General features: G+C 63.2%; 107 protein-coding genes, 2 tRNA genes, 1 pseudogene and 1 riboswitch (1 of these 111 cut by a window edge). Of the genes and pseudogenes, 59 read left to right on the forward strand and 51 right to left on the reverse strand.

The genetic code is table 11. The features are described 5' to 3' along the window. From BTN82_RS06210 to BTN82_RS06250, 9 genes are all read left to right on the forward strand, one after another. Window positions 1–198: the 3' portion of an acyl-CoA dehydrogenase family protein gene (locus BTN82_RS06210; protein WP_075118283.1), read on the forward strand. The gene continues 678 nt to the left of window position 1, outside the view; 198 of the gene's 876 nt are visible here — the last part of the coding sequence; the start codon falls outside the window, past its left edge; the stop codon is at window positions 196–198. Between the two features lie 172 nt (window positions 199–370). After that, window positions 371–1,468, forward strand: a complete 1,098-nt coding sequence (locus tag BTN82_RS06215) for a serine hydrolase domain-containing protein (protein ID WP_075118284.1) — start codon at window positions 371–373, stop codon at window positions 1,466–1,468. Continuing rightward, window positions 1,465–1,794 carry an amidase gene (locus tag BTN82_RS06220; RefSeq protein ID WP_075118285.1) on the forward strand — a complete coding sequence of 110 codons (330 nt, stop codon included), beginning with the start codon at window positions 1,465–1,467 and terminating at the stop codon, window positions 1,792–1,794. Before BTN82_RS06215 ends, BTN82_RS06220 begins: the two co-directional genes overlap by 4 nt. Window positions 1,795–2,008: 214 nt before the next feature. Beyond that, the gene (locus tag BTN82_RS06225; RefSeq protein ID WP_075118286.1) at window positions 2,009–3,184 is read left to right on the forward strand and encodes a M20 aminoacylase family protein; all 1,176 of its coding nucleotides are present in this window, start codon (window positions 2,009–2,011) and stop codon (window positions 3,182–3,184) included. Between the two features lie 102 nt (window positions 3,185–3,286). Then, entirely contained in the window at window positions 3,287–4,597 is a 1,311-nt protein-coding gene (locus BTN82_RS06230; RefSeq protein ID WP_075118287.1) for a citrate-proton symporter, read from the forward strand. Then, window positions 4,597–6,054, forward strand: coding sequence for an amidase (locus BTN82_RS06235; protein WP_075118288.1), 1,458 nt, complete (start codon window positions 4,597–4,599; stop codon window positions 6,052–6,054). Before BTN82_RS06230 ends, BTN82_RS06235 begins: the two co-directional genes overlap by 1 nt. Before the next feature lie 86 nt (window positions 6,055–6,140). Beyond that, the gene (locus BTN82_RS06240; RefSeq protein WP_075118289.1) at window positions 6,141–6,911 is read left to right on the forward strand and encodes an IclR family transcriptional regulator; all 771 of its coding nucleotides are present in this window, start codon (window positions 6,141–6,143) and stop codon (window positions 6,909–6,911) included. A 305-nt stretch (window positions 6,912–7,216) separates the two neighbouring features. Then, a complete protein-coding gene (locus BTN82_RS06245) occupies window positions 7,217–7,807 on the forward strand; it encodes a YceI family protein (RefSeq protein ID WP_075118290.1) in 591 nt (196 codons plus the stop codon). Between the two features lies 1 nt (window position 7,808). Beyond that, window positions 7,809–8,966 carry a phospholipase D-like domain-containing protein gene (locus tag BTN82_RS06250; protein ID WP_075118291.1) on the forward strand — a complete coding sequence of 386 codons (1,158 nt, stop codon included), beginning with the start codon at window positions 7,809–7,811 and terminating at the stop codon, window positions 8,964–8,966. Between the two features lie 76 nt (window positions 8,967–9,042). Here the strand turns inward: BTN82_RS06250 and bglX are convergent, their stop codons facing one another. Then, the gene (gene bglX, locus BTN82_RS06255) at window positions 9,043–11,364 is read right to left on the reverse strand and encodes a beta-glucosidase BglX (protein WP_075118292.1); all 2,322 of its coding nucleotides are present in this window, start codon (window positions 11,362–11,364) and stop codon (window positions 9,043–9,045) included. Between the two features lie 253 nt (window positions 11,365–11,617). Here bglX and BTN82_RS06260 point away from each other — a divergent pair, with 253 nt between their 5' ends. The 4 genes from BTN82_RS06260 (at window position 11,618) to BTN82_RS06275 (ending at window position 15,145) form a co-directional block, all read left to right on the forward strand. Beyond that, window positions 11,618–12,226 (forward strand): LemA family protein, encoded by a 609-nt coding sequence (locus tag BTN82_RS06260; RefSeq protein ID WP_075118293.1) that lies wholly within the window; start codon window positions 11,618–11,620, stop codon window positions 12,224–12,226. A gap of 73 nt (window positions 12,227–12,299) precedes the next feature. Next, on the forward strand, window positions 12,300–13,046 hold the full coding sequence (locus tag BTN82_RS06265) for a TPM domain-containing protein (protein ID WP_075118294.1): 747 nt from the start codon (window positions 12,300–12,302) through the stop codon (window positions 13,044–13,046). Between the two features lie 29 nt (window positions 13,047–13,075). Continuing rightward, window positions 13,076–13,693 (forward strand): TPM domain-containing protein, encoded by a 618-nt coding sequence (locus tag BTN82_RS06270; RefSeq protein WP_075118295.1) that lies wholly within the window; start codon window positions 13,076–13,078, stop codon window positions 13,691–13,693. Between the two features lie 234 nt (window positions 13,694–13,927). Then, complete coding sequence (locus BTN82_RS06275; protein ID WP_075118296.1) at window positions 13,928–15,145, forward strand: class I SAM-dependent methyltransferase; 1,218 nt, start codon at window positions 13,928–13,930, stop codon at window positions 15,143–15,145. Between the two features lie 167 nt (window positions 15,146–15,312). On the opposite strand, the gene BTN82_RS06280 is transcribed toward BTN82_RS06275, so the two are convergent. After that, the gene (locus BTN82_RS06280) at window positions 15,313–16,203 is read right to left on the reverse strand and encodes a DMT family transporter (RefSeq protein ID WP_075118297.1); all 891 of its coding nucleotides are present in this window, start codon (window positions 16,201–16,203) and stop codon (window positions 15,313–15,315) included. Window positions 16,204–16,503: 300 nt separating this feature from the next. On the opposite strand from BTN82_RS06280, the gene BTN82_RS06285 reads away from it, so the two are divergent. Both BTN82_RS06285 and BTN82_RS06290 read left to right on the forward strand, forming a co-directional pair. Then, window positions 16,504–17,085: a DJ-1/PfpI family protein gene (locus tag BTN82_RS06285; RefSeq protein ID WP_075118298.1), complete on the forward strand. Its 582-nt coding sequence runs from the start codon at window positions 16,504–16,506 to the stop codon at window positions 17,083–17,085. Window positions 17,086–17,101: 16 nt separating this feature from the next. Next, a complete protein-coding gene (locus tag BTN82_RS06290) occupies window positions 17,102–17,410 on the forward strand; it encodes a ribbon-helix-helix domain-containing protein (RefSeq protein ID WP_075118299.1) in 309 nt (102 codons plus the stop codon). A 288-nt stretch (window positions 17,411–17,698) separates the two neighbouring features. Here BTN82_RS06290 and BTN82_RS06295 read toward each other — a convergent pair whose 3' ends face one another. The 3 genes from BTN82_RS06295 to BTN82_RS06305 form a co-directional block, all read right to left on the reverse strand. Then, on the reverse strand, window positions 17,699–20,260 hold the full coding sequence (locus BTN82_RS06295; protein WP_075118300.1) for a TonB-dependent receptor: 2,562 nt from the start codon (window positions 20,258–20,260) through the stop codon (window positions 17,699–17,701). A 119-nt stretch (window positions 20,261–20,379) separates the two neighbouring features. Next, window positions 20,380–21,339 carry a FecR family protein gene (locus BTN82_RS06300; protein WP_075118301.1) on the reverse strand — a complete coding sequence of 320 codons (960 nt, stop codon included), beginning with the start codon at window positions 21,337–21,339 and terminating at the stop codon, window positions 20,380–20,382. Next, window positions 21,336–21,875 (reverse strand): RNA polymerase sigma factor, encoded by a 540-nt coding sequence (locus BTN82_RS06305; RefSeq protein ID WP_075118302.1) that lies wholly within the window; start codon window positions 21,873–21,875, stop codon window positions 21,336–21,338. Before BTN82_RS06305 ends, BTN82_RS06300 begins: the two co-directional genes overlap by 4 nt. A 218-nt stretch (window positions 21,876–22,093) precedes the next feature. Between BTN82_RS06305 and BTN82_RS06310 the strand changes: the two genes are divergently transcribed. Continuing rightward, entirely contained in the window at window positions 22,094–22,429 is a 336-nt protein-coding gene (locus BTN82_RS06310; RefSeq protein WP_075118303.1) for a YegP family protein, read from the forward strand. A gap of 150 nt (window positions 22,430–22,579) precedes the next feature. On the opposite strand, the gene BTN82_RS06315 is transcribed toward BTN82_RS06310, so the two are convergent. Together BTN82_RS06315 and BTN82_RS06320 are read right to left on the reverse strand one after the other, a co-directional pair. Continuing rightward, window positions 22,580–23,467, reverse strand: coding sequence for a dihydrodipicolinate synthase family protein (locus BTN82_RS06315; RefSeq protein ID WP_075118304.1), 888 nt, complete (start codon window positions 23,465–23,467; stop codon window positions 22,580–22,582). A 26-nt stretch (window positions 23,468–23,493) separates the two neighbouring features. After that, a complete protein-coding gene (locus BTN82_RS06320; protein WP_075118305.1) occupies window positions 23,494–24,276 on the reverse strand; it encodes an aldolase in 783 nt (260 codons plus the stop codon). Window positions 24,277–24,436: 160 nt separating this feature from the next. Here BTN82_RS06320 and BTN82_RS06325 point away from each other — a divergent pair, with 160 nt between their 5' ends. Further along, window positions 24,437–24,979, forward strand: coding sequence for a helix-turn-helix domain-containing protein (locus BTN82_RS06325; protein WP_075118306.1), 543 nt, complete (start codon window positions 24,437–24,439; stop codon window positions 24,977–24,979). 201 nt (window positions 24,980–25,180) lie between these two features. Here BTN82_RS06325 and BTN82_RS06330 read toward each other — a convergent pair whose 3' ends face one another. Then, window positions 25,181–26,200 (reverse strand): DUF4917 family protein, encoded by a 1,020-nt coding sequence (locus BTN82_RS06330; protein ID WP_075118307.1) that lies wholly within the window; start codon window positions 26,198–26,200, stop codon window positions 25,181–25,183. Window positions 26,201–26,356: 156 nt separating this feature from the next. Between BTN82_RS06330 and yiaY the strand changes: the two genes are divergently transcribed. From yiaY to BTN82_RS06370, 8 genes are all read left to right on the forward strand, one after another. Next, the gene (yiaY, locus tag BTN82_RS06335; protein ID WP_075118308.1) at window positions 26,357–27,505 is read left to right on the forward strand and encodes an L-threonine dehydrogenase; all 1,149 of its coding nucleotides are present in this window, start codon (window positions 26,357–26,359) and stop codon (window positions 27,503–27,505) included. 183 nt (window positions 27,506–27,688) lie between these two features. Next, the gene (locus tag BTN82_RS06340) at window positions 27,689–28,261 is read left to right on the forward strand and encodes a TetR/AcrR family transcriptional regulator (RefSeq protein WP_075118309.1); all 573 of its coding nucleotides are present in this window, start codon (window positions 27,689–27,691) and stop codon (window positions 28,259–28,261) included. 84 nt (window positions 28,262–28,345) lie between these two features. Beyond that, entirely contained in the window at window positions 28,346–29,209 is an 864-nt protein-coding gene (locus tag BTN82_RS06345) for an oxidoreductase (RefSeq protein ID WP_075118310.1), read from the forward strand. Window positions 29,210–29,224: 15 nt separating this feature from the next. Next, window positions 29,225–29,896 carry an NAD-dependent epimerase/dehydratase family protein gene (locus BTN82_RS06350; protein WP_075118311.1) on the forward strand — a complete coding sequence of 224 codons (672 nt, stop codon included), beginning with the start codon at window positions 29,225–29,227 and terminating at the stop codon, window positions 29,894–29,896. 47 nt (window positions 29,897–29,943) lie between these two features. Beyond that, the gene (locus BTN82_RS06355) at window positions 29,944–30,855 is read left to right on the forward strand and encodes a LysR family transcriptional regulator (RefSeq protein WP_075118312.1); all 912 of its coding nucleotides are present in this window, start codon (window positions 29,944–29,946) and stop codon (window positions 30,853–30,855) included. Window positions 30,856–30,994: 139 nt separating this feature from the next. Then, window positions 30,995–32,188: a CaiB/BaiF CoA transferase family protein gene (locus BTN82_RS06360; protein WP_075118313.1), complete on the forward strand. Its 1,194-nt coding sequence runs from the start codon at window positions 30,995–30,997 to the stop codon at window positions 32,186–32,188. Beyond that, window positions 32,185–33,126 carry a hydroxymethylglutaryl-CoA lyase gene (locus BTN82_RS06365; protein WP_075118314.1) on the forward strand — a complete coding sequence of 314 codons (942 nt, stop codon included), beginning with the start codon at window positions 32,185–32,187 and terminating at the stop codon, window positions 33,124–33,126. The genes BTN82_RS06360 and BTN82_RS06365 overlap by 4 nt, the downstream gene beginning before the upstream one ends. A 62-nt stretch (window positions 33,127–33,188) precedes the next feature. After that, window positions 33,189–34,526, forward strand: a complete 1,338-nt coding sequence (locus tag BTN82_RS06370; protein ID WP_075118315.1) for an MFS transporter — start codon at window positions 33,189–33,191, stop codon at window positions 34,524–34,526. Window positions 34,527–34,570: 44 nt separating this feature from the next. Here BTN82_RS06370 and BTN82_RS06375 read toward each other — a convergent pair whose 3' ends face one another. Both BTN82_RS06375 and BTN82_RS06380 read right to left on the reverse strand, forming a co-directional pair. Next, window positions 34,571–34,855, reverse strand: a complete 285-nt coding sequence (locus tag BTN82_RS06375) for a type II toxin-antitoxin system RelE/ParE family toxin (RefSeq protein WP_075118316.1) — start codon at window positions 34,853–34,855, stop codon at window positions 34,571–34,573. Beyond that, window positions 34,845–35,084 (reverse strand): CopG family ribbon-helix-helix protein, encoded by a 240-nt coding sequence (locus tag BTN82_RS06380; RefSeq protein WP_075118317.1) that lies wholly within the window; start codon window positions 35,082–35,084, stop codon window positions 34,845–34,847. Before BTN82_RS06380 ends, BTN82_RS06375 begins: the two co-directional genes overlap by 11 nt. 120 nt (window positions 35,085–35,204) lie before the next feature. Between BTN82_RS06380 and fos the strand changes: the two genes are divergently transcribed. The 4 genes from fos to BTN82_RS06400 all read left to right on the forward strand — a co-directional run bounded on the left by fos (window position 35,205) and on the right by BTN82_RS06400 (window position 38,514). Beyond that, window positions 35,205–35,621, forward strand: a complete 417-nt coding sequence (gene fos, locus BTN82_RS06385) for a fosfomycin resistance glutathione transferase (protein WP_075118318.1) — start codon at window positions 35,205–35,207, stop codon at window positions 35,619–35,621. A 129-nt stretch (window positions 35,622–35,750) separates the two neighbouring features. Continuing rightward, window positions 35,751–36,389, forward strand: coding sequence for a LysE family translocator (locus BTN82_RS06390; protein WP_075118319.1), 639 nt, complete (start codon window positions 35,751–35,753; stop codon window positions 36,387–36,389). Between the two features lie 111 nt (window positions 36,390–36,500). Then, on the forward strand, window positions 36,501–37,841 hold the full coding sequence (locus BTN82_RS06395) for a sensor domain-containing diguanylate cyclase (protein ID WP_075118320.1): 1,341 nt from the start codon (window positions 36,501–36,503) through the stop codon (window positions 37,839–37,841). Window positions 37,842–37,989: 148 nt separating this feature from the next. Then, entirely contained in the window at window positions 37,990–38,514 is a 525-nt protein-coding gene (locus BTN82_RS06400; RefSeq protein WP_075118321.1) for a DUF4142 domain-containing protein, read from the forward strand. Window positions 38,515–38,713: 199 nt separating this feature from the next. Here BTN82_RS06400 and BTN82_RS06405 read toward each other — a convergent pair whose 3' ends face one another. From BTN82_RS06405 to BTN82_RS06435, 7 genes are all read right to left on the reverse strand, one after another. Then, entirely contained in the window at window positions 38,714–39,253 is a 540-nt protein-coding gene (locus BTN82_RS06405; protein WP_075118322.1) for an AidA/PixA family protein, read from the reverse strand. Between the two features lie 119 nt (window positions 39,254–39,372). Next, window positions 39,373–39,876, reverse strand: coding sequence for an inclusion body family protein (locus tag BTN82_RS06410; RefSeq protein WP_075118323.1), 504 nt, complete (start codon window positions 39,874–39,876; stop codon window positions 39,373–39,375). Between the two features lie 352 nt (window positions 39,877–40,228). Continuing rightward, on the reverse strand, window positions 40,229–41,002 hold the full coding sequence (locus tag BTN82_RS06415) for an AraC family transcriptional regulator (RefSeq protein WP_075118324.1): 774 nt from the start codon (window positions 41,000–41,002) through the stop codon (window positions 40,229–40,231). A gap of 45 nt (window positions 41,003–41,047) precedes the next feature. Further along, entirely contained in the window at window positions 41,048–42,313 is a 1,266-nt protein-coding gene (locus BTN82_RS06420) for an FAD/NAD(P)-binding oxidoreductase (protein WP_075118325.1), read from the reverse strand. Beyond that, window positions 42,310–42,543: a (2Fe-2S)-binding protein gene (locus tag BTN82_RS06425; protein WP_075118326.1), complete on the reverse strand. Its 234-nt coding sequence runs from the start codon at window positions 42,541–42,543 to the stop codon at window positions 42,310–42,312. Before BTN82_RS06425 ends, BTN82_RS06420 begins: the two co-directional genes overlap by 4 nt. Further along, the gene (locus tag BTN82_RS06430) at window positions 42,540–43,679 is read right to left on the reverse strand and encodes an NAD(P)/FAD-dependent oxidoreductase (RefSeq protein WP_075118327.1); all 1,140 of its coding nucleotides are present in this window, start codon (window positions 43,677–43,679) and stop codon (window positions 42,540–42,542) included. The genes BTN82_RS06425 and BTN82_RS06430 overlap by 4 nt, the downstream gene beginning before the upstream one ends. Further along, window positions 43,676–44,608 carry a 4-hydroxyproline epimerase gene (locus BTN82_RS06435; RefSeq protein ID WP_075118328.1) on the reverse strand — a complete coding sequence of 311 codons (933 nt, stop codon included), beginning with the start codon at window positions 44,606–44,608 and terminating at the stop codon, window positions 43,676–43,678. The genes BTN82_RS06430 and BTN82_RS06435 overlap by 4 nt, the downstream gene beginning before the upstream one ends. Before the next feature lie 411 nt (window positions 44,609–45,019). On the opposite strand from BTN82_RS06435, the gene BTN82_RS06440 reads away from it, so the two are divergent. From BTN82_RS06440 to BTN82_RS06465, 6 genes are all read left to right on the forward strand, one after another. Beyond that, window positions 45,020–45,940: a dihydrodipicolinate synthase family protein gene (locus BTN82_RS06440; protein WP_075118329.1), complete on the forward strand. Its 921-nt coding sequence runs from the start codon at window positions 45,020–45,022 to the stop codon at window positions 45,938–45,940. Window positions 45,941–46,092: 152 nt separating this feature from the next. Beyond that, on the forward strand, window positions 46,093–47,661 hold the full coding sequence (locus BTN82_RS06445) for an APC family permease (RefSeq protein ID WP_075118330.1): 1,569 nt from the start codon (window positions 46,093–46,095) through the stop codon (window positions 47,659–47,661). Window positions 47,662–47,713: 52 nt separating this feature from the next. After that, a complete protein-coding gene (locus tag BTN82_RS06450; protein WP_075118331.1) occupies window positions 47,714–49,288 on the forward strand; it encodes an aldehyde dehydrogenase (NADP(+)) in 1,575 nt (524 codons plus the stop codon). Window positions 49,289–49,383: 95 nt separating this feature from the next. After that, window positions 49,384–50,400, forward strand: coding sequence for an Ldh family oxidoreductase (locus tag BTN82_RS06455; RefSeq protein ID WP_075118332.1), 1,017 nt, complete (start codon window positions 49,384–49,386; stop codon window positions 50,398–50,400). A 185-nt stretch (window positions 50,401–50,585) separates the two neighbouring features. Then, complete coding sequence (locus tag BTN82_RS06460; protein ID WP_075118333.1) at window positions 50,586–51,131, forward strand: GNAT family N-acetyltransferase; 546 nt, start codon at window positions 50,586–50,588, stop codon at window positions 51,129–51,131. 179 nt (window positions 51,132–51,310) lie between these two features. Then, a complete protein-coding gene (locus BTN82_RS06465) occupies window positions 51,311–51,652 on the forward strand; it encodes a YXWGXW repeat-containing protein (protein ID WP_075118334.1) in 342 nt (113 codons plus the stop codon). A gap of 69 nt (window positions 51,653–51,721) precedes the next feature. Here the strand turns inward: BTN82_RS06465 and BTN82_RS06470 are convergent, their stop codons facing one another. Beyond that, window positions 51,722–52,384: an NADPH-dependent F420 reductase gene (locus tag BTN82_RS06470; RefSeq protein ID WP_075118335.1), complete on the reverse strand. Its 663-nt coding sequence runs from the start codon at window positions 52,382–52,384 to the stop codon at window positions 51,722–51,724. A gap of 102 nt (window positions 52,385–52,486) precedes the next feature. Between BTN82_RS06470 and BTN82_RS06475 the strand changes: the two genes are divergently transcribed. After that, window positions 52,487–53,377 carry a LysR family transcriptional regulator gene (locus tag BTN82_RS06475; protein ID WP_075118433.1) on the forward strand — a complete coding sequence of 297 codons (891 nt, stop codon included), beginning with the start codon at window positions 52,487–52,489 and terminating at the stop codon, window positions 53,375–53,377. A gap of 235 nt (window positions 53,378–53,612) precedes the next feature. Continuing rightward, the gene (locus BTN82_RS06480) at window positions 53,613–55,391 is read left to right on the forward strand and encodes a GGDEF domain-containing phosphodiesterase (protein WP_075118336.1); all 1,779 of its coding nucleotides are present in this window, start codon (window positions 53,613–53,615) and stop codon (window positions 55,389–55,391) included. 24 nt (window positions 55,392–55,415) lie between these two features. On the opposite strand, the gene BTN82_RS06485 is transcribed toward BTN82_RS06480, so the two are convergent. From BTN82_RS06485 to BTN82_RS06565, 17 genes are all read right to left on the reverse strand, one after another. Beyond that, a complete protein-coding gene (locus BTN82_RS06485) occupies window positions 55,416–56,330 on the reverse strand; it encodes an SGNH/GDSL hydrolase family protein (RefSeq protein ID WP_075118337.1) in 915 nt (304 codons plus the stop codon). 129 nt (window positions 56,331–56,459) lie between these two features. Then, window positions 56,460–56,927 carry a GAF domain-containing protein gene (locus BTN82_RS06490; RefSeq protein ID WP_075118338.1) on the reverse strand — a complete coding sequence of 156 codons (468 nt, stop codon included), beginning with the start codon at window positions 56,925–56,927 and terminating at the stop codon, window positions 56,460–56,462. A 103-nt stretch (window positions 56,928–57,030) separates the two neighbouring features. Next, window positions 57,031–57,951, reverse strand: coding sequence for a LysR family transcriptional regulator (locus BTN82_RS06495; protein ID WP_081375422.1), 921 nt, complete (start codon window positions 57,949–57,951; stop codon window positions 57,031–57,033). A gap of 21 nt (window positions 57,952–57,972) precedes the next feature. Continuing rightward, on the reverse strand, window positions 57,973–58,725 hold the full coding sequence (locus tag BTN82_RS06500) for an Asp/Glu racemase (RefSeq protein ID WP_075118339.1): 753 nt from the start codon (window positions 58,723–58,725) through the stop codon (window positions 57,973–57,975). 24 nt (window positions 58,726–58,749) lie between these two features. Beyond that, window positions 58,750–60,069 carry an MFS transporter gene (locus BTN82_RS06505; protein WP_075118340.1) on the reverse strand — a complete coding sequence of 440 codons (1,320 nt, stop codon included), beginning with the start codon at window positions 60,067–60,069 and terminating at the stop codon, window positions 58,750–58,752. A 353-nt stretch (window positions 60,070–60,422) separates the two neighbouring features. Then, window positions 60,423–60,496, reverse strand: a tRNA-Gly gene (locus BTN82_RS06510). 293 nt (window positions 60,497–60,789) lie between these two features. Beyond that, window positions 60,790–61,674, reverse strand: a complete 885-nt coding sequence (locus BTN82_RS06515) for an alpha/beta fold hydrolase (protein ID WP_075118341.1) — start codon at window positions 61,672–61,674, stop codon at window positions 60,790–60,792. 348 nt (window positions 61,675–62,022) lie between these two features. Next, window positions 62,023–62,715: a pseudouridine synthase gene (locus tag BTN82_RS06520; protein WP_075118342.1), complete on the reverse strand. Its 693-nt coding sequence runs from the start codon at window positions 62,713–62,715 to the stop codon at window positions 62,023–62,025. Between the two features lie 32 nt (window positions 62,716–62,747). Beyond that, complete coding sequence (locus BTN82_RS06525; protein ID WP_075118343.1) at window positions 62,748–62,981, reverse strand: cysteine-rich CWC family protein; 234 nt, start codon at window positions 62,979–62,981, stop codon at window positions 62,748–62,750. Then, entirely contained in the window at window positions 62,974–64,461 is a 1,488-nt protein-coding gene (locus BTN82_RS06530; RefSeq protein ID WP_075118344.1) for a sensor domain-containing diguanylate cyclase, read from the reverse strand. Before BTN82_RS06530 ends, BTN82_RS06525 begins: the two co-directional genes overlap by 8 nt. Window positions 64,462–64,660: 199 nt before the next feature. Beyond that, window positions 64,661–66,439, reverse strand: a complete 1,779-nt coding sequence (atzF, locus tag BTN82_RS06535) for an allophanate hydrolase (protein WP_075118345.1) — start codon at window positions 66,437–66,439, stop codon at window positions 64,661–64,663. A 28-nt stretch (window positions 66,440–66,467) separates the two neighbouring features. Further along, complete coding sequence (gene uca, locus BTN82_RS06540) at window positions 66,468–70,055, reverse strand: urea carboxylase (protein WP_075118346.1); 3,588 nt, start codon at window positions 70,053–70,055, stop codon at window positions 66,468–66,470. Window positions 70,056–70,249: 194 nt separating this feature from the next. Next, window positions 70,250–70,891, reverse strand: coding sequence for an urea amidolyase associated protein UAAP2 (locus tag BTN82_RS06545; protein WP_075118347.1), 642 nt, complete (start codon window positions 70,889–70,891; stop codon window positions 70,250–70,252). Window positions 70,892–70,902: 11 nt separating this feature from the next. Next, window positions 70,903–71,628, reverse strand: coding sequence for an urea amidolyase associated protein UAAP1 (locus BTN82_RS06550; protein WP_075118348.1), 726 nt, complete (start codon window positions 71,626–71,628; stop codon window positions 70,903–70,905). A 13-nt stretch (window positions 71,629–71,641) separates the two neighbouring features. Further along, window positions 71,642–72,403 carry an ABC transporter ATP-binding protein gene (locus tag BTN82_RS06555; RefSeq protein WP_075118349.1) on the reverse strand — a complete coding sequence of 254 codons (762 nt, stop codon included), beginning with the start codon at window positions 72,401–72,403 and terminating at the stop codon, window positions 71,642–71,644. Further along, window positions 72,400–73,215 carry an ABC transporter permease gene (locus tag BTN82_RS06560; RefSeq protein WP_075118350.1) on the reverse strand — a complete coding sequence of 272 codons (816 nt, stop codon included), beginning with the start codon at window positions 73,213–73,215 and terminating at the stop codon, window positions 72,400–72,402. Before BTN82_RS06560 ends, BTN82_RS06555 begins: the two co-directional genes overlap by 4 nt. Before the next feature lie 14 nt (window positions 73,216–73,229). Further along, window positions 73,230–74,306 carry a putative urea ABC transporter substrate-binding protein gene (locus tag BTN82_RS06565; RefSeq protein WP_075118351.1) on the reverse strand — a complete coding sequence of 359 codons (1,077 nt, stop codon included), beginning with the start codon at window positions 74,304–74,306 and terminating at the stop codon, window positions 73,230–73,232. Between the two features lie 60 nt (window positions 74,307–74,366). After that, a riboswitch (guanidine-I (ykkC/yxkD leader) is annotated at window positions 74,367–74,467 on the reverse strand. Window positions 74,468–74,809: 342 nt separating this feature from the next. Here BTN82_RS06565 and BTN82_RS06570 point away from each other — a divergent pair. Continuing rightward, window positions 74,810–75,226, forward strand: a complete 417-nt coding sequence (locus BTN82_RS06570; RefSeq protein WP_075118352.1) for a hypothetical protein — start codon at window positions 74,810–74,812, stop codon at window positions 75,224–75,226. 54 nt (window positions 75,227–75,280) lie between these two features. Here the strand turns inward: BTN82_RS06570 and BTN82_RS06575 are convergent, their stop codons facing one another. After that, complete coding sequence (locus BTN82_RS06575) at window positions 75,281–76,393, reverse strand: enoyl-CoA hydratase/isomerase family protein (RefSeq protein ID WP_075118353.1); 1,113 nt, start codon at window positions 76,391–76,393, stop codon at window positions 75,281–75,283. Window positions 76,394–76,525: 132 nt separating this feature from the next. Between BTN82_RS06575 and ung the strand changes: the two genes are divergently transcribed. Further along, window positions 76,526–77,218 (forward strand): uracil-DNA glycosylase, encoded by a 693-nt coding sequence (gene ung / locus BTN82_RS06580; protein ID WP_075118354.1) that lies wholly within the window; start codon window positions 76,526–76,528, stop codon window positions 77,216–77,218. A gap of 75 nt (window positions 77,219–77,293) precedes the next feature. Here ung and BTN82_RS06585 read toward each other — a convergent pair whose 3' ends face one another. The 5 genes from BTN82_RS06585 to BTN82_RS06605 form a co-directional block, all read right to left on the reverse strand. Continuing rightward, window positions 77,294–78,331 carry an AbrB family transcriptional regulator gene (locus BTN82_RS06585; RefSeq protein ID WP_075118355.1) on the reverse strand — a complete coding sequence of 346 codons (1,038 nt, stop codon included), beginning with the start codon at window positions 78,329–78,331 and terminating at the stop codon, window positions 77,294–77,296. Beyond that, window positions 78,324–79,838 (reverse strand): tripartite tricarboxylate transporter permease, encoded by a 1,515-nt coding sequence (locus tag BTN82_RS06590; RefSeq protein WP_075118356.1) that lies wholly within the window; start codon window positions 79,836–79,838, stop codon window positions 78,324–78,326. Before BTN82_RS06590 ends, BTN82_RS06585 begins: the two co-directional genes overlap by 8 nt. Before the next feature lies 1 nt (window position 79,839). Next, on the reverse strand, window positions 79,840–80,298 hold the full coding sequence (locus BTN82_RS06595) for a tripartite tricarboxylate transporter TctB family protein (RefSeq protein ID WP_075118357.1): 459 nt from the start codon (window positions 80,296–80,298) through the stop codon (window positions 79,840–79,842). 58 nt (window positions 80,299–80,356) lie between these two features. Further along, complete coding sequence (locus BTN82_RS06600; protein WP_075118358.1) at window positions 80,357–81,346, reverse strand: Bug family tripartite tricarboxylate transporter substrate binding protein; 990 nt, start codon at window positions 81,344–81,346, stop codon at window positions 80,357–80,359. Between the two features lie 84 nt (window positions 81,347–81,430). After that, on the reverse strand, window positions 81,431–82,723 hold the full coding sequence (locus tag BTN82_RS06605; protein ID WP_075118359.1) for an OprD family porin: 1,293 nt from the start codon (window positions 82,721–82,723) through the stop codon (window positions 81,431–81,433). 235 nt (window positions 82,724–82,958) lie between these two features. On the opposite strand from BTN82_RS06605, the gene BTN82_RS06610 reads away from it, so the two are divergent. Together BTN82_RS06610 and BTN82_RS06615 are read left to right on the forward strand one after the other, a co-directional pair. Beyond that, window positions 82,959–83,630, forward strand: coding sequence for a response regulator (locus BTN82_RS06610; protein ID WP_075118360.1), 672 nt, complete (start codon window positions 82,959–82,961; stop codon window positions 83,628–83,630). Further along, on the forward strand, window positions 83,623–85,008 hold the full coding sequence (locus BTN82_RS06615) for a sensor histidine kinase (RefSeq protein WP_075118361.1): 1,386 nt from the start codon (window positions 83,623–83,625) through the stop codon (window positions 85,006–85,008). Before BTN82_RS06610 ends, BTN82_RS06615 begins: the two co-directional genes overlap by 8 nt. Before the next feature lie 13 nt (window positions 85,009–85,021). On the opposite strand, the gene BTN82_RS06620 is transcribed toward BTN82_RS06615, so the two are convergent. Both BTN82_RS06620 and BTN82_RS06625 read right to left on the reverse strand, forming a co-directional pair. Further along, window positions 85,022–85,843: an HDOD domain-containing protein gene (locus tag BTN82_RS06620; protein ID WP_075118362.1), complete on the reverse strand. Its 822-nt coding sequence runs from the start codon at window positions 85,841–85,843 to the stop codon at window positions 85,022–85,024. Window positions 85,844–85,879: 36 nt separating this feature from the next. After that, window positions 85,880–86,824, reverse strand: coding sequence for a YgfZ/GcvT domain-containing protein (locus BTN82_RS06625; RefSeq protein ID WP_075118363.1), 945 nt, complete (start codon window positions 86,822–86,824; stop codon window positions 85,880–85,882). A gap of 149 nt (window positions 86,825–86,973) precedes the next feature. On the opposite strand from BTN82_RS06625, the gene BTN82_RS06630 reads away from it, so the two are divergent. Beyond that, on the forward strand, window positions 86,974–87,228 hold the full coding sequence (locus tag BTN82_RS06630) for a succinate dehydrogenase assembly factor 2 (protein WP_075118364.1): 255 nt from the start codon (window positions 86,974–86,976) through the stop codon (window positions 87,226–87,228). Next, window positions 87,212–87,664: a protein YgfX gene (locus BTN82_RS06635; RefSeq protein ID WP_075118365.1), complete on the forward strand. Its 453-nt coding sequence runs from the start codon at window positions 87,212–87,214 to the stop codon at window positions 87,662–87,664. Before BTN82_RS06630 ends, BTN82_RS06635 begins: the two co-directional genes overlap by 17 nt. Here the strand turns inward: BTN82_RS06635 and nadB are convergent. Then, window positions 87,633–89,249, reverse strand: a complete 1,617-nt coding sequence (gene nadB / locus BTN82_RS06640) for an L-aspartate oxidase (RefSeq protein WP_075118366.1) — start codon at window positions 89,247–89,249, stop codon at window positions 87,633–87,635. The two genes, BTN82_RS06635 and nadB, sit on opposite strands and share 32 nt — an antisense overlap. Window positions 89,250–89,820: 571 nt before the next feature. On the opposite strand from nadB, the gene rpoE reads away from it, so the two are divergent. The 4 genes from rpoE to BTN82_RS06660 all read left to right on the forward strand — a co-directional run bounded on the left by rpoE (window position 89,821) and on the right by BTN82_RS06660 (window position 93,650). After that, on the forward strand, window positions 89,821–90,402 hold the full coding sequence (rpoE, locus tag BTN82_RS06645) for an RNA polymerase sigma factor RpoE (protein ID WP_019692537.1): 582 nt from the start codon (window positions 89,821–89,823) through the stop codon (window positions 90,400–90,402). Window positions 90,403–90,433: 31 nt separating this feature from the next. Further along, complete coding sequence (locus BTN82_RS06650) at window positions 90,434–91,021, forward strand: sigma-E factor negative regulatory protein (RefSeq protein WP_075118367.1); 588 nt, start codon at window positions 90,434–90,436, stop codon at window positions 91,019–91,021. 8 nt (window positions 91,022–91,029) lie between these two features. Continuing rightward, the gene (locus BTN82_RS06655) at window positions 91,030–91,992 is read left to right on the forward strand and encodes a MucB/RseB C-terminal domain-containing protein (RefSeq protein WP_075118368.1); all 963 of its coding nucleotides are present in this window, start codon (window positions 91,030–91,032) and stop codon (window positions 91,990–91,992) included. 230 nt (window positions 91,993–92,222) lie between these two features. Next, the gene (locus tag BTN82_RS06660) at window positions 92,223–93,650 is read left to right on the forward strand and encodes a DegQ family serine endoprotease (protein ID WP_075118369.1); all 1,428 of its coding nucleotides are present in this window, start codon (window positions 92,223–92,225) and stop codon (window positions 93,648–93,650) included. Window positions 93,651–93,726: 76 nt separating this feature from the next. On the opposite strand, the gene BTN82_RS06665 is transcribed toward BTN82_RS06660, so the two are convergent. Continuing rightward, window positions 93,727–95,160 (reverse strand): M48 family metalloprotease, encoded by a 1,434-nt coding sequence (locus BTN82_RS06665; protein ID WP_075118370.1) that lies wholly within the window; start codon window positions 95,158–95,160, stop codon window positions 93,727–93,729. Between the two features lie 97 nt (window positions 95,161–95,257). Between BTN82_RS06665 and BTN82_RS06670 the strand changes: the two genes are divergently transcribed. Together BTN82_RS06670 and BTN82_RS06675 are read left to right on the forward strand one after the other, a co-directional pair. Next, on the forward strand, window positions 95,258–95,497 hold the full coding sequence (locus tag BTN82_RS06670; protein WP_007930235.1) for a sulfurtransferase TusA family protein: 240 nt from the start codon (window positions 95,258–95,260) through the stop codon (window positions 95,495–95,497). Window positions 95,498–95,535: 38 nt separating this feature from the next. Next, complete coding sequence (locus BTN82_RS06675) at window positions 95,536–96,606, forward strand: AI-2E family transporter (RefSeq protein ID WP_075118371.1); 1,071 nt, start codon at window positions 95,536–95,538, stop codon at window positions 96,604–96,606. Between the two features lie 63 nt (window positions 96,607–96,669). Here BTN82_RS06675 and BTN82_RS06680 read toward each other — a convergent pair whose 3' ends face one another. Together BTN82_RS06680 and BTN82_RS06685 are read right to left on the reverse strand one after the other, a co-directional pair. Next, a complete protein-coding gene (locus BTN82_RS06680; protein ID WP_075118372.1) occupies window positions 96,670–97,143 on the reverse strand; it encodes a peroxiredoxin in 474 nt (157 codons plus the stop codon). Between the two features lie 10 nt (window positions 97,144–97,153). After that, window positions 97,154–97,714, reverse strand: coding sequence for a glycine cleavage system protein R (locus BTN82_RS06685; RefSeq protein ID WP_075118373.1), 561 nt, complete (start codon window positions 97,712–97,714; stop codon window positions 97,154–97,156). 326 nt (window positions 97,715–98,040) lie between these two features. Between BTN82_RS06685 and dapA the strand changes: the two genes are divergently transcribed. The 5 genes from dapA to BTN82_RS06715 all read left to right on the forward strand — a co-directional run bounded on the left by dapA (window position 98,041) and on the right by BTN82_RS06715 (window position 101,728). Beyond that, the gene (dapA, locus tag BTN82_RS06695; RefSeq protein ID WP_075118374.1) at window positions 98,041–98,919 is read left to right on the forward strand and encodes a 4-hydroxy-tetrahydrodipicolinate synthase; all 879 of its coding nucleotides are present in this window, start codon (window positions 98,041–98,043) and stop codon (window positions 98,917–98,919) included. A 17-nt stretch (window positions 98,920–98,936) separates the two neighbouring features. Next, window positions 98,937–100,049 (forward strand): outer membrane protein assembly factor BamC, encoded by a 1,113-nt coding sequence (gene bamC / locus BTN82_RS06700; RefSeq protein WP_075118375.1) that lies wholly within the window; start codon window positions 98,937–98,939, stop codon window positions 100,047–100,049. 4 nt (window positions 100,050–100,053) lie between these two features. Continuing rightward, window positions 100,054–100,812 (forward strand): MBL fold metallo-hydrolase, encoded by a 759-nt coding sequence (locus BTN82_RS06705; RefSeq protein ID WP_075118376.1) that lies wholly within the window; start codon window positions 100,054–100,056, stop codon window positions 100,810–100,812. Window positions 100,813–100,840: 28 nt separating this feature from the next. Beyond that, entirely contained in the window at window positions 100,841–101,554 is a 714-nt protein-coding gene (purC, locus tag BTN82_RS06710; protein ID WP_075118377.1) for a phosphoribosylaminoimidazolesuccinocarboxamide synthase, read from the forward strand. A gap of 84 nt (window positions 101,555–101,638) precedes the next feature. Beyond that, window positions 101,639–101,728: transfer RNA gene (locus BTN82_RS06715), tRNA-Ser, on the forward strand. Between the two features lie 379 nt (window positions 101,729–102,107). Here BTN82_RS06715 and BTN82_RS31455 read toward each other — a convergent pair. Together BTN82_RS31455 and BTN82_RS06725 are read right to left on the reverse strand one after the other, a co-directional pair. Further along, the gene (locus BTN82_RS31455) at window positions 102,108–102,245 is read right to left on the reverse strand and encodes a sigma factor-like helix-turn-helix DNA-binding protein (RefSeq protein WP_261792937.1); all 138 of its coding nucleotides are present in this window, start codon (window positions 102,243–102,245) and stop codon (window positions 102,108–102,110) included. A gap of 532 nt (window positions 102,246–102,777) precedes the next feature. Beyond that, window positions 102,778–103,182: an EAL domain-containing protein gene (locus BTN82_RS06725; RefSeq protein ID WP_075118378.1), complete on the reverse strand. Its 405-nt coding sequence runs from the start codon at window positions 103,180–103,182 to the stop codon at window positions 102,778–102,780. A 725-nt stretch (window positions 103,183–103,907) separates the two neighbouring features. On the opposite strand from BTN82_RS06725, the gene ureA reads away from it, so the two are divergent. From ureA to BTN82_RS30890, 5 genes are all read left to right on the forward strand, one after another. Continuing rightward, window positions 103,908–104,222: an urease subunit gamma gene (gene ureA / locus BTN82_RS06730; RefSeq protein ID WP_075118379.1), complete on the forward strand. Its 315-nt coding sequence runs from the start codon at window positions 103,908–103,910 to the stop codon at window positions 104,220–104,222. A gap of 4 nt (window positions 104,223–104,226) precedes the next feature. Beyond that, window positions 104,227–104,505, forward strand: a complete 279-nt coding sequence (locus BTN82_RS06735) for an urease subunit beta (protein WP_075118380.1) — start codon at window positions 104,227–104,229, stop codon at window positions 104,503–104,505. A 24-nt stretch (window positions 104,506–104,529) separates the two neighbouring features. Continuing rightward, window positions 104,530–106,224, forward strand: coding sequence for an urease subunit alpha (locus BTN82_RS06740; RefSeq protein WP_075118381.1), 1,695 nt, complete (start codon window positions 104,530–104,532; stop codon window positions 106,222–106,224). A gap of 105 nt (window positions 106,225–106,329) precedes the next feature. Continuing rightward, the gene (locus BTN82_RS06745; protein WP_186828358.1) at window positions 106,330–107,475 is read left to right on the forward strand and encodes a glycerophosphodiester phosphodiesterase family protein; all 1,146 of its coding nucleotides are present in this window, start codon (window positions 106,330–106,332) and stop codon (window positions 107,473–107,475) included. Between the two features lie 36 nt (window positions 107,476–107,511). Further along, window positions 107,512–109,518, forward strand: a complete 2,007-nt coding sequence (locus BTN82_RS30890; RefSeq protein ID WP_148169467.1) for a hypothetical protein — start codon at window positions 107,512–107,514, stop codon at window positions 109,516–109,518. A 146-nt stretch (window positions 109,519–109,664) separates the two neighbouring features. Here the strand turns inward: BTN82_RS30890 and BTN82_RS06755 are convergent, their stop codons facing one another. Together BTN82_RS06755 and BTN82_RS06760 are read right to left on the reverse strand one after the other, a co-directional pair. Next, the gene (locus tag BTN82_RS06755) at window positions 109,665–110,372 is read right to left on the reverse strand and encodes a DUF1868 domain-containing protein (RefSeq protein ID WP_075118384.1); all 708 of its coding nucleotides are present in this window, start codon (window positions 110,370–110,372) and stop codon (window positions 109,665–109,667) included. A 71-nt stretch (window positions 110,373–110,443) separates the two neighbouring features. Beyond that, window positions 110,444–110,754, reverse strand: a pseudogene (locus BTN82_RS06760) (IS3 family transposase); the annotation flags it as partial. Window positions 110,755–110,993 lie beyond the last annotated feature (239 nt).

The following is a 110,993-nucleotide window of genomic DNA, read 5'->3' on the forward strand; positions in this document are numbered from 1 at the left end:
CAGAACCCTTCGCTGGGCAGCGGGCATGTGTTGCTGGGCGGGTTGTTCGCTCAGTTCGACGGGCTCAAGCCCGCCATCGAACAAGCTTTCGCCGAGGGTCCGCCGCAGTGGGCCGCCTTGTGGACGCGCGATCGGGCGGTGCTGGACCTGGCGGCGGGCGCGCGGGCCAAGCGCCTGGCCAAGGCGCTGGCTATATAAAAGGAGGGGCGGGGCCGCTTGGCGGCCATCGCGAGCCAGCTCGCTCCTACAGGGAATTGTACGGACCTTGTAGGAGCGAGCTTGCTCGCGATAGGCCCGCAGGGCCGCTGGCTGCTAAAAACTGTCATTTCCCTGGTCTACCCTCAGCAGGTTCCCCTGCCGAGTTCCCGCCATGCCCAAAGGCTCGACCCTGCTGCTCGCGCTGCTGTTCATGCTGCCCCCGGCCTGGGCCGAAAACTGGCCGGGCGCCCAATGGAGCCAGGGCCCGGCAGCCAGCGGCCCGGCCCTCGACGCATTGCAGGCCTACGCCTTCGCGCCGCGCAACGACGAGACTCGCCTGGGTATCCGCAGCGACGCCTTGCTGGTGATCCGCGACGGCCAATTGATCTACGAGCGCTACGCCGGCCCGACCACTGCCGACACCCCACACCTGATCTGGTCCGCCAGCAAAAGCCTGCTGGCCACGGTACTGGGCGTGGCCTACGGCGAAGGGCGCTTTCAATTGCCGGACAAGGTCGCCAGCTTCCTTCCTGCGATGCGCCAGCACCCGGACATCCGCCTGGTCGACCTGCTGCACTGGGCCTCCGGCCTGGACTGGCAGGAAGACTATGAGTACGCGCCGTTGAAGTCCTCGGTGGTGGCCATGCTCTACACCCGTGGCCATGGCGATATGGCGGCATTTGCCGCCGGGCACCCGGCCTTCAGCGCGCCAGGCCAGGCGTTCCGTTATTCCAGCGGTGACACCAACCTGCTCTCGGCGGCCCTCAAAGGCATGCTCGGGCCCGAGCGTTACGCCGACTATCCCTGGCAGGCGCTGTTCGAGCCCCTGGGTATTGGCAACGCCGTGTGGGAAAGCGATGCCACGGGCACCTTTGTCGGCTCGTCCTACGCCTACCTCACCGCCCGGGATCTGGCGCGGATCGGCCTGTTGATGCTGCGCGACGGGCGCTGGGGCGAGCGCCAGCTGGTGCCCCGGGACTGGGTCGAATTCAATCGCACGCCGTTCGCCGGTTATCGGGCCAACCAGGACGAAGCGCTGCCCGGCGGGCATTGGTGGCTCAATCGCGCCGTCGCCGGGGGCACTTCGCCCTGGCCCGACGCGCCGGCCGATACCTTTGCCGCGCTGGGCCACTGGGGGCAGGCGTTGTACGTCATTCCCAGCGCCGGGCTGGTGATCGTGCGTTACGCCGACGACCGCGACGGCAGCTATCGCCACAACGAACTGCTCAAGCTCGCCCTGGCGGCCTTCGCCCGGCCGGTGCAACCATGAGCCGGCGTCCGTGGCTACTGCGCCATCCCTTCGCCAGCCTGCTGTTGCTGGCGCTGCTGGGCCTGCTCGGCTGGGCCTGGCACGAGCGCGTGGCCCTGCGCGCCTTCCCTGACATCCTCAGTGCCTACAGCGCCAAGGAGTACTGCTCCTGCCGGTACGTGATGCACAACGCTGCCGACTACTGCGAAGGTTATGTTCGGCAGTACCTGCCGCTGGATCGTTTGCACGACGACGTCGAACGCCAGCGGGTCAGCGCCAGCGGCCTGGGCCGCAGCCACAGCGCTGCCTGGATCGGCGAGCGCCAGGGCTGCCGGCTGGAGCCCTGAACGGTCGCACGTAAACATCGGTAACCCTTTGCCGGGGGCGGCAATGACCGTGGCCATGGGGTTTGGGCACAAGGTTCCACCCTGCGGAACCACATTCGATTGTCGCAGGCGACGGCTCGCGGTTATCTGAGGGCACGCCGCGATCACGCCTTGCTGCACCGTGAGACGCTCCGAAAAAAAGAACGGGATTACACCCGGCCCGAGGAGATCCGTCATGACCCGCTTCGCCCATATCCTTGCCTGGCTCGACGACGTCGCCAGCGATCTGCGCGCCGTCCGCCAGGACATCCACGCCCACCCCGAACTCGGCTTCGAGGAGGACCGCACCTCGGCCCTGGTCGCCCGCCTCCTGACGGAGTGGGGCTACGACGTGCATACCGGCGTCGGCAAGACCGGCGTGGTCGGCGTGCTGCGTAACGGCAGCGGTCCGCGCCGGCTCGGCCTGCGCGCCGACATGGACGCCTTGCCCATCGTCGAGGACACCGGGGTGCCTTACAGCAGCCGCCACCGCGGTTGCATGCACGCCTGCGGGCACGACGGCCACACCGCCATGCTGCTCGGCGCGGCGCGCTACCTGGCGGCCACCCGCCAGTTCGACGGCACCCTGACCCTGATTTTCCAGCCGGCCGAGGAAGGCCAAGGCGGTGCCGAGGCGATGCTCGCCGACGGCCTGCTGGAGCGTTTCCCCTGCGACGCGATGTTCGGCATGCACAACATGCCCGGGCTGCCGGCCGGGCACCTGGGCTTTCGCGAGGGGCCGATGATGGCCTCGCAGGACTTGCTCACGGTGATCATCGAAGGCGTCGGTGGCCACGGTTCGATGCCGCACCTGACGGTCGACCCGCTGGTGGCCGCGGCCAGCGTGGTGATGGCCTTGCAGACGGTGGTGGCGCGCAACCTCGACGCCCAGGAGGCGGCGGTGGTGACAGTGGGGGCGTTGCAGGCCGGCGAGGCGGCCAACGTCATCCCGCAGCAGGCATTGCTGCGTCTGAGCCTGCGGGCGCTGAACGCGCCGGTGCGCGAACAGATGCTCGAACGGGTCAAGGCGATCATCCAGACGCAGGCCCAGAGCTTCGGTTGCTCCGCCAGCATCGAGCACCGCCCGGCCTATCCGGTGCTGGTCAACAGCCCGCAAGAGACCGAATTCGCGCGCCAGGTCGGCGTGGCGCTGCTGGGCGAGCAGGCGGTCGACGGCAATACGCGCAAGCTGATGGGCAGCGAAGATTTCGCCTGGATGCTGCAACGCTGTCCCGGCAGCTACTTGTTCATCGGCAACGGCCTGTCCCGGCCGATGGTCCACAACCCCGGCTACGACTTCAACGATGACATCCTGCCGACCGGCGCCGCCTATTGGGCCGCGCTGGCCGAGAGCTGGCTCGAGCCGGCCTGAGTTTTCCCTTTCTTCTGCCGCTGAATCGGGCGCTTCCCTGGCGCCCGGCACTTCCCATAAGGGCTCGTTCGAGAGCCCGACAAGAATAGAAGGACAGCGCTCATGCACGCCCCGAGATCCAGTGTTTCGCGTACCCGGCAAGTAGTCGCCGCCGTGATCGGCAACGCCCTGGAGTGGTACGACTTCATCGTCTACGGCTTCCTGGCCAGTATCATCGCCCGGCAGTTTTTCCCGTCCGAAGACGAATACGCCTCGCTGTTGATGGCGCTTGCCACCTTCGGCGTGGGTTTCTTCATGCGTCCCGTGGGCGGTGTCCTGCTGGGCATCTATTCGGACCGCAAGGGGCGCAAGGCGGCGATGCAACTGATCATCCGGCTGATGACGGTGTCCATCGCCCTGATCGCCTTCGCCCCCAACTACGCGGCTATCGGCATGGGCGCGCCGCTGCTGATTGTCGTCGCGCGCATGCTGCAAGGCTTCGCCACCGGTGGCGAATACGCCAGCGCCACGGCGTTCCTGGTGGAAAGCGCGCCGGCGCACCGCAAGGGCCTGTACGGTTCCTGGCAACTGGTCGGGCAATGCCTGGCGGTGTTCTCCGGGGCGGCCATGGTCGCGCTGGTCACCCACCTGTTCTCACCCGAGGATCTCGACCTGTGGGGGTGGCGCCTGCCGTTCGTCCTCGGCTTGCTGATCGGCCCGGTGGGCCTGTGGATCCGCAAGTACATGGAGGAGCCGGAAGCCTTCGTCGAGGCCCGCAAGCAGGTCCGCGGCAATGGCCCGGGGCTGGTGCACGTATTGCGCGAGTACCGGCGTAGCATCCTGGTGTCCATGGGCCTGGCCTGCGGGGCGACCGTGTCGTTCTACGTGGTGCTGGTGAACATGCCGACCTTCGCCCACAAGAACCTGGGCTTGCCGCTGGACCAGGTGCTGCTGGTGCAAATGTTCGCGGTGGCGCTGATGACCCTGGTGATCCCGCTGTCCGGCGCTTTGTCGGACCGCCTGGGGCGCCGCCCGGTATTGCTGGCCTTTACCCTGGCGTTCTTCGTGATGGTCTACCCGCTGTACGTCTGGGTTGCGGCGGCGCCGTCTATCGAACGCCTGCTGGTGATGCAGGTGCTGCTGTGCAGCGCCATCGGTGGCTTTTTCGGCCCGGCGCCGACGGCCCTGGCCGAACAGTTCCCGGTGCAGGTGCGCTCCACCGGGGTGTCGGTGGCCTACAACGTGGCGGTGATGGTCTTCGGCGGTTTCGCTCCGCTGATCGTGACCTGGCTCAGCAAGGTGCTGGGTACCCCGGTGGCGCCGGCCTTCTATGTACTCTTTGCTTGCCTGTTGACGCTATTGGGCACTTATTGCCTGCATGAGGCACCCAAGGAGCAGAAACCGGACACATTGAATTTCGGGGTGAAGCCTTGATGGATAACGCAGTGCCAGACCTTGGGCCCATCGTTGAACTGGGCGCCGTCGAATTGTCCCGGGCGATCCATGCCCGCCAGTTTTCCTGCCGCGAAGTGATGTCGGCCTACCTCGACCGCATCGAGCAGTGCAACCCGCGGGTCAATGCCCTGGTGTCCCTGCGCGAGCGCAAGGTGCTGCTGGCCGAGGCCGACGAGCGCGACCGCCAGTTGGGGCGGGGCCAGTCCCTGGGCTGGATGCACGGCATGCCCCAGGCGATCAAGGACCTGGCGGCCACCGCCGGGCTGCGCACGACCCTGGGCTCGCCGCTGTTCGCCGAGCAGGTCCCGGCCCACGACGCCATCAGCGTGGCGCGGGTCCGGGCCAGCGGGGCGCTGATGATCGGCAAGAGCAACGTGCCGGAATTCGGCCTTGGCTCGCAGACCTACAACGAGGTGTTCGGCACCACCGGCAACGCCTACGACCCGCGCCTCAATGCCGGCGGCAGCAGCGGCGGGGCGGCGGTGGCCCTGGCGTTGCGCATGCTGCCGGTGGCCGATGGCAGCGACATGATGGGCTCGTTGCGCAACCCGGCGGCGTTCAACAATGTCTTCGGCCTGCGTCCGTCCCAGGGGCGGGTCCCCCATGGGCCGGCGCCGGAACTGTTCGTCCAGCAACTGGCTACCGAAGGCCCGATGGGCCGCAGCGTGGCGGATGTCGCGCGCCTGCTGGCGACCCAGGCCGGGTACGACCCACGGGTACCGCTGTCGTCCAGGGACGATCCGGCGATTTTCAATGAGCCCCTGCAACGGGACTTTCGCGGCGCGCGCCTGGGCTGGCTGGGCGACTACGGCGGTTATCTGGCCATGGACGACGGCGTGCTGGCGTTGTGCGAAAGCGCGCTGGCAGACTTTCGCCGGCTGGGCTGCGAGGTTGAGGCCTGTCAGCCGGCGTTTTCCATGGAGCAGCTGTGGCAATGCTGGCTGGCGCATCGGCATTGGCTGGTGCAGGGCAGCCTCGGGCCGTTGTATGCCGACCCGCAAAAGCGTGGCCTGCTCAAGCCCGAAGCGCAGTGGGAGGTCGAAGGCGGGTTGCGCCTGAGCGCGGCGGACATCTACCGCGCGTCGCAGGTCCGCAGCGATTGGTACCGGGCCCTGGAGCAGCTGTTCGAGCGTTACGATTTTCTGCTGTTGCCCAGTGCCCAGGTGTTCCCTTTCGATGCAGGCTTGCACTGGCCGCGGGTGGTCGGCGGGCGGGAAATGGACACCTACCATCGTTGGATGGAGGTGGTGATAGGCCCGACCCTGGCCGGCCTGCCGAGCCTCAGCGTACCGGTCGGTTTCAACCCGGCGGGGTTGCCCATGGGCCTGCAGATCATCGGCCCGGCCCAGGCCGACCGGGCGGTATTGCAGCTCGGCCATGCCCACGAACAGTTGACGCAGTGGGTCAGGCGCCGGCCGCCCGGTCATCCGCTGTAACCTTCGGCTTGGGAGGCGCGGGTCCATTGGGCCCGCATCTTGCTGCGTGAAACGCTCATCCATCCGCTTATCAGGGAGGTCGGCATATGGCCAGCAAGGTAGAAACCGGCAGTGTGCGTTCGGTCGAACGGGCGTTGGCGATCGTCGAACTGCTGGGCCAGCACCAGGCCCTGGGCCTGGAGGAGTTGCATTACCTGACGGCGCTGCCCAAGGCCACGGTGTCGCGCATGCTCCTGACGTTACAGGAGCAGGGCTGGATCTACCGCGGCTTGAGCGACCGGCGTTATCGGCTGTGCGCCCGTCGGTTGTTCGGCGATCAGCAGCAGCGCTTCAAGCGGCAGTTGGTGGAGCGTGCCGCGCCCTGGCTGCAAGCGTTGAGCGAGCGCACCGGGCTGGTGGTCGACCTGTCGTGTTTTGACGGTGAACGCCTGGAGGTGATGGAAAGTTCGATTCCCGCGGTGTTGCGCAAGCGCTATCCGCACAACTGCCAGATCGTCGGTCACTATTCAAGCCTGTTCCACTCGGCGATGGGCAAGGCCTGCCTGGCCGAGCTGGATCATGAGCAGGTGCAACGCCTCGCCGCCCGCGAACGAGTGCCCCAGGAAGACCAGTACCGTGCCTGCGAACAGTCTCAGCACCAGGGGTTCGGCCAGCGCACCGAGGGCTATTGGGAATATCCGGTACGCTTGCCGTTCCTGATCCGCGCCGTGGCGTTGCCGCTTCGCGACCAGGGCCGGCTGGTGGGCAGCATGGCTTTGCACTGGCCGATGGACCAGGCGCCGGTGGAGCGGGTGCTGAGCCTGCACTTGGCGAGTCTCGCCGCCACCGTCCACGACGTCGAGCGCAGTCTGGCGTGACCTGTAAAACATACAGACCATCGGTCTGTAGCCGCTGCCGAGCGACAGCGAGGCTGCGTACGGACGCGCAGCGGCCGCAACCCGAACGACACCGTGTTCCAGGCAAACCCCGCACGTAAACCGCAGGCTGCGTCGCAATGCCGCTCCATCTCGTACGCTGCCTCACGGCCTCGGCAGCGGCTACCAGGGGATCTTTTTCGTCTTCGTACACTCCGAGTATTCGCCGTTCAGGCCCGGTCGCTGTTTGCAAGCGCCCGCGGGCCGGTTAAGGTTCGGCTCAGATTTCTCGACCCCAAGAGTCTTCCATGTTCAAGCTGTCTTTCCCCAACGCCATGGCTGCGTTGCTGCTGGCCTGCGCGGCCCTGCCGGCCCAGGCCGACTGGTACCTGGACAACGAGTCCTCGCGCCTGTCGTTCGTCACCACCAAGAACGCCAATGTCGCCGAGGTCCAGCGCTTCCTGATCTTGCACGGCAAGGTCGATGCCAAGGGCATGGCCCGGCTGGAGGTCGAGCTGGATTCGATCAGCAGCGGCATTCCTTTGCGCGACGAGCGCATGCGCAAGGAGCTGTTCGAGATTGCCCAGCACCCGGATGCCCTGATCGAGGCACAGATCAATCTGCGGCCGATCAACGACCTGGCGCCTGGCGCGCAGATCGAGCTGCGCCTGCCGGTCAACGTCACCTTGCACGGCAAGCAGCACGAGTATAGCGCTGAACTCCTGGCCACGCGCCTGGACGATCGGCGCTTCCAGGTGGTGACCCTGGAACCGCTGGTACTCAACGCCGCCGATTTTGACCTGTTGCCGGGCCTGGAAACCCTGCGCAAGGCCGCCGGCCTGTCGGCGATCAGTCTCTCGGTGCCGGTGGGTGCGGTGCTGATCTTCACGGCGCGCTGACATGGCGGGCGCGGTCTTTCCCTGGCGTGAAGGCAATCGCTTCGAGTTGCTGATCGACGGCCCGAGCTTCTTTCCGCGGATGCTGGTGGCGATTGCCCGGGCCCGCGAGCAGGTCGAGCTGGAGCTGTACCTGGTGGAAGCCGGCGCATGCGCCGAAGCCATGGTCCAGGCGCTGGTTCAGGCCGCCGAGCGCGGGGTGCGGGTGCGTTGCCTGTTCGACGACTACGGCAGCCTGGCGTTTACCCTGGGCCTGCGCCAGCGGTTGACCGGCGCCGGGGTCGAGCTGCGTTTCTACAATCGCCTGAGCTGGCGCCGCGGGCTACGCAACCTGTATCGCGACCATCGCAAGCTGTTGCTGGTGGACCAGGAACTGGCGGTGGTCGGCGGCACCGGGGTCACTGACGAATTCTGGAACCCGCTGCAAGACAGCTGCGACTGGCATGAAGTCATGGTGGAGATCAGCGGCCCGCTGGTGCTCGACTGGCAGATGCTGTTCGACCGGCAGTGGATCGCCAACCGCCATCGCACCGCCTGGAAGCCCGCCTCGAACTTTGGCCTGCCGCGCTTGCCGCGGGTCCCGGCCCAGGGCGAGGGCATGGGCCGGGTGGCCTACGCCGATGCCCGGCAACACCGCGACATCCTGCAATCGCTGGTGCGGGCGCTGAACAGCGGGCAACGGCGAGTCTGGCTGGCGACCCCGTATTTCCTGCCGACCTGGAAGGTCCGTCGTTCCCTGCGTCGCGCGGCGGGGCGTGGGGTGGATGTGCGCCTGTTGCTGACTGGGCCGCGCACCGATCACCCCTCGGTGCGTTATGCCGGGCACCGTTATTACCCGCGCCTGTTGCGGGCTGGGGTGAAGATCTTCGAGTACCAGCCGCGCTTCCTGCATTTGAAGATGGTGCTGATCGACGACTGGGTGAGCATCGGCTCGTGCAATTTCGACCACTGGAACCTGCGCTTCAACCTGGAAGCCAACCTCGAGGCCCTCGACCTGCCGCTGACCGAGGCGGTGGCCGCGAGCTTCCTCGCCGACTTCGCCCAGAGCCAGCAGGTCAGCCTCGAGGCCTGGAAGAACCGCCCGCTGTGGCGCCGGGTCAAGCAACGGATCTGGGGTTGGGTCGACCGGCTGGTGGTGAACCTGCTGGATCGCCGGGGCTGAACCGGCGCTATCGCGAGCAAGCTCGCTCCTACAGGGAATTGCGCCGATGCTGTAGGAGCGAGCCTGGGGGGAGGGGTTACAGCAGCTCGAAGCTCTGTTGCTTGACGTCCCGGGAGTCCAGGCCGATCTCGACCTTGAACTCGCCCGGTTCGGCGGCGTACTTGAGCTGGGCGTTGTAGAACTTCAGGTCGTCTTCGCTGATGCTGAAGTGGATCACCTTCTGTTCGCCGGCCTTGAGCTGCACTTTCTGGAAGTCCTTGAGTTCCTTGATCGGGCGGATCATGGAGCCGGCGACGTCCTGGATATACAACTGCACCACGGTTTCGCCGTCGCGCTTGCCGGTGTTTTTCAGCGTCACGCTGGCGTCGAGCTTGCCGCTCTTGTTCAGGGTGGTCGACGACAGGGCCATGTCCGACAGGCTGAACGTGGTGTAGCTCAGGCCATAACCGAACGGAAACAGCGGGCCCGTGGTGTCGTCGAAATACTGCGAGGTGTAGTTGCCCGGCTTGCCCGGAGTGAACGGTCGGCCAATGGTCAGGTGGTTGTAATAGGTCGGGATCTGCCCCACCGAACGCGGGAAGGTGATCGGCAGCTTGCCCGACGGGTTGTAGTCGCCGAACAGCACGTCGGCGATGGCGTTGCCGCCTTCGGTGCCGCTGAACCAGGTTTCCAGGATCGCGTCGGCCTGTTCGTTCTCCTCGAGCAGCGACAGCGGCCGGCCGTTCATCAGCACCAGCACCAGCGGCTTGCCGGTGGCCTTGAGGGCCTTGATCAGCTCGCGCTGGCTGGCCGGGATGTGCAGGTCGGTACGGCTCGAGGATTCGTGGGACATGCCCCGCGACTCGCCCACCGCCGCGACCACCACGTCGGCCTGCTGCGCGGCCTTGACCGCTTCATCGATCAACTGCTGGGCCGAACGCGGGTCGTCCACCACTTCCGGGGCATCGAAGTTGAGGAAGTTCAGGTAGTCGACCACCTTCTTGTCGGCGGTGATGTTCGAGCCGCGGGCGTAGATCAGTTGCGCCTTGTCGCCCAGGGCGCGGCTCATGCCGTCGTACAGGGTGACCGATTGGGCCGGCACGCCGGCGGCGGCCCAGCTGCCCATCATGTCGATCGGCGCCTTGGCCAGCGGGCCGACCAGGGCGATCTTGCCGGCCTTTTGCAGCGGCAGGGTGTCGTTGGCGTTCTTCAGCAGCACCAGGCTGCGGCGCGCCACATCGCGGGCGTCGTCGCGGTGCAGGCGGCTTTCGGCGTTGGTGTCGGCCGGGTCCTGCTCGGCCTTGCCGATACGCAGGTACGGGTCGGCGAACAGGCCCATGTCGTACTTGGCGGCCAGCACTTCGCGCACGGCGTTGTCGAGGTCGCGCTGGCTGACGTCGCCGGACTTGATCAGCCCTGGCAGCTCCTTGGCGTACAGCGAGTCGTTCATGCTCATGTCGATGCCGGCCTTGATCGCCAGCTTGGCGGCTTCGCGGCCGTCCTTGGCGACGCCGTGGCGCATCAGCTCGACGATGGCGCCGTGGTCGCTCACCGCCAGGCCCTTGAAGCCCCACTCCTTGCGCAGCAGGTCGTTCATCAGCCAGGTGTTGGAGGTGGCCGGCACGCCGTTGATCGAGTTCAGCGCCACCATCACCCCGCCGGCACCGGCGTCGATCGCCGCGCGGTAGGGCGGCAGGTAGTCCTGGTACATCTTCACCGGGCTCATGTCGACGATGTTGTAGTCGCGACCGCCTTCCACCGCGCCGTACAGGGCGAAGTGCTTGACGCTGGCCATGATGCTGTCGGCGTTCTTCGCACTGTCGCCCTGGTAGGCCTTGACCATCACCTTGGCGATGCGCGAGACCAGGTAGGTGTCTTCGCCGAAACCTTCGGAAGTACGGCCCCAGCGCGGGTCGCGGGAGATGTCGACCATCGGCGCGAAGGTGATGTCCAGGCTGTCGGCGCTGGCTTCCCGGGCGGCGATGCGCCCGGAGCGGCCGATGGCGTCCATGTCCCAGCTCGACGCCAGGGCTAGGGGGATCGGGAAAATCGTGCGGTGGCCGTGGATCACGTCATAGGCGAAGAACATCGGGATCTTCAGCCGGCTGCGCATGGCCGCGTCCTGCATCGGCCGGTTTTCCGGGCGAGTGATGGAGTTGAAGGTGCCGCCGATGCGGCCGGCGGCGATTTCCTTGCGGATCAGCTCGCGGGGCATTTCCGGGCCGATGCTGATCAGGCGCAACTGGCCGATCTTCTCATCGAGGGTCATCTGCTTGAGCAGGTTGTCGATAAAGGCGTCCTTGTTCAGCAGGACCGCCGCGGAAAAGGGTTTTTCTTGGGCCGACGCCGGTGCGGTGGCGGCCAGGGCAGGGTGACTGGCCAGGCTGACCAGCAGGCCCAGCAAACACAGCTTCTTCATGAATATTGTTCTCTAGGGCCTGAAACGGACGCGATACAGGCGCGTCGGGGGGCCGAAAATTAGGGAGCGGCTAATAACGGAACGACTATTGTTGTTCGGATAAATGCAGCACACTTCTGAACTCTTTTTCGTGCTGGGCATCTTTTAGCCGATTGGCTCGATGCAATCCAGTCGCAACGGCAGATTATGCCCGATGCATCCGGCTTGCAGGGTCACAGGTTCAATTCCATAGATTGCAAGGAGCGTCACCACTATGAACGTACGACAAAGCCTGCGCTCGAGCTGGCCCGTGATGGCCCTGTTGCTGCTCAGCAGCCTGCTGAGCGGCTGCGGGATCAACAACATCCCGACCCTCGACGAACAGGCCAAGGCGGCCTGGGGCCAGGTACAGAACCAGTACCAGCGACGCGCCGACCTGATCCCCAACCTGGTGGAAACGGTCAAGGGCTATGCCAAGCACGAACAGGACACCCTGACCGCGGTGATCGAGGCGCGGGCCAAGGCCACCTCGATCCAGGTCGACGCCAATACCCTGGACAACCCGGAAAAACTCAAGCAGTTCCAGCAGGCCCAGGACCAGTTGAGCGGCGCCTTGAGCCGCCTGATGGTGGTCTCCGAGCGTTATCCGGACCTCAAGGCCAACCAGAACTTCCTGGCCTTGCAGTCGCAGCTCGAAGGCACCGAGAACCGCATCGCCGTGGCCCGCCGCGATTTCATCCTCGCGGTGCAGAAGTACAACACCGAGATCCGCACCTTCCCTGGCCGCCTGTGGCACAGCGTGATGTACAGCAACCTGCCGGTGCGCGAGACCTTCGAGGCCACCAGCCCCGACGCCGACAAGGCGCCGCAAGTGAAGTTCTGATCAGCAGCGGGCGCCCGCGGATCGCGCAAGCGGCCACGGGGCTTGGCCCGGCGTTACCACGGATGAGGTTCCAATGCGCGTGTTGAGAGTTGGCCTGGTGCTGTTGCTCTGGGTGTTTGCGGTAACGGCCCAGGCCGAGCTGAAGTTCCCGGCGTTGAGCGGGCGGGTGGTGGACAACGCCCAGATGATCGAGCCGGCGGTGCGCCAGCAACTGACCCAGGAACTGGCCTCCCACGAGCAGGCCAGCGGCGAGCAGGTGGTGGTCGTGACCGTGCCGGACCTGCAAGGCACCAGCATCGAGGATTTCGGTTATCAGCTGGGGCGTTACTGGGGCATCGGCCAGAAAGACAAGAACAACGGCGCCTTGCTGATCGTCGCCCGCGACGATCGCAAATTGCGCATCGAAGTCGGCTACGGCCTGGAAGACCGCCTGACCGACGCGCAAAGTTCGGTGATCATCAACCAGGTCATCACCCCGGCCTTCAAGACCGGCAATTTCAGCAAGGGCATCAGCGACGGCGTATCGGCCATGCTGCTGGTGCTGGGCGGCAACCCGCTGGACGAGCCGAGCGCCGCCTACGATGGTGGCGAGCAGCGTGGCGGCGATTTCTTCGAGCGCCACCCCGGGGTCCTGATATTCCTGGTGCTGCTGTTTTTCGTGACGATCTTCGTCTGCCAGTTGCTTGGCATCCTGCCCAGCGGGGGCGGTGGGCGCGGCGGTTCTGGCGGCGGGGGCTTCGGCGGAGGCGGCTTTGGCGGCGGGGGCTTCAGCGGTGGCGGTGGTAGCTTTGGCGGCGGCGGATCGTCAGGCGGCTGGTGATTAAAAATAATGAATGAGTATGGGACGACATGGCACTACTGAGTGAGTACGAACAACGACAGGTCGCCGAGGCGATCGCCCGGGTCGAGCAGCAGACCGATGCCGAGCTGGTCACCGTGCTGGCCGCCCGCGCCGACGACTACGCCTACATTCCGCTGCTCTGGGCCAGCCTGCTGGCGCTGATCGTGCCGGGCGTGGTGCATTACGCCACCGGCTGGTTGAGCATGCACCTGTTGCTGCTGGTGCAATGGGCGACCTTTATCGTGCTCTGCCTGGTGTTTCGCATTCCGCGGATCACCACCCGCCTGATCCCGCGCTCGGTCCGCCATTGGCGCGCCTCGAACCTGGCCCGCCGGCAGTTCCTCGAACAGAACCTGCATCACACCGTCGGCGGCACCGGCATGCTGATCTTCGTCTGCGAAGCCGAGCGCTATGTGGAGATCCTGGTGGACGAGGGCATTTCCAAGCGCCTCGACGACAAGAGCTGGGACGCCATCGTCCAGGCCTTCACCCAGCAGGTGAAGCAGGGGCAGACCCTGCAAGGCTTCGTCACTTGTATCGAGGCCTGCGGCGAACTGCTCAAGGTGCATGTGCCGGTAACCCACGTGCGCAACGAATTGCCCAACCGCCTGGTGGTCCTGGGCTGAGCGGCCCCGCGCACCTGTAGCCGCTGGCGAAGGCTGCGCAAGGTCCGCAGGACCTCCTGCGATCTTGCGGACGCCACGGCCGTGCCGGCCGATCGCAGCCTTCGGCAGCGGCTACAAGAGCAAACCCGCGGAATCTGTGTCAGCGGCTAAATAACGCTGTGCCCCCGCCGGCCATCCCCCTAAAATACCCGCCATTCCCCGATTCACCCCCGCATCGCCCGAGGCGCCTTTTTCATGTCTGCAACCGCAACCCCCACCAGCCTCGCGCCGGACCATCACGCCCAGTTTCTCGCGCTGCTGGAAACCAGCCTGGCGCAGAACGCCTTTATCAAGCTGGTGCTGGCCAAGCATGTTGGCGCCGAGGCGGACCTGCAGCGGATCATCATCAAGCAAGTGACGGTCAAGGAGCAGCCGTGCCTGTCCTTCGTCTACCGCTACAAGACCCGCGACATCACTAAGAACTTCCCGCTCGATGAAGGCGTGGCGCTGATCGCCGGGCTGCTGCCGGCGTCGTTCAAGAACGCGCACCTGCTGTCGCTCACCGACGAGGTGCAGCTCGAATACAGCAAGAAGGGCAAAAGCTCGCTGTTCAAGGGTAAGGCCCAGCAGCAGCGTGAGGTGCCGTCCGCCGAGCACAACCGCGAGAAGAACCGCTACCTGGAGCTGAGCCGGCCGTTCCTCACCGACCTGGGGGTGACCAACAAGCAGCATGAGCTGATCCCGGCGATGTCGCGCAAGTGGAAGCAGATCAACAAGTTCATCGAGGTCTTCAGCCATGCGCTGGGTGCCTCGCCGATCGATCTGCAACAGCCGGTGCGCGTGGCTGACTTCGGTTCCGGCAAGGGCTACCTGACCTTCGCCATCCACGACTACCTGTGCAACACCTTGCAGGCGCAAGGGCAGGTGACCGGCGTCGAGCTGCGCGAAGACATGGTGACCCTGTGCAACGCCGCGGCGGTGCGCCTCGACCATCAGGGCCTCGAATTCAAGTGCGGCGACGTGCGCAGCGTGGCGCCCAGCGAGCTGGACGTGATGATCGCCCTGCATGCCTGCGACATTGCCACCGACTACGCGATCCACACTGGCATCCGCTCCGGCGCGGCGATCATCATGTGCTCGCCGTGCTGCCACAAGCAGATCCGCCCGCAGATGCAGAGCCCGGCACTGCTCAAGCCGATGCTGCAATACGGACTGCACCTGGGCCAGCAGGCGGAGATGGTCACCGACAGCCTGCGCGCGCTGTTCCTCGAAGCCTGCGGCTACGAGACCAAGGTCTTCGAATTCATCTCCCTGGAACACACCAACAAGAACAAGATGATCCTCGCGGTCAAACGCGCCGAGGCCCAGGACCCGACCCAGCTATTGGCGAAGATCGGCGAACTCAAGGCGTTCTACCACATCAGCGAGCACTGCCTGGAAACCCTGCTCAAGGCCGACGGCTACCTGGCCTGAGCCCTGCACCGACCCTTGCGATCGGCCCTGACGCGCCCCTGTAGCCGCTGCCGCAGGCTGCGAACGACGGCGCAGCCGGCGCAAAGGCGGCATTCTCGATCTTGCCGATGCACCGCAGCGCCTGGCTTTGCGGCCCCTGTGGTGCCGATCGCAGCCTGCGGCAGCGGCTACACCCGTACCGGCGCTGCCGGACGCACCGCGGTCTTGCGCCCGAGCATCACGGTCAGGATCACCCCGGCGGCAAACACCCAGGTGACCGGTTCCACCTGCTCGCCGAAGAACAGCGCCGAGAAGGCGATGGTGAAGAAGATTTGCAGCAGCTGGATCTGGATGACCCTGGCGATGCCGCCCATGGCCAGCCCGGCGTACCAGGCGAAGAAGCCGATGAACTGCGAGAACAAAGCCACATAGCCGAAAGCCCACCAGGTCTTCGCCGAAACCGCGCCCTGGTGCTGCGCCGCGAGGTACCACACTGGGCCGATCAACAACGGCGTCGACAGCACCAGCGCCCAGCAGATTACCTGCCAGCCACCCATCTCTCGGGCCAGACGACCGCCTTCGGCATAGCCCAGGCCGCCGACCGCGATCGCCCCGAGCATCAGCAGATCGCCGGCCTGGATACTGCCGGCGCCGCTGATCAGCGCATACCCCAGCACCAGCGCGCTGCCCAGCGCGGCACAGGCCCAGAAAGCTTTCGACGGCCGCTCATGGGACAGCCAGGCGGCGTAGAGCGCCACGCACAAAGGTTGCAGGCCATTGACCAGCGCGCCGTGGGAGGCCGGCAAGGTCTGCATGGCCCAGGCCGACAGCACCGGAAAGCCAAGGATCACCCCGGCGATCACCAGACTCAGGCCCTTGACCTGTTGCCAGGTCGGCCACTTTTCGCGCCGCCAGAGCAACAGCGCCGCCGCCGGAATCGCCGCGAACAGCGCCCGGCCGAGGCCGTTGAGCAGCGGATGCAGTTCTTGGACGACGATGCGGGTGAAGGGCAGGGTCAGGCTGAAAATAACCACGCCGAGCAGGCCCAGGGCCATGCCGGTATTTTCACGGGAAGACATGATGGCGACCGTTTTCTTATAGGAAGGGCAGGGGCATTCATCTAGCCATAAACCCACGGCAGCGCCCTGTTACAGCTGTACGCAGAGTTGTCCGTACAGTTGTCGGCACATTTTTTTGTAGGAGCGAAGCTTGCTCGCGATGAACGAAAACGCGTGGGCCAGTCAGTCCGCGGCGCCTGGATCGCGGGCAAGCCTCGCTCCTACAGAAGCACTGGAGGCGTAGTACCGGGTTATTACCCGGCACCGCCGATAAGGACTACCTTGAACACTCCCGTTTTCCCTTGAAGAGGAGTCATCTCCATGGCCGCGAAAAAAATCCTCATGCTGGTCGGCGATTACGTCGAGGACTACGAAGTGATGGTGCCGTTCCAGGCGCTGCTGATGGTCGGCCACACCGTGCATGCAGTGTGCCCGGACAAAACCGCCGGGCAGACCGTGCGCACCGCGATCCACGACTTCGAGGGCGACCAGACCTACAGCGAAAAACCGGGCCATCTGTTCGCCCTGAACTTCGACTTCGCCAAGGCCGAGGCCGCCGACTACGACGCGCTGCTGATCCCCGGCGGGCGTGCCCCGGAATACCTGCGGCTGAACGAAAAAGTCCTGCAACTGGTGCAGGCCTTCGATAAGGCCGGCAAGCCGATCGCCGCCGTCTGCCACGGCGCGCAACTGCTGGCCGCCGCCGGTATTCTCGAAGGCCGCGAGTGCAGCGCCTATCCGGCCTGTGCCCCGGAAGTGCGCCTGGCCGGCGGTACTTACATCGAAATCCCGGTGACGGACAGCCACGTTCAAGGCAATCTGGCGACGGCTCCGGCCTGGCCGGCGCACCCGAGCTGGCTGGCCGGTTTCCTTGGCCTGTTGGGCACCCGGATCACCCTGTAACGGAGGAACGCCCGCCATGTGCGAGCTCTACGTCAAAGCCGACCCGATCCTCTACGAGTCCCGCTCGCGCTCGCTGCGTATCTGTGGGGTGGTGACCACCTTGCGCCTGGAAAACCAGTTCTGGGACATCCTCAGCGAAATCGCCGAGGTCGACGGCATGACCACCAACCAACTGATCGCCAAGCTCTACGAAGAAGTGATGGACTACCGCGGCGAAGTGGTGAATTTCGCGTCCTTCCTGCGGGTCAGTTGCACCCGCTACCTGAGCCAGCGCCGCAGCACCGCGCCGGAACTCAGCGTGGTGCGCAGCGCCATCAAGACCTGAGCCAATCCCTGTAGCCGCTGCCGAGCGATAGCGAGGCTGCGCCCGCCTGCGCAGCAGGCGCCAAACCAGACGACGCTACACATCAGGCATACCGCGCCGCCAGGTTTTGCGGGGCTGCACCCCGTTCGCAGCCTCGCAGGCTCGGCAGCGGCTACATGAGAGGGAGGCGGCGGATTTCTGGTGGCTGTGCCGGCCCTATCGCGAGCAAGCTCGCTCCTACAGGGGGGGCGGTGTGCTTTCTGTAGGAGCGAGCTTGCTCGCGATGGCGATCGTTCAGGCAACGCCGGTTCAGAAGAACCGGGTCACGCTGATCTTGGCGTTACGCCCCAGGCTCGAGGCGTTTTCGCCGCTCAGCGGCGGGCGGTAATCGCGGTTGAACATGTTGTCCAGGGTGAAGTTGACCTCGGTGCCCTTGAGGTACGGCTGCTGCGGTTTCCAGTTGGCGAACAGGCCTTGCACGTTGTAGCGGTCGTTCTCGTACTGGTCCCAGGAGGAGTCGCCCAGGGCGCTGGCCGGGCCGTTCGGGTAGTCGTCGCTGGGCACGCGGTCGGTCTGGCGTACCCACTGGCCCTGCCAGCCCACTTGCGCGTCCCATTGCGGGATTTTCACCCCCAGGGTGGCGACCCATTTGCGCGGCGGAATGTCCCGTGCCCAGACGTTCGGCCCCCATGGGTTGGTGTAGGCGCCTTCATGCTTGCCGGTGACCCAGGAGTAGGACAGCGAGCCGAACAGGTAGGTCGAGTCGTAGAAGCTCTCGACCTCGAAGCCCTTGATGGTCAGGTCGCCGATGTTGCGGTAGACCCCGATGGTCGGCTGGTTGCAGACCTGGTTGATGCTCTTGCCGGTGCTCAGCTGCTCGGGGCAGCCGATCCCCAGGTTTTTCATGATTTCGTCTTTGATTTCGTTGCGGAACACCGTGGTGCGGATCTGCACGGCGTCGGCGTCGGTAAAGACGTTGGCGAAGCTGGTGATATTGCCGGCGCGCAGGGCGGTGATGCGTTCCGGGTCGAGGTCGCGGCTGGTGGACGAGCGAGTGGTGCCGGGAGCCTGGACTTCGTATTGCTCGTCGATCACCGGCGCGCGCCAGGTCTTGCTGTAGTCGGCGAACAGGGCGACCTGCGGGGTGACCGTCCAGAACGCCGACAGCCGCGGCGACCAGCCGGTGTAGGTTTTGTCGCCGTAATCGTGGCCGACCACCGGGTCCGGGCTGTTGTAGACCGAGGCGTCGTTTTTCTGCCCGCGGTTGCGCACATGGTCGTAGCGCAGGGACGGGGTCAGGGTGAAGTTGCCCAGGGTGATCGCGTCCTGGATGTAGAAGGCGTTGTTGTCGACCTTGCCGTGGGGCATGAAGCCCGGCTGGTAATGGCCGTAGTTGTACTTGGCCACTTCATAGGTCTTGCCTGGCATCCACATGTCCACTTCGCGGGTGTGCTTGCGGATCTGGATACCGTTGGTCAGCGCATGTTCCAGCGGCCCGGTGCTGAAGCGGCTGGTGTTTTTCAGCGAGAGAATCTTGTCTTCGTAGCCCACGGTGATCTTGCGACCGCCGGAAGCCGGCTGGATGTAGGAGTTCGGTCCGCGCTCGTCGGTCTGGTCGGTCTTGGAGTCGGAGAACTGGGCCTCGAAGTCGATCCACGGATTGTCCAGCGGGGTGTACTGGTACTTGCCCAGCCAAGTGGTGTCGACGGTGTTGCGCTGGGCCAGGAAGCGCCGGGTGGCGCCGTCGTAGCCGTACTTGTCGATATCGCTCTGGGTCGGCGGCGTCGGGTAGCTCTTGGCCGAGAAGGGCGCCCAGATATCGCTGTTGGAGCGCATGTAGCTGAAGCCCAGGCGATGTTCGTCGGTCAGTTGCATGTTCAGTTTGAACAGCTCGCCGTCCAGGTCCTGGGCGGTATTGGGCAGGCGCTTGGGGTTGATCGGGTAGGCGTTGCGCGGGTCCGGCTGGGCGCTGGCCAGCTTCATGTCGTCGCCGTCGCGCTTGGTCCAGTAGGCCAGGGCGTCGAAGCGCCGGTCCTCGGTGCGGCCGTAGACCGCGCCGGTGTAGGCCTGTTCGTGGCTGTTGCTGCTGTAGCCGTACTTGAGCATGGCGCCGGTGTCGCGGCCTTCTTGCAGCAGGTCCGGGGCGTCCTTGGTTTCCATGTGCACGGTGCCGCCGAAACCGCCGTTGCCGGTCTCGGGCGAGTGCGGGCCTTTTTCCACCTCGATGCGCTTGATCAGCTCCGGCTCGATGAAGATCGACCCCTGCTGGTAGCGCTCGAAGCCGCTCTTGGTCGCGCCGTCGACGCTCATCGGCACGTCTTCGGCGTCGCCCAGGCCCCAGATGTTGATGGTCTGGCCGCCGGGCTTGAGCGAGCCGCCGAGGGTCACGCCGGGCAGGGTGGCGATCAGGCTGGGAATGTTGGTGGCCTGGTGGCGGTCGATCTCGGCCTGGTTCAGGGTCGAGCGGCCGACGGTGGCGGAGTCCACTTCCAGGCCGCTGCCGATCACGCTCATGGCGCCCAGTTGCAGGGCCGAACTGCGGGTGCTGCTGTTTTCCGCGGGGCGCACCACATAGGTCTTGTCGACCTTGACCAGGCTGAACTCGCTGCCGGCCAGCAGTTGCTGGATCGCCGCCTCGGCGCTGAAATCGCCCCTGAGCGCCGGCGCCTTCACGTTGCGCAGCAGTTCTTCGTCGAACAGCAACTGGATCTTCGCCTGCTGCGCCACCTGGCTCAGCGAAGCCGCCAGCGGTTGGGCGGGCAGGGCGAAGGTGATCGACTCGGCCTGGGCCTGCAGGCTGAATGCCAGGCAGGCGGCGAGCAGGGTCGGCCGCGAACAGATGAACTGCAAGTGATAAGGCGCGCGAAACATGAAATCCCCCGGGGTGGCGAAAAAGGCCAGAAAAGGTGTGCGTAAACAACGCAGACCGGAGGAAGACGCGTCAGTAAAATAAAACCTCATATGCGAATGCAAAATATTCGCATATGAGTTCAGCGCCGCGCTTCGATCCGCACGCGGCCGTCGGCCAGGGCCACGGTTTTCACCGGAATCAGCGCCGGCAGGGCCTTGATCAGGGCGTCCGGGTCCTGCACGTCGAGGTTGCCCGAGACCTTGAAGGTGCCCAGCGCGCCGTCGGCCAGCAGCACCGGCTGGCGACGGTAGAGGTTCAGCTCGTCCACCAGGCTGGCCAGTTCGCGGTTGCGAAAGGCCAGGTGGCCGCTGCGCCAGTCGGCGACCTCGTCGACGTTCACCGCCTGCTCGCGCAGGGTGCCGCTGGCGTAGTCGTAGATGCCGCGCTGGCGGGCGCCGAGCAGCAGCGAATCGGTTTTCCGCGCGTCGGGGGTGAAGGCCACCTGGCCATGGGCAACGCTGACCACCAGCTGTTTCTGGCCGCGCCGCACGTCGAAGCCGGTGCCGACCACCCGCACGCTGGCGTTGCCAGAGTGCACCCACAGCGGTCGTTCCTTGTCGGCGGCCACTTCCAGGTACAGCTGGCCCTGCTCCAGGTAGAGGTTGCGCTGGTGGGCACTGAAGTCGATGTGCAGGCGGGTGTTGGCATTGACGTACAGGGTGCTGCCGTCGGGCAGGCTGAAGCTGCGCACGCCCTGGTCCTGGGCGGCGATCTGTTGCCAGTGCAGCGCCGGCGGAGCGCCCAGCTCGATGGCCAGCAGCGCGCAGACCAGCGCGGCGGCGGCCGCCAGCGCCGGGCGCCAGCGGGATTTCTTGCGCAGCGGCAGCGGCGTTGGCCGGTTCAGTTGTTCAAGCCCGGCCAGTTCCGCCCACAGTTGTTCGAACCCGGCGTAAGCGTGGGCGTGGGCGGGTTCGCTCGACCAGGCCTCGAAGGCCTCGCGCGTGGCCTGGCTGCGGTCGTCGCGGTTGCGGGTGAACCAGCGCGCCGCCTGGGCGTCGATGCTGTCGTCGGGCTGGTCGGTGTCGCTAAGGCGGGTCATTGGGTGTGCTCCTTGCCGTGTTCCCGTTCCAGGCGCTGCTTGCAGTGCAGCAGGGCAAAGGCGATGTGTTTTTCCACCATGCTCAGGGATATGCCCATGCGTTCGGCTATCTGCGCCTGGCTCAGGCCTTCGAAGCGGTGCAGCATAAGGGCTTCGCGGCGGCGCGGCGAGAGTTCGGCGAGCGCGGCCTTCAATTGTTCCAGGCGTTGCAGGCGCTGGGCGGCCGGCAGGGGCTCGTGGTATTCGTCGGCCAGCGGTTCGGATTCTGCTGCATGGGGTTCGTGATGCACCTTGTGCCTGACCTTCTGCCGGCGCCAGTGATCGCGCAGCAGGTTGCGCGCCATCTGGAACAGGAAGGCGCGGGGTTGTTCGACCTTGGCCCGGTCGCGGTAATCGAGCCATTGGGTGAAGACGTCCTGGGTCATGTCCGCCGCATCGCTGGCGTTGTCCGTGCGTTTACGCAGGTAATGCAGGATGTCCGCATAGAACCCGCGAACGGGGTCCGCCGAGGTGGGGTCGGGCTTGAAGCGAGACATGAAAATCCTTCGCGAGGGCTGCCGGGCAGAAAAGCCGTGAATGATATCGAGAATTATTACTATTTGTCTGCATGAGTTTTCGCCCCCTGAACCGGTGGCGGTTTTGCCTGTCTGATGGTTCGTGCCTCAGCAACACACCCCCCAAACGCTGGTAAAACAGCACAGACAGGCTTTAATCCGAAGTGCATTCGCATGTTCGGATACTCAGGAGCGACACCATGGCTGGATGGTATGAATTGAGCAAAAGCACTGACGGACAATTCCGTTTTGTCCTCAAGGCCGGCAACGCCGAAACCATTTTGACGAGTGAGCTGTACAGCAGCCGCAGCGCCGCCGAAAACGGCATCGCTTCGGTACAGGCCAACAGCCCCACCGATGCCCGTTACGCCAAGGAAGTCGCCAAGGACGGTAAGCCTTACTTCAACCTCAAGGCGGCGAACCATCAGATCATCGGCAGCAGCCAGCGCTATTCGTCCGAAGCGGCGCGCGATGCCGGGATTGCAAGCGTCAAGACCAACGGTCCAACCACCACCATCAAGGACAAGACCGTTTAAGTTGCTGCGCTGAAATACAAAAGCCCGACAGGACAACCTGTCGGGCTTTTTGTTGGGCGCGATATTTGTGGGAGCCAGGCTTGCCGGCGATTGGGGCGCCGCGGTGTGTCAGGCCGGGCGCGATCGCGAGCAAGCTGGCTCCGGCAGGGGTTAGCGGAGCGCGTTCAAGATGGCTTGCAACTGGTTGCGTCCGACTTCGCCCAGCGGGAACACCGGCCGGCGTGGGTCGCCGACTTGCAGGCCGGTCATGTTCAGCCCGGCCTTGATGGTGGTCGGCAAGCCGCCCTTGAGGATGAAGTCGAGCAGCGGCAGCTGGCGATAGAACAGCTCGCGCGCGCGGTCCAGGTCGTTGTCCAGGACTGCCTGGTAGAGGTCCAGGTTGAGCCGCGGGATCAGGTTCGCCGCGGCGGTGCACCAGCCCTTGGCGCCGGCGGCGAAAGCCTCTAGGGCCAGCGGGTTGCAGCCGTTGTAGAACGGTACCCGGCCTTCGCCCAGCAGTTGCAGCTTATGCATGCGCTGGATGTCGCCGGTGCTCTCCTTGACCATGGTCACGTTTTCCACGGCGTTGAAGATCCGCAGGATCAGTTCCACCGACATGTCGGTGCCGCTGGTGGCCGGGTTGTTGTAGAGCATGATCGGCACGCCGACGCTGTCGCCGATGGCCTGGTAGTGGGCGAGGATCTCGGCTTCGCTGAGTTTCCAGTAGGAGGCCGGCAGCACCATCACCACATCGGCGCCCTTGGCTTCGGCAAAGCGCGCGCGGCGCACGGCCTTGGCGGTGGTCAGGTCGGAGACGCTGACGATGGTCGGCACGCGCTTGGCCACCCGCTGGATGCTGAACTCGCTGACCTGGTCCCACTCGGCGTCGCTCAGGTAAGCGCCTTCGCCGGTGCTGCCCAGGGGCGCGATGGCGTGTACGCCGCTGTCGATCAGGCGATCGATGGAACGGCCGAGGGTGTCCAGGTCCAGTTGCTCGCCGTTGGCGGTGAACGGGGTGATGGTGTAGCCGATGATGCCGTGGATAGTTGTGTTCGACATGGGGTCGCTCCTTTGACGAATAGGGGTCAGTTCAGGCAATCGGCGTGTTGCTTGAGGTTCTGCCGAGCGTAGTAGTTGAAGGCGGCGCTGTGACGCTTGGGCTTGGAGATCCAGTCGTGGGCGTCGCGGCCGAGCTCCGGCAGGATCGGCTTGATGGTGCCCGCGGCCATGGCCAGCAATTGCAGCTTGGCGGCGCGCTCGATCAGTTGGGCGATCACGCAGGCTTCCTCGATGCTGGCGCCGGTGGACAGCTGGCCGTGGTGCGACAGCAGGATGGCGCGCTTGTCGCCCAGGGCGTCGGAGATGATTTCGCCTTCTTCGTTGCCCACCGGCACGCCCGGCCAGGCCTCGAGGAAGGCGCAGTCTTCATACAACGGGCACAGGTCCATATGGGAGATTTCCAGCGGCACTTCGATCATCGACAGCGCGGCGACATGGGTCGGGTGCGTGTGGATGATGCAGTTGACGTCCGGACGGGCGCGGTACACCCAGCTGTGGAAACGGTTGGCCGGGTTCGGCATGCCGTGGCCTTCGAGCACTTCCAGGTCTTCGTTGACCAGCAGCAGGTTGCCGGCGGTGATCTCGTCGAAACCCAGGCCCAGTTGCTGGGTGTAGTAGGTGCCCGGCTGCGGGCCGCGGGCGGTGATCTGCCCGGCGAGGCCGGAGTCGTGGCCGTTTTCGAACAGGATGCGGCACGTCAGGGCCAGCTTTTGCCGGTCGGTCCACGTATTATCCGCCAGAGTATTTTGCATCTGGGTCAGGGCTTGCTTGATCAGCTGGTCTTTGGGTAATGCTAATGTCTTGGCCATGTCGGTTGTCCTTTGGTCGTTTCAATGGACGTCGGATTTGCCAGCTCCCGCTGCTCGCAAGGTCGTTGGGTGAAAGCAAATGACACTAAAGAGGCTATATGACACATTGTGTCATTGGCAAGAACAAATCGTCGCCTCCTTGATGGATTAACCGTTCTAAATGTCTATCCGTTTGAAATTATTGAGAAAAAAACTTGGCGTAACGCTCGAGGCGTTGGCCGAGAAATCCGGCATGACCAAGAGCTACCTGTCGAAAGTCGAGCGTGGCTTGAACACGCCGTCGATCGCTGCGGCGTTGAAGCTGGCCAAGGCCCTGAATGTGAAAGTCGAGGAGCTGTTCGCCGAAGACAACGTCGGCCTCGACAGCTACAGCCTGGTGCGCAGCGACGAACGCCAGTCGCTGGCAGCCAACGACCAGGCGCCGGGGTATGCGGTGCTGGCGCACCAGGTCAGCGAGCGCAGCCTGCTGCCGTTCATCATCTACCCGCCGCGGGAGTTCACCGACAAGAGCTTCAAGGAGCACTTGGGCGAAGAGTTCCTGTTTGTCCACGAAGGGCAGGTGGAAGTGGATTTCATGAACGAGCGGGTGATCCTCAACCGCGGCGACGCGCTGCACTTCAACGCGCAAAAACCGCACCGCCTGCGCTCGGTGGGCGAGGTGCAGGCGCAGTTGCTGGTGGTGGTGCACAGCAGCGAGGAGTGAGCCGATCCTGTAGCCGCTGCCGCAGGCTGCGCAAGGTCCGCAGGACCTTCCGCGTGCTTGAGAGCGGTGCGCAGCCTGCGGCAGCGGCTATAGGTGCCTGCGAGACCTGTAGGAGCGAAGCTTGCTCGCGATGGCGTCCGTCCAGATAGACCGCGGCGCCTGGATCGCGGGCAAGCCTCGCTCCTACAGGCTGTGCGGGGTTCAGCGTTCGACCGGTACTGACAGCGCTGGCGCGCCCAGCGCATGGGTCTTGGCATCGAAGAACCGCAGCGTCACCTCCAGCCCCTCGAACAGCTGGGCGTAGTGGCGCTTCTGGTGCTGGATGAACGCCTTGCTGCGCGGGTAGATCGAGATCGCCAGGGTCTTGGGCGCGGCCTGGCGCAGGGCCTCCACCAGGTGGCTGTCCTGCGGGCCCAGGGCGTGGCCGAAGAGACACAGCGCATCGCCGTGGCTCAGCAACTGCTGGTAACAGAACGACAGGTAGTCGCTGCCGCGGATGGTCCTGAGCTTGTCCGCCACCGGGCCTTCGTTGACGAACAGCGGCACGTCGTCGAGGGTTTTCAGGGTGTTGTTGATGGCGAAGTTGCCCAGCAGGGTGCCTTCGGTGGAGCCCAGCTTGCGCGCGGTGCCGTCCTGGTTGCGCACCAGGTGCAGGCCGCCGTGCAGGTACAGCACGCGGGTCTGGTCGCTGGCGCCGCGGCCGATGTCGAAGCTCGGGTCGCTGCCCTGGAACAGGTCGTCCAGGCCCTGGGCGTCGTGCTGGATCGCCCAGTAATTGAGCAGGTCGTAGTTGCTGGTGAACACCGTGCGGTAGCGGCGCAGTTCCTGGTTGATCTGCGCCAGCGTCGCCGGCTGCACCAGGCGCCACGGAATGTGCACCGCGTGCACGGTATTGATCAGCGCTTCCTTGATCGCGTAGTAGCGGTTGCGCGGCGCCGCGGAGCTCACGGCCAGGGCCTTGTTGACCCGGCTGGTGGTCTTCAGCGCGCCCAGCACCTGCTCGAAACTGCGGGTTTGCAGGGCCTCGAACACACTCAGTTCGGAGGGGCTCAGGGGCTTTTCCTCGACTGTGCGGGCGTTCTCGAACAGCGAGTCGTAGGCGAAGTCTTCCCACACCGCGCGGCTGGCGCCGTTGCCGATCAGCAGGCCGGCGATCGGCGTGCCGGCGCGCAAGGCGTTCCAGTCTTCAAGGTCGGTATCAAATTCCTGGAAATCCATCATCGCGGTTCGTCGTCTCAAGGCAAAAGGTGTACAGGGCGCCGACTTTATCACGACCGACCCTTGAGCCAGGTCAACAACGCCTGCGACCTATGGGTCGATCCTGTGCTTATTTGCCGGTCGGTATGGCCGATTCGGCACCCGCCTGGAGGACGCGCCATGAGCAGCACTTTTTTCATTCCCGCCGTGAACATCATGGGCATCGACTGCCTCGACGAAGCCATGGCCGCGATTCGCAACTATGGCTTTCGCAAGGCGCTGATCGTCACTGATGCTGGCCTGGCCAAGGCCGGGGTGGCGAACATGATTGCCGAGAAGCTGGCGATGCAGGATATCGATTCGGCGATTTTCGACGGCGCCAAGCCCAACCCGAGCATCGACAACGTCGAGAAGGGCCTGGCGCATTTGCAGCACAGCCAATGCGATTTCGTGATCTCCCTGGGCGGCGGCTCGCCCCACGACTGCGCCAAGGGCATTGCCCTGTGCGCCACCAACGGCGGGCATATCGGCGATTACGAAGGCGTCGACCGCTCGGCCAAGCCGCAGCTGCCGCTGATCGCCATCAACACCACCGCCGGCACCGCCAGCGAAATGACCCGCTTCTGCATCATCACCGACGAAACCCGCCACGTGAAAATGGCCATCGTCGACCGTAACGTCACGCCGCTGCTGTCGGTCAACGATCCGGCGCTGATGGTCGCCATGCCCAAGGGCCTGACCGCCGCCACCGGCATGGACGCGCTGACCCACGCGATCGAGGCTTACGTGTCCACCGCGGCCAACCCGATCACCGATGCCTGCGCGTTGAAAGCCGTGACCATGATCAGCCAGAACCTGCGCCAGGCGGTGCACGACGGCAGCGATCTGCTCGCCCGGGAAAACATGGCGTACGCCCAGTTCCTCGCCGGCATGGCGTTCAACAATGCGTCGCTGGGGTTCGTGCATGCCATGGCGCACCAGCTCGGCGGTTTCTACGACTTGCCCCACGGCGTATGCAACGCCGTGCTGCTGCCCCATGTGCAGAGTTTCAACGCCATGGTTTGCGCCGAGCGCCTGACCGATGTGGCCCACGCCATGGGCGCGGACATTCGCGGCTTCAGCCCGGAAGAGGGCGCGCAGGCGGCCATCAGTGCCATCCGCGGGCTGGCCCGGGATGTCGAGATCCCCAGCGGCCTGCGCGACCTGGGCGCCAAGCTGACGGACATTCCGGTGCTGGCCGCCAATGCCCTGAAAGACGCCTGCGGCCTGACCAACCCGCGCACTGCCGACCAGCGCCAGATCGAGGAAATCTTCCGCAACGCTTTCTGACCCATCCCCATTCCCTGTAGGAGCGAGCTTGCTCACGATGTTCGTCAAGACAACGTGGAACATCGCCTTGACCGCTGGCGCGATCGATCGCTCCTACAGGGCACATAAATCGCGCTTGCCAGAAAAGTGCGCTGGATGGTTAACTGAGTAACTACTCATTTATCGCCAGGCTTTCCGTCCCCCATGGCCCGTCCCAAAAGCGCAGACAAACGTAATGCCCTCCTCAGTGCCGCCGTCGAGGTGTTCGCCGAGCAGGGCCTGGCTTCGCCCGCGTTGAAGATCGCCAAGGCCGCGGGAGTCGCCGAAGGGACGCTGTTCAACTACTTCGCCACCAAGGACGAGCTGCTCAACGAGCTTTACCTGGACCTCAAGAGCGAATTGCGCGATGTGATGATGCCCGGCTACCCACGCAACGAGACGCTGAAAAAACGCCTGCGTCATGTCTGGCAGGCTTACGTCGAGTGGGGCGTGGCCGAGCCGCAGAAACGCAAGGTCATGACCTTGCTCAACCTGAGCGGGCAGGTGACCGAACAGAGCAAGCTGGCGGGCATGCAGGACTTTGTCGAGGTCAATGCGCTGATGCAGGAGAGCATGGCCCTGGGGCTGCTGCGCCAGCAGCCGCCGGCTTTTCTCTCGGCGATCATGGGCGCGCTGGCGGAAACCGCCATGGACTTCATCAGTCGCGAACCCGGGCAGGCCGATCAATACGCCGAGGCGGGGTTCGAGGCGCTGTGGAATGCGATTGCCAGGGAATGAACGACGGAAGTCGTTTTTCTTGCGTGAAAAATGAGTGAGTACTCGCTCATTTAAATTGACCTTAACCTGAAGCAGGAGTGAGTCATGTCCAAAGTCTGGTTGATTACGGGAAGCGCCAGTGGCCTGGGGCGCAATATTGCCGAGGCCGTGCTGGCGGCCGGGGATCGTTTGGTGGCGACGGCGCGACAGCCGCGGCAGCTGGACGATCTGGTCCGCCGTTATGGCGATCGGGTGCGCGCGGTGGCGCTGGATGTCACCGATTCGGCCGCGGCCAAGGCGGCGGTGCAGGTGGCCATCGGCGTTTTCGGCCGCCTCGACGTGCTGGTCAACAATGCCGGTTACGGTCAGTTGAGTGCCTTCGAGCAGACCAGCGAGGAGGCGTTTCGCGCCGAGGTGGAAACCAACCTCTTCGGCGTGGTCAACCTCAGCCGCGCGGCGCTGCCGTTCATGCGCGCCCAGCGCAGCGGGCACATCCTGCAGATCTCGTCGGTGGGCGGACGTGTCGGCATACCGGGCTTGAGCGCCTATCAGTCGGCAAAGTGGGCGGTGGGCGGCTTTACCGAAGTCCTGGCCCAGGAAGTGGCGTCGTTGGGGATCAAGGTCTGCGCCCTGGAGCCAGGTGGCATGCGTACCAACTGGGGCGTACGGGCTCGGCAGAAGGCGGTGCCGGTCCTCGAGGAATACCAGGCCAGTGTCGGTTCGGTGAACCAGATGCTCAGCCAATACGTCGGTCACGAGGCCGGCGACCCGGACAAGGTCGCGCAGATCGTCCTCAAGCTGGCCTATCACCCAAAACCGCCGGTCCACCTGCTGATTGGCAGCGACGCCTTGCAGTACGCGGGCGCGGCGGAGAGCGATCGTGCCGCAGCCGCTGAACGCTGGCGCGAAGTCAGCGCGGCGAGTGACTTTGCCGCCACCGGGCCGCTGCCGGCCTTTCCCGTTCAATAATCCATAAGGAACACCATGAGAGTTCTGTTATTCGGCGCCACCGGCATGGTCGGTCAGGGCGTCTTGCGTGAGTGCCTGCTGGCCGGCGACGTGCAGGAAGTGGTCGCCATCGGCCGCACGCCGCTTGGCCAGAAGCACGGCAAGTTGAGCCAGCTGCATCACCGCGACCTGTTCGACTACAGCCGGCTGGAGGCCGAATTGCAGGGCTTCGATGCCTGCTTCTTTTGCCTGGGCGTGTCCGCCGTGGGCATGGCCGAAGCGCAGTACAGCCGGCTGACCTACGACCTGACCCTGGCCGCCGCCACGACCTTGGCGCGGCTCAACCCGCAGATGACCTTCGTCTATGTGTCCGGTGCCAGCACCGACAGCAGCGAGCAGGGGCGAACCATGTGGGCGCGGGTCAAGGGCCGCACCGAAAACGCCGTGCAGCGCCTGCCGTTCAAGGCGGTCTACCTGTTCCGGCCGGGGGCGATCCAGCCGCTGCACGGTATCCGTTCGAAGACCGCCTTCTATCAGATGTTCTACAGCGCGCTCGGGCCGCTGCTGTCCTGGGCGCGCCGGCGCTGGCCCCATGCGGTGACCAGCACCGCGGAGGTCGGCAAGGCGATGCTCGTTGTGGCACGGCACGGCGCGCCCACGGCGATCATCGATGGCGCGGCGATCAACCGGCTTGCCTCCGAGCGCTGAAAGGGCGATATCCTGCGGGCTCTTCGAGCCGAATTCGCGAGCCCGTGATGCTGCAAAAGAGCCTGATCCGCCGCCTGGACCTGATCACCCTGCAACTGTTCGTCGCCGTCCATCAGGAGGGCACCCTGACCCGCGCCGCCTCGCGCGAGGCGATCGCGGTGTCGGCGGCGAGCAAACGCTTGATGGAGCTGGAGGAAGCGCTTGGCATCAGCCTGTTCGTGCGCCAGGCCAAGGGCATGACCCTGACGCCGGCCGGGGAAACCCTGTTGCACCATGCGCGGCAGATGCTGTTCAACGTCGAGAAAATGGGCCTGGAGCTGGGCGAACACAGTCACGGCGTGCGCGGTTACGTACGCATGCTGGCCAACCTGTCGGCGATCATCCAGTTCCTGCCCGAAGACCTGCGGGCGTTTTCCGCGCTGCATTCGCAGGTCAAGACCGACCTGGAGGAACGGCCCAGCAACGGCGTGGTGCAAGGCGTGCTCGACGGCGTGGCGGACCTTGGCATCTGCTCCAGCGACACCGATACCAAGGGCTTGCGCAGCGTGCCGTACCGGCGCGACAAGCTGGTAGTGCTGATGCGCCCGGACCACCCGCTGGCCAGCCGCGGCGAGCTGGCGTTCGACGACACCCTGGACAGCGATTACGTCGGCCTGCATGCGGCCAGTTCGATCAATATGCGTACTCATGCCGCGGCACGGGCGGCCGGCAAGGTGCTGCGCCTGCGCATCCATGTGCCGGGGTTCGACGCGATGTGCCGCATGGTCCAGGCCGGCATGGGCATCGGCATCCTGCCCGCGGGTGCCTTCGAGTTGTTCGGGCGGGCGCTGGGCCTGCATGCGGTGCGGCTGAACGACGACTGGTCGGAACGCCTGCTGATCCTGGTGGTGCGCGACGAAGCGGCGCTGTCGCCGGTCAGCCGTTTGTTGTTCGAGCATCTGCGCGACGGCCGCCTGTAGGCGTTGGCGATGGTGGCCCCTTGGCCCCTTGACCGGTCGTTCGCGTTTGGCGAACGACCGTTGCCAACTGAAGGTTGGATTTACCGCTGCCGCCTCCTCTAGCCTTGGTACAAATTCCAAGAACATAGAGGTACCCGCCATGACTGCTCCCTTAAGCGGAATCAAGGTGATCGAGATCGGCACGCTGATCGCCGCGCCTTTTGCCGCCCGCGTGCTGGGCGAATTCGGCGCCGAGGTGATCAAGGTCGAAGCCATCGGCCAGGGCGATCCGCTTCGCAAGTGGCGAAAGCTCCACGAGGGCACCTCGCTCTGGTGGTACCTGCAATCGCGCAACAAGAAGTCCCTGGCGCTCAACCTCAAGTCCGCCGAAGGCATCGAGCTGCTCAAGCAACTGGCCCGTGACGCCGATGTGTTGATCGAAAACCTGCGCCCCGGCGCCCTGGAAAAACTCGGCCTGGGCTGGGACGTGTTGCACGCCCTCAACCCGCGGCTGACCCTGGTGCGTATTTCCGGCTATGGCCAGACCGGCCCGTACCGCGACCGTCCGGGTTTCGGCGCCATTGGCGAGGCCATGGGCGGCATCCGCTACACCACCGGCACTCCGGGCTCGCCGCCGGCGCGGGTCGGCGTCAGCCTCGGCGATTCTCTGGCCTCGCTGCATGCGGTGATCGGCGCGCTGATGTCCTTGCTGCGGGTCAAGACCGGGCAGGGCGAAGGGCAGGTGGTGGATGTGTCCCTGGCCGAGAGCGTGTTCAACCTGATGGAAAGCCTGGTGCCGGAGTACGCCATGCTCGGCCATGTGCGCGAACGCAGCGGCGGGGCGCTGCCGGGTATCGCGCCGTCCAACACCTACCTGACCGCCGATGGCGCCTATGTGGTGATCGCCGGCAACAGCGACCCGATCTACAAGCGCTTGATGGCGGTGATCGGTCGGCCGGACCTGGGCGAGGCGCCCGAATTCGCCCATAACGACGGGCGTGCGGCCCAGAGCGGCCTGCTGGACGCAGCGATCACCCACTGGACCAGCAGCCAGCCGATCGACGCGGTGCTGGCGGCGTTGCAGGCCGCCGAGGTGCCGGCCGGGCGCATCTATTCGGTGGCCGATATCGTTGCCGATCCGCATTACCAGGCGCGGGACATGCTGCTCGACGCCGAGCTGCCCGGCGGCGTCCGGGTGACGATGCCTGGCATCGTCCCCAAACTCTCGGCCACGCCCGGCGCGGTCAACTGGCAAGGCCCGGCCCTGGGCCAGCACACCGACGGCATCCTCGCCGGGCTGGGGTTGGCCGGAGCCGATATCCAACGTTTGAAACAGGCGGGAGTGGTGCAATGAACAGCGATTTCTCCGAGGCCCTGATCGTCCAGGAAGTCTCGCCCCGCGACGGTTTGCAGATCGAGCCGACCTGGGTCGCGACCGCCGACAAGATTGCCTTGATCGATCAACTGTCGCTGGCCGGTTTCAGCCGAATCGAGGCCGGCTCCTTCGTTTCGCCCAAGGCCATTCCCGCCCTGCGCGACGGCGAGCAGGTGTTCCAAGGCATCCGGCGCCAGCCGGGGCTGATCTACGTGGCGCTGATCCCCAACCTCAAGGGCGCGCAGCGGGCGCTGGCCAGCCGCGCCGACGAACTGAACCTGGTGATGTCCGCCAGCCAGACCCACAACCGGGCCAATATGCGCATGAGCTGCGAGCAGTCGCTGGCGGCCTTCGGCGAGGTGGTCAGGTTTGTCGAAGGTTCGTCGGTGCGGCTCAATGCGAGCATCGCCACCACCTTCGGTTGCCCGTTCGAGGGGCGGATCGACGAAGACCGGGTGGTGCAGATCGTCGAGGCCTACCTGGAACTGGGCATGCAAGGCATCACCCTGGCCGACACCACCGGCATGGCCAACCCGCGCCAGGTCGAGCGCCTGGTGCGGCGGGTGTTGCAACGGCTGCCGGCATCTGCCCTGACCCTGCATTTCCACAACACCCGCGGCTTGGGCCTGTGCAATGTGCTGGCCGCCTACGAGGCCGGCGCCCGGCGTTTCGACGCGGCCCTCGGCGGCCTCGGCGGCTGCCCGTTCGCCCCGGGCGCCTCGGGCAATATCTGCACCGAAGACCTGGTCAACCTGTGCGCCGAGATGGGCATTGCCACCGGCATCGACCTGGCTCATCTGCTGACGCTGTCCCGGCAACTGCCAGCGCTGCTCGGGCACGAGTTGCCCGGCCAGGTGGCCAAGGCCGGCCGCAATTGCGACTTGCATCCGGTCCCGGACGACGTCGCGGCGCTGTAACGTTTTACCCCAGACAACAAAAACAATCGGGCACCCACGGGAAGCCCGCCTGGAGAACCACGATGAACCCTAACGCTCTGGAGGCCGGCGCGAGCCCGGCCGCAACGGTCGACGCGGAAAAAGCCCTGGTCAGCAAAGTCGCCTGGCGCCTGATGCCGCTGATCATGGTCTGCTACCTGTTCGCCTTTTTCGACCGCATCAACATCAGCTTCGCCAAGTTCCAGCTCCAGGCCGACCTGAGTCTGAGCGACACCGCCTATGGCCTTGGCGCCGGGCTGTTCGTGGTGGGTTACGTGCTGTTCGAGGTGCCGAGCAACATGATGCTGTACAAGGTCGGTGCGCGGCGCTGGATCGCCCGGATCATGATGTCCTGGGGCCTGGCCACCGCGGCCATGGTGTTCGTCACCAGCGAATGGCAGTTCTATGCCCTGCGTTTCGTGATCGGCGCGATGGAGGCGGGCTTCGCCCCCGGCGTGCTGTATTACCTGACACTGTGGTTTCCCCAGCACTATCGCGGGCGCATCACCTCGCTGCTGTTCCTCGCCTCGGCGTTCGCCGGGCTGGTGGGCGCGCCGTTCTCCGGGCTGGTGCTGGAACACCTCGACGGCGTGTTGCAGATGCGCGGCTGGCACTGGCTGTTCCTGCTCGGCGGCGTGCCGTGCATCGGCCTCGGACTGCTGGTGCTGACCCTGCTCAAGGACCGCATCGAAGACGCCCACTGGCTGACCCCGACGGAGAAGACCCTGCTGGCCAGCCGTATCGCCCGGCATGAGCCGCACCAGGGTGGCAGCTCGTTACTGGCGGCCCTGCGCATTCCCGGGTTCCTGACCCTGGGGCTGATCTACTTCCTGATCCAGGTGGCGTCGTACGGCCTGAACTTCTGGGCGCCGCAGCTGATCCGCAGCGCCGGCACCCAGAGCGCGGTGACGATCGGCCTGCTGACCGCGGTGCCTTATATCTGCGGCGCCATCAGCATGGTGCTGGTCGGCCGGCTGTCCGATGCCACGGGCGAGCGCCGCAAGTTCGTCAGCGGCCTGGTGGCCCTGGGTGCGGTGGGGTTTTTCTGCGCGGGGATCTTCGCCGATCACACCACCTTACTGATCGTCGCCCTGAGCCTGCTCGGCGCTGGCATCATCGCCTCGATCCCGACTTTCTGGACCCTGCCGCCGAAACTCCTGGCCGGCGCGGGCGCGGGCGCTGGAGCGGCGGGCGGGATCGCGGTAATCAACACCCTGGGCCAGTTCGGTGGCATCGTCAGCCCGGTCATGGTCGGCCGCATCCGCGACCTGACCGGCAGCACCACGCCGGCGCTCTACGTCATCGGCGTCGCCAGCCTGATCGCCGCGGCCCTGTTGCTGTGGGGGCTGCCGCAGAAGCTGCGTACGCTCGACAAGCAATAAGCGGGGGTAGGTGGGGGTGGCGACGCTCCGGTCAATGGTTCGTCTTACCAACCGGTAGGTGGCAAGCGCCGGGTATGGAAAATTCGCAGTATCTGCAGGCACCCCTGGCGAACGCGGTAGGGGATCAGGTAAGGGTGACCCGGGACGATCCACTCCCGGGTTCCCGGTAAGCGACCTTCGTGGCCACTGGCGGGAAAACGGCTCAGGTGTTGAATGCTGCTTTGGATGGCATTGACGAATTGCGCGGCGGCCCGAGGGTTGTCCTGCGCAATATGAGCGGTTTCGTCATCAAGATTCTTGAGGGTGGTACGCAGCCCTTCAATGTGCATTGCCAGTCCATTTATCCAGCACGCCTTCCAGCTCTTCGGCGCTGGCGAAATCGCCTGAGTCGGCTTCAGCCAGGGCTTTCTGGATCTCATCGATTTGCCAGGCTTCGCGGGCCAGATATTCTCGCAAGGCGTCCACGGCAAGAAACGACTTGCTGCGGCCTGTGGCCTTTGCCAAGTGAGCCAGGGTATCGGCAACATCATCGGGTAGACGCAAGGACATGACGGACATGGTTAACTCGATGTAGTGGTTTGTAATACAACAGACTACATCGCTCTACGGCGCTGGCAGCAGAGCCATTCGCCCAGTGTCGGCGATGCTTTGATTCAAGATGACTCAGGACCTTTTCCCATGCTCACCGGCCTCAACCACCTGACCCTCGCTGTCGCCGACCTGGACCGCAGCCTGGGGTTTTACCGCGACCTGTTGCAGTTGCGCCTGGACGCGCGTTGGGACGGCGGCGCTTATCTGTCGCTGCCGGGCTTGTGGCTGTGCCTGTCGCTGGACCCGGCGCGCCAGCCGCCGGCGGCACCGGACTACACCCATTACGCCTTCGGCATCGGGGCCGGGGATTTTCCGGCCTTCGTCCAGCGCTTGCGCGAGGCCGGGGTGCGGGAGTGGCGCGACAACCGCAGCGAGGGCGCCTCGTTCTATTTTCTCGACCCCGACGGCCACCGGCTGGAAGCCCATGTCGGCGACCTGGCGTCGCGTTTGCGCGCCTGCCGGCGGCAGCCTTATGCCGGAATGACGATCTTTACCGACGAATGACCCTTCGCGGGCGGTTTTAAACGGGCTGGCGGTCGCCGCGACGATCATTACGGGGTGGTGCGAGGGCGCACAAGTCGGCAGAATCCTCGCCATCGAAACTGCGCCGCACGTGGCGCTTCGGAGTGTGGCATGACGTCTTCGCTGTTACTGGCGGTTCTCGCCTCGGGCTTTATCTACGGCATCACCCCCGGCCCCGGCGTGCTGGCGGTATTCGGCATCGGCGCGGCGCGCGGGCGGCGGGCCGGCGCCGGTTTTCTCTGCGGGCATCTGCTGGGCGACGTGGTCTGGTGCAGCACGGCGTTGATCGCCATCGTCGGCGCCCGGGAGATCGGCAGTACCGCGTTCGATGTGCTGGGCGTGCTCAGCGGCCTGTATCTGTTCTGGCTGGGCATGCGCGCGATCCGCAGCCGCCGCAGCAGCGAGCAGGCGCCCCAGGGCCCGGCCCGCGAACCGTTCTGGCACGGCATCCTGTTCGGCCTGACCAACCCCAAGGCTTACCCGGTGGCGGTGGCGACGTTTACCGCGTTGCTGTCCAGCCGCGCCGAGCTGCTCGAGTGGTCGATGCTGCCCTGGCTGATCGTGCTCAGTTTCCTCGGCGGCCTTGGCGCATACGCTATTCTCATTGGCATCGTCGGTGCGCGGCAGGTGCGGACCCTGTATCAGCGTCACGAACTGACGATCACCCGGATCTGCGGGGTGATGTTCATCGGGTTTGCCATCAACGCCTTGCTGCATGCCGTTCCGGGGCTGTTGGCGAACAAGGCGTAAAGGCTGTTCGCAAGGTTGCGACAGTCACGGACCAGCAGCGCTCCTGTACCGCTGCCGCAACCCAGGGATTGATACTCGGCGCTTCATTTTCACAGGCAGTGTCGTTCCCTGATGGCAACCAAGAATTCCGCGCCCCTGGCCAGTTTCATCGACCTTCTGCTGGACGCCGTCTGCGCGGTGGATATCGACGGCCGTTTCGTCTTTGTCAGCGCCGCCTGCGAGCGCATTTTCGGTTATACCCCGGACGAGCTGATCGGCCGGCGCATGATCGAACTGGTGCACCCGGCCGACCGGATACGCACCCAGCAGGCCGCCAGCCGGATCATGGCCGGCGAGCCCATGCCCAACTTCGAGAACCGTTACCTGCGCAAGGATGGGCAAGTGGCGCACATCCTCTGGTCGGCGCGCTGGTCCGAGGTCGATCAGTTGCGCATCGCCGTGGCCCGCGACATCACCGAACGCAAGCAGGCCGAATCGCGCCAGGCTGCGCTGTATGCGATCTCCGAAGCGGCCCACGCCGCCGAAGACCTGCTGGCGCTGTTCCGGCACGTGCACCAGATCATCGGCGAATGGTTGCCGGCGCTGAATTTTTCCGTGGCCCTGTACGACGAACATTGCCAGGTGCTGAGCTTTCCCTACCATGTCGACGACAGCGAAGCGTACCCGGAGCAGCCCGGCACCCTGACCGGCAGCCTGTGCGCCGAGGTGATCCGCAGCGGCCAGCCCTTGCTGCTGACCCCCGACCATCCCGGGCCGCTGGCCGATGCGCTCGCCGGGCCGCATTCACCGTGTTGGCTCGGTGTGCCGCTGAGCTCGCAGAAGGGCACCATCGGCGCGCTGATCGTCAAAAGCGCGCCGGGGGACGAGCGCTACACCGAGCAAGACAAGGAGCTGCTGCAATACGTCTGCGCCCAGCTCGCCACCGCCATCGAACGCAAGCAGCTGCATGCGCGCCTGCAATACATGGCCCAGTACGACCAGCTGACCCAACTGCCCAACCGTGAACTGCTGCGCGAGCGCCTGCGCAGCGCTTTGGCCCGCGCCCGTCGCGAGTCCGGGCGCATGGCTTTGCTCTACGTGGACCTGGACCAGTTCAAGCAGGTCAACGATACCTTTGGCCATGCCGTCGGCGACATGCTGTTGCAGGCCATGGGCAACCGGCTCAAGGCCTGCGTGCGCGAGAGCGACACCGTGGCGCGCATCGGCGGCGATGAGTTCGTGGTGTTGCTGGGCAGTATCCAGCACGCCGAGGACGCCGCGGTCGTTGCCGCGAAGATTCGCCAGGTGCTCGCTGAACCGCTGCGCCTGGACGGTCATCAACTGAGTGTCCTGCCGAGCATCGGCATCGGCCTGTTTCCCGAGCATGGCCACGACGAACAGCAGTTGTTCAAGCACGCCGACGAAGCGATGTACGCCGCCAAGCGCGCCCAGCGAAGCCCGTCCCGCGCCTGACTACGCCGGCGCGGGACAGCCCCGCGCGGTCTGTGCGGGGCAACCACTCGTCGAAACCGCTGCAACTTTTTCAAACCTTCGATGGCCTGAATGCTCTCAACCTGTGCCGGCGCCGTGCGCCGTTACCTCATCGAAGGAGGCCGACACCATGAGCTTCATGGCCAGCCATTTATCCCGCGCCTGCCTCACGCTGCTGCTTGGCCTGGGCGCCAGCGGCGCGTTCGCCCAGTCCCCGGCGGAGTTCATCGACGACGCTTCGGCCAAGGGCATGGCAGACATCGAGGCCAGCCGCCTGGCCCATCAGAAGACCTCGTCCAAGGCGGTCAAGGACTACACCATCCTGGTCATCAACGACCGCACCACGGCCAACCAGCACCTGGCGAAAATCGCCAGGAAACTCGACCTGCCCGTGGCTCCTCGGGAAGAAGTCATCAGCAAGTCCAAGGCGTTGATCCCCGAAGTGGCCGAAGGCGAGGCCTTCGACGCGGCCTACGCCGAGAGCCAGGTCAAGGCCACCGAAGAAGCCATCGAGCAGATCCGCCGGCAAGCCGAAACCACCGGGGTCCCCGAGCTCAAGGCCTTCGCCGAAGAGACCCTGCCGAAATTGCGGAACCACCTGCAAATGGCCAAGGCCCTCAAGGCCGGGCGGACCCCGGAGCAACTGGAGGGTTGAGTATCGTTGGCTGATGTAACGGGAGCGCGCCTGATGCTCCCGGGGCGTTCTCGGCACGGCTTCAGATCGGTCTGCCGTGCTGCCCATCTCCTGGGCGGTTGCGCCTGAGCTTCAGAGATCGGCGGTCGCGGGAAAACTCACGTTGTTTGCAGGCGTAGCACCCTCGAAGGCTCGCCCCGCCGGGAGCGAGCCGTTGGCGTCAGGCCGATGCCGGCTCTGCCAACGCCACCTCGACCTCCCAACCGAAATACCCCGCCACCTGGCACTCGGTGTCGACCAGCATGAAGCTGACCTGGCAGGTTGCCGTTCCGGGCTTGAGGTGGGTGACGCGCCAGAAGTGGTCGTCGGCTTGATGGGTGATGGGCTGGTCCGGGTTTTCCAGGTCGAGGGCCGGGACGTCCCGGTCGGGCTGGACCCGCAGTTCGGGCGGCGACAGGACGCCGGCGTCGCCGATGGCGATCTGGTAGATCACCACGCTGTGTTCGGCGCGCAGGGCGATGGTGCGGCCACGGATATGGAAGACCTGGCCGATGTCGGCGATGCAGTTCAAGGTGTCGCCGCTGCTGTTGGCGTTGGGCAGGTGGGCGCCGCCGAGAGGGAAAACGAAGCCCGGCTCGATCGGGGTCGGAGCGTCCGCCGCCTGGCTCGGTTGCGGGTAGCGTGCCAGCAGGCTTTCGGCGTCGACGATGAACAAGAGATGGGCCGGTGCGGTAGCGGAAACTGAAGGGTCGGTAGACATCACGTGTTCCTTGCATGATGTTGACGAGCAGCGACGGCGCAGGCTTGGGTGAGACATCCTGTGTCAGCGGGAGCGGTCGCGGGGCAGGTTGGCCCCTTGTCGCCAAGGGGCCTTGTGCATCAGTTGCGGATGGTAATGAACGGGTCCCACGAGCAGCAGCCGACGATCTGGCAGCTGCGGTCCACGATTAGGAAGTTGAAGTGGTAGGTGACGCTGCCGCAGGCCAGCGTTTCGGAGGACCAGTAGTAGTTATCCACTTTCTGGCAGCTCGGCACCGAAGGGTTGCTGGTGTTGGGCACCGCTACGCAGGCGGTGGCCTTGCGCGGGGTCGGGGTGGAGATCAGCTCGTTGCCCTGGTTGCCGATGAACTTGTAGAACACCACCGCGGTTTCGAAGCTCTGCGACAGGCTGGTTTCACGCCAGCGGATCAGGTCGCCGACCTGGGCCTTGAGGTTGAGTTCGCCACCGGCCTGGCCGCTGACCACGTTGTTCTGATTGGTCACCATGTAGACGTGGTTGACGTCGATCATCGTCGGCGCATTCGGATTCTTGCTGATGTTCGGGTAGTTTTTCAGGATGGTTTCGGTGTCGATCGAAACGAGAATATCCGTGACTCGAGACATGATGAAGCTCCTTTTCAGAGTAAGTGTCTGGCGCTTGCCAGAGACAACAACGTTGGATGCCTTGCGGCCGTTGTACGTGCGCACTTCTTTGCGGAACCCGTCTGTCACGGATACGAGCTGGCCTGGCTCCCTGCCTACTGTCTGACGGCCGGGGTTCCTTCCAACAGGCCGCGACTGGACTATAGATCCACCGGGGGGGCTGTCAAAAAGAGCAGCCTGACTCGCGACCAGCGGTCGTTTTCGAACATAAGTACCTGCCGATTGGCGATAAGAACGCAGCGCTCAAGAGCGCTTGGTACGCAGTGGGCGAGGCGTGTCGCGGCGGCCACCCGGGATCTCTGCGCGGCGCTTTTCAGTGCGCGGCGTTCTGTCGAAACTGCCGCGGGCTGACCCCGGTCAAGGCCTTGAACTGGCGGCTGAAGGCGCTGTGGTCGGTGTAGCCGCATTGCAGGGCGACGTCGGTGATCGGCAGTTCGCCGAGCAGCAGGCGCGAGGCATGTTCCAGCCGCACCTTGTGGATCATCTGGCGCGGGGTGAGGTGGAAGATGCGCTTGCAGTAGCGCTCCAGCTGAGCGATGGACAGGTCGGCGATGTGGGTCAGGTCGTCGAGCCGGATGGCCTCGTTGTAGTGCTCGCGGATATGCCGGTCCACCGCGGCCAGGCGTTCGTAGGCCGGGTGCGCGTCGCGGGCGGCCTGCAGGTCGAGGGAGATGCCGGCCATGCCGATGATCTGCCCGTGATGCCCGAGCAGCGGCAGTTTGTGGGTCAGGCACCAGCCCGGTTCGCGGCTGCCGTACAGGTGCAGTTCCAGCTGGCCCTTGATGGTGATGCCCTGGCGCAGCACGCGCTGGTCCTGCTCGGTGTAGACCGGGCCGAGCACCGCGGGAAACACCTCGGCCGAGGTCTTGCCCAGCAGCGGCGCGACGCTCTTGAAGCCGCACCGCTGGGCCAGGGTCAGGTTGGCGACGAGGTAGCGGGCTTGCAGGTCCTTGATGAAAAACACCGCGTTGGGCAGGGTGTCGAGCAGCGGGATGACCAGGGCCATGCTGCCCAGGAAACCGTGAATATCCGCGCACGGTTGGCTGGCGAGGGCTTCGGGCAGGCGGTGCAGAAGGGTATCGATCATCAGGGGTTGCTCTTTCCGGGGGGCAGGGCGCGTACCGCCAGGCCCTCACTTTACGGCAGGCATCGACGATTGCAGCAACAAGGTTTCGATCCGCGCCGGCACCAGGGGCGCCCTTGGTGTCGGCGGCGTCCAGCCGAACAGCGCCTGGGCTGCGGTGGCGCAGATCCGTCCCTGGCAGGCGCCCATGCCGCAGCGGCTGTGCAGTTTGGCCTCGGTCCAGTGCGCTTTGCCAGCCACCGCGGCGTAGGGCACATCTTCGCAGCGGCACAGCAGCGTATCAGCTTGCGCCAGGCGCAGAAGCGCGGGGTCGAGGGCGAAAGCCTTGCGCACCCGATCGGCAAATGCCTGCCAATGGTCACGCTGCTGGATCAACGCGACGGCGTCCTGGGGCTGCCCGCTGGCGACCAGCCCGGCGATTTCGCCTTCGACCCGGGCCAGTTCGCTGCCGCCGATTCCGGTGCATTCGCCAGCGGCATAGACCTGCGCGAGGCTGGTGCCCTGCTGGCGATCCACGGCAATCGCCTCGCCTTGCAACTGGCAGCCCAGGTGGCTGGCCAGGGCGGTGTTGGGCACCAGGCCGAACCCGCAGGCCAGGCGTTCGCAAGGCAGTTCCCGCACCTTCCCGCCCTGGCGGATGCGTACTGCTTCCAGGCGGTCTTCGCCCAGGGCTTCGAGCACGTGGGCGTTGTAGCGATAGGCCGGGGTTGCCAGGCGGGCGGCTTGGCCGAGCTTGGCCGGCCAGCGCCATAAGCCGGCGGCAAATGTCCCCAGGGCGGCCGCCGAGGCTTGTTCCAGCACCGCCTTCAGCCGAGCGCCGGCTTGCCGCGCGGTGGCGGCGCTGGCCAGCAGCAACGGTCCGCTGCCGGCGACGACCACGCGCTCGCCGGCCACCGCCAGGCCGTTTTTCAGCAGGGCCTGCAACGCCCCGGCCCCGGTGACTCCCGGCAAGGTCCAGCCGGGGAAGGGCAGCAGCAGCTCGCGCGCGCCGCAGCACAGGATCAGGCTCTGGTAGCGCACCAGCAACGCTTGTTCGGCGTTTTCCAGCAGCAGGGTATTGGCGCCTGCGCCGGCCACTACCCGGGTGCCCGGCAGGTAGCGCAGCCGTGGGTGTTCCAGCACCCGCAGGGCCTGGCGCGCCGCCCGGGCGAGGACGACGCCTGGGCCGTTGCGCCAGATCTGGCCGCCGGTGCGCGGGTTGTCGTCGAGCAGGACGATGGACAGCTCGCGCCGGCTCGCCGCCTGGGCCGCCGCGAGGCCGGCCGGACCGCTGCCGACGATGAGGATGTCGCAGTGCAGGTGTCGTTCGTTCATGGCGTGCGCTCCACGTGCAGGCCTTCGCGGCACAGGGTCTGGCAGGCCAGCTGGCGCCGGCCGTCGATGGTCATGCGGCATTCCTGGCAGACGCCCATGCCGCAGAAGGGGGCCCGCGGCTGGCCGGTGCAGGAGGTCCGGGTGCGTTCGTCGCCGCTGCCGGCGAGGGCGGCGGCCACGCTCAGGCCCTCGCGCACGGCCAGCGGCTGATGGTCCAGGTAGATGATCATGGGGCGGTTCCGGGTGCAGGGGGGAGGGCGGCAAGAGTGGCGAAGCGTTCGGGGCGATAGGCGAAGGCGTCGATATCCGGTCGTTCGCCGAGCATCAGGCTGGCCAGCAGGCGGCCGCTGCCGGGAGCGGTGGTGACGCCCAGGCCTTCGTGGCCGACCGCCAGCCACAGGCCTTTCTCCTGGGGATGCCGGCCGAGGATCGGCAAGCCGTCCGGGGTGGCGGCGCGAAAGCCGGTCCAGGCGCGGATGCCGTTCAATTGCGCGAGCCCCGGCAGGTAGGCCACCGCCCGTTGCAGCATCGGCGCCAGGACGTCGGCGTCGATGGCCGGGTCGAGGGTGTCGAACTGCCGGGACGAGCCGATCAGCAATTGCCCGGTCGGCCGCGGCTGCACGTTGAACGCCACCGAGGTGCCGTTGCTGGCGTGGGCGCTGGCGGCGTAGCCCAGTTCCACCAGTTGATGGGACACCTGCCGCGGGTAGCGATCGGTGATCAGCAGATGGCCCTTCTTCGCCCGCAGCGGCAAGGCCGGCAGCAGGTCGCGCGCCGCCAGGCCGTTGGCCAGGACCACGTACTCGGCGCGCAGTACCCGGCCGTCGTCGAGCTCCACGCGGTGGGCGGCGATGGCCCTGACCGTGGCGCGTTCGCAGCTCACTCCCGGCGTCTCGTGCAACAGCCAGTGAGCCGTGGCCGGGGCGTAGAGAATGCCGTCGCCGGGAATCTTCAGGGCGCCGCCCAGATGTTTGCGCAGCATGGGTTCGAGTGCGCCCAGGGCCGCGCCGTCGAGCAGTTCGCCGGCCACCCCGTGTTCGGCCAGGGCGGCTTGCTTGGCCCGCGCCAGGTCCATTTCCGCGTTGTCCGCGGCCAGCCACAGGGTGCCGCAGTTACGGTAGGCGCAGGCGGCCGGCAGGCGTGTGCGCAGCTGATTCCAGAGGCCGATGGAGTAGTGGCTCAGTGCAAGTTCGGCGGGGTTGTCATCCATCGCCACCAGGTGCCCCATGCCCGCGCCGGTGGCCCCGCCGCTGGCGTTGTCGAGTACCCGCACCCGCAGGCCGCGCCGGGCCATTTCGTGGGCGCAGGCGGCGCCGACGATACCGCCGCCAATCACCAGTGCATCGGCTTCGGCCGGCTGGCTCATGGGACGATGCCCCAGGCGAAGGGGTCGCTCTCTTCGATCAGCAAGGTGGCTTCGGCGCTGAGGTGGGCAGTGCCGCGCAGGGTCGGGATGATCTGTTCGCCGGCTTGCTCGTAGCTGGCGCTGAACTGGCTGCCGACCACGCTGGCCTGGTGCCAGAGCTGGCCGGGGGCGAGCTTGCCGTCGGCGGCCAGGCACGCCAGCTTGGCGCTGGTGCCGGTGCCGCACGGGGAGCGGTCGTAGGCCTTGCCGGGGCACAGCACGAAGTTGCGGCTGTCGGCCCGATCGTCGTCGGCGAACAGTTCGATGTGGTCGATCACGCCGCCGTCGGCGCCGCGGATGGCGGCGGCTTCCAGGGCTTCGCGCACGGCCCAGGTGTAGTGGGTCAGGGCGTCGACGTTATCCAGGGCGATGCGCTGGCCATGCTCGCTGATCAGGAAGAACCAGTTGCCGCCCCAGGCGATGTCGCCGCGGACCTTGCCGTGGCCGGGCAACTGCAGTTCGACGCCGCTGCGATAACGGTAGGCCGGGACATTGCGCACGCTGACCGAGAGGTCGTCGTGCAGGGTGGCGCTGACCGTGCCCACCGGGGTTTCGATGCGGTGCACGCCGGGGGCGATGCGGCCCAGGTGATGCAGCGAGCGCACCAGGCCGATGGTGCCGTGGCCGCACATGCCCAGGTAACCGCTGTTGTTGAAGAAGATCACCCCGGCACAGGCATCCGCCGCCTGCGGTTCGCAGAGCAAGGCGCCGACCAGCACGTCGCTGCCCCGAGGTTCCAGGACACAGGCCGTGCGCCAATGATCGTGCCGGTCCTGGAGAACGGCCAGCCGTTCGGCCATCGAGCCGTTGCCCAGGTCGGGAAAGCCGGCGACGACCAGGCGGGTCGGTTCGCCCCCGGTGTGTGAATCGATGACGGTTATTTTTTTCATGGCGGCACCTGACGGAAAAGACCTACAGATTCACCCGGGAAAGCACCGCATCGCTTGTCGGTTTTCTCTGCGGCGGATGACGAAATCGGCACAGTGGCTGTTGCCGGACGCTGTAGCCGCTGCCGCAGGCTGCGTACGGCTGCGCAGCAGACGCTGAGTCGGTATCCCCTATTTACCTGATGCACCGCGGCGCCTGGATTGGCGGCCGCTGCGCGCCCGTGCGCAGCCTGCGGCAGCGGCTACAGAGGCGGCGGTGGATGGGGAAAGCTCTATGCGCGACTGGGCAAATATGCCGATTTCGTCTTGCTCCGGGGCGAAAAACCTCAAGCTGCGGCGCGGCGAAAAGCGGAATCTGTTTGGCGTTTCCAACGCCTGTCGGCCCCGACCGACTCAACGAACAAGGACCAGACCATGAGCCGTAAAGCCATTCATTGGAGCGGTGTATTCCCTGCCGTCAGCACCCAGTTCAAAGCCGACTTTTCCCTCGACCTGGACGCCACCCACAAGGTCATGCGCAACTTGGTGGCCGACGGTGTGTCGGGCCTGGTGGTGTGCGGCACCGTCGGTGAAAACACTTCCCTGAGCACCGCGGAAAAACTCTCGGTGATCGAGGTCGCCAAGGACGCCGCCGGCGGCCGAGTGCCGGTGATCGCCGGGATCGCCGAATTCACCACCGACTTCGCCCGCAATACCGTGCGCGAAGCAGCCAAGGTCGGCGTCGACGGGGTGATGGTGATGCCGGCCTTGGTGTACTCGGCCAAGTCCCACGAAACCGCCGCGCACTTTCGCGCCATCGCCACCGGCACCGACCTGCCGGTGATGGTCTACAACAACCCGCCGATCTATAAGAACGACGTCACCCCGGACGTGCTGATCGCCTTGCAGGACTGCGAAAACATCGTCTGCTTCAAGGATTCCTCCGGCGACACCCGGCGCTTCATCGACCTGCGCAATGCCGTGGGCGATCGCTTCGTGCTGTTCGCCGGGCTGGACGACGTGGTGGTGGAAAGCATCGCCGTCGGCGCCGAAGGCTGGGTCTCGGGGATGTCCAACGCCTTCCCGAAAGAGGGCGAGACGCTGTTCCGCCTGGCCAGGGAAAAACGCTTCGAGGAAGCCCTGGCGCTGTACCGCTGGTTCATGCCGCTGCTGCACCTGGACGCGCGTCCGGACCTGGTGCAGTGCATCAAGCTCTGCGAGGAACTGGTCGGGCGCGGTTCCTCGATCACCCGGCCGCCGCGCCTGGCCCTGCAGGGCGAGACCCTGGCCGAGGTCAAGGCGATCGTCGCCAAGGCCCTGGCCGAGCGTCCGCAACTGCCGGACGTCGGTCTGTAACCCCCGGTCGCAGGGCGCTGCCGCGCAGTGTCGGGGCGCCCTGTCCTCGAGAAGAACAATCACCGTGTTTCACCGTGCCGAGCGCCTGTTCGCAGGCGAGCGACGCGACATTCGATCTGCCTATTCCAATAACTCAATAAGAAGGCGCGCCTATGTCAGGCCAAGGCAAATTCAAGAAACAGCTCTCTCTGGTTGACCTCACGTTCATCGGCCTGGGGGCGATCTTCGGCTCCGGCTGGTTGTTCGCCGCCAGCCATGTCTCGGCCATCGCCGGGCCGGCGGGGATCTTCTCCTGGCTGCTCGGCGGGTTCGCCGTCCTGCTGCTGGGCATCGTCTACTGCGAACTCGGCGCGGCCCTGCCGCGAGCCGGCGGCGTGGTGCGCTACCCGGTGTTTTCCCACGGGCCGCTGCTGGGTTACCTGATGGGCTTCATCACCCTGATCGCCTTTTCCAGCCTGGTGGCCATCGAGGTGGTGGCGGCGCGGCAATACGCGGCGGCCTGGTTTCCCGGGCTGACCCATGCCGGCAGCAGCAACCCGACCCTTCTCGGCTGGCTGCTGCAATTCGCCCTGTTGTGCCTGTTCTTCTGGCTCAACTATTCCAGCGTCAAGACCTTCGCCAAATCCAACAACTTCATCAGCCTGTTCAAGTTCATCGTGCCGCTGCTGGTCATTGGCGTGCTGTTCACCTTCTTCAAACCGGACAATTTCCACGTCCAGGGGTTTGCCCCGTTCGGCCTCTCCGGCATCGAGATGGCGGTGTCCGCCGGCGGCATTATCTTCGCCTACCTGGGCCTGACGCCGATCATCTCGGTGGCCAGCGAAGTGCGTCATCCGCAGCGCACCATTCCCATCGCGCTGATCCTCTCGGTACTGCTCTCGACCCTGATCTACGGCCTGCTGCAACTGGCATTCCTGGGCAGCATTCCCACGGAAATGCTGGCCAACGGCTGGAGCGGCATCAGCAAGGAGTTCTCCTTGCCGTACCGCGACATCGCCCTGACCCTGGGCGTCGGCTGGCTGGCCTACCTGGTGGTGGCGGACGCGGTCATTTCCCCCAGCGGCTGCGGCAACATCTACATGAACGCCACGCCGCGGGTGGTGTACGGCTGGGCGAAGACCGGGACCTTTTTCAAGATCTTCACCCGCATCGACGAAGCGTCCGGCATCCCGCGCCCGGCGCTGTGGCTGACCTTCGGCCTGTCGGTGTTCTGGACCCTGCCGTTCCCGTCCTGGGAAGCGCTGATCAACGTGGTGTCGGCGGCCCTGGTCCTGAGTTACGCGGTGGCCCCGATCAGCGTCGCGGCGCTGCGCAAGAGCGCGCCGGACCTGCCGCGGCCGTTCCGGGTCAGCGGCTTCGGCGTGCTGGGGCCGGTGTCGTTCGTCATCGCCGCGCTGATCGTCTACTGGTCCGGCTGGGGCACGGTGTCCTGGCTGCTGGGCTTGCAGATCCTGATGTTCATCATCTACCTGGGCTGCAAGCGCCTGGTGCCGACCGACCACCTGAGCCTCGGCGAGCAGGTGCGCTCGTCGCTGTGGTTGATCGCCTTCTACGCCCTGACCATCGTCATTTCCTACCTCGGCAGCTTCGGCGGCATCGGCGCCCTCAGCCACCCCTTCGACACCCTGAGCGTCACCGTCATGGCCCTGTGCATCTACTACTGGGGCGCCCATACCGGAGTGCCGCGCAGCAAGCTGCTGCTCGAGGGGGACGACGAATGACCGCTGGCCGCGCCCTTTATTCAGATCACGCCAACCCTCGGAGAGAGAACCCATGCCTGTAACCGGACAACTGCTGATCGGCCAAGCCCGCGTGCGCGGCGACCACGGCGAAGTGCATGCGCTGGCCGCCGCCACCGGCGAGGTCCTGGCGCCGAGTTTCGGCGGCGCCGGCCCAAGCGACCTGGAGCGCGCCTGCGCCCTGGCCGAGGCGGCGTTCGACCGTTATCGGGAAACCAGCCTGGAGCAACGGGCGGCCTTTCTGGAAAGCATCGCCGGCAATATCCTCGCCCTGGGCGACGAATTGATCGAGCGTTGCATGAGCGAAACCGGTTTGCCCCGGGCCCGCCTGGAAGGCGAGCGCGGGCGCACGGTGGGCCAGTTGCGCCTGTTCGCGGCGGTGGTGCGCGACGGCAGTTTCCTCGAGGCGCGGATCGAGCCGGCGCAACCCGAGCGCCAGCCCTTGCCCAAGGCGGACCTGCGCCTGCGGCAGATCGCCGTGGGGCCGGTGGCGGTGTTCGGCGCGTCGAATTTTCCCCTGGCGTTTTCCGTGGCCGGCGGCGACACCGCCTCGGCCCTGGCCGCCGGTTGCCCGGTGGTGGTCAAGGCGCATTCGGCGCACCCCGGCACTTCGGAGTTGGTGGGGCGGGCGATCCAGCAAGCGGTGCAGCGCCACGACTTGCCGGAAGGGGTGTTCTCGCTGCTGTTCGATGCCGGCCGCAGCATCGGCCAGGGGGTGGTGGCGGACCGGCGGATCAAGGCGGTGGGCTTCACCGGCTCGCGCAGTGGCGGGGTGGCGTTGATGCAGATCGCCGCGGCCCGCGAGGAACCGATTCCGGTGTATGCCGAGATGAGCTCGATCAACCCGGTGCTGCTGTTGCCCGCGGCGTTATCCGCGCGCGGCGAGGCAATCGCCAAGGCCTTTGTCAGGGCCCTGACCCTGGGCGCCGGGCAGTTCTGCACCAACCCCGGGCTGATCCTGGCCGTCGACGGCCCGGCGTTGCGGGCGTTCGAAGCGGCGGCGACCGCGGCGCTCGCAGCAGCCCCCGCGCAAACCATGCTCACCCCGGGCATCCATGCCAGCTACTGCCGGGGCGTCGAGCGGCTGCACGCGCAAGCCGAAGTTGAAGCCTTGGGGCAGGGCGGGTCGGGTGAGGCTTATCAGGCTCGCGCCGCGCTGTTCGCCACCTCGGCCGCGGCCTTCATGGCGCGCGCGCCACTGCGCGAAGAAGTCTTCGGCCCGGCGTCGTTGATCGTGCGGTGCACGGACGCGGCGCAGATGAACACCCTGCTGGCAACGCTGGAGGGGCAGTTGACCATCGCCCTGCACCTGAGCGATGACGACCATCCGCAGGCCCGGGCGCTGCTGCCGCTGCTGGAAAGAAAGGCCGGGCGCCTGCTGGTCAACGGTTTTGGCACCGGGGTCGAAGTCGGCCATGCGATGGTCCATGGCGGGCCGTTCCCGGCCACCTCCGATCCTCGCACCACCTCGGTGGGCAGCCTGGCGATCCAGCGGTTCCTGCGCCCGGTGTCCTACCAGGACCTGCCCGACGCGCTGCTGCCGCAGGCGTTGCGCAACGCCAATCCGCTGCACATCCCGCAACGCCTCGACGGCCTGCGCCCGGTATGACCCGGCTGTAGGCGCTGGCGCAGGCTGCGAGCGTCTTTCCACTCACCGGGTCGGGCGTTGCCGACCCTTTTCTTGTCGCAAGACCAGGAGCCCCCATGGCCGATCTCGTCACCCTTTCCCTTGCTGAAGTCCATGAGTTGTCGCTCGAGGTCTTGACTCGCCACGGCCTGTCCGACGCCCATGCCCGGGCCATCGCCGAGGTCATCACCCAGGGCCAGCGCGACGAGTGCCACTCCCATGGCCTGTACCGCCTGCTGGGCTGTGTGCGTTCGTTACGCGAGGGCAAGGTCGAGCCGCTGGCCGTGCCGAGCGTGCGCTCCATTTCCGCGGGGGTGCTGGAGGTGGACGCGCACTACGGCTACTCCTTGCTGGCGTTCCAGACCGGCTTGCCGCTGCTGGCGCAAAAGGCCCGCAGCCAGGGCATCGCCGCCATGGCGATCAAGCGCTGTTTTCATTTCTCGGCGCTGTGGCCGGAGGTCGAGGCCATCGCCGCCGAAGGCCTGGTGGGCCTCGCGATGAACCCCAGCCACAGCTGGGTGGCGCCGGCCGGCGGCAAGCAGCCGGTGTTCGGCACCAACCCGTTGGCGTTCGCCTGGCCGCGGCCGTCGGGCCAGCCGTTCGTGTTCGACTTCGCCACCAGCGCCATCGCCCGCGGCGATATCGAACTGCACGCCCGGCAAGGCAAAGCCATTCCCGCGCACTGGGCCATCGACGCCCAGGGCCAACCCACCACCGACGCCCGGGCCGCCCTGCAAGGCGCCATGCAAACCTTCGGCGGGCACAAGGGCTCGGCCCTGGCGGCGATGATCGAACTGCTGGCCGGCGCGTTGATCGGCGACCTCACCAGCGCCGAGTCCATGGCCTTCGACGCCGGCGTCGGCGCCGCGCCCTGCCACGGCGAACTGCTCCTGGCGTTCGATCCCAAGGTGTTTCTCGGCCAGGACCATGAGCAGGGCCTGGCGCGGGCCGAAGGCCTGTTCGCGGCGATCACCGGGCAGGGCGCGCGGCTGCCGTCGCAGCGGCGTTTCGAGGCGCGGGCCCGCAGCGTGAAAGACGGCGTGCAGATCCCTCGCGCGCTGTTCGACGATATCCAAGCGTTGCTGGATCAATAACCGCGCCCCCCTGTAGGAGCGAGCTTGCTCGCGATAGCGTCGGTGGCCGTTGCCTGGAGCTGGGTGGTGCCTGGGAGGGTGTATCGCGAGCAAGCTCGCTCCTACAAAAAAGGGGCGGGCGTCCGGGGCCGTCTGCTATTTTCTCTGCGGCGTCTCTCCCCTCGGCGAATAAGGATATCCAGTCGATGAACCCGCGCTTCGAAACGCTGCACTTCGAAACCCCCAACCTGTTGCTGCGCCCACGCACCCTCGAGCATTTCGAGGCGTGCATCGCCATGGATCTCGATCCGCTTGTCACTCGCTACGTTCCCGGCCCCTGGGACGGTGGGCGGGCCCATCGCGATTTCGTGCGTTCGCGGATCGAGCGCGACTTCGGCGAGTCTTGCGGTTATTGGGCGATTTTCGCCAAGTCGGCGCCGGACGAGTTTCTGGGCTGGGTGTCGTTCATTCCCTATGACGCCGTCGGTCCCGAGCTGGAAATGGGCTGGCGCCTGGTCCAGCGGGCCTGGGGCCGGGGCATTGCCTCGGAGGCGGCGGGGCGGATCGTCGAACATGCGTTTCTCGGCGCCGGGGTCGAGCGCATCGTGGCCGATGCCCATGCCTTGAACGAGGCTTCGCTGGGGGTGGCGCGCAAGCTCGGTTTTCGCTTTGTCCGCGACGGCGAATTCGAGGGCCTGCCGAGCAAGTTTTTCGAGATGAGCCGGGCGGATTTCGTCGCGCGCGGGCGTTGACCGGTCGCCGCTGACCGGCCGTTTGTCGCCGTCTCGCCAGTGCCTTTCGCCGGCCGCTTTCAGGTTCAGCAAACAGACAGTTGCCAGCTGCTAAAACACTTCCTGTGCCTGGCAGGAGCCGGGTAGTTGCAGGGGGCGTTTGAAGAGGTCCACATCGGCGGCGACGTCGGGGAGGCAGCATGTTGTTACGTTACACGGCTCTGGTGGCGGTGGTCGTAGTGGCCTCCGGGTGTGTGCAGGAACGGGTGGTGCGCGAGCGGGCGGTGGTCGGGCCCGCGATGCCGGTGGCCTACGCCGAGGTGGTCGCGCCGCGGCCGCCGCCGGTGCGGGTCATCGAAGTCGAGCCCATGCATCGTCCGGGTTATGTCTGGTCCCGGGCGTACTGGCATTGGGACGGCCAGCACTATGTGGCGGTCCATGGGCACTGGGAGTCGTTGCGTCCCGGTTACCATTATGTGCACCCGTTCTGGGAACCTCGCGGCGATGGCTGGCACCTGCACGCGGGTGGCTGGGCCAGCTGAAGCGTTAAAGAAAACGACCCGCACGGGTCGTTTTTTTTCGCCCTCGGCAAAGGGTTGCCGGCCCTGGTTTCAGGAGCGCCAGGCGCCTTCGGGCAGTTCGACTTCGCGCTGCGCCGCTGCCAAGGCCGCGCGCAGCCCCGGCTTGTCCAGCGGGACGCAATAGGCCGGTTTGGCCCGCTCGAAGCGCCAGCTGTCCGCCAGGCCGCCGCCGTCGACGGCATCGAACCCCAGCTCGTCCAGCAACCGCGTCACCTGGGCCTTGGCCTCGGGATCGTCGCCGGCGATGGGCAGGGCACGACGGTCCGCGGCGCCGGCTGGGCGGGCGTCGGTCAGCAGGTCCTGGGCGAGGATGGCGTTGAACACTTTCACCACCCTGGCGCCTTCGAGGTGCTCGGCGAGCAACTCGCTGGTGGTGCGGGCAAAACGGTCGAGGACCTCGATCCGGCCGTCGCGGTCCGGGTAATAGTTGTTGGCGTCCAGCACCGTCTTGCCGGCCAGCAGGGCCGCGGGCAGGCTGCGGTAGTGGGCCAGCGGGATGGCGACCAGGACCAGTTCGCCGAACCCCACGGCGTCTTCGACGCTGCCGATGCGGCTGCCGCGAATACCGCTGGCCACGCTGCTCATGGTCTGCGGGCCGCGGGAGTTGCTGAGCATCACCTCATGCCCTGCCGCCAGGGCCAGTTGCGCCACGGCGCGCCCGATAAAACCTGCTCCGATAATGCCGATACGCATGTCCATGCTCCGTTGAAAGGATCGAGCGGCTATGATGATTCGCAACCAGAAGGCGATAAATAAGCATCGAATAATGGGTCTTGTTACTGAGAGTGTTGAATGATGGATCGTCTCACCAGTATGGAGGCCTTTGTCGCGGCCGCCGAAAGCGGGTCCTACGCTCGAGCCGCGACGCGCCTGGGGCTGTCGCCGCAGATGGTCGCCAAGCATGTCGCGGCGCTGGAGCAGCGGCTGGGCGCGCGCCTGCTCAACCGCACCACGCGCCGGCAGAGCCTGACCGAGTTGGGCAGCGCCTACCTGGAGCGTTGCAAGCACATCCTCGGCGAAGCCCTGGCCGCCGATTCGCTGGCGCAGATCATGAACGCCACGCCTCGCGGCAAATTGCGGATCAGTGCGCCGGTGACCTTCGGTTCCTACAGCCTGATGCCATTCGTCACGGCGTTCTTGCGCGAACACCCCGAAGTGGAAATCGACCTGCACCTCACCGACCGTTTCATCGACCTGGTGGAGGAGGGCTTTGAAGCGGTCTTTCGCATCGGCCCGCTGGCCGACTCCAGCCTGACCGCGCGTCCCTTGGCGCCTTACCGATTGATCGCCTGCGCGGCGCCGGCCTATCTCGCGGCCCGGGGGACGCCACGGGTGCCGGCCGATCTCGAAGCCCATGAATGCCTGGGATACGTCTACTGGTCGCGCCCGGCCGACCCGCACTGGTTGTTCCGGCGCGACGGCGAGGAACAGGGGGTGCGGGTGCGCAGCCGTTTGCAAGTGAATGAGAGCAAGGCCTTGCTGTCGGCGGCCGTGGACGGCTTCGGCATCGTGCTCGGGCCGGCGGATTTTCTCGAGCCGGCCCGGGCCGCGGGGGAGCTGGTGCAACTGTTGCCCGGGTATGAGGCGCCGAGTCGGGCGATGCACCTGCTGTACCGCGCCGACCGGCAGATGACCGCCAAGCTGCGGCATTTCATCGATGCCGCGCTTGTGCGTTTCGGCGCCTGAGGCCGCGCCTGGAAATGCTCAAGACGCTCTAGATCACAGGTCTTGAGCCGCCGGTTTTGTGGCGTAGATACCGTTCGTCCGACGGATGGGTTTGGCAATCGCCTGTCCGTCAGTCATCCTGCCCGGCGGGATGTCCTAGTGCCATTACTGTTTCAGGCACGCCGCATCCTTCCAAGCCTCTCTGCAAATAGGTTGTTTATGCTGATGATCGCGTTATCCCGGCCCGAGGTTGTGTATGCCCGATAAGGCGGTTGCCGAGGAACGGCGCCTGGCGGCCCTGCATGCCCTAGAGTTGCTGGACACCGCCAGTTGCGAGAATTTCGACCGGATCTGCCGTATGGCGGCCGAGTATTTCAAGGTGCCGACCGCCTTGATCAGCCTGGTGGACCGCGATCGCCAATGGTTCAAGTCGCGGGTGGGTTTCGACCTCTCGCAGACCCCGATCAGCCAGTCGTTCTGCGCGTTCACCGTGCAAGGGCGCGACGTGCTGGAGGTGCGCAACGCGGCGCTCGATCCGCGCTTCATGGACAACCCGCTGGTCGCCCGCAATCAGGGCATTCGCTTTTATGCCGGGGCGCCGCTGCTGACCGCCTCCGGGTATGCGATCGGCAGCCTGTGCATCATCGACAAGGTCGAGCAGCAGTTGAGCATCGTCGAGCGCCAGCAGTTGCGGGACATGGCGGCGATGGTCATGGAGCAGGTCGAGCAGCGCCAGCGCCAGCGCCGTCGCGACCCGGTCAGCGGCCTGTCCAATCGCGAGCAGTTCCAGAGCGACATGCGCGACCTGGCCGAGCACCACCTCGGCGAAAAACGCGTGCTGGTGCTGATCGACGCCCTGGACATGAAGGTGGCCCACGAACTGACCCTGGCCTTGGGGCTGGCCCCTTTCGAGACCCTCATCCGTTTTCTCGCGCTGCGCCTGCAGGAATACCTGGGGCGGCATGTGCGGGTCTACCACGTGTCGGTCAAGCGCTTCGGCTTTCTGCTGCCGGCACCGGCGCGGGGGCTCAATCAACTGCTCGATGCGTTGGTCAGTCGCTTGCGCCGGCAACCGCCGGGGCTGGGATTCCCGATGATTCCCAATGTCTGCGCCGGCACCGTGGAGTTCGAGATCGACCCACGGTCGGTGGACGACGCGCTGCGCAAAGCCATGTTCGCCCTGGAGCTGGCCATGGCCAAGCGCAGTTTCTGGGCGCACTACGACGCCGAGCGCGATCACGCCCAGCGCCGGGCGTTCAACCTGGCCTCGGACCTCAACGAGGCCTTGCGCAACGGTCAGATCTACCTGATGTTCCAGCCGCGCTTTGCCTTGCCCGACGGCGCGCAGATCAGCGCCGAAGCGTTGTTACGCTGGGAGCATCCGTGGTTGGGGCCGATCTCGCCCGTCGAGTTCATTCCGGTGATGGAGCGCAACGGCCTGATTCACCACGTGACCCGCTGGGTCATCGATACGGTGCTGGACAAGTTGCGCACCTGGTGCCTGCCTGAGGGCAGCAAGCTGTCGATCAACCTCTCGCCCAAGGACTTCGAGGACCAGGACATCGCCGACGTCATCCGCCGGGCCTGCGAGCGGCATGGCATCGAGCCGCAGCGGCTCGAAGTGGAAATCACCGAAGGCGAGTGGCTGCGTTCCAACCCGAGCGTGCTGGAGCAGTTGACGCGCATCCGCGAGCTGGGCATGGATGTGGCCATCGACGACTTCGGCACCGGCTACAGCAACTTCGCCTACCTGCATCAGATTCCGGCCAATGTGGTGAAGCTCGACAAGTCGATGATCACCGACCTGGAACGCAACGCCCAGCACCAGAAGATCACCCGCTCGATCATCAGCCTGGCCCGTGAGCTGGGTTATCGCACTGTGGCCGAGGGCATCGAAAGCTTCAAATGCCTGCAGATGCTGTATGCGTTCGGCTGCGACGAGGCCCAGGGTTATTTCCTCGCCCGGCCGATGTTGCAGGAACGGTTCGTGGCCTGGAGCGGCGCGAACCGTTTTCCGCTGCTGCCCTGCGCCTAGAGTCGATGTGTTTCGCCAGGCGCCTCAGTGCGCCTGGCCGAGGACCTTGGCCATGGCTTCGCCCGCCAGGGCATGCACCTTGCGGGTCGGGTGCCACTCGTCCCAATAGAAATAGCGGTCCGGATCGGCGCAGGCCGGCTTCACCTCGGGGTAGGTCGGCTGGCACGGTTGGTCGAGCTGGGTCAGGCCATGTTCGGCCGGCTGGCGGCGCAACTGGTCGCTGAAGGCGATGTGGTCGAAGTAGCTGATCTGCACACCGAGCTTTTGACTGGCCGCCGTCAGCAGCGGTGGCAATTGTTGTTGCAGGATGCCCTGATAGTGCCGTGCCTGTTCGCTCTGCCCGCCGGCGACCACCGCCGGCGCGTGACTCAGGTCGGTACTGCCGACCACCAGGAAATGCCGGGCCCCGGCGCCGGCCAGGCGACTGACAGCGGCCTGGATATGCTCGAGGCTGCTGGCGGCCAGGGCGTCGAGGGGTTCCTGGTGGCCGAAGTCGGCGTACTCGAAAAAGTCGTTGGCGCTGATAAAAATGAAGTACAGCGCGCGCGGGTCGGCCTGGCCCTTGGCGGCCGCCAGGTAGTCGTCGATCTGCCCGCTCACGCCGGTATCGCGGTAGGCGGTCATCCATGCGTAGTAATTGTTCCGCCCGCTTTTCGCGCCGCCGACGGCGTGGTCGGCGAGGGGCAGGTCGAGTCGTTTGGCCAGCACTTCCACCGCCGTCAGGCCATTGCTCCAGCGGCCTTGCCAATACAGCTCGCCGGGTAGTTGCTGGGCGTCCTTGATCTGGTGGGCGAGCATGTCGCGGGTCAGGCGCTCGCTGGCGCCGTTGTCGGAGTAGCTGTCGCCGAAGGCGTAGAGACGATCGAACGACGGGCCGGCCAGGCAATGGCTGGCGGCCAGCGAAAGGGCGAGCAAGGGGGCGAGCAGGGTCTTGCGCATGGTCGGTCTCTACGAGGAAAGGCGAGGGTTCATCGTAGAAGTTTCAAGGGAAGCCGACGCACCGGATGCGACCCGGGCATAGCCGTATTCGCCCACGCATGCCTGTGGGCGACCTGTACGACTAAAGATTCAGCGCGGCGAACGGGCGAGCAGGGCCTCGACCTTTTGCCGGAACGCATCCAGCGCCGCCTGTTCTTCGGCGCTGTAGGGCCTGGCGCGTTCATCCAGCGCGCAGACGGTGCCGAACACCGTGCCGTCGGCGTCCCGTACCGGGTAACCCAGGTAGTTGCTCAGGCCGAATTGCACTTCGTCCTCGTTGCCCGCCCACTCGGCTTCCTGCCGCGAGTCCTTGACGTAAAGCGGCTGGCCGCTGTCCACCACCCGTTCGCAATACAGCGCCTGGCCGTTGTGCGCGAGGCTGCTTTTCTCGCCCTGGGCGCCAATCGGGTAGGTGTCTTCATGACGCCCGCCGGAGGCTTCGACCTGCATGTGCTGGGGCAGCGAACGCATGATCAGCACGGAGCCGACGCCCAACTGCCTGGCCAGGGCATCGATATCGGCCTGTAACGCATCGAACAACGAGGACGACTTGGCCACCTGGGCCTCCTGTCTGTCGGATCTGGGAAGGGCGACTATAACGGGGCGGGCCGGGCGGTTTTAAATACCGAATGGGTCCTTGCTTATATTCGTTTGCAGAGGCTCACTCGCTTGCGAACAAGTGCTCCAGAAACAGTCCCGCCGCGCCCGACAACGCCTCTCTCGACCTCACGCAGACGCTGAGTTCACGGGAGGCCCACGGCTCATCCAGTGTGATCGCCTTTGCCCCGTCCATTTTGTAAATCGCCGCGCTCCCCTCGGGCATGATGCCAATGCCGAGGCCGGCCTGAACCATCAGGCACAGTGCGTCGTAGCTGGAAACTTCCATGCGGATTTTCAGTGAGCGCCCCAGGTCGTTGGCTGCCTTGATCAACTGAAAATTGAGGTGGGTGCCGCTGCGCAGGGCAATGTATCCACGGTCCAGGGTTTCGCTGAACGTCACGGATTGGCGTTCAGCCAACGGATCGCCAATGGGGACGAGCAAGACCAGCCGGTCTGAGCGAAACGGGAAGACCTCGATGTCGGCGCCGTGCGGCAGATGGGTGAAGATACCAATGTCGGCGCGGTTCTCGGCCACGGCCTTGGTGATGGCCAGGCTTTGTTTTTCTTCGAGGCTGACGTTGATCAGCGGGTACAGCTCCATGAACGACTTGATCAGGCCAGGCAGGAACTGCGTGATGGCGGAAATGTTGGCCAGCACATGGACGGAGCCGCGACGGCCGTGAGAGAAGTCGCGCATCTGTACAACAATTTCATTGAGATTGTTCAGCGCGCTACGGGCCATGAACAGTAACGACAAACCGGCGTCTGTCGCCGTAATCCCCTTGTTGGTGCGGTTGAGCAATTTCGAGTCGAGCAGCTCTTCCAGTTCGCTGAGGCGCTTGCTGACTGCCGCCGCGGCGATGTGTTCGCGTTTGGCGGCAGCAGCAATGGTTCCTTCTTCGACGACACTGACGAAGAGTCGCAGCGAGACCGGGTCGAGTTTCATGGAAAGTGCCGAATGAAAAGCCTGGATGGCCATCATCGTACCTCCTTCAGCATCGACTCAGAACGCTCCGGACAGCAGATGCCCGGCGTTTGGCACCTGGGCCTTGAGGCCGAGGGATTTCAGCATCTGGTAAACGGTGGCGATCGACGCCGATAGCACGGGTTTGTCCAGGCGTTCCTGTACCAACTGAATCGCTGGCAGCGATGGCATCTGCACACAGCACGACAGCACCACGCCATCGGCCTGGCCGATGTTCAGCCTGTCGGCGTGGGCTACCAGGTTCATCGGGTCCAGGCGCCCGACCTCAAGGTTATCGGACACTTCCAGGCTGATGGAGTCGACCACCTCGATTCCGGCGGCCTCGATGTAATCGATGACCTGTTGGGTCAGCGGTTTCATGTACGGCGTAATGATCGAGATTTTCTTGTAGTCGAGCAGGTTCAAGCTATCGATCAGCGCACCAGCGGAGCTGAGAACCGGTGCCGTCGACTGGTTGGACGCGACGGTTTTGCCCAGGCGTTCTTGCGACACTTTGTGATAGCCGGCGCCTTGGCACATGATCGCCACCAGGCACGCATAGGCCATGATGTCCACCCGCGCATCACTCAGTTCCAGCGCGCAGCGGTCACTGTCGATGTCCATTTTTTTCAGCTCTTGCGGGCTGACATGCATCATGCGCATGCGCGCGGAGTGAAAAGTAAACCGTTCCTCGGGAAACAGCTCGTAGCGCGAGGTCAGCATGGCCGGAATTTCGGTTTCCATCGTGGTGTTGGAACTGGGGACGATTTGACCGACGCGAAAATGTTCCATGGGTGTTCCTCTGAAGAGTGCAGATCAGTTGCCGCTGGTAAGTTGAACGCCTTTGGTTTCCTGCAAGGTGAACACCATGACGGCGGCGATTGCGTAAGAGACCGAGGCAAGGGAAATGGTGGCAGTGAAGCCCATGAGCGGGATCAGGATCGGGACCAGCTTGATGCCCGCGATCGCGCCGACCCGCCCGAAGTTGAAGCAGAAACCCGAGGCCGTGGAGCGGATGCTGGTCGGGAACAACTCCGAATACCAGGCGCCGAAGCCGCTGAAATAGCCGGTGAAGAAACCCAGTAACGCTGCCAGCGACCCCAGGGTGATGACGTTCTGGGTGGTGAATAGCAGCTTGCCATCCGTCAATGGCATCAGGGTTGCCGAGTAGGCGAACACGGGCACCATGATCGCCATGCCGCCAAAAAACACCGCAAACGAAAGGCGCCGACCGATGCTTTCGGCCAAGTAGCCGTAGGCCAGGTAACCGAGGGTGGCGCCGATGCCGATCCAGATGACGAACACCGGGGCCTGATCGATGCGCACGTTCAGGATGTTCTGCAGATAAGCCGGCATGAACGTGGTGATGATCCAGTAGCCGTACATGCCCAGCACTGAAATGCTCAGCCCCAGCAGGGTGATTTTCAGGTATTGCGGACGGAAGATTTCTATCAGCCGGCCCTTGCCGGTGTTACGGCGCATGAACGCGCGGTTGGCCAGCCATACCGGCGATTCCTTCACAAACAGCCAGATGAACGCCAGGGTGAAATAGCTCGGAATCGAGGCGTAAATGAACAGCGTCCGCCAGGACTCGGGGTTGCTGCTGTCGAGGAAGCTCCACGCGAAAATCGCCGCCAGAAGACTGCCTCCCGACCAACCGGTCTGCATCACCGCAAAGGCCTTGGCACGCCCGGCCGGCGGCCAGATCTCCGATACCAGCGCGGCAGCGGCGGACCACAATCCTCCAACCGCGATGCCAACACAAAAGCGCAACAGATTGAGTTGCCACAGGCTGTCGGCGAAAGCACAGAGCAGGGTGCCGGTGCCGTAGACAAAGACCGAGAGCAACATGGTTTTCTTGCGGCCGATCCTGTCGGCAATATTGCCGAGGAAGAAACCACCGATCCCGGTGGCGAGCAGAAACCAGGCTACCGTGGAAACGACGTCACCCAGGCCGACGGCGAAGGTCTTGGCAACCGCCAGGAGGACAAAACCGAAAATGGTGGCATCCAGGGCATCAAACAACCAGGCGGCCCAGGAGCCTCCCAATGTCACGTAGCGCTGGTTGGCGCTCAGTTGGCCGGCTCCGTCGACGACAGGTGCATGCGCCGTGGAACTGGCGGCTAGGGTTTTCATGGTTCTACCTCGCGGTTTTGCGTTTTTATTCTTGGCGTCCGCGTGCCGAAAGGTGATCGGCACCTGAGTGGTCATGTGCGACCGATGTTAGGAGAGGCAAAAGCGGTTCGTATATCAGCCATTCGCGAGCCTGCCATCGCGGGTGACGATGGCAGCGGGGGAGGAGAGGGAGAGGGCTATTGGATGATTGATAAGGGAGATCGGTCTGCCGAGACGTGAGGATGGGCAGGATCGACGGTGCACCGGTTTTTGGGGCTTTTGGAGCGGGTGGGCTTGGGGACTGCGAGGCGGGTTCGACGGGCTTGAAAACGCTGGGGGATTCGGCTGGAGGGCCCGGAAATACTGGGGGGAGATGGAGCGGGTAGAGGGAATCGAACCCTCAACTAAAGCTTGGGAAGCTTTCGTTTTGCCACTAAACTATACCCGCTTGACGCCTGTTGCTTTGCTCTCCAAACGAGTCGTCCAATAAGACCCTCATTATCAGCTTGGGAAGCTGGCCTGATGCCGTTACGCGGCACCCGCTCGGAGCGGCTGACTTTGTACCAGAAGTGCGCGCGGATTTGAAGTTTTTCTTTGCGGGGCCGGTATTTGCGAGACGGTTCAGCAGCTCACAGGCAGGGTTGCCCACCGTCATCGCGGTGGCGGGGAAGCCTTACTTGCGGTCTATCGCGAACAACCCGGTCCTGTGCCTGAGGGCGGGTTGTTCGCGATGACGTCGCTTCAGATAGCCAGTGCATGCTGGTTCTGCAGGTAGTGGTAACGCGGACGGCTGGCGTGCGAGGCCGGCTTGAGGAAACCCAGCAAGGCGTTGCGGCTGTCCCGGCAGGCGGCCTTGTGTTCCATGTCGAGGAAATGCCCGGCGGCCTGGATGGTGCTGAACGTCGAGTGGCGCACATGGTTGCCGAACAGCCGGGCGTCGTTGGCGGCGGTGTATTCGTCCCATTCGCCGTTCATGAACAGCACCGGTACGTCGATGTTCTTCGCCGCTTTCAGGTAGCACTGCCGGTCGCTGTGCAGGACGTGGCTGATGTGGAAGTGCATCTGCCCGTACTCATGCTCGGCCAGGTTGCTGACATGGCGATAGTTGAAGCGCTTGAACAGCGACGGCAGGTGCTTGCCGATGGTCTCGTTGACCAGGTGCCCGACGCGGTCGCGGTCCAGGTTGCCGAGGTAGTCGACGCCGCGTTCGAGGTAGTCGAGCATCGGCTCGTTGATCACCGGCGAAAACGAGCTGATCACCGCCTTTTCGATGCGCCGCGGGCGTTGCGACAGGGCGAACAGCGTCGGCGCGCCGCCCCACGAAAACGACAGCACATGCTCGGCGGCGAAGTGGTCGATCAGCTCCAGGAGGATCTGCCCCTCGACTTCCTTGGTGAGCATTTGCTCGTGCTTGTTGTGGGCCTTCGAGCGCCCGGCGTAGGGCTGGTCGTACAGCACCACGTTGAATTGCGGATGCAGGTTCTTCACGGTCTGGGCAAAAGACGCAGTGGTAGCCATCGAGCCGTTGACCAGGATGATGGTCTTTTCTGCGGCATCTGCGCGATAGAACTCCGTGTAAACCCGATACTGACCTTGTATATCCAGCACAGCGATTTCTGGCCTCATGTCATAAGACTCCTGGCAAGCGGGTATGCGCGCAACCGAGGGTGCACGAGATATGTGACAGGTAGGCATATGCCTGGAATCTTTTGGCCCATGTCGATCCGCAACAGATGGTCGACGGGTGTTGTTATAGGCGGGCAATTTGCCGGAATGCAGGAATGAGCACAGGAGGCTCGGACGGCAAAAGATTTCTTAGAAGTATGTGAGTGACTCATCGGTCACATTTCGGCCGACGGTCTGATTCAAGCAGGGCGCGCGTGGTCTCGCAAGTGCCATTGGTAAATTGTTCGACAACTTCGGCTGAATGGTCATCCGCTGCCGATGGATTGCAGCGACTACTGACAGTGCAAGTCAGATCAGGCGGATTTCCGTGTCAGTCAATGGCCGGTACTCGCCAGGCGCCAGGCTGTCGTCGAGGATCAGCGGCCCCATGCATTCGCGGTGCAGGCGCAGGACCTTGTTGTCGAAGTGGCCGAACATGCGCTTGACCTGGTGGTAGCGGCCTTCGACGATGCTCAGCCGCGCGCGCCGCGGGCCGAGGATCTGCAATTCGGCGGGCAGGGTGGTGAGGTCCTCGAAGGCGAAGTACAGGCCGCGGGCGAAGGTCTCGGCGTACTCCGGGCCGATGTCCTGTTCGGTCTCGACGTAATAGCGCTTCGGCAGTTTGGTCTGCGGCTGGGTCAGGCGCCGCGACCAGCTGCCGTCGTTGGTGAGGATCAGCAGGCCGGTGGTGTTGTAGTCCAGGCGCCCGGCGATATGCAGCTCGTGCTTGTCCGGCTCGTGCAGCAGGTCGAGCACGGTGCGGTGTTCGGGGTCGCGGGTGGCGCTGACGCAGCCCATGGGTTTGTGCAGCATGAAATAGCGCGCGGGCTTGCCGGCCTGCAGCACTTCGTCGTCGAGTTCGACCCGGCTGAACTCCCGCACTTCGGCGTGGGGATCGCTGACCGCCTGGCCGTCGATGCGGATGCGCTTGGCCGCCAGCAACAGGCGCACCTGCTGGCGGTTGAAACGGGGCAGGTTGCTGAGGAAACGGTCAACGCGCATGGCTGTCGGCAGGCTGGAAAAGGCTGCGTATCTTACGGGATCGGCCGGGCGGCCGCTTGCAGTTGCGCCTCGACCCGGGCGCAGCGCGGGCACAGGCAGGCGCGATCGCGCAGCTCCGGCGCCAGGGCTTCGAGCACCGCCGGGTCGATGCTCACGCTGTAGCACCAGCAGGCGCGGTCGGCGGTACGCGGGTCGGCCAGGCTGCAGTCGTTACGGGCGCCGCAGGCTGGGCAGACGCTGGGGCTGGCAAGGGTCGAGTCATTCATAGCTGGAGTGAGGCATTTCCACGCAGGTGCGGTTGCGGCCGGTCTGTTTGGCACGGTACATCGCGTGGTCGGCGCGCGACAACAGGCTGTGCAGGGTGTCGTCCGGTTGCAAGGCGGTCAGGCCGATGCTGACGGTCACTTGCAGGCTCTGGCCTTCATAGGCATAGCGCTGTTGCTCGATCAGCAGGCGGATCTTTTCGGCAATCATCAGCGCCGTGGCGCTGTCGGTGTCCTTGAGCAGCACGATGAATTCTTCGCCGCCCCAGCGGCACACGATATCGGACTGGCGCAGGCAGCTTTCCAGGTTGCGCGCGAAGCCGCTCAGCACCTGGTCGCCGGCGAGGTGGCCGTAGGTGTCGTTGAGGCGTTTGAAATGGTCCAGGTCCAGCAGCAGGGCGGCCAGCGGCCGGGGTTCACGCTGGGCTTCGTGCATGGCGTGGGCGGCCAGCAGGTCGAAGCCGCGGCGGTTGGGCAGGCCGGTCAGGCTGTCGAGGGTGGCCTGGGCTTCGATCTTGCGCTGGTAGCGCTTGACCACGCCGTTGAGCAGGGCCAGGACGATCAGGGTGACGACCAGGCAGATCAGCAGGTTGAGGTACAGCGAGCGGCGAATGTCGCCCAGGGCGCTGTCTTCGCGCTTGTCGACGAACAGGTACCAGTTCAGCTCGGGAATGAAGCGCACGTTGATAAAGTGCCGCTGGTCCTGGGTGCTGTATTCGTAGCTGCCGCTGTGGGGCTTGGGCAGCTTGGCGTGCAGGTCGCGCAGGCTGTCCAGTTCGAGCAGCGACTGTCCGGCCCGGGCGCCCTGCGGGCCGCCTTCGGCGCCGGTGAGGACGATACGGCCCTGGGTATTGACGAAATACACGCTGCGTTGATAACGCTGCTGGTAGCGGTCGATCAACTTGATCACCGCGTCCACGGTCAGGCCGACGCCGGCGGCGCCGATGAAATTGTCCTGGTAGTCGTAGACCTTGTAGTTGATGAAGAACGTCAGGTTGTCCTGGTTGGCCAGGTCCGGATCGACGTTGATCTCATAGGGCGTGGCCATGTCGCGCACGCGAAAATACCAGGCGTCGCGGGGCGCGTCGGCGCTGATCTTTTTCAGCACGCCCTTGGCGTGGTAGTAGGTCAGGGTGCTGTTGGACACGAAGAAGGCGGTGTAGGCGCCGTAGTGCGTCATCACCTCATTGAGGTAGCGGGTCATCTGCTCGGGGTCGCGCTCGCCACCCACCACCCAGTCGCGCATGAAGGTGTCGCGGGACATCATCGAGGAAATCAGGATCGGCCGTACCAGGTCTTTCTGGATCTCCGAGTACACCGTGTCGGAGGTCAGCGGCAGCTCGGTATTGACGATGTTGTCGCGGATCGAGCTGCGCGAGGCGTAGTAGCTGAGCAAGGATGTGGCCAGAAAACCGCAGCCCAGCAGCGCTATGAGCGTAACCACCAGCGAGCGTTGCGAATACAGGGGGGAGCGAAGCGACATGGCGATTCCATGGCAGTGATTCGATGCAAGCATTCTAGTGGTAGCGCCGCCGAATAGCTGCGCCATTTGCAGGGGGGGAGGCTGCTCTCGAAGCCGCGCCCGCCGGATCGATGGCGCGGTTTTTTTGTCGCTGTTGCCACAGGCTGAGAATGAACGCGCAGTGGTCGCCAGGCCGGCAACCGCTGCGCCTTGCCAGGTTTCATTGCAGCGTTTGCAGATAGGCGCGCCATCCCCCCAAATGGCTGATATCGGTGGCGCCTTCCAGGCCGCAGGCTTCGCAGATGAAACCGCTTTCCCAGCGGCCGTCGGCCAACTGCACCTTGCCCAGGCCCAGCGGCGCGGGAATGCCGGTGAGGAACGAGCCCAGTTCGCTGCTCGGCAGTTCCCAGACTTCCACCGCGATCGCCACGCCGCCTTCCTTCACCCGTAGCATGCCCGGGCGCAACGGCGGGCCACCGGCCAGGGCGTAGAGCCGGTAGTCCGGCGAGCTATGGCCGGCCTCGATCAGCCGGGCGCCGCGTTGCCTGAGCTGGCCGTTGAGCGCCAGCCCCTCCAGGTGCGCGCCGCAGACCACCAGGCGTACCCGGTCGTTGCGCGCGGGTTGGCCGGCGACAGGCGCGGCCAGGCCCTGCTGGCGTTGCCAGGCATCGGCCAGGCTCAGCAGGTACTGGTCGGTGAACGCCCGTCCGAACAGGGTCACGCCCCAGGGCAGACCGTTGTTCATGAAGGCGCTGGGCACGGCGACGGCGGCGTAGTCCAGCAGGTTCATGAAGTTGGTGTAGTAGCCCAGTTGCGAATTGCGCAGCACCGGTTCGGCCGCAAGCTCGGCCAGGGTCACTGGCCGGCCGATGGTCGGCGTGAGCACGCAGTCCAGGTCTTCCAGCAACCGGTCGCAGTGCGCCTTCAGCGTTTGCAGGCGGTAGTGCGCGCGAAAGGTCTGCACGCCGCTCACCGCCGGTGCCTTGGCCAGTACCGCGCGAATCACTGGGAGGACGGCTTCGGGATCTTGCTCCAGGAGCTCGCCGGCCACGCTGTAGCGTTCGGCGACCCAGGGCCCTTCGTACAACAGGCGCGCCGCTTCAAGGAAGGGCGAAAGGTCCAGCTCCACGGCCTCGCCGCCCAGGGCCCGGAGGCGGTCGACGGCCTGGCCGAACAACCCGGGCCCTTCGTCGCAGCCGAAGAATTGCAGGTCCTGGGCCCGGGGCACGCCGAAGCGAAAGGGCCGCGGGACGCCGAAGGCCGAGCCATCGTTCCATGCGGGGTTGCGCCGGCTGTATTCGTCCCGCGGGTCGAACTGCGCGGTCAGCGCCAGCAACTGGCTGGCTTCACGGGCGGTGGCGGTGAAGGTGGTGACGCAGTCCAGGGTGCGGCAGGCCGGTACCACCCCCGCCGTGGAAATCAGCCCCTTGGTGGCCTTGAGCCCGAGCAGATTGTTCAGCGCCGCCGGCACCCGGCCGGAGCCCGCGGTGTCGGTGCCGAGGGCAAAGCTGGCGAGCCCCAGGGCCACCGCCAGGGACGAGCCGGCGCTGGAACCGCCGGACGGATACTCCGCCAGCACGCTGTTGGGGCAGGCGCCATAGGGCGAGCGGCTGCCGTTGAGGCCGGTGGCGAACTGGTCGAGGTTGGTCTTGCCCAGCGGAATCGCCCCCAGCGCCAGCAGCCGCTCGACGACGCTCGCCGAACGCTGCGGCACGTAGGCGAAGGCCGGGCAGGCCGCGGTGGTCGGGATGCCGGCCAGGTCGATATTGTCCTTGATGGCGAAGGGCACGCCGTACAGCGGCAGGCTGTCGATCTCCCGGCCGTCGAGTGCCGCCAGGTACGGCTCCAGCTCTTCGGCGCTGAGCAAGTGGATGAACAGGCGATAGTCCGGGTTCAGCGCCGCGGCCTTGTCGCGCAGGGTCGCCAGCAGTTGGCGAGGGGTGGCGCGGCCTTCACGGTAGGCGGCGCGCAGGGCATCGAGTTGCAGGTTCACAGTCATGGTCAACGTCCGTTGCAATAAGTGAAGTTCAATCCAGTTGCAGCACCGCGACCCGTTGCCCGGCGCGCACCGCCGAACCGGGTTGCACGCGGATCTCCCGGACTACGCCGGCCGTCGGCGCGAGCAGCGGGATTTCCATCTTCATCGACTCCAGGACCACCAGCACATCGCCGGCCGCGACCCGGCTGCCAGGCTCCACCCGAACCTGCCAGAGGTTGCCGGCGAGGTGGCTGTCGACGCTTTGCTGGCCGGCTTCCAGCGGCGCTTCCTCGGTGGTGGGCGGGGGCGCTTCCTCGCTGTCGAAATGCGCCTGGCCGCTGGCGATCCAGCGCTCGCGCTCGGCGTTGAAGGCGCTTTGCTGGTGCTGGCGGAAGGCGGCGATGTCCTGGGCTTCCCTGGCCAGGAAGGCCTCGTAGTCGGCGAGTTTCAGTTGGCTGTGCTCGATGTTCAGCGCGAAGCGCCCCAGGGGAAAGTCGCGGCGGATCCGCAGCAGCTCGTCGGCGCTGACCGGGTAGAAGCGGATCTGGTCGAAGAAGCGCAACAGCCAAGGCTTGCCGTCGAACGCGGCGACCTCGCGGTAGCGGTTCCACATCTGCAAGGTGCGGCCGACGAACTGATAACCGCCGGGGCCTTCCATGCCGTACACGCACATATAGGCGCCGCCGATGCCCACTGAGTTCTCGGCGGTCCAGGTGCGGGCCGGGTTGTACTTGGTGGTCACCAGGCGATGGCGCGGGTCCAGCGGGGTGGCGACCGGCGCGCCGAGGTAGACGTCGCCCAGGCCCATCACCAGGTAGCTGGCGTCGAACACCGTGCGTTGCACCCGGTCGAGGTCGGGCAGGTCGTTGATGCGGCGGATGAACTCCAGGTTGCTCGGGCACCAGGGCGCGTCCTTGCGCACCGTGGTCATGTATTTCTCGATGGCCAGCTGGCATGCCGGGTCGTCCCAGGACAGCGGCAGGTGGACGATCCGCGACGGCACCTGCAGGTCCTTGGCCGCGCACACCGCGTCCCATTCGCCGGCGACCAGGCCCAGCAGGTCGGCCAGGGGCAGTTGTTCGGGCCGGTAGTGCACCTGCAGCGAGCGGATGCCCGGCGTCAGGTCGATCACCCCGGGCAGCGCCCTGGCTTCCAGGGCTTGCATCAGGGCATGGCCGCGGAAGCGCAGCACCAGGTCCAGTTCCGGCGCGCCGATTTCCAGCAACAGGTGGGTGTCCCCCGACAGGCGCGCCACCAGCCGCTTGTCGTCCTGGCCGATATCCAGCACCACCGGCGAGCGCAGCGGCGTATCCGCCTCGGCCTCCTCGGGGTGTGCATTCCAGCCTGCGTCGCCGGCCAGGGCCCGGGCCTGTTCGAGGCTGACCGGGAAGAACCTCACCTTGTCCCCGGCCTTGAGCTGGCCGAGCTGCCACAGGTCGGCTTCGATCACCGTCACCGGGCAGACGAAGCCGCCGAGGCTCGGGCCGTCCGGACCGAGGATCACTGGCATGTCGCCGGTGAAGTCCACGGCGCCGATGGCGTACGGGTTGTCGTGGATGTTCGACGGGTGCAGGCCGGCTTCGCCGCCGTCGGCGCGCGCCCATTGCGGCTTCGGCCCGATCAGGCGCACGCCGGTGCGGCTGGAGTTGAAATGCACTTCCCACGGGGTGGCGAAGAAGGTCTGGATGTAGCCCGCGGTGAAATACTCCGGCGCGCCGTGGGGGCCATAGATCACCCGGATCCGCCGCACGGCTGGCAGCTCGCCGAGTTGTTCGCTCGGCAGGCATTGCCCGGCGCTGCGATCCTCCAGGGCCGGCAGGTGCAGCACATCGCCGACCCGCAAGGCGCGCCCGCCGTGGCCGCCGAACTGGCCGAGGGTAAAGGTGCTTTTGCTGCTCAGGTAGTCCGGCACCTGCACCCCGCCGCGCAGGCACAGGTAGCTGCGCGCGCCGGCGCCGGCGATGGTGCCCAGGCTCAGGGTGGCGCCCGCCGGGATTGCTAACGCAGTGTTCAGCGGCTGCGGCACGCCGTCCAGGCTCAGGGGAATGACGGCCCCGGTCACCGCGACCACGGCGTCGCAGTTGAAGCGCAGCAGCGGGCCGCTCATGGTAATTTCCAGGGCGGCCGCGCCTTCGGCATTGCCCAGCAGGCGGTTGCCCGCGCGCAAGGCGCGGCTGTCCATCGGCCCCGAAGGCGGTACGCCCACGGCCCAGTAGCCGAGGCGCCCGGGATAGTCCTGGACGCTGGTCTGGGTGCCGGCGCTGAGCACTTCAACGGTGTTGGCCTGGTAGACCAGCTCCTCCAGGCAGCGGGTCCAGGGGTTGCCGCTGGCGAAGGGCGTATCGAGCAGGATCTGGCGCAGGTAGTCGCGGTTGGTTTCCACGCCGTAGAGCAGGCTGTCGCCCAACGCTTGATGCAGGTGGTGGCGCGCCTGTTCGCGCTCCGGGGCCCAGGCGATGAGCTTGGCGATCATCGGGTCGAAGTAGGGCGGTATCTCGCAACCGGCCTCGACCCAGGTGTCGATGCGCAGCCGCCGGCCGTCGGCGGGCGGGAAGTTCACGGCGCTCAGCAGCCCCGGGCTGGGCTGAAAATCCCGCCCCGGGTCTTCGGCGTACAGCCGGGCCTGGATCGCGTGGCCGCGGGGTTGCAGGTGGGCGCTCAGCTCGCGCAACGGCGGCAGTTCGCCGGCCGCCAGTTGCACCATCCAGCGCACCAGGTCGACGCCCCAGACCTGTTCGGTGACGCCGTGCTCGACCTGCAGGCGGGTGTTCACTTCAAGGAAATAGAAGTGTTGGGCCTGGCTGTCGAAGACGAATTCCACGGTGCCGGCGCTGCGGTAGTTCACCGCCTTGGCCAGTTTGATCGCCGCTGCGCACAAGGCGTGTTCCATGCCGTCGGGCAGGTTCGGCGCCGGGGTTTCCTCCAGCACTTTCTGGTTGCGGCGCTGCACCGAACAGTCGCGCACGCCGAGGGCCAGCACCTCGCCCTGGCCGTCGCCGAACACCTGCACTTCCAGGTGCCGGGCGCGCGGGATGTACTTTTCGAGGAACACCCCGGCGTTGCTGAAGTTGTTCTGCCCCAGGCGTTTCACCGCTTCAAACGATTCGCCCAGTTCGGCCGCGCTACGGCACACGCGCATGCCGATGCCACCCCCGCCGGCGGTGCCCTTGAGCATCACCGGGTAGCCCAGCCGCTGGCCGGCGTCGAGGGCGGCGTCGAGGCTGTCCAGCAGTTCGCTGCCTTCGAGCAGCGGCACGCCGTGCTCCCGGGCGAGGGCGCGGGCGGTGTGCTTGAGGCCGAACACCCGCAGCTGCTCCGGGGTCGGGCCGACGAAGGCGATGCCGGCGGCTTCGCAGGCCTCGGCGAAGGCGGCGTTCTCCGAGAGAAACCCGTAGCCGGGATGGATCGCCGTGGCGCCGCTGGCCCTGGCGATGGCGAGGATCTTGTCCTGCGCCAGGTAGGTGCCGGCGGCCGCGCCTTCGCCGAGGCTGTGGGCTTCGTCGGCCTGGAGGATGTGCAGGCTGGCGGCGTCGGCCTCGGCGTACACGGCGACCCCCCGGACCTGCAACTCACGCAGGCTCCGCAGGATACGGCAGGCGATGGCGCCGCGGTTGGCAATCAACAGTTTTTCGAACATGGCATGGCCCCTGGAGGCGACTTCGCGTGTCGCCTCGCCCTGGGTTGCGGGCCGTCCCGCAGTTTTTTAAGAGGCGCCGGGGTCGTCCCCAGCGGCCGGATCAGTTGTTGCAGCCTGCCGCCGCGTCTACTTGATGCATTGCCCCGCGCGGCTCTGGCACAGGGCGAACAACCAACGGCGCAGGCGCGCGAATTTCAGTTCCATAGCAGCAGCTCCGCGGGGGTGGGGTTGTAGGCGTTGCACGGGTTGTTCAGTTGCGGGCAGTTGGAGATCAGCACGATCACGTCCATCTCGGCGCGCAGATCGACGTATTTGCCCGGCGCGGAAATGCCGTCCTCGAAGGTCAGGCCGCCGTCGGCGGTCACCGGCACGTTCATGAAAAAGTTGATGTTCGGGCCGATGTCGCCCTTGCCCAGCCGGCCGTCGTGGGCGCAGGCCCGCAGGTAGTTGTCGCGGCAGCTGTGCATGTAGCGCTTCTCCAGGGCGTAGCGCACGGTGTTGCTTTCCTGGGCGCAGGCGCCGCCGAGGGTGTCGTGCCGGCCGCAGGTGTCGGCGACGATGCTCAGCATCGGCCGGCCGAGGTTGGAATACAGCACGCTGCCGGTGCCCAGGTAGACCCGGTTCTGCCGGCGCAAGGTGCGCTGCACGTCGTAGCGCTCCCTGGGGTTTTGCAGGTTGTAGAACAGCGTGTCGACGGCCTGGTTGCCTTCCAGGTCGAGGATGCGCAGGGTCTGGCCGGCCTTGACCTCCATCAGCCAGGGTTCGCCGGACGGGATGGTGGCGCGGTACACGGCGGTTTCCGGCTGTTTTTCAGTGGTGGCGATAACGAGTGACATGGCAGCGATCCTCAGGCGAACAGACGGTCGGTGTTGATGAAGCCGCGCTGGTTTTCCGCGCGCGAGGTGCGGCAATGCTCGGCGACGCTGGGAGCGGCGTTCGTCCAGCGAAGCTTCAGCGGTTTGGGGGCGTAGTCGGGGTTGGGGTCCATCGGGTGTTGCAGGGCGGTGAGCACCACCAGGGTGTCCATCGGCGCGTACAGCTCGATGTAGTCGCCGGCGTGCGAGTTGCCCTCGACGAAGTGCAGGGCGCCGGCCTCATCGACGTCGACTCGGCTGAACAGGTTGAGGGTCATCAGCAGGTCGGACAGGCCCAGGCCCCATTTGCCCAGTTCCACCAGCAGGTTGTCGGTGCCGTTGCGGTAGAAACCGTTGCGCAGTTCCTGGAAGCGCCCCTGGCCGTATTTCTGCGCCACCTCCTCGGCGCACAGCACGCCGCCGAGGCTGTCGCTCCAGCCGCAGGTGTCGGCTGTGATCGCCGCCAGCACCCGGCCCATGTCCGAGTACAGGCAGTGGCCGGCGGTGAGCTTGGCGGTGTGTTGGCACTTGAGGCTGTCGGGCAGGCTCAGGCGCTCGGTCTTTTCGTTGGCGTTGAGCAGGGTCAGGCTGACGTTGGCACCGCCGCGGATATCGGTCAGGCGCAGCAGCTGGCCGCGCTTGAGGACAAAGGAACGGTGGCCGCCGCCGGGCAGGGTTTCCTCGGCGAAGGGCGGGAGCATCGGAGTCGAATCGGTCATCGGTGAAGTCCTCTCAAGCAAGACGCAGGGGCGCTGCCGGCAGGGCGGCGCGACGCTCGCTGTTCAATGGGATGTCGTAGGTGATGCGCGCGCCGTAGGCGCCGGGGGCATGCGGGTCGAGGCGCACCTTGTCGAACACCAGCAGGCGGGTGCCGAGGCTGAAGCCTTCCGACAGGTCGTGGGTGACCATGAACACCGTCAGCCGGGTTTCGCGCCACAGCTCCAGCAGCAGGCCGTGCATGTCTTTGCGGATGCCCGGGTCCAGCGCGCCGAAGGGTTCGTCGAGCAGCAGCACCCGCGGCTGCATGATCAGCGCCTGGGCGATCGCCAGGCGCTGCTGCATGCCGCCGGAGAGTTGCGCCGGGTACTTGTCCAGGGCCTGCCCTAGGCCGACCTTGTGCAGCAGGGCCGCCGCCCGTTCCCGGGCCGCGCGCCTGGCCGCGCCGAACAGCCGGCCCAGCAGCGGCGAGCGCGGCAGTTCCAGGCCGAGGGCGACGTTGTCCAGCACCGACAGGTGGGGGAACACCGAATAGCGCTGGAACACCACGCCGCGGCTGGCGTCCGGTTCGCTGGCCAGGGGCTGGCCGTCCAGCAGGATCTCGCCGCGGCTGGCCCGTTCCTGGCCCAGCAACAGGCGCAGGAAGGTCGACTTGCCGCAGCCGGAGGCGCCCACCAGGGTGCAGAACTCGCCTTCCTCGACGTTGAGGTCGAGGCGTTCGAGCACCACCTGCCCGGCGTACTGCTGCCAGACATTGTTCACGCTGATAAAGCTCATGCCCGCGCCCCCTGGTACCAGGGGAACGCTGCCTGGGTCAGGCGCTTGAGGCCCCAGTCCATCAGCCAGGCGAGCAGGGTGATCCACGCCACGTAGGGCAGGATCACGTCCATGGCCAGGTAGCGACGTACCAGGAAGATCCGGTAGCCCAGGCCGTCGGTGGACGCGATGGCTTCGGCGGCGATCAGGAACAGCCAGGCCGAGCCGAGCATCAGCCGCAGGGCAATCAGCAGGCGCGGCAGCAATTGCGGCAACACCACCCGCAGGATCAGGGTCCAGGTCGAGGCGCCCAGGGTCTGGGCCTTGATCAGCAGCTCCACGGGGATTTCCCGGGCGCGCTGTTCCAGGTCCCGGGCCAGGCTCGGGGTGATGCCGATCACGATCAGCATGATCTTCGACAGCTCGCCGAGGCCGAAGACGATGAACAGGATCGGCAGGATCGCCAGCGGCGGCACCATCGACAGTACGGTCAGGAGCGGCGACAGCGGCGCGCCGAACAGCGGCAGGGTGCCGGCGGCGATGCCCAGGCACAACCCGGCCAGGGCACTGACGCCCAGGCCGATGGCCAGGCGCCGCAGGCTCGACGCGCTGTCCTGCCACAGCAGGTACTCGCCGGTGCGGGCGTCGGCGGTGAAGCCCAGGCGTTTCACCGCGTCGACCATCTGCACCGCGCTGGGCAGCAGCTTGTCGTTGGGGTTGTCCAGCAGCCGTTCGGCCGAGCCCATGAAGTAGGCGAGCAGCACCAGGGCGAACGGCAGGAGCACCAGCAGCAGGCGACTCGGCCGATCCGGGTAGCGATTGATCAGGCGCATGGCCAGTCCTCCTGTTACAGCTTGGCGTCGGCCGCCAGTTGCACGAAGCTCGGGTCGAAGCGCAGCTTGAGGTTGGTCGTGTCGCCGCTGACGACGCCGCCGGCGAAGCTCATGCCGACGGCGCTGGTGTCCCTGGCGCCTTCGCCCAGCAGGCCGTGCTGGAAGGAGAACTCGGCCACCTTGCGCATGGTTTTCGGCAGCTCCGCGCTGGTGGCGAAGGCCAGGGCTTCCAGGGGCGTGGCGAACAGTCTGGTGGTGTCCAGTTGCGCCTGGAAGCCTGCCAGGTCGGTGCCCGAGGCCTTGGCCATGTGTTCCAGCGCGGCCCGGCTTTGCGCGTTGTTGGCGTTCATCAGCGCCACCACTTCGAACCAGGCGCCGGTCAGCGCCTTGCCCAGGGCCGGGTTGTCGTTGAGGGTGGCGCTGTTGACCACCATCATGTCCATGATCTCGCCGGGGATCTGGCTGGAGTTGAAGACTTCGCTGACTCCGGGCTTGGCCTTGATCTGCGAGAGCATCGGGTTCCAGGTGGTGACGGCCTGCACCTGTTCGGTATCGAAGGCGGCGGCGATGTCGGCGTCGGAGGTGTTGACCACTTTCAGGTCTTTCTCGGTGAGGTCCACCGAGTCCAGGGCGCGTGCCAGCAGGTAGTGGGACACCGAGAGTTCCACCAGGTTGACGTCCAGGCCCTTGAGGTCGGCGACCTGCTTGCCGGCGCCCTTGAGCACCACGCCGTCGTTGCCGTTGGAGAAGTCGCTGACGATCAGCGCGGTGCTGTCCACGCCGCCGGCGGCAGGGATGGTCAGGGCATCCATGTTGGTCATGGTGCAGCCATCGAACTGGCCGGCGGTGTACTGGTTGATGGATTCGACGTAGTCGTTGAGCTGCACTACGTCGATGCTGATGCCGTACTTTTTCGCCCACTTGTCGACGATGCCCTGGCTTGCGGCGTACTCCCACGGCATCCAGCCGGCGTAGATCGTCCAGCAGACGCTGAAGTGGTCTTTGCGGGCGGCCTGGGAGGGGGCGCTGGCGAGGGTGGCGAGTACCGCGAAGGCGGCGGCGAGCAGAGCGGGAAAACGGAGCTGGGGCATGGGTGGTTCTCCAGTTGATCGTGGGCGGACAGGAGTACGCAGCACCGCGAGCGGTGGCTTGTCTCCCGGGCTTTTGTCCCGCCGTGTAACCTCAACTGGAGGTCGCCAACTCTCGGACCAGCCACTCGCGAAGGCGAGCCGGAACCCTAGTCGGCCATTGCAAATTGTGGTGCTGCGAACCTGTGATGACTCCTGCACGCCATGACTAAAGCGAGACGCGTGCCAAGTACCGGGGAATGCCTGTCTAGAAGGGCTGGGGCCTTGGCGAGGGAAGAGTGGGGCGCGAAACCTGCCTTCAAGTAGTGCGTGCGTGCACCAGCCTGGAGCCCGCGAAAACCGGCGCTTCTCGGATCCAAAATGGCGGGTGGGCGACTTGTATCAATGTGTGTCGAAAATCGCACCAGACCCGGTTTTCACGGTCAGATATTTCGTCAGCCAGAACATCCGTGGCTGCCGCCGGTCAGCGTCGCTGGCATGGCTCTTTCGCGGTCCAGGAGGCCGCCATGTATCGTCGAATTCTTCTCACTGCGTTCCTGGGTTTGGCTCTTTCTGCCTGCGTTCCTTACTACGACACAGGTTCCAGCTACTACCGCTCTGAGGTCTATACGACACCGGCGCCGGTCTATTACGGCGGCTCTTATTATTCGTCCGGTCGCGGCTATTACGCGCCGCGTTACTACCAACCGGCGCCGCGGTATTACCAGCCCCGCTATTACCAACCGGCACCGCGCTACTACCAGGCAGCGCCGCGAGCGGTCTACCGCAGCTACCCGAACCGTGGCTGGGATGGCCACCGCCAGGACTGGAACAACAATGACCGGCGCCACGACGGGCGCGGCGACCATGATGGCCGGCGCGGCGGTCGGGACTGGAGCGACCGTGGCCGCGACGATCGTCGCGGCGACCGCCACAACCGCTGATTCCCCCACAACCGACAAGCGGCGCCAGGAGCGCCGCTTTTTCGTGGCCGTCTTTCAGACGTCCGACAGATCCGCCAGGGGGTGGCGGCCTTCCCAGGCCTTGTGGAAATGCGCCTGCACCACAGCCTCGGGCACGCTGTTGATGTCCGGCCAGTGCCAGCGGGGCTTGTGGTCCTTGTCGAGCAAGCGCGCCCGCACCCCTTCGCTGAATTCCGGGTGCCGGCAGCAGTTCAGGCTCAGGGTGTATTCCATCTGGAACACCTGGGCCAGGGACAGGTGCCGCGCCCGTTCGATCTGCTCCCAGACCAGATGGGCCGTCAGCGGGCAGCCCTCGCTCATGGTCTTGGCCGCGCGGGCCAGCAGGGGATCGCGGTGATCGCGAAGCAGGGCGATGGCCCGCCAGGCGCACCGCACATCGCTGACATCCAGCCATTCGTCGATCTGCTGGCGGCGCGGCAGCCACTGCGCTTCGGGCATCTGCGCCAGGGCTTCCTGTTGCAACGCCTTGAGCAGGCTGTTGAGCTGCATCGGCGTCTGTTCCTGCCAGTTGAGTTGCAACAGGCCGTCGATCAGCGCTTCTTGCTGGTCGTCGCGCAGGAAGCGGTCGGCCAGGTCCAGGTCGATGGCGTCGCGGCCGTTCATCTGGGCGCCGGTCAGGCCGAGGAACAACCCGAGCTTGCCCGGCAGGCGCGAGAGGAACCAGCTGGCGCCGACGTCCGGGTACAGGCCGATGCTGATCTCCGGCATCGCCAGGCGGCTGCTCGGCGTGACGATACGAATGGCGGCGCCTTGCAGCAGGCCCATGCCGCCGCCGAGCACATAGCCGTGGCCCCAGCAGATCAGCGGTTTGGGGTAGGAGTGCAGGTGGTAGTCGAGGCGGTATTCGGCGGCGAAGAACTGCGCGGCCAGCGGCGGCACTTCGCCCGGGTGGGCCAGGCAGGCCTGGACCAGGCTGCGCACTTCGCCGCCGGCGCAAAAGGCCTTGGCGCCGTTGCCGCGCAACAGCACGCAGACGATCTGCGGGTCCCGGGCCCAGGTTTCCAGGCGCTCGGCCAGCTGCTGGATCATCGGCAGGGACAAGGCGTTGAGGGACTGTTCGGCGTCCAGGCTGGCGATGCCGATGCGCGCGCCGCCGGTGCCGGTGAGTTCTTCGACGTGCAGATTCATCGTGACCTCGATCGGGAATTTGAGCGTTCAGTATGATCGCTACCGGGGAAAGTGCCGGTTCTGCGTCAGATCAATTGACAAGCGTGGTGGGCTTTCCTAGGGTGCGTCCCATTGATTTTACCGGGTGCAACCATGACCGACGACGACCGTATCAAACTCGAACCGAGCTGGAAGCAGGCACTGCGTGCCGAATTCGACCAGCCCTACATGGCGGAGTTGCGCGAGTTCCTGCGTCAGGAACACGCCGCCGGCAAGGAGATCTACCCGCCGGGCCCGCTGATCTTCAATGCGCTGAACTCGACGCCGCTGGACAAGGTCAAGGTGGTGATCCTCGGCCAGGACCCTTACCACGGCCCGGGCCAGGCCCACGGCCTGTGCTTCTCGGTGCAGCCGGGCGTGCCGGCGCCGCCGTCCCTGGTGAACATCTATAAAGAGCTCAAGCGCGACCTGAACATCGACATCCCCAACCACGGCTACCTGCAAAGCTGGGCCGACCAGGGCGTGCTGATGCTCAACACCACCATGACCGTGCAGCGGGCCAACGCCGCTTCCCATGCGGGCAAGGGCTGGCAGTTCTTCACCGACCGGATCATCGAAGTGGTGAGCGAACACCAGCCGCACCTGGTGTTCCTGCTGTGGGGGTCCCATGCGCAGGGCAAGCAGAAACTGATCGACGCCACCAAGCATCTGGTGTTGACGTCGGTGCACCCGTCGCCCTTGTCGGCGTACCGCGGGTTTCTCGGTTGCGGGCATTTCAGCCGGACCAACAAGTACCTCGAGCAGAACGGCGAGACCCCGATCGAGTGGCGCTTGCCGCCGGTTTGAGGGGGAGGGCCTCATCGCGGGCAAGCCTCGCTCTTGTAGGAGCGAGCTGGCTCGCGATAAAGGCGCCTCGGTCGTTCAGGCGGAGTCCGCTTGCCGGTTCCAATGCCGGAACAACGGCTCGGCCAGGAACAGCACGAACAGCAAGCGCATCACCTGCATCGCCGTCACCAGCGGTACCGACAGTTGCAGGGTCTCGGCCGTCAGGCTCATTTCCGCGATGCCGCCGGGCATCATGCCCAACGTCAACGAACGCAGGTCCAGGTGGGTCAGGGCGCTCAGGGCCATGGCCGCGAGGCCGGCGATAAGCATGGTCAGCGCGGTGCCGACCAGGGTCCGGCCCATGAACGACGGTGCGCGGCGAAAGAACTGCCGGTTGAAGTGACAGCCCAGGCCGCTGCCGATCAGCCACTGGCCGATCTGGCTGCCGCCGTCCGGCAGGCCGATGTGCAGGTCCCAGCCGATACTGACCGCGGCGCTCACCAGCAACGGTCCGAACAGCCAGGGGTTGGGTTGGCGCAGGCGCTGCCAGCACCAGGCGACCAGCGCGCCCAGCGGAAACAGCAGGGCCAGCCAGCGCCAGTCGACGCTGGCCGGGTGCAATTGCGGCACGCCTTCACCCAACAGGTACTTGAAGGCCGCCGGCACGCACAAGACCACCACCAGCACCCGCAGGCTCTGCCCCGCCGCGACGCGGCTGAGCACCGCGCCGTTGCGCGCGCCGAGGTTGACCATCTCCCCGGAACCGCCCGGCATGCTGGAGAAGAACGCGGTGGCCCGGTCCTCGCCGGTACGCCGCAGCAGCCACACCCCGACCACGCTGGACAGGCTGGTGACCAGCGCACCGAAGAAGATCAGGCCGAAGTGGCTCATGACCTGCTCCATCACCACGGGGGTGAAGTGCAGGCCGATACCGATGCCCACCACCCATTGCCCGCATTTACGCCCGCCGGGGATTTCCGCCAGTTGCCAGGGCGTCAGGCAGCGCACCAGGATGATCGCCAGCAATGAGCCGACCATCCACGGCAGCGGCCAGCCGACCTGGCTGGCGAGGTAACCGCCGACCAGACCGACCAGGGGCGTGCCCCACCACTGTTTGAAGGTGGCCTCAGACATCGGCCACGGCGCGTTGCTGGGCCGAGCGCTTGCGCCAGATGCGCAGCAGCGGCATCAGCAGCATGAGCACGGTCAGCACCCAGACGCCGACGGTGATCGGGCTGGACCAGAGGATTTCCATCGCGCCGTTGGAGATCGACAGCGCGCGACGCAGGTTCTGCTCCATCAGCCCGCCGAGGATAAAGCCCAGCAGTACCGGCGACAGTGGGAAGTCCAGCTTGCGCAGGATGTAGCCGAAGATGCCGATGCCGACCATCAGGAACAGGTCGAAGGTGGTGGCGTGTACCGCGTAGACGCCGATCCCGGTAATGATCGCGATCACCGGCACCAGTGCCCAGTTCGGCACGGCGAGGATGCGGGTGAAGACGCGGATCATCGGGATGTTGAGGATCACCAGCATGATGTTGGCGATGAACAACGAGGCGATCAGGCCCCAGACGATGTCCGGCTGTTGCTGGAACAGCAGCGGGCCCGGCGTGATGTTGTACAGCGACAGGGCGCCGATCATCACCGCGGTGGTGCCCGAGCCCGGGACGCCGAGGGTCAGCATCGGTACCAGGGCGCCGCAGGCCGAGGCGCCGATCGCGGTTTCCGGCGCCGCCAGGCCGCGCTTGTCGCCCTGGCCGAACGTGCCGTTGGCGCCGGCGATGCGTTTTTCGGTCATGTAGGCCACGGCGCTGGCCAGGGTTGCGCCGGCTCCGGGCAAGACACCCATGATGAAGCCCAGCAGGCCGCAACGGATGTTCACGATGAATACCGACGCCGCTTCCTTGAAGTTGAACATCATGCGCCCGGTGGCTTTTACCGCTTCCTGGCCGCGGTGGGTTTTTTCCAGCAGCAACAGGATCTCGCTGATGGAGAACAGGCCCAGCACCAGCACCACGAACTGAATGCCGTCGGTGAGGTGGATGTTGTCGCCGGTGAAGCGGTACACGCCGCTGTTGGCGTCGATGCCGACCGAGGACAGGAACAGCCCGATCAGCGCCGCGATGAAGGTCTTCAGCGGGCGGTCGCCGGCCATGCCGCCGAGGCAGACAATGGCGAACACCATCAGCACGAAATACTCCGCGGGGCCGAAGGCGATTGCCCATTTCGCCAGCAGCGGGGCGAACATCACCATGCCGCAGGTGGCGATGAAGGCGCCGATGAACGAACTCCAGGCCGACAGCGACAAGGCCACCCCAGCGAGGCCCTGGCGGGCCATCGGGTAGCCGTCGAGGGTGGTCATCACGGTGGAGGCTTCGCCCGGGATGTTCAGCAGGATCGAGCTGATCCGGCCGCCGTATTCGCAACCCAGGTACACCGCAGCCAGCAGGATCAGCGCCGACTCCGGCGGCAGGCCGAGGGCGAAGGCGATCGGAATCAGCAGCGCTACGCCGTTGATCGGGCCCAGGCCCGGGAGCAGGCCGACCACGGTGCCGATCAGGGTGCCGGTCAGGGCGGTGACCAGGTTGTAGGGGCTCAGCGCGACGCCGAAACCCTGGCCCAAATAGCCAAGCGTATCCATATCAGTTCTCCAGAACGTCGAGCAGGCCCAGGGGCAGTGGCACGTCCATCACCCGGTCGAAGAGCACGTACAGCCCGATGGCCATCAGCGTGGTGACCACGGCGCTGGGCAACCAGCGGCCGCCGTACAGGCGCGCCATCGGAATGCCGATCAGGATGCTGCTGAGAATGAAACCCAGGGGTTCGAACAGGCCGGCGAAGACCAGCAGCAGGACCACGCAGAGGCTGATCTTGACCAGGGTCTCGCGGTCCAGCGGCGGTTCGTCTTCGCTGTGCTTGATCGGCGCCGGGCGAAACACCATGTACAGCAGCGCCAGGCCCATCAGCCCGAGCATCAGCAAGGGAAAGGCGCGCGGGCCGACCGGTTCGTAGGAAAAGGCCGCCTGGTAAGGCCAGGCCATCAGCGCCAGGCCCAGGCAGACCAGCAGCAGCGCCGAGGCGAAAATACGTTGTAAGAGCATGGGAAACTCCTGGGCCTTGCCCCCGATGCGCGAGGGCAGGGCCGCTAGACAGGGGCGATCACTGGATCAGGCCGAACTCTTTGGCCAGGGTCTTGTAGTCGGCCACCTGTTTCTTCACGTAGGTGTCCAGCTCCGGCCCGGTCATGGCGAACGGGAAGAGCTCGCGCTGGTCGCGCAGCTTGGCGAATTCTTCGGAAGCCAGCAGCTTGTCGAAGGCGTCTTTCCACCAGGCGTAGTCTTCGTCGCTGACCTTCGGCCCGAGGTAGAAGCCGCGCACCACCGGCCAGACGATGTCGTAGCCCTGTTCCTTGGCGGTCGGGATGTCCTTCATTTCCGGCTCGTCCAGGCGCTTGTCGGAGAACACCGCGAGCAGGCGCATGTCGCCGCTCTGGATGTGCGGCATGGAGTCGGAGATGTCGGTACTGCCGACCTGGATATGGCCGCCCAGCAACGCGGTGGCGATTTCGCCGCCGCCTTCCAGGGCCACGTAGCGCAGGTCGCGCGGGTTGATCCCGGCGGCCTTGGCGATCAGCGCGGTCTGCATCCAGTCCTGGCTGCCGACGGTGCCGCCGGAACCGATCACCACGGCGCTTGGGTCTTTTTTCAGGGCCTTGACCAGGTCGTCGAGGGTCTTGTACGGCGAGTCGCTCTTCACCGCGATGGCGCCGTAGCTGGTGCCGACCGCGGCCAGCCAGCGCACCGCGCTTTCGTCGAAACGGCCGAACTTGCCCTGGGCCAGGTTCAGCAACGAACCGCTGGACCAGGCCACCAGCGTCCCGGCGTCGGCCGGGCGCTGGGCCACCACTGCGTTGTAGGCCACCGCGCCGACACCGCCGGGCATGTAGGTCACGCGCATCGGTTTGGTCAGCAGCTTTTCGTTGACCAGCGCGCTTTGCGCCAGTTTGCAGGTCAGGTCGAAACCGCCGCCGGGGGAGGCCGGGGCGATGCATTCCGGGCGCTTGGGTTCGGCGCTGGCGGCGGCGAGCAGTTGACCGGCGAACAGCATACAGCCGGCGGCGAGGGCCAATTTACGCAGTGATGGGTTCATGCTTGTCTCCACGGGAGTTGTTGTTGTGTGTTGCATGCCAGGGTCTTGCTCGGCGTTCGGGCCGCTGCGAAACCCTGTGGCCGGTTACCAGAGCGCCAGGCTGTAGCTCACCAACAGGCGCACTTCGTCCGCATCGCGGGCCGAATAGTTGGAGCGGTAGGTGGCGTTGCGCAGGCGCACGGCGACGTCCTTGAAGGTGCCGCTTTGCACCACGTACTTGATCTCGGTGTTGCGTTCCCATTCCTTGCCGGTGTCGCCGTTTTTCAGGGCGATGTTGTCGCCGCTCAGGTAGCGGGTCATGAAGGTCAGGCCGGGAACGCCCAGCTTGCTGAAGTCGTAGTCGTAGCGGGCCTGCCAGGAGCGTTCTTCGGCGCCGGCGAAGTCGTTGATCTGCACGAAGTTGACCAGGTACGGGTCGGCCCCGTCGACATAGGGGAAGGCGCTGTCGCCGGACATGTGCTGGTAGCCGGCGCTGAGTTTATGCCCGTTGAGGGCGTAGCCCACCAGGCCGTTGAGGGATTTGTTGTCGATCTTGCCGCCGCGGGCCTGGCCCTGGTCGTCGCTGACCGCGAAACGCAGGTCGCTGGAGAAGGTGCCCGGGCCCATCGGCTGCGAGGTGACCAAACCGAAGAAGTGCTGGTTATAGACTTCGGCGAGCTGGGCGAAGTGGTAGCTGCCGGTGATTTTGTCGGTGAACTTGTAGTCCAGGCCGCCGAAATCGAAATGCTTGCCGGCGACGGTGCCGGCGAAGCGGCTGTTCTTGTTGTTGAGGGCGATGTCCTCGAAGTCGGTGCTGTCGCGGTCCTTGGCTTTCTCCAGGCGCCCGCCGGTGAAGGTCAGGTTCTTGATTTCCTTGGAGGTCAGCAGGCCGCCCTCGAAGGTCTGTGGCAGGATGCGGCCGTCGTTGGGCTTGAGGATCGGCAGTTCGGGAATCAGGCTGCCGATCTTCAGTTCGGTGGCGGAGATCTTCATCTTGCCGGTCAGGCCGAGCTTGGAGTACTCGTCGGCGGCGCGCCCGTTGTCGTGGGTCGGCAGCAGGCCGGTGCCGGTACGGTCGGGGCTGGAGTCGAGCTTGATGCCGAGCATGCCCAGCGCGTCGACGCCAAAACCCACGGTGCCGTCGGTATAGCCCGATTGCAGGTTGAGCATGAAACCCTGGGCCCATTCGTCGCGCTTGGATTGCTGGGCGCTGGTGCCGTCGCGGAAGTCGCGGTTGAAGTACATGTTGCGGGTTTCGAGGGTGCCGCTGCTGTCTTCGAAGAAGGCGGCCTGGCTGATCGGCGAGAAACCGGCGAAGGCGGCGGCGCTGGCGAGGGCGGTGTGGCTGAGACGGGAAAGACGGGCAGGCCGGCAGGCCTGAAGCTGCATGAAGAGCATCGAGTTGTACTCCGTTATTGTTCTTATTGGCGAAAACGCTTCGAGGCGTTTTTCGGGGCGCTACCGGGAGGTAGCCACGGAAGTCGAAACAATCCGTAACAGGACTCTAAAGCGCCAACCTTTCGCTAACCTTTCAGCAGACTTTCACGGTTTCCGGGCTTCACAGCAGCGGTCCCGGCTGTAAACTCCGCGGCAATAAAAAGCGCCGTCGCCCCCTGAACGAGGTAGAAAATCCATGCGCGTGCTTCTCGTCGAAGACCACCTGCAGCTGGCTGAAAGTGTCGCCCAGGCGCTCAAGAGCACCGGTTTGACCGTGGATGTGCTGCACGACGGCGTCGCCGCGGACCTGGCCCTGGGCAGCGAGGACTACGCCATGGCAATCCTCGACGTGGGCCTGCCGCGCCTGGATGGTTTCGAGGTGCTGGCGCGCCTGCGAGCCCGGGGCAAGAACCTGCCGGTACTGATGCTGACCGCGCGCAGCGACGTGAAGGACCGGGTCCACGGTCTCAACCTCGGGGCCGACGACTACCTGGCCAAGCCCTTCGAGCTGACCGAGCTGGAAGCACGGGTCAAGGCCCTGCTGCGGCGCAGCGTGCTCGGCGGCGAACGGGTGCAGCGCTGTGGCGTGCTGGCCTACGACCTCGATACCCGGCGCTTTGCCCTCGGCGAGGAACTGCTGACCCTGACCTCCCGCGAGCAGGCCGTGCTCGAGGCGCTGATCGCCCGCCCGGGGCGGGTCATGAGCAAGGAGCAATTGGCGTCCCAGGTGTTCGGCCTGGACGAAGAGGCCAGCCCGGACGCCATCGAGATCTACGTCCACCGCTTGCGCAAGAAACTCGACGGCCACGCGGTGGCCATCGTGACCTTCCGCGGCCTCGGCTACCTGCTGGAAAGCCGCGATGCATAGGCCCAGCAGCCTGCGCTGGCGCCTGCTGTGGAACCTTGCGCTGTTGCTGGTGGTGCTGATGCTGGCCAGCGGCCTGAGCGCCTACTGGAACGGCCGCGAGGCGGCGGACACCGCCTACGACCGGACCCTGCTGGCCTCGGCCCGGACCATCGCCGCCGGCCTGTCCCAGCGCGACGGCGGCCTCAGCGCCAACGTGCCCTATGTCGCCCTTGACACTTTCGCCTACGACAGCGCCGGGCGGATCTATTACCAGGTCAACGACATCCACCGGCAGCTGATTTCCGGTTACGAAAACCTGCCCGGCCCGCCGCCGGGCACGCCGCGCACCGATGACTACCCGGCGCTGGCGCGGTTCTACGATGCCACTTATCAGGGGCAGAACGTCCGGGTGGTGAGCCTGCTCAAGGCGGTCAGCGAACCGAACATGAACGGCATGGCCGAGATTCGCGTGGCCGAGACCGACGAGGCGCGGGTCAGGATGGCCCGCAGCCTGATGGCCGACACCTTGCTGCGCCTGGGGATGCTGGCCATCGGTGCGTTGCTGTTGGTGTGGTTCGCGGTCAGCGCCGCGTTGCGCCCGCTGGAACGTTTGCGTAGCGCGGTGGAGGAGCGCCAGTCCGACGATTTGCGGCCCTTGCCGCTGGTCGAGGTGCAGCGCGAGTTGTGGCCGCTGGTGCGGGCGCTCAACCACTTCACCGAGCGCTTGCGTGGGCAGTTCGAGCGCCAGGCGCAGTTCATCGCCGATGCTGCCCATGAATTGCGCACCCCGTTGGCGGCGCTCAAGGCGCGCCTGGAGCTGGGGCTGCGCGCCTCGGAACCCGAGACCTGGCGCACCACCCTGGAAAGCGCCGCCCAGGGCACCGACCGCCTGACCCATCTGGCCAACCAACTGCTGTCCCTGGCGCGGATCGAAAACGGTGCGCGGGCGATTGCCGAGGGCGGCGCACAATTGCTCGACCTCAGCCAACTGGCCCGCGAGCTGGGCATGGCCATGGCGCCCTTGGCCCATGCCCGGGGCATCGCCCTGGCCCTGGAAGCCGACGAGCCGGTCTGGTTGCGCGGCGAGCCGACCCTGTTGAACGAGTTGCTGAGCAACCTGGTGGACAACGCCCTGGCCCACACCAAGCCGGGCGGTAATGTGATTCTGCGGGTCAGCGCGCCGGCGGTGCTGGAAGTGGAAGACGACGGCCCGGGGATTCCCCTGGAGGACCGCGACCGGGTATTCGAGCGCTTCTATCGGCGCAATCCCCATGTCGCCGGTTCCGGCCTGGGCCTGGCGATCGTCGGTGAGATCTGCCGCGCGCACCTGGCGCAGATCAGCCTGCACGACGGCGCACAGGCTGGATTGAAGGTGCGGGTGAGTTTCAACGCGGGCTAGAGATTGCGCTGTCTCAGTAGAACATCGAACGCGATTCTGCCAGGTCGTCGCACATTGCCTTGTTCTCGGGGTCGATCCTGAGCTTCTTGAACGCCGGCACGCTGAAGGCGTCGACCTTGGCCAGCGGGTGATCGCTGTCCTTGTGGCAATACAAGGTGGCGACTTGCACCAGGTCGACATAGTCCACGCGCTGCGACTGGCGTTTGAAGTCCAGGTACTGCCCCGGCAAGGTCGCCAGTTGTTCCGGAAACTCCCAGACTTGCAACAGCTTGTCCCCCAGCAGCGGGTGGATGTGCTCGATCACATGGTTGAGGCTGACCGGATCGGACAGCAGCTCATAGTGGTCTTCGGCATAGGTCAGGATCGGCAGCACGCCGATCTGGTGCACCAGCCCGCCGAGGGCGGCCTGGTCGGGTTTCAATTGGGTATGGCTGCGGCACAGCGCATAGCTGACGCCGGCCACTTCCAGGCTGCGACGCCAGACGTCGTGCATTTTCTGCGCGACCACATCGGAGCGGGCATGGAAAATCTGCTCCATGACCAGGCCGATCGCCAGGTTGCTGCTGTAGTTGACGCCCAGGCGGGTAATCGCGGTGTGCAGGTCGGTGACTTCCTGGGTGGCGCGCAGCAGGGGGCTGTTGACCACTTTGATCAGGCGCGCCGACAGCGCCGTATCCCGGCCGATCACTTTGCTCAGGGTGCTGACGCTGATTTCCGGATCTTCCGCGGCCCGGCGAATCTGCAGGGCCACTTCCGGCAACGTTGGCAGAACCAGGTCATCGTTATCGATGGCCTCAACCAAATCCTGTTGGACCTTTTCCGCCAGCTCACTCATTTCTGTTCTCTAGGGTATTGCATGAAGTTGCTGCGATCAGCGTTGGATTTCCCGATCGCGATCCAGCGAGTAAGGCAAGTCCAGCAGGCGCAGCCGCGGACCTTCGAGCGCGCCGAGGTGGAGATTGCCATCCTCTGCGGCTTCGGCCTGCAGCACGGCCAGGAGTTCAATGTTCTGTTCGGCGTTGGCCGCGATCACCACTTCGCCGACGGAGCTGGCGTGGGTCGGGGAAAACAGCGCGGTGCCGGGTTCAGGCAGTGGTTCCGCGGCGTCCAGGACCAGGCGGTACAGGCGGCGCTTGAGTTTGCCCAGGTACTGCATGCGCGCGACGATTTCCTGGCCGGTGTAGCAGCCTTTCTTGAAACTGACGCCGCCGATGGCCTGCAGATTGAGCATTTGCGGAATGAACAGCTCGCGGGTCGCCGGCATGACCTGGCCGATACCGGCGCGAATCTGCCCCAGCAACCATTGGTTGAGGTCGCCTTCGGGCAATTGCGCAGAAAGCTTTTCGCGCAGGCCTTGCGCTTGCTCCGCCGGTACCCAGAGTTCGGCCCGTTGCGGCGAAACACGAAGGGCGATCAGGCCGTCGTTGCGGGCAACGGCGCCGTCTTCCTGGGGCAGTTCCAGGCCTAGGGCGGCCAGCACGGCATCGGCGTTGCCGAGGCCGAAGCGAGCCCATTGGGCGCTTTCATCGCTGAGCTTGGCCTTGGAGAACACTGCGTACTTCTTCAGGTCTGCCAATTGCGCTTCCAGCAGCGGCGTGGCCATGGCCAGCAGGCAGCCGTCACCTTCGAGCAGGATGCGAAAGCTCGATTGCATGCGGCCTTTCTGGGTGCAGCGGGCGCCCAGGCTGGACTGGGTCGGGCTGAGGTAATTGAGGTTGCAGGTCAGCTGGCCCTGAAGGAACTTGCTGGCATCGGGGCCGCGGACGGCGAGAACGCCCTCGTGGGACAGGGGGCAGAAAAAAGCGGAATCAGCCATGGGTCATCGCAGGGTAAAAAAGTCTGGGGGACATCATAAGGGGGCGCCCTTGAAATGGGTAGTTCACAAAGGATGGGCGGCACCGACCAAAGCCGAGTGTCCCGATGTCCGTCGGCCTGTATACTCGCGCTCTATTTGAGGAGCGCTCCATGGTCGAAGATGTTGAACTGAACCGCCTCTACTGGCACAGCCGCCGCGGCATGCTGGAACTGGACGTGTTGCTGGTGCCATTCGTGAAAGAAGTCTATTCGCAGCTGAACGACGTCGATCGTGCCTGCTACGTCAGGTTGCTCGAATGCGAAGACCAGGACATGTTCGGCTGGTTCATGGAGCGCTCCGAGTCCGAGGATCCCGAGCTGCAGCGCATGGTCCGCATGATCCTGGATCGTGTTCAACCCAAGTAACGCCTTCGAGTGCCGCTGGCAGCCTTCCCGGCAATTGCTCGCGGCCTATCTCCTGGCCCAGCTGTTCGCGCTGGGCGCCTTGCTGATGCTCGACATCCCGCTCTGGGCCCGCCTGCCGGGAACTGCCGCGTGCCTGATACATGGCGCCTGGGCATTGCCACGCCAGATTCTGCTGAATCATGGCGCGGCGTTCACTGGCCTGCGCCGTAATGCCGACGGCTGGCAACTGTGGAGCGCGGGGCAGGGCTGGCAAGCGGTGCAGTTGCGTCCCGACAGCCTGGCCTTGCCACTTCTGGTGGTGTTGCGTTTTCGCTTGCCGGGGGAACGGTGGGTGAGGTCGGTCTGTGTGCCACGGGACGCGCAGGCGGCCGAGGTGCACCGGCGCCTGCGCGTACGGCTCAAGTTCAGCCGGCGTAGGTGGGCGGCACCAGGATAGTGTCGAGCGCGTCGGGCAGCAGGTCCGGGTAGTCGAGGGTGTAGTGCAGGCCCCGGCTTTCCTTGCGCTCCATCGCCGAGCGAATCATCAATTCGGCGACCTGGGCCAGGTTGCGCAGCTCGATCAGGTCACGGCTGACCTTGTAGTTGCTGTAGAACTCATCGATTTCGTCCAGCAGCAGACGCACCCGGTGCTGAGCCCGTTGCAGGCGTTTGTTGGTCCGCACGATGCCGACATAGTCCCACATGAATCGCCGCAGTTCGTCCCAGTTGTGCGCAATGATCACGTCCTCGTCGGAGTCGGTGACCTGGCTCGCGTCCCAGGCGGGCAGGGCGATCGGAATGGCGATCTGCGGCAGTTGTTCGAGAATGTCGGTCGCCGCGGAACGGGCGTAGACGAAACACTCCAGCAGCGAGTTGCTGGCCATGCGATTGGCGCCGTGCAAGCCGGTGAAGCTGGTTTCGCCAATGGCATACAGGCCCGGAACGTCGGTGCGGCCTTGCTGGTCGACCATCACCCCGCCGCAGGTGTAGTGCGCGGCCGGGACCACCGGGATCGGCTGCCGGGTGATATCGATGGAGAACTCCAGGCAGCGCTCGTACACGGTCGGGAAGTGGCTCTTGATGAAGTCCGCCGGCTTGTGGCTGATGTCCAGGTACACGCAGTCGACACCCAGGCGCTTCATTTCATGGTCGATGGCCCGAGCCACGATATCCCGCGGCGCCAGCTCGGCGCGTGGGTCGAAACGCTGCATGAAGCGTTCGCCGTTGGGCAGCTTCAGGTGGGCGCCCTCGCCGCGCAAGGCTTCGGTGATCAGGAAACTCTTGGCCTGCGGATGATAGAGGCAGGTCGGGTGGAACTGATTGAACTCCAGGTTGGCCACCCGGCAGCCCGAGCGCCAGGCCATGGCAATGCCATCGCCGCAGGCGCCGTCGGGGTTGCTGGTATAGAGGTAGACCTTGGCGGCGCCGCCGGAGGCGAGAATGACAAAGCGCGCTCCAAAGGTATCGACTTCTCCGGTGGCGCGATCGAGCACGTAGGCGCCCAGGCAGCGATCGCCTTCCAGGCCCAGGCGCTTTTCGGTGATCAGGTCGACGGCGACCCGCTGCTCCAGCAGTTCGATGTTCGGGCGTTGCCGGGCCTGGTTCAGCAAGGTCTTGAAAATGGCCGCGCCGGTGGCGTCGGCGGCATGGATGATGCGGCGATGGCTGTGGCCGCCTTCGCGGGTCAGGTGGAACTCGAAACCGCCGTCTTCATTGCTCGATTGCTCGTCGCGGGTGAAGGGGACCCCTTGGTCGATCAGCCACTGGATCGCCTCGCGGCTATGCTCGACGGTGAAGCGGACGGCGTCTTCATGGCACAGGCCGCCACCGGCGTTGAGGGTGTCGTCGACGTGGGACTCGACGGTGTCGGTGTCGTCCAGCACTGCCGCGACGCCACCTTGAGCCCAATAGGTCGAGCCATTGGCGAGATTGCCCTTGCTCAAGACGGCAATTTGCAAATGACCGGGCAAGGTCAGCGCAAGGCTCAGACCGGCAGCGCCGCTGCCAATCACCAGGACATCGTGTTGAAACTGTTGGCTCATTTGAAGATTCCGCTCAAAAAGCGACCCGGGTCGGGGCTGGCGCAAGACGCCTGGATCGGCGAGTCAAAGCAGCCATGCAGCCCACTAGTATATAGAGGGGGGGATCGGCACAATAGCCGGGCCTTCGTGGCATTATGAAATTATGGTGACGGGAAAGGCTGTTTTCAGCGGCGGTGGCGGGTGGCTCGATTTATCCGTCAATCCGGCGAGCTGGCGACTGTATCGAAGATGTAGCAACCTTTTTCTCTTCATGGTTACACAATGTTCGCTCTGCCCGGCTATAAAGATTGGGAACTTTTGCTATGGCCCCAAACTCAATAGAAGGTTGCCTGATAGAAGGGACAGCGTCGGTTTTCATGCAGGACTTGTATCGCGGTCATGCAGCTCGATTCGACGACAGGATTATTCGCGCAGCCGGCCTTGCCCGTGCTGCGTTTTTCGTGCGTGCCAAATCAGAGCCCGCAGGAAACTTGCTTGGAGGGGGAGAACTTTTGCGAAAAGCCCGAGTCTATGTTTGCAAGCCGGATCGTTTAGTTATGCAAGCCTCCTCCGAGCTTATCGAGGAGTGTTCATGCTAACCCAGGAAGAGGATCAGCAGCTGGTCGAACGCGTTCAGCGCGGCGACAAGCGAGCGTTCGATCTGCTAGTGCTGAAGTACCAGCACAAAATTCTCGGGTTGATCGTGCGGTTCGTGCACGACACCCATGAAGCCCAGGATGTTGCACAAGAAGCTTTTATCAAGGCTTACCGTGCGCTTGGTAATTTCCGCGGTGACAGTGCGTTTTATACGTGGCTTTACCGTATCGCCATCAACACGGCGAAAAACTATCTGGTTTCACGCGGCCGCCGGCCGCCGGATAGCGATGTCAGTTCCGAGGATGCAGAGTTCTACGATGGCGATCATGGCCTCAAGGATCTCGAATCACCGGAGCGCGCATTGCTGCGGGATGAGATCGAGGGCACCGTCCATCGAACCATTCAGCAATTGCCAGAAGATTTGCGTACGGCTTTAACTTTACGTGAATTCGATGGTCTGAGTTACGAGGACATTGCGAGCGTCATGCAATGTCCGGTGGGTACCGTGCGCTCCCGGATTTTCCGCGCTCGGGAGGCCATCGATAAAGCCCTGCAGCCGTTGTTGCAGGAAAGCTGAGACAGCGGCGACAGCCAAGAGAGGAACCGCCATGAGTCGTGAAGCCCTGCAGGAATCGCTGTCCGCAGTGATGGATAACGAAGCGGACGAACTGGAATTGCGTCGGGTATTGAATGCCGTCGACGAAGTGGAAACCCGTGAGACCTGGGCCCGTTACCAGATCGCCCGTGCGGCCATGCACAAGGAATTGCTGCTCCCGCGCCTGGACATCGCTGCAGCCGTTTCTGCTGCGCTGGCGGATGAAGCCGTGCCGGCCAAGGCCACTCGTGGTCCATGGCGCAACCTGGGCCGGCTGGCCGTTGCTGCCTCGGTGACCGTTGCCGTGCTGGCGGGCGTTCGCCTGTACAACCAGGACGAGATCGCTGGTGTCGAGTTGGCTCAGCAATCGAACCAGCCAACCCTGGCTGCGCCTCAAGTTAAAGGCCCAGCGGTATTGGCCGGCTATAATGAGAGCTCCGAAGCCACTGGCCCTATGGCCAACGGCGTATTGCAAGGCCAGCCGGGCTGGCACGATCAGCGTCTGCCAAGCTACTTGCGCCAGCATGCTCAACAAGCTGCACTGAAGGGCACTGAAAGCGCCCTGCCTTACGCTCGTGCGGCGAGCCTGGAAAACCGTTAAGGAGGATCATGCGCGCCATCCCTCTACTCTCGCTTCTGCTCAGTGGCTGGTTCATTGTTCCAGCCCACGCCGATGAAGCTCAGGACTGGTTGAAGCGTCTTGGGCAAGCCGAACAGCAGCAAAGCTTCCAGGGTACTTTCGTCTACGAGCGTAACGGTAGTTTTTCTACCCATAACATCTGGCATCGCGTCCAGGATGGTCAGGTCCGCGAGCGTTTGGTCCAGCTCGACGGTTCCGCTCAAGAGGTTGTGCGCGTTGATGGGCGTACCCAGTGTGTCAGCGGTACGCTGGTGGCCGGCCTGGGAGACTCTCCCAACGCTTCGGCCCATTCCCTCGATCCGGAAAAACTGAAGAATTGGTACGACCTTGCCGTCATCGGCAAGTCGCGGGTGGCTGGGCGCGCGGCGGTCATCGTTTCGCTGACCCCACGGGACCAGCACCGTTATGGTTTTGAACTGCATCTGGACCGCGAGACGGGCCTGCCGCTCAAGTCGTTGCTGCTGAACGACAAGGGGCAACTGCTCGAGCGCTTCCAGTTCACGCGTCTGGATACCACGGACGTACCGCAGGACAGCGAGTTGCAGGCTAGCGCCGAATGCAAGTCGGTTGTCCTGGACAGCGACAAGGCTTCCGCCGTGAAGTCTGCGCAGAGCTGGCATTCCGACTGGCTGCCCCCGGGCTTCGAGTTGACCAGCAGCAGCGCGCGCAAGGACCCCGATACCAAGGTCATGGTCAACAGCCTGATGTACGACGACGGCCTGGCCCGCTTCTCGGTGTTCCTTGAACCGCTCAACGGGGCGACGGTGACCGATACCCGAACCCAGTTGGGACCAACCGTGGCCGTGTCCCGGCGCCTGACCACGCCCGACGGCGAAATAATGGTGACGGTGGTGGGCGAGATACCTATCGGGACCGCCGAACGGATTGCCTTGTCGATGCGTACTGACGCCACTGCGCCCAAGGCGCAGTGAGCTGTTCATCGAGCGTTAATGTTGGTTGTGTAAGAGGTCTGCAATGCCGGCTCTGCAATCGAGATATCTAAATGTTCGGTGAACATTTTCATTTGCAAAACCCCCTGTTTTTTCTTATAGGTCAGAACCACTAGGTTCTGGCCTTGTTTGTCGTTTCCGCAACAAAAGTGCCGCCGCTCGGTATGTCTTGTTGCCTATCGCTTAATCACGCTCGTTGTAATGGGAGCCGTATGTCGATACCACGTTTGAAATCCTACCTCACCATTTTCGCTACTGTGCTGGTGCTTGGTCAGGCGGTTGCCGCGCAGGCGGCAGACCTGCCCGACTTCACGCAATTGGTCGAGCAGGCATCGCCTGCCGTGGTCAACATCAGTACCACGCAGAAGCTTCCGGACCGCAAGGTTTCAGCCCAGATGCCAGACCTGGAAGGGTTGCCGCCGATGCTGCGCGAATTTTTCGAGCGTGGCATGCCGCAGCAACCGCGCTCGCCACGAGGCGATCGCCAGCGTGAAGCTCAATCCCTGGGCTCGGGTTTCATCATCTCGTCGGACGGCTACATCCTGACCAACAACCACGTGATTGCCGACGCGGACGAAATCCTCGTGCGCCTGGCCGATCGCAGCGAGCTGAAAGCCAAGCTGATCGGGACCGATCCACGTTCCGACGTGGCATTGCTGAAGATCGATGGCAAGGACCTGCCGGTACTGAAACTGGGCAAGTCCCAGGACCTGAAAGCCGGTCAGTGGGTGGTAGCCATCGGCTCGCCGTTCGGTTTTGACCACACCGTGACCCAGGGCATCGTCAGTGCCATCGGTCGCAGCCTGCCAAACGAAAACTACGTGCCGTTCATCCAGACCGACGTGCCGATCAACCCGGGTAACTCCGGTGGTCCGCTGTTCAACCTGGCCGGTGAAGTCGTGGGCATCAACTCGCAGATCTACACCCGCTCCGGCGGATTCATGGGGGTGTCTTTCGCGATTCCGATCGATGTCGCCATGGACGTTTCCAACCAGTTGAAAGCCGGTGGCAAAGTCAGCCGCGGCTGGCTGGGCGTGGTCATCCAGGAAGTGAACAAGGACCTGGCTGAGTCCTTCGGCCTGGAGAAACCGGCCGGTGCGCTGGTGGCGCAGATCCAGGATGACGGTCCGGCAGCCAAGGGCGGCCTGCAAGTGGGTGATGTGATCCTGAGCATGAACGGCCAGCCGATCATCATGTCGGCGGACCTGCCGCATCTGGTGGGCGCTCTCAAGGCCGGTGCCAAAGCCAATCTTGAAGTGATTCGTGACGGCAAGCGCAAGAACGTCGAGTTGACCGTTGGGGCGATTCCGGATGAAGACAAGGCCCTGGACGCCATTGGCAAGTCTGGCGCGGAGCGCAGTAGCAACCGCCTGGGCGTTGCGGTGGTCGAGCTGACCGATGAGCAGAAGAAAAGCTACGACCTCAAGGGCGGCGTGGTGATCAAGGAAGTTCAGGACGGCCCGGCCGCGCTGATCGGCCTGCAACCGGGCGACGTGATCACTCACTTGAACAACCAGGCGATCACTTCGACCAAGAACTTCACTGAGATCGCTCAGGCGCTGCCGAAGAACCGCTCGGTATCGATGCGGGTTCTGCGTCAAGGGCGCGCCAGCTTCATTACCTTCAAACTGGCCGAGTAATCCGCGTAGCGGGTTGGTCGCGCAATAAAAAGCCCGCCTCGAAAGAGGCGGGCTTTTTTATGGGCGTCGCTCGGGTTCAGCGCATAATGTCCTTGACCATCTGCTCTTGATCCATCAGCTCGCGCTGGCGGGCATCGATCCGCGACGACAGGGGGAAGTTGCTGCCGGCACGACGTTTGGCGAAATCCAGTTGCTGGATCGCCTGGCGATAGTCACCGACCAGGGCAAAGTACTCGGCTCGAGCTTGATGCAGGCCGATGATGTTGCCGGACAGTCCACGGGTCTCCGCCACCGAGTACCAGACATCGGGATCGTCAGGGCGGGTCTTGAGCAGGCTTTCCAGGGCTTTCTCGGCGTCCGCCGGGCGATTCTGCTTGAGCAGCAGATCGACCCTGACCTGATTCAGCGGGTAGTTGCCCGGATACTGGGACAGCATTTTCTCCACCCGCGACTGGGCGTCCGAGAAGCGGCTGGTGGCGGTATCCAGATCGATCTGGGCCAGGTTGTAGGTGATGTCGTTGGGTTGCTTGGCCAGCAGCTGTTTCAGGTTTTCCCGGGCGTCGTTGAATTGGCTGCCCTTGATCTGGGCGATAGCGAGGCCGTAGCGGGCGATATCGTTTTTCGGGTTTTCATCGAGCTGGGCCCGGAAGCGCTTGGCGCCCATGCCGGGAGATTCTTCGTAGATCAGTTGCACCCGCGCGCGAATCAGTTGGTAGAGCAGGCTGTCTTCCTTGCCGCCTGCTTTGGCTTGTTCGGCGCGGTTGCGGGTGTCGGCGATCCGTGACTCGGTCACCGGGTGGGTCAGCAGGAATTCCGGCGGCTTGGCGTCGAAGCGGTACTGGCGCATCAGGCGCTCGAACATGGTCGGCATGGAGCGTGGGTCATAGCCGGCCTTTTCCAGGTTGAGGATGCCAATGCGGTCGGCCTCCTGTTCGTTCTGCCGGGAGAAACGCCGCTGTTCCTGGATGGCCGCGGCCTGGGTGCCGGCAATCGCGGCGATCCCGGCATCACCGCCACCTGCCGCGGCGATCACGATGCCAGCCAGCAGGGCCGCCATCATCGGCACTTGCATGCGTTGTGACGCTTCTACGCCGCGGGCGAAGTGGCGTTGCGACAAGTGCGCCAGTTCGTGCGCCAGTACCGAGGCGTATTCGCCTTCGGTCTGGGCGTTGAGGAACAATCCGCCGTTGACCCCGACAATTCCGCCGGGCGCGGCGAAGGCGTTGAGTTGCGGGCTATTGATCAGGATGAATTCGAGGCGTCGGTCGTTGACCTGACTGGTCTCGACCAGTTTGTAGACGCTGGTTTCGACGTAGTCCTTGAGTTGCGGGTCGTTGAGTTGCGAGACCTGGCTGCGCAGCAGCGCCAGCCAGGCGCGGCCCAGCTGGTATTCCTGTTGCGGCGAGACGATGGCAGAACTGGCATCACCGAGTGACGGCAAGTCGTCGGCGAAGCCCGGTGAGGCGAGCAGGCAAGCGAGCGTCAGCAGGGTAGGGCGCAAAAAAGTCATGCACAAAGCCTTAGTCGACAAAGAGTCTACTGTAGCCGGACACCAAGCCTTGGACCAGATATTCTAGGCAGCTCGATGACCCTGCCGGAGTGACGCAATGACTGATGCTGTAGCCCACGACGCCGAGCTTGACGCCAGTGGCTTGAATTGCCCGCTGCCGCTGCTCAAGGCCAAGATGGAACTCAATCGGCTGGCCAGCGGCGCGGTGCTCAAGGTCATCGCCACCGATGCCGGTTCCCAGCGCGACTTCCGCACCTTTGCCCGTTTGGCCGGTCATACCCTGCTTCGCGAAGAAGACGAAGCCGGTGTCTATCGCTATTGGTTGAAGAAGGCCTGAACGCCGGAAATCAGCGCGCCTCTTTTTAAGGATCAACGATGTTCAAAGTGCTACGCGACTGGTTTCAGCGCTACTTCTCCGACGAGGAGGCCGTGGTGCTGGCCGTTCTGTTGTTCCTGGCCTTCACCGCGGTATTGACCCTGGGCGGCATGCTTGCGCCGGTGTTGGCGGGAATGGTGCTGGCCTACCTGATGCAGGGGCTGGTGCTGACGCTGGAGCGTTTGCGTTTGCCCGGCGGTGCCGCGGTGGGGCTGGTCTTCGCCTTGTTCATGGGGCTGCTGCTGGTGTTCATCGTGGTCGTCGTGCCGCTGTTGTGGCACCAGTTGATCACCTTGTTCAACGAGTTGCCGGGGATGCTCGCCAAATGGCAATCGCTGCTCTTGCTGTTGCCGGAGCGTTACCCGCACCTGGTGTCCGACGAACAGGTATTGCAGGCCATCGAAGTGGCGCGCGGCGAGATCGGCAAGTTCGGCCAGTGGGCGTTGACCTTCTCGCTGTCCAGCCTGCCGCTGCTGGTCAACATCATGATCTATCTGGTGCTGGTGCCGATCCTGGTGTTTTTCTTCCTCAAGGACCGGGCGATGATCAGCCAGTGGGTGCGCGGCTACCTGCCGCGCGAGCGGGCCCTGATTACTCGCGTCGCCCAGGAAATGAACCGGCAGATCGCCAATTACATTCGCGGCAAGGTGATCGAGATCGTCATCTGCGGCGGGGTGACCTATATCGCCTTCGTCGCGCTGGGGCTGAACTACGCGGCCCTGTTGGCCTTGCTGGTGGGTGTTTCGGTGGTGGTGCCCTACGTCGGGGCAGTGGTGGTGACGGTGCCGGTGATGCTGATTGCCCTGTTCCAGTGGGGCTGGAGCGATCAGTTCATTTATCTGATGGCGGTCTATGGGATCATTCAGACCCTGGACGGCAACGTGCTGGTGCCGCTGCTGTTCTCCGAGGCGGTGAACTTGCATCCGGTGGCGATCATCTGCGCGGTGCTGTTGTTTGGCGGGTTGTGGGGGTTCTGGGGGGTGTTTTTCGCCATTCCCCTGGCGACCCTGTTCAAGGCGGTGCTGGACGCCTGGCCGCGCAAGGAGCCGGTGGTGGCGCCGCTGCTGTGATCCTTTCTCCAGAAACGCAAAGGGCGGCCGAATTGGCCGCCCTTTGCTGATCGCTCGTTACGCTCAGGCCTTGTTCAGCGCCTGGGCGGCGGCCAGGACTGCGTCCACGTGGCCTGGCACTTTCACGCTGCGCCATTCCTGGCGCAGCACGCCATGCTTGTCGATCAGGAAGGTGCTGCGGTCAACGCCCATGTATTCCTTGCCGTAGAGCTTCTTCAGCTTGATCACGTCGAACAGCTGGCAGACGGCCTCGTCCTTGTCGCTGATCAGCTCGAAGGGGAACTCCTGCTTGCATTTGAAGTTCTCGTGGGACTTCAGGCTATCGCGGGAAACGCCGAACACTTCGGTGTTGGCCGCCTGGAACGCGCCGTATTGATCGCGAAAACCCTGGCCTTCGGTGGTGCAGCCCGGGGTGCTGTCCTTGGGGTAGAAGTAGATCACCACCTGCTTGCCCTTGAGCGCGGCGAGGCTGACGGTCTGACCGCTGGTGGCCGGGGCGTCGAAGGGGGCGACAGATTGGTCGATGGCAACGGCCATGAGTGCTTCCTTACATTGGGTTCTGTGGGCGCCACGGTTCGATCAGCGCGTCGAGGTTCAGCGCGTCGGCGAAGTCCAGGAACTGATCGCGCAGCCAGCTGATCTGGGTGCCGGCCGGCAAGGTCACGGTAAAGGTGGCGTTGAGCATGGTGCCGCCGGTCTGTGGCGCCTGATAGGTATCGCAGGTCAGGCTTTCCAGCTCCACATGGTGGTCGATGAAGAACTGGCACAGCTCGTTGATGATGTCCGGGCGATAGGCGGCGCTGACGTAAGCCACATAAGGCAGGGCCTGCGGGCGGTTTTCGAGGGCCGCGCTGCGCACCACGTTGACGGTGAAGGCGTGTTTCTTCGCCAGCGACGGCAGGCCGGCCTCCAGGCGCGCCAGGGCGTCCCAGCTGCCGGAAATCTCCAGGACCAGCGCGCTGCACTCGCCATGGCGGGTCAGGCGGGAGGTCACCACGGCGCAGCGATTTTCATGGCTGGCGCGGCACAGGACGTTGGTCAGCTCCATGGGGTTGGCGCCCAGGGCACTGATGACAAGGAATTGTTCGCGGACTGTGGGGGTGGACATGCAGCATTCCTAAAGCGATGAGCGGTCGATACTTTGGCAGAGTCGAGTACTGGGTAAACGTCCGGATGCGATTTCGAAAGCCCTGAACCGCTACGTTGCAGCACGCTCCAATGACGCGAGAGCGAAGGGCGGCAACACGGGATTGGGGCTTCGGATGCCGAAAAGGGAGGCTGGAACCCGGCGTACAAGCTTATCAGTACCGATCAAAGTCTGAAGGGTAGCGAAATACATCGCTCAGGGGAATGCTCGCAGCGCGGTACTTCGCTTGTGCAAGCATCTTGGCGCCAGTACCATTACCGCTCTCTTTTTCCGGCAGGAGCGGTTGCATGATTGCGGGCAGTATGGTGGCACTGGTCACACCCATGGATGCACAGGGTCGTCTCGACTGGGACAGCCTGAGCAAACTGGTGGACTTCCACCTGCAAGAGGGCACCAACGCCATTGTGGCCGTCGGCACTACAGGTGAGTCGGCTACCCTCGATGTCAACGAACACATCGAAGTGATTCGTCGTGTGGTCGCCCAGGTTGCAGGGCGCATCCCGGTGATTGCCGGTACCGGGGCGAACTCGACACGCGAAGCGATCGAACTGACCACCAATGCCAAGATCGCCGGCGCCGACGCTTGCCTGCTGGTGACGCCGTATTACAACAAGCCGACGCAAGAAGGCCTGTACCAGCATTTCCGTGCCATCGCCGAAGCCGTCGACATCCCGCAGATCCTCTACAACGTGCCGGGCCGCACCGCTTGCGACATGCAGGCCGAGACCGTGATCCGCCTGTCGACCGTACCGAACATCATCGGCATCAAGGAAGCCACCGGCGACCTGCAACGCGCCAAGGACATCCTGGCCGGCGTGAGCCGCGACTTCCTGGTCTACTCCGGCGACGACGCCACCGCCGTCGAACTGATCCTGCTGGGCGGCAAGGGCAATATTTCGGTGACCGCCAACGTGGCGCCCAAAGCCATGAGCGAGATGTGCGCCGCCGCGATGCGTGGCGATGCCGCTACCGCCCGGGCGATCCACGAGAAGCTGATGCCGCTCAACAAGACACTGTTTATCGAATCCAACCCTATTCCCGTGAAATGGGCCCTGTGCGAGATGGGCTTGATGGCCGACGGTATCCGTCTGCCGCTCACCTGGCTCAGTGCTGCCTGTCACGAACCGCTGCGGCAGGCCATGCGCCAGTCCGGCGTATTGGTTTAATTGAGGAAGTACTACGCATGAAGCGATTGGCCGGACTTTCCGCACTTGCCTTGATTATCTCCAGCACCAGTGGCTGCGGTTGGATCTGGGGGCCGGAAGGTTACTTCCGCGACCGCGGCAGCGATTACCTGCAAGCGCAACAGACCGCACCGATGCAACTGCCATCGGACGTCAGCACCTCCAAACGCCTTGATCCGCTGTTGCCGATCCCGCGCAACGTCGCCGACGACACCGTCAAGGGCGAATACGTCGTGCCGCGTCCGCAACCCCTGGGCTCGGTGGCCGATGCCAGCGACTACACCCTGCAGAAGAGCGGCGATGCCCGTTGGGTCATGGCCCAGCACGCGCCTGCCGAAGTCTGGCCGGTGGCCATGCAGTTCTTCCAGGACAACGGTTTTCGCATCGACGAGCAGCGTCCACAGACCGGCGAGTTCACCACTGCCTGGCAGCGCTCCGACGAACTTTCCGCGTCCATGGCCAAGCGCCTGGGCAGCGTGGGTTCGGCCGGCAACGAAACCCGTGTACGGGTGCGGATCGAGCCGGGCGTGCAACGCAATACCAGTGAAGTCTACGTGGTCAGTGCCGAGCGTCCTGTCGGCAGCACGTCCAGCGTCGATTTCACCAACCGTTCGGTCAACACCAGCCTGGATGCCGCGCTGGTCGACGAAATGCTCGCCAGCATGAGCCGTAGCGCCGAGAAAGGCGGCTCCGTATCCCTGCTGGCCGCGCGCGATTTCGATACCCCGAGCCGGGTCAGCCTCACCGAAGACGGCAGCGGCAACGTGGTGCTCAACCTCGGCGAAGACCTCGATCGCGCCTGGTCGAGTGTCGGACGCGCGCTGGAGCAGGGCGAATGGCGGGTTGAGGACATCAACCGCAGCCTGGGCCTGTACTACATCAACCTGGCGGAAAAAGCCGAGAAGAAAAACGACGAGCCTGGATTCTTCGGCAAGTTGTTCGGCAGCGCTCCGGCCAAGGAAGAAATCGAAGCCCGCGCCGAGCGTTATCAGGTTCGCCTGAGCAAGGTGGGCGACAACGTCCAGGTCACCGTCGAGAAAGACATCAATACCGTGGCTCCAGCAGAAGTGGCGCGCAAGGTATTGGGCGTGATTCAGGACAACCTGGGCTGATCCGATGCGTTTCGCCGTTCTCGGCAGTGGTAGCCAAGGGAATGGCACGCTGGTAGCCAGCGACGACACCTATGTCCTGGTGGATTGTGGTTTCTCCCTGCGGGAAACCGAGCGGCGCCTGCTGCGCCTGGGGGTTCACCCCGCGCAGCTGAGCGCGATTCTGGTAACCCACGAACATGCCGACCACGTGCATGGCGTGGGTTTGCTGTCTCGGCGCTACAATTTACCGGTCTACCTCAGCCGCGGCACATTGCGCGGGATGCGCAAGCCGGTGGACGCCGCGGGGTTTGTCGCCGGGGGCGAGACGTTCCGGGTCGGCGCCTTGAGCATTGGCGCGACCAGTGTCGCTCACGATGCGCTGGAGCCTGTGCAGTACGTATTCAACGACGGTCAGCGGCGTTTCGGCCTGCTGACCGACCTGGGTTCCTACTGCGACACGGTCATTGACTGTTATCGCGGGCTGGATGCCTTGATGATCGAGGCCAACCACTGTCGTGACAGGCTGGCCCGAGGTCACTACCCGTATTTCCTCAAGCAGCGAGTAGGCGGGGAAACGGGACATTTGAACAACCATCAGGCCGCAAGCCTGGTGGCCGAGTTGGGCTGGCAAGACCTGCAGCACCTGGTACTGGCCCACCTCAGCAGCAAGAACAACCTGCCGCAGCTGGCCCGGCAATGTTTTGTCGACACCCTCGGGTGCGATCCGGACTGGCTGCAACTGGCCGATCAAGATTCAGGGCTCGACTGGCGACACATCGCCTAGCCCACCTACTTAGCAAGCGGAGCCCATCATGGAAAAACGTGAAGAACTCTACCGTGGCAAAGCCAAATCGGTTTACAAGACCGACGACGCCGACCGCCTGATCCTGCTGTTTCGCAACGACACCTCGGCGTTCGACGGCAAGCGTATCGAGCAGCTCGACCGCAAAGGCATGGTGAACAACAAGTTCAACGCCTTCATCATGCAGAAACTCGAAGCCGCCGGCGTGCCGACCCAGTTCGACAAGCTGCTGGGCGACAACGAGTGCCTGGTGAAGAAGCTGGACATGATCCCGGTCGAATGCGTAGTGCGTAACTACGCCGCCGGCAGCCTGGTCAAGCGCCTGGGTGTGGAAGAGGGCCTGAAGCTCAATCCCTACACCTTCGAGCTGTTCCTGAAGGACGACGCCAAGGGCGACCCGTTCATCAACGAATCCCACGTCGTGGCTTTCGGTTGGGGCACCGCCGAGCAACTGGCGCGCATGAAAGAGCTGTCGCTCAAGGTCAACGACGTCCTGAGCAAGCTGTTCGACGACGCGGGCCTGCTGCTGGTGGACTTCAAGCTTGAGTTCGGCGTGTTCAGCGACGGTTCCATCGTCCTGGGCGACGAATTCAGCCCGGACGGCTGCCGCCTCTGGGACAAAGACACCAAGAAGAAGATGGACAAGGACCGCTTCCGCCAGGGCCTCGGTGATGTGATCGAAGCCTACGAAGAAGTCGCCAATCGCCTGGGTGTACCGCTGTAATCGACGCAACCGACTGATAGCACGGAAAAAAATTGCTCGAGGGGCTTCGCTTCGGGCAAATGTGCTGTTATGATGCGCGCCGTTGGAGAGATGCCAGAGTGGCCGAATGGGACGGATTCGAAATCCGTTGTACCTTCACCGGTACCTAGGGTTCGAATCCCTATCTCTCCGCCATATCAGTACAAAAAGGCCCCGTTTTACGGGGCCTTTTTGCATTCTGCAGTTTCTGTTCCCCCATTTGTCCCCCGCTCAATTTACGCTTGGTTTGGTCTCAGGGCCCTTGAAATCCTTATGCCTGCCATCGTGTAGCTATCTTTTTATCGTGCTCATCTTGGGCTCCATTATGATCAGGAGCTTAATTACTTGGGCGCGTTTAAGCTCCGTAGTCAGACGCATGTGCCGGTGAATGTGCCGAACAGTGCTTCAGTGGTACCTGTGCTGAGCAAGTCAGGGCCGAACCACGCAAACCAACCGGGTGAATCGCCCCGGGTTTCGTAGACACCTTCATGCCTTTAGAGTTTGAAAAGTGTTACGCAATGAGCTTGCAAGGTGTCTAGAGAATCTGGGGCGATTCAGTTATCCCCAACTTACGGAACGCGGCGGTCTTCTGCGTGCTGATCGTCTGGATGCTGCGGTCGAACTTTTCGGCAATCTGCGTGATGGTCATGCCGTCGAGATAACAGCGGATCACCTCCTGCTCGCGTGGCGACAGTAACGCGAGCTGTAGAGGGTTGTCGCTAGTGAGTCTGGCTTATTGCTGGTTAGCGTCCGCCACTTTGTAAGAGGTTTCTACGCTCAGGTAAGTGGCCCCAGAAGCAACCATCCGGGTCGCCTTCGCGAGACTAGAGAGATCCTCATCCTTGCCGATGAATCCGCGTGCTTGCAGCGCCAGCGAAACGGTGGCGAATCATGTTGGGTTGACGGCACTAGTATCCGACAGACAGAGAGGCGGACTTGCAAGGCGCGAATGAGCGAGACGCCATCGAGTTCGTCACGGCCCAGAACAAAATCCAGCAAAAGGACATCGGCGGGCGCCGTAGGCATGTCTCGCATCAGTTCGCGGCTGTTTTTATATACTCCGACGATTGCTATGCCGGGGGGGGCGCCAAGGTGGCTGATAAGGCCTTGCTGAACGACGGCATAATCATCAAGTAATGCAACACTTACAGGCGACATGGCTGTTAAACGGCGCTCGGTACGGGCCAGTCGACCCCAGAACTAAGTTATGAGAGTAGCGCCATGATGGATGCCGACAGCGCCAGCTCGTTGTCAGGGATTATTTGTTCGGTCAGCTCTATCTTTAGCCGCCGGGCAGGCAACCCGGCCTTGTGCATCTTGGTCGCTAGCCCGGCAGCAAAGAGCGTGCGGGCCGAGGCGTTGATCGCGATGGGAATGTCTATATTTTGGCGATCGAGTATGCCGAGGACCTCGATCACGGTCTTCTCGATATAGCTGAACAGCAACAGGTCCAGCCCTAGCTTGTCGACCATCGGGATCAGTATCGACAAGGGTATGTCGCCGTGGAGTGGATGTCGCCAGCGTATCAGTGCTTCGGCACCGACCACCCGATGGTTTGCCAGGTCGTACTGTGGCTGCAGCATCACCCGCAAACCGCCCTCTGTGGTCATCACGGATACGACATCATCGATAATATCCAGCTGGCGATGCTCAATGCCGGCGACCAGCGAAGTCGCATTGTCAGCGTGCTGGTTTGTATCGTCCAGACAATATGTGGAGCCCTGCGTAACCGGTCGGAGGCGTTAAGCTCGCTAACCCAGCACGGGAGCACAGGTTATCGACCTCGTCCGCATGAATTTCGGCCATAGCGATGTCGATAAGTTGTTTGCGCAGGCACAGGCTACTCAACGATTCAACGTGTTCGATGTGGAAAAGATCATTGTCGCTGAGTCGGTCGATCATACGCGACACGTATTTTTTATCGCGGATTAATATGAAGAGGCTGACTCGAGAGTTGGGTGTGAGACTGGGAGAGGGATTTTTTAACTTTAAGGTCTAATTAATAAATGCCGCGGCAGTAAATTTAATCAGCGCCTAATCATTGAGGTCTATAGGACTACTCCTAAAATTTATTTGAAGCCAAACTTAAATTGCCAGAAATAAATAAAAGGATTAATAGCAAAGGAAAAATAACGGCATAGAAAGATAACCAAGCAAATGAAATCAACAGCTTGGCGTTGCTATTACCCACCTTAAGAAGCCTCCTGGATTTATATGAAACCATTTTGCCATAATTATTTAACTTTACTTTGGTTTTTTTAATTTTATTCTCAAGTTGCTTTTTATCTGTTAGCTAATTCATTGTTTGTGTTCAGCCTGACAGGAGGTTCATGGTATGGAACTACTTCCTCGTGAAATTGAAGGTTTATTGATTTTTTGCTCTGGCATGGTTGCGAAACAACGACTTGAGCGTGAATTACGCCTCAACCATCCCGAAGCCGTTGCTTATATTTCTGCAACAATAATGGAGCAGGCCAGGGAAGGAAAAAGTGTTGAGGAGTTAATGGAGTATGGCACAAAGATTTTAAGGCGCTCTCAATTGCTTGAAGGTATCCCGGAAATGATTAATCGAACCGGCATCATGGTTCAAGCAACGTTTGACGACGGGGCAAGAGTAGTCTCTATTTCTAAACCTATTTCGCAGGAGTAATAATGTGATACCTGGAGAAGTTATTCCGTCTTCAAGGCCTATTTTAATTAATGAAGAGGCTGCCAAGATTATGCAACATATTATGATCATTAACCACGGAGAGCATGACATTATGGTTGGATCTCACTGTGAAATTTCTTCCATCAATGCTGCTCTGAGATTTTATGATATGAGCGGTGGTATGGTGGAATTGAACCGTCACAGATTAAATATTCCTGCCGGGACAATGCTTTTAGTGGAGCCTGGTGATACCAGAACTGTGGAAGTCATTCCTTTTCCCTGAATTAATGATAATAACGAGGTCCAGATGTTTCCATATCAATTGTCGCGCGAAAAATACATCCAGTTATATGGTCCGACAAAAGGTGACCGTATTCGGTTGGGTGACACCGATCTTATCGTTGAAATTGAAGATGATGATATTGCTACGCCTTTATCGCAATATGGTGAAGAGATAAAATTTGGCACGGGAAAAGTAGCAAGGGATAATATGGGGCAAGGAAGTAAAGCCGATGCCGAAGGCGCAATGGATATGGTCATCACAAATGTTGTCATCATTGACTATTTGAAAATTATAAAAACCTGTATTGGAATAAAAGACGGTCGTATTGCGGTTTTGGGACGAGCGGGTAACCCTGATATACAACGCGGGATAAATATGAATATCGGACCCGAGACCGATATTATTTCTGGGGAAGGGTTGATAGCGACCGCGGGTGCTATTGATGCCTGTGTACATTTTACCGGCCCGACACAGATTTCTGAAGCACTAGCCAGCGGCATCACCACGCAAATTGGAGGAGGAAGTGGACCAACGGTAGCATCCATTGGTTCGGGCTCAACGCCTGGCGCAGACGGCGTGCGAAATATGCTGCTGGCGAGTGAAAATTACCCGGTCAATCTTGGTTTTCTTGCCAAAGGAAATACGGGGAATATCGCTGCACTGGCGTCACAGGTAAACGGCGGCGCAATGGGATTTGCTGTTCATGAAGACTGGGGGGCGAATCTTGAAGCTATTGAGATTATACAAAAAAATTTTGCTGGAATGCCCGTGTATTTGCACAGCGACTCGCTTAATGAGTCAGGTTATGTCGATGATACGATTAAGGCTATCTCTGAAAAAAAAGGGCCCATCCTGTGCTGCGTTAACGACGGACATCAGCCTGGTGTAATGAAATTGATCACGCTGCCCAATGTTATTCCTTTTACATTGGCCTCGCACACTGTGCATACTTTCAATGCGATGAAAGAGTCAAGTAGTTTTATCGCAGCAGTACATAATCTCGATCTTTACGACGAAAATGAACGTGCATTGGCCCGCGCCCGTGGTTTTATGTCAAACCATGCAGCCACGGACATTTTACACGATTCGGGTGCAATTAGTATTATCGCAACAGGGCCAACGCGGCCTGGTGAATTAATTACTCGTACCTGGCAACTGGCTCACAAAATGAAGCAGCAGCGTGGTCCGTTAGAAAGTGATCATGGAAACGATAATAATCGTGTCAAGCGATATATTGCCAAATATACCATTTGCCCAGCTATGGCTTGTGGAATATCGCAGAGTGTGGGCCGCTTAGAAACAGGTTATTTAGCCGATATCGTGTTGTGGAAACCCGAGATGTTTGGAGTTAAACCGCATACGATCGTAAAAAATGGTGTTATTGCGATGAACCAGTCCGGCATGTCGGGTATGGCGCTGCCGGGGTTACAACCCGTAAGAAGCCAACTTATGTATGGTGCCAGTGGTGATGCACGAAAAAATTCGCTTAACTTCTTGTCTGCAGAATCAGTAAGAGCAGGTGTGGTGAGAACTCTTAACCTGAATAAAAATGTATATTCTCCTTTGCGGCAGGGAATAACGAAAGCAGATATGCCTCATAATTCACGTACTCCAACTGTTGATGTTAATCATAATGCTCAAGTCATTGTTGATGGTGTACATCTCATAGGGGAGCCGGCAGTATCATTGCCCCTGGCAAGACGGTATTTTCTTTTTTAATATTCTTTTTCAAAAAATAAAGATTATTTACCCAAAGGAATAGTCTTCAGTATCGATTATATCCATTTGCTGTCTTTAGCGTATACAGATATGCGAGGATTTAATGTGAAGAAAATATGCACTCTTGTCTTGCTTCTTTTTTCTGTTGTGGTTTTGGCTAAGACTACAGTTGTACCACCTCTGGTATCTGATAGTTCATCACAGTCAGCGGTGGCCGTCAGAACACCCCATGATTTAACGCGCCAGGAAATAATAAACATTCTTATCAATGGTAATTATCGTCCTGATTTTACACTTATTGCTTCTCATCGTGCACAGGTTGTGGGCGTCGACCTGCCTGAAAACTCGATGTCTGCCATTAAAAATGTCGCAATACATTCGCCCGTTGAAATTATAGAGCTGGATATTAAAACCTCTCGTGATCACATCCCCTATCTGATGCATGATAATTATCTGCAACGCACAACCAATTTTGTTGATAACAACCCCGGTATTCCTGATGATCAAGACTACGGGAAAAGTGTTCTTCAGTATCCCGAGTCAATGCTTAAAGCGCTGTTCCTGAAACTGCCTGATTTTTCATTAACAACTGAGTCTCCTCCGACATTCAGAGAAGCACTTCTTTGGGTGAAAAAAAATACACAACTTCTTATTAATATTGATATCAATGATGATGCTGTTTTTCAGGATGTGTGGAATGTAGTGAAAGAAGAAAATGCATTTGATGTTTGTATTTTTAAGGGTGGATACAGTTATAGTGAATTTAAAACAAGGTTTTATGACACGCTCACCGATGAGCAAAAAAATAAACTGATTTATTTTCCAATCATACCTGGCTCTACTGAAAGTAATCAGGACAAGTCATTAAACTTCTATCATGACTGGGAAAAACAACCTCTGCAGATAGCCAAAGGCTATGAGGTTGGGTACCGGAAAGACAGCCCAGGAGCAAAATTTTCTAATGAGGCTGCATTGTTAAATGTTGTCTCTGATGTCAGAAAAGTAAATCGTGTCAGGGTTAATGTTTTTTCAACATTGCCTGATACCTATGAAGGAAGATACAGAGGGAATGTAAATATTAACCAGTGCTGTAATGCAGTGTTCGATTCAAGGGGGGACTGGCAGTACTTACTCGATCCTCAAAATACGCACACACTGGATAAAGGTGTCAATGGTTATATTATTACCGACGATCCGGCTACATTGGATATGTATTTATCAGGTGTAGGTAGGCGAGATTTGACTAACTAATGTGAAACGTTGCCAGGCATCAGGAAGAGGTCAGCCATGAGAATATTAATTTTTATCTTATCTTTTTTACTCGCGATAAAATGCTCAGTGGCACAGGAGGTCTTCTTCAAAACAAATACTATGCTGAAAACAGATGTTCCTGCCCATATGTACCCGTTCGACTCAAATGATAATGGCATGAATCTTTATAATGATTTTGTTTCGCAGGATATAAGTTTTTCGCTGAAATCTAAAAATGGAGAGATTTCAGATAGTGTTGTTGACAGGAATTATCAAAAAAGTGCTATTGGATTTATCTCCCATACAACTAATCTCGTCTTGCCCTCATTGGTCACGCAGGGTTTTCTTGATAAAAATAACGGCTTTACACTCAGTGGCTGGATGAAGATAGATGATATCAATAAAGATCGGGTAATCGGATATATCGGTCATGGTCAGCAGGTAAAGGTAGCCTTTCTGATAAAACAAAAACGCCTTTATATTGAAAAACTATCACCCTTTGCAGATAAAAAATTGCTTCCTGTTGCTCATATGAATGAAGGTTTTAGCTATGATGAAAAAACGAATCCAGTAAATGATGATCTCACTAATGGCTTTTTTTATTTCGCCATTGGAAGTGATAATAAAACTACCCGACTTCATATTTCCCAGCCGGGTGGTCGCCTCCAGTCTCAGTGGTTTTATTTTAGCCTGCTCGGGGATATTTCGGCTGATGATGAAATCCACTTTGGCAAAGCACCTTATAACAACGGCTTGGCATCTGAGTTTGATCCTGTTTCTGCTCTTGATGATATTATGGTTTACAATAGGCTTCTTCAGCCGGAAGAGGCGCTAAATGCTTTTTATTTACAGTCTCCGCTCTATCCCGGTGTGTCCTACCGTTTTGAAAACAGCAAGAAGCAGGTTATTCAGTCTGAGGAGTCTGATAATGTTACTGGCAAAATAAAAAATGACAAATGGTATGCTTGGAAGCCTTTGCAGCCGGAAAACACGGGGCCATTATCCAGCGATCGCTGGCTTATTCATACTGCAAAAAGTCGCGGCACTGATAAATTCATGTGGGTAGCACTTGAGAACGCGCGTACTGGCGATACTCCCTATGAGGGGTATCTGCGGGGATTATCTTATTTTTATCAAAATCATGGCTGCCTGTTTTATTTTGACGAAAATCTTATTGACTCTTCAAAAGCGTGGGGTATTACCAAGCGATGTACATTTAACATGGAGCGAGTTGATAATGACCCCAGTTCGTATTACACCGTCGGCGATGCCAATCAAATAAGATTCTGGAGCCGAAACTATCCAACTTATTCACTTGGTTCTGATGGTGATTATTTATATCTTGATGATTCTGCTCCAACAATGGGAATTGTGTCAGCTGAGAAAATACTCAGAGGGCCGGAAGTCAGCTTGTCAAATTTTAAGCACAAGGTGATATTACAAAATGTTGGCGGAACCATCAGAGCAGCTAAGGATAATCTGGCTGTCTCCAGAACGGTTGTCACTTTAGATAAAGAAATTCCTTACAGTATTGTTGATCTTAATATGCCGCTAACACACTTTGCTAACAGGACGAGATACCTGCGATTTTATCAGCAGGTCAGCGAGCCTCCCCTTGAGCGTTCAGTCTTTTCTCTTAAATTTCATTCCAGTGATAATCTGAACATCTATAGAAAAATTTCTGTTATGACTGATCCTGGAAGTTTTTTGCCTGATAACATTATTCAGCCAATTTTTGGTCCTGAAAATGAAAACGAAAATGGTTACATGAGCACTCAGTCAACTCGATTTGAATGGCAGTTTGTTGCAGTCAATGTGCCTGATATAAATACAAAGGTTGGTGACAAAACCTATTATGCTATTCGTGCAAATAATAATAATGGCAGTTATCTTTTGGGAAGAAGTAATCGCTTCTGCCCGGAAAATATTCCATCTGAGTGTTTTACTATAATAGCCGGCAAGGGAGCATTTAATCCTGATGGTACACCTAAAAATGATTTTCTTTGGATAGTCAATGAAACGAGTGAGCTCGTTTCACCTTGATATTTCGGTTCAGGAGAAGAATTTATCAGTATGCGACGGTATGATATTTCCCGATATACCGATTACGCAGGCAACATATTTTATATCGCCTGCGTAATCACGTCTTTTTTGCTAGTCTGCGTGGTCTGTTCTTATAGCGTGGCATGTTATAAAAAGTGTTTTAACGGTACAAACGCCAGCATATCTGTAAAAGCACAATACTGAAGCGGCTCAATTGTAACCTCCGGAGCCTGATGAATCACCAGCTGATTTAGTTTCTCTTGCAAATGGAGCAAAGCCTCTTTTTCATTGGGCAAGGCGTAATAAATTCTGTAGCCGACTGTTGAGTGGAAATGGTAGCTATTCAGTGTAGTTTCAGGTAAACCAATCGCCTGCATCATCCGGTGGCGAAAATACCGCAACCACTCAGAAACCGAAGTGTTTCCAGGTTGTAAACTGACAACCAATTTTTTTTCAAGGGGCTGAAATCCTGTTGCACGCATCAGTAATGGCGGGGCAGGGTCCAGGGTAAGATTATTTATCTTATTAAATATTTTCATCGTGATCTCTGGCCAGCTTTCTGATCGGGAAATATCTTCAGGCCAGTCCGCATCAGGTTTTATGCGCGATGCTTCCGAAAGAATATCCAGGCCGGTCATATGGTAGCTTGCCAGAGGTGTGTAAGCATATTGTGACGAGAATTCAGAGCATTGCACGATATCTCTTGCTTTCCGTGCCATCTCAAAAAAGTCGCTGTCAGATGGTATTCGGCCTACGCAGGTGATACCTGGAAAATAGAGGGCATTTCCTTCAGAATCCCATTTTCCACCGGGTAAAATTTCTTTAGTAGGCTGATGTTGTCCACTGTTTTTCATTGTTGCCTCAACGTTGTCAAAAGAAGAAGTTTCAATACCTGTCAAAGAAAGACTAAGTCACCCCAGATTCTCTAGACACCTTGCAAGCTCATTGCGTAACGCTTTTCAAACTCTACTGGCGACAGCTGATTGTTGAAATCATGGTAGCGTTTTGTGTTGTAGAACACTCGATGTAATCGAACATATCACTACGAGTCCCTTCTCGTGTGGTATAGATTTTCCGCTTGATCCGTTCCTGTTTCTGACGCTGGAAAAAGCTCTCGGCCACGGCGTTGTCATGACAGTTGCCTCGACGACTCATGCTGGCGACCACATTGTTCGCCTTCAAAAAATTGCGCCAATCGGAGCTGCTGTACTAGCTGCCTTGATCGGAATGAGGTAGCGTCGGACAGGAATGGGCGAGTACTAGGCATGTGACCCAGTGTTATCTATATGTAAAAGACTTGGTCGGAAAATTTAGGATGCCAGTGCGGAGGTACTATCTCTCCGCCATACAAATGAAAGCCCCGTAGCTGAACAAGCTACGGGGCTTTTTTGTTTCTGCGGTATCCAGCTGCCACCTCGTGCCGTTTTGGCCTTGCTTCGCTATTGATGTCATCTCATGCGCCGCTCCTCCTTCGA

Origin of the sequence: Pseudomonas chlororaphis (genome assembly GCF_001921865.1) — a bacterium.
GTDB lineage: Bacteria > Pseudomonadota > Gammaproteobacteria > Pseudomonadales > Pseudomonadaceae > Aquipseudomonas > Aquipseudomonas chlororaphis_D.

Excerpts from the sequence above, each read along its gene's own strand:
- BTN82_RS06215 (WP_075118284.1), top strand. The coding sequence starts at position 371 with ATGCCCAAAGGCTCGACCCTGCTGCTCGCGCTGCTGTTCATGCTGCCC.
- BTN82_RS06220 (WP_075118285.1), top strand. The coding sequence starts at position 1,465 with ATGAGCCGGCGTCCGTGGCTACTGCGCCATCCCTTCGCCAGCCTGCTG.
- BTN82_RS06225 (WP_075118286.1), top strand. The coding sequence starts at position 2,009 with ATGACCCGCTTCGCCCATATCCTTGCCTGGCTCGACGACGTCGCCAGC.
- BTN82_RS06230 (WP_075118287.1), top strand. The coding sequence starts at position 3,287 with ATGCACGCCCCGAGATCCAGTGTTTCGCGTACCCGGCAAGTAGTCGCC.
- BTN82_RS06235 (WP_075118288.1), top strand. The coding sequence starts at position 4,597 with ATGGATAACGCAGTGCCAGACCTTGGGCCCATCGTTGAACTGGGCGCC.
- BTN82_RS06240 (WP_075118289.1), top strand. The coding sequence starts at position 6,141 with ATGGCCAGCAAGGTAGAAACCGGCAGTGTGCGTTCGGTCGAACGGGCG.
- BTN82_RS06245 (WP_075118290.1), top strand. The coding sequence starts at position 7,217 with ATGTTCAAGCTGTCTTTCCCCAACGCCATGGCTGCGTTGCTGCTGGCC.
- BTN82_RS06250 (WP_075118291.1), top strand. The coding sequence starts at position 7,809 with ATGGCGGGCGCGGTCTTTCCCTGGCGTGAAGGCAATCGCTTCGAGTTG.
- bglX (WP_075118292.1), bottom strand. The coding sequence starts at position 11,364 with ATGAAGAAGCTGTGTTTGCTGGGCCTGCTGGTCAGCCTGGCCAGTCAC.
- BTN82_RS06260 (WP_075118293.1), top strand. The coding sequence starts at position 11,618 with ATGAACGTACGACAAAGCCTGCGCTCGAGCTGGCCCGTGATGGCCCTG.
- BTN82_RS06265 (WP_075118294.1), top strand. The coding sequence starts at position 12,300 with ATGCGCGTGTTGAGAGTTGGCCTGGTGCTGTTGCTCTGGGTGTTTGCG.
- BTN82_RS06270 (WP_075118295.1), top strand. The coding sequence starts at position 13,076 with ATGGCACTACTGAGTGAGTACGAACAACGACAGGTCGCCGAGGCGATC.
- BTN82_RS06275 (WP_075118296.1), top strand. The coding sequence starts at position 13,928 with ATGTCTGCAACCGCAACCCCCACCAGCCTCGCGCCGGACCATCACGCC.
- BTN82_RS06280 (WP_075118297.1), bottom strand. The coding sequence starts at position 16,203 with ATGTCTTCCCGTGAAAATACCGGCATGGCCCTGGGCCTGCTCGGCGTG.
- BTN82_RS06285 (WP_075118298.1), top strand. The coding sequence starts at position 16,504 with ATGGCCGCGAAAAAAATCCTCATGCTGGTCGGCGATTACGTCGAGGAC.
- BTN82_RS06290 (WP_075118299.1), top strand. The coding sequence starts at position 17,102 with ATGTGCGAGCTCTACGTCAAAGCCGACCCGATCCTCTACGAGTCCCGC.
- BTN82_RS06295 (WP_075118300.1), bottom strand. The coding sequence starts at position 20,260 with ATGTTTCGCGCGCCTTATCACTTGCAGTTCATCTGTTCGCGGCCGACC.
- BTN82_RS06300 (WP_075118301.1), bottom strand. The coding sequence starts at position 21,339 with ATGACCCGCCTTAGCGACACCGACCAGCCCGACGACAGCATCGACGCC.
- BTN82_RS06305 (WP_075118302.1), bottom strand. The coding sequence starts at position 21,875 with ATGTCTCGCTTCAAGCCCGACCCCACCTCGGCGGACCCCGTTCGCGGG.
- BTN82_RS06310 (WP_075118303.1), top strand. The coding sequence starts at position 22,094 with ATGGCTGGATGGTATGAATTGAGCAAAAGCACTGACGGACAATTCCGT.
- BTN82_RS06315 (WP_075118304.1), bottom strand. The coding sequence starts at position 23,467 with ATGTCGAACACAACTATCCACGGCATCATCGGCTACACCATCACCCCG.
- BTN82_RS06320 (WP_075118305.1), bottom strand. The coding sequence starts at position 24,276 with ATGGCCAAGACATTAGCATTACCCAAAGACCAGCTGATCAAGCAAGCC.
- BTN82_RS06325 (WP_075118306.1), top strand. The coding sequence starts at position 24,437 with ATGTCTATCCGTTTGAAATTATTGAGAAAAAAACTTGGCGTAACGCTC.
- BTN82_RS06330 (WP_075118307.1), bottom strand. The coding sequence starts at position 26,200 with ATGATGGATTTCCAGGAATTTGATACCGACCTTGAAGACTGGAACGCC.
- yiaY (WP_075118308.1), top strand. The coding sequence starts at position 26,357 with ATGAGCAGCACTTTTTTCATTCCCGCCGTGAACATCATGGGCATCGAC.
- BTN82_RS06340 (WP_075118309.1), top strand. The coding sequence starts at position 27,689 with ATGGCCCGTCCCAAAAGCGCAGACAAACGTAATGCCCTCCTCAGTGCC.
- BTN82_RS06345 (WP_075118310.1), top strand. The coding sequence starts at position 28,346 with ATGTCCAAAGTCTGGTTGATTACGGGAAGCGCCAGTGGCCTGGGGCGC.
- BTN82_RS06350 (WP_075118311.1), top strand. The coding sequence starts at position 29,225 with ATGAGAGTTCTGTTATTCGGCGCCACCGGCATGGTCGGTCAGGGCGTC.
- BTN82_RS06355 (WP_075118312.1), top strand. The coding sequence starts at position 29,944 with ATGCTGCAAAAGAGCCTGATCCGCCGCCTGGACCTGATCACCCTGCAA.
- BTN82_RS06360 (WP_075118313.1), top strand. The coding sequence starts at position 30,995 with ATGACTGCTCCCTTAAGCGGAATCAAGGTGATCGAGATCGGCACGCTG.
- BTN82_RS06365 (WP_075118314.1), top strand. The coding sequence starts at position 32,185 with ATGAACAGCGATTTCTCCGAGGCCCTGATCGTCCAGGAAGTCTCGCCC.
- BTN82_RS06370 (WP_075118315.1), top strand. The coding sequence starts at position 33,189 with ATGAACCCTAACGCTCTGGAGGCCGGCGCGAGCCCGGCCGCAACGGTC.
- BTN82_RS06375 (WP_075118316.1), bottom strand. The coding sequence starts at position 34,855 with ATGCACATTGAAGGGCTGCGTACCACCCTCAAGAATCTTGATGACGAA.
- BTN82_RS06380 (WP_075118317.1), bottom strand. The coding sequence starts at position 35,084 with ATGTCCGTCATGTCCTTGCGTCTACCCGATGATGTTGCCGATACCCTG.
- fos (WP_075118318.1), top strand. The coding sequence starts at position 35,205 with ATGCTCACCGGCCTCAACCACCTGACCCTCGCTGTCGCCGACCTGGAC.
- BTN82_RS06390 (WP_075118319.1), top strand. The coding sequence starts at position 35,751 with ATGACGTCTTCGCTGTTACTGGCGGTTCTCGCCTCGGGCTTTATCTAC.
- BTN82_RS06395 (WP_075118320.1), top strand. The coding sequence starts at position 36,501 with ATGGCAACCAAGAATTCCGCGCCCCTGGCCAGTTTCATCGACCTTCTG.
- BTN82_RS06400 (WP_075118321.1), top strand. The coding sequence starts at position 37,990 with ATGAGCTTCATGGCCAGCCATTTATCCCGCGCCTGCCTCACGCTGCTG.
- BTN82_RS06405 (WP_075118322.1), bottom strand. The coding sequence starts at position 39,253 with ATGTCTACCGACCCTTCAGTTTCCGCTACCGCACCGGCCCATCTCTTG.
- BTN82_RS06410 (WP_075118323.1), bottom strand. The coding sequence starts at position 39,876 with ATGTCTCGAGTCACGGATATTCTCGTTTCGATCGACACCGAAACCATC.
- BTN82_RS06415 (WP_075118324.1), bottom strand. The coding sequence starts at position 41,002 with ATGATCGATACCCTTCTGCACCGCCTGCCCGAAGCCCTCGCCAGCCAA.
- BTN82_RS06420 (WP_075118325.1), bottom strand. The coding sequence starts at position 42,313 with ATGAACGAACGACACCTGCACTGCGACATCCTCATCGTCGGCAGCGGT.
- BTN82_RS06425 (WP_075118326.1), bottom strand. The coding sequence starts at position 42,543 with ATGATCATCTACCTGGACCATCAGCCGCTGGCCGTGCGCGAGGGCCTG.
- BTN82_RS06430 (WP_075118327.1), bottom strand. The coding sequence starts at position 43,679 with ATGAGCCAGCCGGCCGAAGCCGATGCACTGGTGATTGGCGGCGGTATC.
- BTN82_RS06435 (WP_075118328.1), bottom strand. The coding sequence starts at position 44,608 with ATGAAAAAAATAACCGTCATCGATTCACACACCGGGGGCGAACCGACC.
- BTN82_RS06440 (WP_075118329.1), top strand. The coding sequence starts at position 45,020 with ATGAGCCGTAAAGCCATTCATTGGAGCGGTGTATTCCCTGCCGTCAGC.
- BTN82_RS06445 (WP_075118330.1), top strand. The coding sequence starts at position 46,093 with ATGTCAGGCCAAGGCAAATTCAAGAAACAGCTCTCTCTGGTTGACCTC.
- BTN82_RS06450 (WP_075118331.1), top strand. The coding sequence starts at position 47,714 with ATGCCTGTAACCGGACAACTGCTGATCGGCCAAGCCCGCGTGCGCGGC.
- BTN82_RS06455 (WP_075118332.1), top strand. The coding sequence starts at position 49,384 with ATGGCCGATCTCGTCACCCTTTCCCTTGCTGAAGTCCATGAGTTGTCG.
- BTN82_RS06460 (WP_075118333.1), top strand. The coding sequence starts at position 50,586 with ATGAACCCGCGCTTCGAAACGCTGCACTTCGAAACCCCCAACCTGTTG.
- BTN82_RS06465 (WP_075118334.1), top strand. The coding sequence starts at position 51,311 with ATGTTGTTACGTTACACGGCTCTGGTGGCGGTGGTCGTAGTGGCCTCC.
- BTN82_RS06470 (WP_075118335.1), bottom strand. The coding sequence starts at position 52,384 with ATGCGTATCGGCATTATCGGAGCAGGTTTTATCGGGCGCGCCGTGGCG.
- BTN82_RS06475 (WP_075118433.1), top strand. The coding sequence starts at position 52,487 with ATGGATCGTCTCACCAGTATGGAGGCCTTTGTCGCGGCCGCCGAAAGC.
- BTN82_RS06480 (WP_075118336.1), top strand. The coding sequence starts at position 53,613 with ATGCCCGATAAGGCGGTTGCCGAGGAACGGCGCCTGGCGGCCCTGCAT.
- BTN82_RS06485 (WP_075118337.1), bottom strand. The coding sequence starts at position 56,330 with ATGCGCAAGACCCTGCTCGCCCCCTTGCTCGCCCTTTCGCTGGCCGCC.
- BTN82_RS06495 (WP_081375422.1), bottom strand. The coding sequence starts at position 57,951 with ATGATGGCCATCCAGGCTTTTCATTCGGCACTTTCCATGAAACTCGAC.
- BTN82_RS06500 (WP_075118339.1), bottom strand. The coding sequence starts at position 58,725 with ATGGAACATTTTCGCGTCGGTCAAATCGTCCCCAGTTCCAACACCACG.
- BTN82_RS06505 (WP_075118340.1), bottom strand. The coding sequence starts at position 60,069 with ATGAAAACCCTAGCCGCCAGTTCCACGGCGCATGCACCTGTCGTCGAC.
- BTN82_RS06515 (WP_075118341.1), bottom strand. The coding sequence starts at position 61,674 with ATGAGGCCAGAAATCGCTGTGCTGGATATACAAGGTCAGTATCGGGTT.
- BTN82_RS06520 (WP_075118342.1), bottom strand. The coding sequence starts at position 62,715 with ATGCGCGTTGACCGTTTCCTCAGCAACCTGCCCCGTTTCAACCGCCAG.
- BTN82_RS06525 (WP_075118343.1), bottom strand. The coding sequence starts at position 62,981 with ATGAATGACTCGACCCTTGCCAGCCCCAGCGTCTGCCCAGCCTGCGGC.
- BTN82_RS06530 (WP_075118344.1), bottom strand. The coding sequence starts at position 64,461 with ATGTCGCTTCGCTCCCCCCTGTATTCGCAACGCTCGCTGGTGGTTACG.
- atzF (WP_075118345.1), bottom strand. The coding sequence starts at position 66,439 with ATGACTGTGAACCTGCAACTCGATGCCCTGCGCGCCGCCTACCGTGAA.
- uca (WP_075118346.1), bottom strand. The coding sequence starts at position 70,055 with ATGTTCGAAAAACTGTTGATTGCCAACCGCGGCGCCATCGCCTGCCGT.
- BTN82_RS06545 (WP_075118347.1), bottom strand. The coding sequence starts at position 70,891 with ATGTCACTCGTTATCGCCACCACTGAAAAACAGCCGGAAACCGCCGTG.
- BTN82_RS06550 (WP_075118348.1), bottom strand. The coding sequence starts at position 71,628 with ATGACCGATTCGACTCCGATGCTCCCGCCCTTCGCCGAGGAAACCCTG.
- BTN82_RS06555 (WP_075118349.1), bottom strand. The coding sequence starts at position 72,403 with ATGAGCTTTATCAGCGTGAACAATGTCTGGCAGCAGTACGCCGGGCAG.
- BTN82_RS06560 (WP_075118350.1), bottom strand. The coding sequence starts at position 73,215 with ATGCGCCTGATCAATCGCTACCCGGATCGGCCGAGTCGCCTGCTGCTG.
- BTN82_RS06565 (WP_075118351.1), bottom strand. The coding sequence starts at position 74,306 with ATGCCCCAGCTCCGTTTTCCCGCTCTGCTCGCCGCCGCCTTCGCGGTA.
- BTN82_RS06570 (WP_075118352.1), top strand. The coding sequence starts at position 74,810 with ATGTATCGTCGAATTCTTCTCACTGCGTTCCTGGGTTTGGCTCTTTCT.
- BTN82_RS06575 (WP_075118353.1), bottom strand. The coding sequence starts at position 76,393 with ATGAATCTGCACGTCGAAGAACTCACCGGCACCGGCGGCGCGCGCATC.
- ung (WP_075118354.1), top strand. The coding sequence starts at position 76,526 with ATGACCGACGACGACCGTATCAAACTCGAACCGAGCTGGAAGCAGGCA.
- BTN82_RS06585 (WP_075118355.1), bottom strand. The coding sequence starts at position 78,331 with ATGTCTGAGGCCACCTTCAAACAGTGGTGGGGCACGCCCCTGGTCGGT.
- BTN82_RS06590 (WP_075118356.1), bottom strand. The coding sequence starts at position 79,838 with ATGGATACGCTTGGCTATTTGGGCCAGGGTTTCGGCGTCGCGCTGAGC.
- BTN82_RS06595 (WP_075118357.1), bottom strand. The coding sequence starts at position 80,298 with ATGCTCTTACAACGTATTTTCGCCTCGGCGCTGCTGCTGGTCTGCCTG.
- BTN82_RS06600 (WP_075118358.1), bottom strand. The coding sequence starts at position 81,346 with ATGAACCCATCACTGCGTAAATTGGCCCTCGCCGCCGGCTGTATGCTG.
- BTN82_RS06605 (WP_075118359.1), bottom strand. The coding sequence starts at position 82,723 with ATGCTCTTCATGCAGCTTCAGGCCTGCCGGCCTGCCCGTCTTTCCCGT.
- BTN82_RS06610 (WP_075118360.1), top strand. The coding sequence starts at position 82,959 with ATGCGCGTGCTTCTCGTCGAAGACCACCTGCAGCTGGCTGAAAGTGTC.
- BTN82_RS06615 (WP_075118361.1), top strand. The coding sequence starts at position 83,623 with ATGCATAGGCCCAGCAGCCTGCGCTGGCGCCTGCTGTGGAACCTTGCG.
- BTN82_RS06620 (WP_075118362.1), bottom strand. The coding sequence starts at position 85,843 with ATGAGTGAGCTGGCGGAAAAGGTCCAACAGGATTTGGTTGAGGCCATC.
- BTN82_RS06625 (WP_075118363.1), bottom strand. The coding sequence starts at position 86,824 with ATGGCTGATTCCGCTTTTTTCTGCCCCCTGTCCCACGAGGGCGTTCTC.
- BTN82_RS06630 (WP_075118364.1), top strand. The coding sequence starts at position 86,974 with ATGGTCGAAGATGTTGAACTGAACCGCCTCTACTGGCACAGCCGCCGC.
- nadB (WP_075118366.1), bottom strand. The coding sequence starts at position 89,249 with ATGAGCCAACAGTTTCAACACGATGTCCTGGTGATTGGCAGCGGCGCT.
- rpoE (WP_019692537.1), top strand. The coding sequence starts at position 89,821 with ATGCTAACCCAGGAAGAGGATCAGCAGCTGGTCGAACGCGTTCAGCGC.
- BTN82_RS06650 (WP_075118367.1), top strand. The coding sequence starts at position 90,434 with ATGAGTCGTGAAGCCCTGCAGGAATCGCTGTCCGCAGTGATGGATAAC.
- BTN82_RS06655 (WP_075118368.1), top strand. The coding sequence starts at position 91,030 with ATGCGCGCCATCCCTCTACTCTCGCTTCTGCTCAGTGGCTGGTTCATT.
- BTN82_RS06660 (WP_075118369.1), top strand. The coding sequence starts at position 92,223 with ATGTCGATACCACGTTTGAAATCCTACCTCACCATTTTCGCTACTGTG.
- BTN82_RS06665 (WP_075118370.1), bottom strand. The coding sequence starts at position 95,160 with ATGACTTTTTTGCGCCCTACCCTGCTGACGCTCGCTTGCCTGCTCGCC.
- BTN82_RS06670 (WP_007930235.1), top strand. The coding sequence starts at position 95,258 with ATGACTGATGCTGTAGCCCACGACGCCGAGCTTGACGCCAGTGGCTTG.
- BTN82_RS06675 (WP_075118371.1), top strand. The coding sequence starts at position 95,536 with ATGTTCAAAGTGCTACGCGACTGGTTTCAGCGCTACTTCTCCGACGAG.
- BTN82_RS06680 (WP_075118372.1), bottom strand. The coding sequence starts at position 97,143 with ATGGCCGTTGCCATCGACCAATCTGTCGCCCCCTTCGACGCCCCGGCC.
- BTN82_RS06685 (WP_075118373.1), bottom strand. The coding sequence starts at position 97,714 with ATGTCCACCCCCACAGTCCGCGAACAATTCCTTGTCATCAGTGCCCTG.
- dapA (WP_075118374.1), top strand. The coding sequence starts at position 98,041 with ATGATTGCGGGCAGTATGGTGGCACTGGTCACACCCATGGATGCACAG.
- bamC (WP_075118375.1), top strand. The coding sequence starts at position 98,937 with ATGAAGCGATTGGCCGGACTTTCCGCACTTGCCTTGATTATCTCCAGC.
- BTN82_RS06705 (WP_075118376.1), top strand. The coding sequence starts at position 100,054 with ATGCGTTTCGCCGTTCTCGGCAGTGGTAGCCAAGGGAATGGCACGCTG.
- purC (WP_075118377.1), top strand. The coding sequence starts at position 100,841 with ATGGAAAAACGTGAAGAACTCTACCGTGGCAAAGCCAAATCGGTTTAC.
- BTN82_RS06725 (WP_075118378.1), bottom strand. The coding sequence starts at position 103,182 with ATGACCACAGAGGGCGGTTTGCGGGTGATGCTGCAGCCACAGTACGAC.
- ureA (WP_075118379.1), top strand. The coding sequence starts at position 103,908 with ATGGAACTACTTCCTCGTGAAATTGAAGGTTTATTGATTTTTTGCTCT.
- BTN82_RS06740 (WP_075118381.1), top strand. The coding sequence starts at position 104,530 with ATGTTTCCATATCAATTGTCGCGCGAAAAATACATCCAGTTATATGGT.
- BTN82_RS30890 (WP_148169467.1), top strand. The coding sequence starts at position 107,512 with ATGAGAATATTAATTTTTATCTTATCTTTTTTACTCGCGATAAAATGC.
- BTN82_RS06755 (WP_075118384.1), bottom strand. The coding sequence starts at position 110,372 with ATGAAAAACAGTGGACAACATCAGCCTACTAAAGAAATTTTACCCGGT.